General features: G+C 70.5%; 101 protein-coding genes (2 of these 101 only partly in view). 40 read left to right on the forward strand and 61 right to left on the reverse strand.

All coding sequences use genetic code 11. From position 1 onward, the window contains the following. The 6 genes from ACT80S_RS02710 to ACT80S_RS02735 all read right to left on the reverse strand — a co-directional run. Positions 1-690, reverse strand: partial view of a Glu/Leu/Phe/Val family dehydrogenase gene (locus tag ACT80S_RS02710; protein WP_377412270.1) — the 5' portion only. 621 nt of this gene lie to the left of the window's left edge; the window shows 690 of its 1,311 coding nt (coding positions 1-690); it begins with the start codon at positions 688-690; its stop codon lies off the left edge, out of view. 2 nt (positions 691-692) lie between these two features. Continuing rightward, the gene (locus tag ACT80S_RS02715; protein WP_377412272.1) at positions 693-4,352 is read right to left on the reverse strand and encodes a hydantoinase B/oxoprolinase family protein; all 3,660 of its coding nucleotides are present in this window, start codon (positions 4,350-4,352) and stop codon (positions 693-695) included. Between the two features lie 123 nt (positions 4,353-4,475). Beyond that, complete coding sequence (locus ACT80S_RS02720) at positions 4,476-5,279, reverse strand: putative hydro-lyase (protein ID WP_377412274.1); 804 nt, start codon at positions 5,277-5,279, stop codon at positions 4,476-4,478. 89 nt (positions 5,280-5,368) lie between these two features. Beyond that, a complete protein-coding gene (locus tag ACT80S_RS02725) occupies positions 5,369-6,337 on the reverse strand; it encodes a Bug family tripartite tricarboxylate transporter substrate binding protein (protein WP_377412276.1) in 969 nt (322 codons plus the stop codon). 133 nt (positions 6,338-6,470) lie between these two features. Beyond that, positions 6,471-7,361: a LysR family transcriptional regulator gene (locus ACT80S_RS02730; protein ID WP_377412278.1), complete on the reverse strand. Its 891-nt coding sequence runs from the start codon at positions 7,359-7,361 to the stop codon at positions 6,471-6,473. A 602-nt stretch (positions 7,362-7,963) separates the two neighbouring features. Further along, entirely contained in the window at positions 7,964-8,275 is a 312-nt protein-coding gene (locus ACT80S_RS02735; RefSeq protein WP_377412632.1) for an RNA recognition motif domain-containing protein, read from the reverse strand. 883 nt (positions 8,276-9,158) lie between these two features. On the opposite strand from ACT80S_RS02735, the gene ACT80S_RS02740 reads away from it, so the two are divergent. Next, entirely contained in the window at positions 9,159-9,554 is a 396-nt protein-coding gene (locus tag ACT80S_RS02740; protein ID WP_377412281.1) for a tautomerase family protein, read from the forward strand. 141 nt (positions 9,555-9,695) lie between these two features. Here ACT80S_RS02740 and ACT80S_RS02745 read toward each other — a convergent pair whose 3' ends face one another. Beyond that, positions 9,696-10,418: a TSUP family transporter gene (locus ACT80S_RS02745; protein WP_377412283.1), complete on the reverse strand. Its 723-nt coding sequence runs from the start codon at positions 10,416-10,418 to the stop codon at positions 9,696-9,698. Between the two features lie 178 nt (positions 10,419-10,596). Between ACT80S_RS02745 and ACT80S_RS02750 the strand changes: the two genes are divergently transcribed. Then, positions 10,597-10,938, forward strand: coding sequence for a HigA family addiction module antitoxin (locus tag ACT80S_RS02750; RefSeq protein ID WP_377412285.1), 342 nt, complete (start codon positions 10,597-10,599; stop codon positions 10,936-10,938). A 493-nt stretch (positions 10,939-11,431) separates the two neighbouring features. Here ACT80S_RS02750 and ACT80S_RS02755 read toward each other — a convergent pair whose 3' ends face one another. The 3 genes from ACT80S_RS02755 to ACT80S_RS02765 are packed head-to-tail and all read right to left on the reverse strand — an operon-like array spanning position 11,432 to position 14,442. Continuing rightward, positions 11,432-12,904, reverse strand: a complete 1,473-nt coding sequence (locus tag ACT80S_RS02755; protein ID WP_377412287.1) for a LutB/LldF family L-lactate oxidation iron-sulfur protein — start codon at positions 12,902-12,904, stop codon at positions 11,432-11,434. Between the two features lie 2 nt (positions 12,905-12,906). Continuing rightward, positions 12,907-13,614: a LutC/YkgG family protein gene (locus tag ACT80S_RS02760; RefSeq protein ID WP_377412289.1), complete on the reverse strand. Its 708-nt coding sequence runs from the start codon at positions 13,612-13,614 to the stop codon at positions 12,907-12,909. A gap of 21 nt (positions 13,615-13,635) precedes the next feature. Next, positions 13,636-14,442 (reverse strand): (Fe-S)-binding protein, encoded by an 807-nt coding sequence (locus ACT80S_RS02765; RefSeq protein ID WP_377412292.1) that lies wholly within the window; start codon positions 14,440-14,442, stop codon positions 13,636-13,638. A gap of 25 nt (positions 14,443-14,467) precedes the next feature. On the opposite strand from ACT80S_RS02765, the gene ACT80S_RS02770 reads away from it, so the two are divergent. Continuing rightward, positions 14,468-15,337 (forward strand): LysR substrate-binding domain-containing protein, encoded by an 870-nt coding sequence (locus ACT80S_RS02770; protein ID WP_377412294.1) that lies wholly within the window; start codon positions 14,468-14,470, stop codon positions 15,335-15,337. A 53-nt stretch (positions 15,338-15,390) separates the two neighbouring features. On the opposite strand, the gene ACT80S_RS02775 is transcribed toward ACT80S_RS02770, so the two are convergent. Then, positions 15,391-17,052 (reverse strand): L-lactate permease, encoded by a 1,662-nt coding sequence (locus ACT80S_RS02775; RefSeq protein WP_377412296.1) that lies wholly within the window; start codon positions 17,050-17,052, stop codon positions 15,391-15,393. A gap of 322 nt (positions 17,053-17,374) precedes the next feature. On the opposite strand from ACT80S_RS02775, the gene ACT80S_RS02780 reads away from it, so the two are divergent. Next, the gene (locus ACT80S_RS02780; RefSeq protein WP_377412298.1) at positions 17,375-20,830 is read left to right on the forward strand and encodes a pyruvate carboxylase; all 3,456 of its coding nucleotides are present in this window, start codon (positions 17,375-17,377) and stop codon (positions 20,828-20,830) included. A gap of 541 nt (positions 20,831-21,371) precedes the next feature. On the opposite strand, the gene ACT80S_RS02785 is transcribed toward ACT80S_RS02780, so the two are convergent. Both ACT80S_RS02785 and ACT80S_RS02790 read right to left on the reverse strand, forming a co-directional pair. Further along, positions 21,372-21,980, reverse strand: a complete 609-nt coding sequence (locus tag ACT80S_RS02785) for an SOUL family heme-binding protein (RefSeq protein ID WP_377412300.1) — start codon at positions 21,978-21,980, stop codon at positions 21,372-21,374. Between the two features lie 26 nt (positions 21,981-22,006). Continuing rightward, positions 22,007-22,468, reverse strand: a complete 462-nt coding sequence (locus tag ACT80S_RS02790) for a DUF3429 domain-containing protein (protein WP_377412302.1) — start codon at positions 22,466-22,468, stop codon at positions 22,007-22,009. Between the two features lie 210 nt (positions 22,469-22,678). Here ACT80S_RS02790 and mutS point away from each other — a divergent pair, with 210 nt between their 5' ends. From mutS to ACT80S_RS02805, 3 genes are read left to right on the forward strand one after another with little or no spacing between them, the layout of a single operon-like run. Next, positions 22,679-25,294, forward strand: coding sequence for a DNA mismatch repair protein MutS (gene mutS / locus ACT80S_RS02795; RefSeq protein ID WP_377412304.1), 2,616 nt, complete (start codon positions 22,679-22,681; stop codon positions 25,292-25,294). Beyond that, complete coding sequence (locus ACT80S_RS02800) at positions 25,291-26,118, forward strand: peptidase (RefSeq protein WP_377412306.1); 828 nt, start codon at positions 25,291-25,293, stop codon at positions 26,116-26,118. The genes mutS and ACT80S_RS02800 overlap by 4 nt, the downstream gene beginning before the upstream one ends. A gap of 9 nt (positions 26,119-26,127) precedes the next feature. Then, positions 26,128-26,925, forward strand: coding sequence for an alpha/beta hydrolase (locus ACT80S_RS02805; RefSeq protein WP_377412309.1), 798 nt, complete (start codon positions 26,128-26,130; stop codon positions 26,923-26,925). A 34-nt stretch (positions 26,926-26,959) separates the two neighbouring features. Here the strand turns inward: ACT80S_RS02805 and ACT80S_RS02810 are convergent, their stop codons facing one another. From ACT80S_RS02810 to ACT80S_RS02825, 4 genes are read right to left on the reverse strand one after another with little or no spacing between them, the layout of a single operon-like run. Beyond that, positions 26,960-27,784, reverse strand: coding sequence for an undecaprenyl-diphosphate phosphatase (locus ACT80S_RS02810; protein ID WP_377412311.1), 825 nt, complete (start codon positions 27,782-27,784; stop codon positions 26,960-26,962). 51 nt (positions 27,785-27,835) lie between these two features. Continuing rightward, on the reverse strand, positions 27,836-29,068 hold the full coding sequence (locus tag ACT80S_RS02815; protein WP_377412313.1) for an ABC transporter permease: 1,233 nt from the start codon (positions 29,066-29,068) through the stop codon (positions 27,836-27,838). Next, the gene (locus ACT80S_RS02820) at positions 29,065-29,808 is read right to left on the reverse strand and encodes an ABC transporter ATP-binding protein (protein WP_377412315.1); all 744 of its coding nucleotides are present in this window, start codon (positions 29,806-29,808) and stop codon (positions 29,065-29,067) included. Before ACT80S_RS02820 ends, ACT80S_RS02815 begins: the two co-directional genes overlap by 4 nt. Before the next feature lie 13 nt (positions 29,809-29,821). Beyond that, a complete protein-coding gene (locus ACT80S_RS02825) occupies positions 29,822-31,909 on the reverse strand; it encodes an efflux RND transporter periplasmic adaptor subunit (protein ID WP_377412318.1) in 2,088 nt (695 codons plus the stop codon). Between the two features lie 141 nt (positions 31,910-32,050). On the opposite strand from ACT80S_RS02825, the gene ACT80S_RS02830 reads away from it, so the two are divergent. Then, positions 32,051-32,524 carry a DUF2306 domain-containing protein gene (locus ACT80S_RS02830; protein WP_377412320.1) on the forward strand — a complete coding sequence of 158 codons (474 nt, stop codon included), beginning with the start codon at positions 32,051-32,053 and terminating at the stop codon, positions 32,522-32,524. A gap of 316 nt (positions 32,525-32,840) precedes the next feature. Here ACT80S_RS02830 and ACT80S_RS02835 read toward each other — a convergent pair whose 3' ends face one another. Continuing rightward, the gene (locus tag ACT80S_RS02835) at positions 32,841-33,269 is read right to left on the reverse strand and encodes a hypothetical protein (RefSeq protein ID WP_377412322.1); all 429 of its coding nucleotides are present in this window, start codon (positions 33,267-33,269) and stop codon (positions 32,841-32,843) included. Positions 33,270-33,403: 134 nt separating this feature from the next. Between ACT80S_RS02835 and ACT80S_RS02840 the strand changes: the two genes are divergently transcribed. Both ACT80S_RS02840 and ACT80S_RS02845 read left to right on the forward strand, forming a co-directional pair. Next, on the forward strand, positions 33,404-35,185 hold the full coding sequence (locus ACT80S_RS02840) for a glutamine--tRNA ligase/YqeY domain fusion protein (protein ID WP_377412324.1): 1,782 nt from the start codon (positions 33,404-33,406) through the stop codon (positions 35,183-35,185). A gap of 66 nt (positions 35,186-35,251) precedes the next feature. Next, positions 35,252-35,593 carry a hypothetical protein gene (locus ACT80S_RS02845; protein ID WP_377412326.1) on the forward strand — a complete coding sequence of 114 codons (342 nt, stop codon included), beginning with the start codon at positions 35,252-35,254 and terminating at the stop codon, positions 35,591-35,593. A 284-nt stretch (positions 35,594-35,877) separates the two neighbouring features. On the opposite strand, the gene ACT80S_RS02850 is transcribed toward ACT80S_RS02845, so the two are convergent. From ACT80S_RS02850 to ACT80S_RS02880, 7 genes are all read right to left on the reverse strand, one after another. Further along, positions 35,878-36,789 carry an SDR family NAD(P)-dependent oxidoreductase gene (locus ACT80S_RS02850; protein ID WP_377412329.1) on the reverse strand — a complete coding sequence of 304 codons (912 nt, stop codon included), beginning with the start codon at positions 36,787-36,789 and terminating at the stop codon, positions 35,878-35,880. Between the two features lie 94 nt (positions 36,790-36,883). Further along, positions 36,884-37,366, reverse strand: a complete 483-nt coding sequence (locus ACT80S_RS02855; RefSeq protein WP_377412331.1) for a hypothetical protein — start codon at positions 37,364-37,366, stop codon at positions 36,884-36,886. A gap of 98 nt (positions 37,367-37,464) precedes the next feature. Next, complete coding sequence (gshA, locus tag ACT80S_RS02860) at positions 37,465-39,018, reverse strand: glutamate--cysteine ligase (protein ID WP_377412333.1); 1,554 nt, start codon at positions 39,016-39,018, stop codon at positions 37,465-37,467. 95 nt (positions 39,019-39,113) lie between these two features. Beyond that, entirely contained in the window at positions 39,114-39,623 is a 510-nt protein-coding gene (locus ACT80S_RS02865) for a hypothetical protein (RefSeq protein WP_377412335.1), read from the reverse strand. Between the two features lie 116 nt (positions 39,624-39,739). Continuing rightward, positions 39,740-40,396, reverse strand: a complete 657-nt coding sequence (locus ACT80S_RS02870) for a hypothetical protein (RefSeq protein WP_377412336.1) — start codon at positions 40,394-40,396, stop codon at positions 39,740-39,742. Positions 40,397-40,470: 74 nt separating this feature from the next. Next, positions 40,471-41,619 (reverse strand): methyltransferase, encoded by a 1,149-nt coding sequence (locus ACT80S_RS02875; RefSeq protein WP_377412635.1) that lies wholly within the window; start codon positions 41,617-41,619, stop codon positions 40,471-40,473. Between the two features lie 14 nt (positions 41,620-41,633). Beyond that, entirely contained in the window at positions 41,634-42,551 is a 918-nt protein-coding gene (locus ACT80S_RS02880; RefSeq protein ID WP_377412337.1) for a DUF808 domain-containing protein, read from the reverse strand. Between the two features lie 41 nt (positions 42,552-42,592). Between ACT80S_RS02880 and ACT80S_RS02885 the strand changes: the two genes are divergently transcribed. Further along, the gene (locus ACT80S_RS02885) at positions 42,593-42,871 is read left to right on the forward strand and encodes a 2Fe-2S iron-sulfur cluster-binding protein (protein WP_377412339.1); all 279 of its coding nucleotides are present in this window, start codon (positions 42,593-42,595) and stop codon (positions 42,869-42,871) included. 61 nt (positions 42,872-42,932) lie between these two features. Here ACT80S_RS02885 and ACT80S_RS02890 read toward each other — a convergent pair whose 3' ends face one another. Together ACT80S_RS02890 and ACT80S_RS02895 are read right to left on the reverse strand one after the other, a co-directional pair. Continuing rightward, on the reverse strand, positions 42,933-43,442 hold the full coding sequence (locus tag ACT80S_RS02890; RefSeq protein WP_377412341.1) for a hypothetical protein: 510 nt from the start codon (positions 43,440-43,442) through the stop codon (positions 42,933-42,935). A gap of 2 nt (positions 43,443-43,444) precedes the next feature. Then, positions 43,445-45,187, reverse strand: coding sequence for a carboxypeptidase-like regulatory domain-containing protein (locus ACT80S_RS02895; protein WP_377412343.1), 1,743 nt, complete (start codon positions 45,185-45,187; stop codon positions 43,445-43,447). A 368-nt stretch (positions 45,188-45,555) separates the two neighbouring features. Between ACT80S_RS02895 and ACT80S_RS02900 the strand changes: the two genes are divergently transcribed. The 4 genes from ACT80S_RS02900 (at position 45,556) to ACT80S_RS02915 (ending at position 49,636) form a co-directional block, all read left to right on the forward strand. Beyond that, on the forward strand, positions 45,556-46,269 hold the full coding sequence (locus ACT80S_RS02900) for a c-type cytochrome (protein ID WP_377412638.1): 714 nt from the start codon (positions 45,556-45,558) through the stop codon (positions 46,267-46,269). Next, positions 46,266-47,546, forward strand: a complete 1,281-nt coding sequence (locus tag ACT80S_RS02905) for a c-type cytochrome (RefSeq protein ID WP_377412345.1) — start codon at positions 46,266-46,268, stop codon at positions 47,544-47,546. Before ACT80S_RS02900 ends, ACT80S_RS02905 begins: the two co-directional genes overlap by 4 nt. Positions 47,547-47,634: 88 nt before the next feature. Beyond that, positions 47,635-48,111 (forward strand): protein-tyrosine phosphatase family protein, encoded by a 477-nt coding sequence (locus ACT80S_RS02910; RefSeq protein ID WP_377412348.1) that lies wholly within the window; start codon positions 47,635-47,637, stop codon positions 48,109-48,111. Between the two features lie 163 nt (positions 48,112-48,274). Next, positions 48,275-49,636, forward strand: a complete 1,362-nt coding sequence (locus ACT80S_RS02915) for an NAD(P)H-dependent oxidoreductase (protein WP_377412350.1) — start codon at positions 48,275-48,277, stop codon at positions 49,634-49,636. A 51-nt stretch (positions 49,637-49,687) separates the two neighbouring features. On the opposite strand, the gene folK is transcribed toward ACT80S_RS02915, so the two are convergent. Genes folK through hda form a run of 4 tightly spaced genes read right to left on the reverse strand, consistent with a single transcriptional unit; the run spans position 49,688 to position 53,120 of the window. Beyond that, positions 49,688-50,164, reverse strand: a complete 477-nt coding sequence (folK, locus tag ACT80S_RS02920) for a 2-amino-4-hydroxy-6-hydroxymethyldihydropteridine diphosphokinase (protein WP_377412351.1) — start codon at positions 50,162-50,164, stop codon at positions 49,688-49,690. 18 nt (positions 50,165-50,182) lie between these two features. After that, positions 50,183-51,787, reverse strand: a complete 1,605-nt coding sequence (pcnB, locus tag ACT80S_RS02925; RefSeq protein ID WP_377412354.1) for a polynucleotide adenylyltransferase PcnB — start codon at positions 51,785-51,787, stop codon at positions 50,183-50,185. Beyond that, entirely contained in the window at positions 51,784-52,449 is a 666-nt protein-coding gene (locus ACT80S_RS02930; protein ID WP_377412356.1) for an HAD family hydrolase, read from the reverse strand. Before ACT80S_RS02930 ends, pcnB begins: the two co-directional genes overlap by 4 nt. Beyond that, entirely contained in the window at positions 52,446-53,120 is a 675-nt protein-coding gene (gene hda / locus ACT80S_RS02935) for a DnaA regulatory inactivator Hda (protein WP_377412359.1), read from the reverse strand. Before hda ends, ACT80S_RS02930 begins: the two co-directional genes overlap by 4 nt. 91 nt (positions 53,121-53,211) lie before the next feature. Between hda and purM the strand changes: the two genes are divergently transcribed. Further along, positions 53,212-54,243, forward strand: a complete 1,032-nt coding sequence (gene purM, locus ACT80S_RS02940; protein WP_377412362.1) for a phosphoribosylformylglycinamidine cyclo-ligase — start codon at positions 53,212-53,214, stop codon at positions 54,241-54,243. 7 nt (positions 54,244-54,250) lie between these two features. Here the strand turns inward: purM and ACT80S_RS02945 are convergent, their stop codons facing one another. Beyond that, complete coding sequence (locus tag ACT80S_RS02945) at positions 54,251-55,102, reverse strand: SirB1 family protein (protein WP_377412364.1); 852 nt, start codon at positions 55,100-55,102, stop codon at positions 54,251-54,253. Positions 55,103-55,154: 52 nt separating this feature from the next. Then, positions 55,155-56,720 carry a murein biosynthesis integral membrane protein MurJ gene (gene murJ / locus ACT80S_RS02950; protein ID WP_377412367.1) on the reverse strand — a complete coding sequence of 522 codons (1,566 nt, stop codon included), beginning with the start codon at positions 56,718-56,720 and terminating at the stop codon, positions 55,155-55,157. Positions 56,721-56,829: 109 nt separating this feature from the next. On the opposite strand from murJ, the gene rpsT reads away from it, so the two are divergent. Next, positions 56,830-57,132 carry a 30S ribosomal protein S20 gene (rpsT, locus tag ACT80S_RS02955; RefSeq protein ID WP_377412370.1) on the forward strand — a complete coding sequence of 101 codons (303 nt, stop codon included), beginning with the start codon at positions 56,830-56,832 and terminating at the stop codon, positions 57,130-57,132. 176 nt (positions 57,133-57,308) lie between these two features. Here the strand turns inward: rpsT and ACT80S_RS02960 are convergent, their stop codons facing one another. Then, positions 57,309-57,626 carry a DUF3579 domain-containing protein gene (locus ACT80S_RS02960; RefSeq protein ID WP_377412373.1) on the reverse strand — a complete coding sequence of 106 codons (318 nt, stop codon included), beginning with the start codon at positions 57,624-57,626 and terminating at the stop codon, positions 57,309-57,311. Positions 57,627-57,837: 211 nt separating this feature from the next. On the opposite strand from ACT80S_RS02960, the gene ACT80S_RS02965 reads away from it, so the two are divergent. Genes ACT80S_RS02965 through ACT80S_RS02975 form a run of 3 tightly spaced genes read left to right on the forward strand, consistent with a single transcriptional unit; the run spans position 57,838 to position 60,308 of the window. Next, positions 57,838-59,031, forward strand: a complete 1,194-nt coding sequence (locus ACT80S_RS02965) for an aspartate aminotransferase family protein (RefSeq protein WP_377412376.1) — start codon at positions 57,838-57,840, stop codon at positions 59,029-59,031. Positions 59,032-59,044: 13 nt separating this feature from the next. After that, positions 59,045-59,962: an ornithine carbamoyltransferase gene (gene argF / locus ACT80S_RS02970; RefSeq protein WP_377412379.1), complete on the forward strand. Its 918-nt coding sequence runs from the start codon at positions 59,045-59,047 to the stop codon at positions 59,960-59,962. Between the two features lie 19 nt (positions 59,963-59,981). Beyond that, a complete protein-coding gene (locus ACT80S_RS02975) occupies positions 59,982-60,308 on the forward strand; it encodes a YkgJ family cysteine cluster protein (RefSeq protein WP_377412382.1) in 327 nt (108 codons plus the stop codon). A gap of 33 nt (positions 60,309-60,341) precedes the next feature. On the opposite strand, the gene ACT80S_RS02980 is transcribed toward ACT80S_RS02975, so the two are convergent. The 9 genes from ACT80S_RS02980 to ACT80S_RS03020 all read right to left on the reverse strand — a co-directional run bounded on the left by ACT80S_RS02980 (position 60,342) and on the right by ACT80S_RS03020 (position 71,803). After that, positions 60,342-61,157 (reverse strand): class I SAM-dependent methyltransferase, encoded by an 816-nt coding sequence (locus ACT80S_RS02980; RefSeq protein WP_377412384.1) that lies wholly within the window; start codon positions 61,155-61,157, stop codon positions 60,342-60,344. A 139-nt stretch (positions 61,158-61,296) separates the two neighbouring features. Beyond that, positions 61,297-63,243, reverse strand: a complete 1,947-nt coding sequence (locus tag ACT80S_RS02985) for a hypothetical protein (RefSeq protein WP_377412387.1) — start codon at positions 63,241-63,243, stop codon at positions 61,297-61,299. 90 nt (positions 63,244-63,333) lie between these two features. Beyond that, a complete protein-coding gene (locus ACT80S_RS02990) occupies positions 63,334-64,521 on the reverse strand; it encodes an FAD-dependent monooxygenase (RefSeq protein ID WP_377412390.1) in 1,188 nt (395 codons plus the stop codon). Between the two features lie 85 nt (positions 64,522-64,606). Continuing rightward, complete coding sequence (gene acnA, locus ACT80S_RS02995) at positions 64,607-67,504, reverse strand: aconitate hydratase AcnA (protein WP_377412392.1); 2,898 nt, start codon at positions 67,502-67,504, stop codon at positions 64,607-64,609. 87 nt (positions 67,505-67,591) lie between these two features. Further along, complete coding sequence (serC, locus tag ACT80S_RS03000; protein ID WP_377412395.1) at positions 67,592-68,677, reverse strand: 3-phosphoserine/phosphohydroxythreonine transaminase; 1,086 nt, start codon at positions 68,675-68,677, stop codon at positions 67,592-67,594. A 34-nt stretch (positions 68,678-68,711) separates the two neighbouring features. Continuing rightward, positions 68,712-69,728 (reverse strand): peptide antibiotic transporter SbmA, encoded by a 1,017-nt coding sequence (gene sbmA, locus ACT80S_RS03005; protein WP_377412398.1) that lies wholly within the window; start codon positions 69,726-69,728, stop codon positions 68,712-68,714. Between the two features lie 30 nt (positions 69,729-69,758). Continuing rightward, positions 69,759-70,544: a 2-keto-4-pentenoate hydratase gene (locus ACT80S_RS03010; protein ID WP_377412400.1), complete on the reverse strand. Its 786-nt coding sequence runs from the start codon at positions 70,542-70,544 to the stop codon at positions 69,759-69,761. Positions 70,545-70,567: 23 nt separating this feature from the next. After that, on the reverse strand, positions 70,568-71,098 hold the full coding sequence (locus ACT80S_RS03015; protein WP_377412403.1) for an Lrp/AsnC family transcriptional regulator: 531 nt from the start codon (positions 71,096-71,098) through the stop codon (positions 70,568-70,570). 225 nt (positions 71,099-71,323) lie between these two features. After that, positions 71,324-71,803, reverse strand: coding sequence for a HugZ family pyridoxamine 5'-phosphate oxidase (locus tag ACT80S_RS03020; protein WP_377412406.1), 480 nt, complete (start codon positions 71,801-71,803; stop codon positions 71,324-71,326). Positions 71,804-71,885: 82 nt separating this feature from the next. Here ACT80S_RS03020 and ACT80S_RS03025 point away from each other — a divergent pair, with 82 nt between their 5' ends. Together ACT80S_RS03025 and ACT80S_RS03030 are read left to right on the forward strand one after the other, a co-directional pair. Beyond that, positions 71,886-72,257: a response regulator transcription factor gene (locus ACT80S_RS03025; RefSeq protein ID WP_377412409.1), complete on the forward strand. Its 372-nt coding sequence runs from the start codon at positions 71,886-71,888 to the stop codon at positions 72,255-72,257. A 239-nt stretch (positions 72,258-72,496) separates the two neighbouring features. Beyond that, a complete protein-coding gene (locus ACT80S_RS03030) occupies positions 72,497-73,231 on the forward strand; it encodes an ABC transporter substrate-binding protein (protein WP_377412412.1) in 735 nt (244 codons plus the stop codon). Positions 73,232-73,316: 85 nt separating this feature from the next. On the opposite strand, the gene ACT80S_RS03035 is transcribed toward ACT80S_RS03030, so the two are convergent. The 6 genes from ACT80S_RS03035 to ACT80S_RS03060 form a co-directional block, all read right to left on the reverse strand. Continuing rightward, positions 73,317-74,522, reverse strand: a complete 1,206-nt coding sequence (locus ACT80S_RS03035) for a YbfB/YjiJ family MFS transporter (RefSeq protein ID WP_377412415.1) — start codon at positions 74,520-74,522, stop codon at positions 73,317-73,319. 117 nt (positions 74,523-74,639) lie between these two features. Then, positions 74,640-75,407, reverse strand: coding sequence for a class II aldolase/adducin family protein (locus ACT80S_RS03040; protein ID WP_377412418.1), 768 nt, complete (start codon positions 75,405-75,407; stop codon positions 74,640-74,642). A gap of 216 nt (positions 75,408-75,623) precedes the next feature. Beyond that, positions 75,624-76,124, reverse strand: a complete 501-nt coding sequence (locus tag ACT80S_RS03045) for a cupredoxin domain-containing protein (RefSeq protein WP_377412421.1) — start codon at positions 76,122-76,124, stop codon at positions 75,624-75,626. Between the two features lie 85 nt (positions 76,125-76,209). Continuing rightward, on the reverse strand, positions 76,210-77,388 hold the full coding sequence (locus ACT80S_RS03050) for an alpha-hydroxy acid oxidase (RefSeq protein WP_377412424.1): 1,179 nt from the start codon (positions 77,386-77,388) through the stop codon (positions 76,210-76,212). A gap of 3 nt (positions 77,389-77,391) precedes the next feature. Beyond that, a complete protein-coding gene (locus ACT80S_RS03055) occupies positions 77,392-78,378 on the reverse strand; it encodes a tripartite tricarboxylate transporter substrate binding protein (RefSeq protein ID WP_377412427.1) in 987 nt (328 codons plus the stop codon). A 40-nt stretch (positions 78,379-78,418) separates the two neighbouring features. Further along, on the reverse strand, positions 78,419-79,459 hold the full coding sequence (locus ACT80S_RS03060; RefSeq protein WP_377412430.1) for a hydroxyacid dehydrogenase: 1,041 nt from the start codon (positions 79,457-79,459) through the stop codon (positions 78,419-78,421). Positions 79,460-79,607: 148 nt separating this feature from the next. Between ACT80S_RS03060 and ACT80S_RS03065 the strand changes: the two genes are divergently transcribed. Next, a complete protein-coding gene (locus tag ACT80S_RS03065; RefSeq protein WP_377412433.1) occupies positions 79,608-80,282 on the forward strand; it encodes a GntR family transcriptional regulator in 675 nt (224 codons plus the stop codon). Between the two features lie 37 nt (positions 80,283-80,319). On the opposite strand, the gene ACT80S_RS03070 is transcribed toward ACT80S_RS03065, so the two are convergent. Next, positions 80,320-81,051, reverse strand: a complete 732-nt coding sequence (locus tag ACT80S_RS03070; RefSeq protein WP_377412436.1) for an IclR family transcriptional regulator — start codon at positions 81,049-81,051, stop codon at positions 80,320-80,322. A 105-nt stretch (positions 81,052-81,156) separates the two neighbouring features. On the opposite strand from ACT80S_RS03070, the gene ACT80S_RS03075 reads away from it, so the two are divergent. The 5 genes from ACT80S_RS03075 (at position 81,157) to ACT80S_RS03095 (ending at position 86,341) form a co-directional block, all read left to right on the forward strand. After that, on the forward strand, positions 81,157-82,143 hold the full coding sequence (locus ACT80S_RS03075) for a hydroxymethylglutaryl-CoA lyase (RefSeq protein ID WP_377412439.1): 987 nt from the start codon (positions 81,157-81,159) through the stop codon (positions 82,141-82,143). After that, positions 82,140-83,375, forward strand: coding sequence for a CaiB/BaiF CoA transferase family protein (locus ACT80S_RS03080; protein ID WP_377412442.1), 1,236 nt, complete (start codon positions 82,140-82,142; stop codon positions 83,373-83,375). Before ACT80S_RS03075 ends, ACT80S_RS03080 begins: the two co-directional genes overlap by 4 nt. Before the next feature lie 15 nt (positions 83,376-83,390). Further along, complete coding sequence (locus ACT80S_RS03085; protein ID WP_377412444.1) at positions 83,391-84,368, forward strand: Bug family tripartite tricarboxylate transporter substrate binding protein; 978 nt, start codon at positions 83,391-83,393, stop codon at positions 84,366-84,368. 73 nt (positions 84,369-84,441) lie between these two features. After that, the gene (locus ACT80S_RS03090; RefSeq protein WP_377412446.1) at positions 84,442-85,407 is read left to right on the forward strand and encodes a Bug family tripartite tricarboxylate transporter substrate binding protein; all 966 of its coding nucleotides are present in this window, start codon (positions 84,442-84,444) and stop codon (positions 85,405-85,407) included. A gap of 13 nt (positions 85,408-85,420) precedes the next feature. After that, positions 85,421-86,341 (forward strand): SMP-30/gluconolactonase/LRE family protein, encoded by a 921-nt coding sequence (locus ACT80S_RS03095; protein ID WP_377412448.1) that lies wholly within the window; start codon positions 85,421-85,423, stop codon positions 86,339-86,341. A 33-nt stretch (positions 86,342-86,374) separates the two neighbouring features. Here ACT80S_RS03095 and ACT80S_RS03100 read toward each other — a convergent pair whose 3' ends face one another. Continuing rightward, on the reverse strand, positions 86,375-87,175 hold the full coding sequence (locus ACT80S_RS03100; protein WP_377412450.1) for an IclR family transcriptional regulator domain-containing protein: 801 nt from the start codon (positions 87,173-87,175) through the stop codon (positions 86,375-86,377). Positions 87,176-87,268: 93 nt separating this feature from the next. Between ACT80S_RS03100 and ACT80S_RS03105 the strand changes: the two genes are divergently transcribed. From ACT80S_RS03105 to ACT80S_RS03155, 11 genes are all read left to right on the forward strand, one after another. Further along, positions 87,269-87,967: a 3-oxoacid CoA-transferase subunit A gene (locus ACT80S_RS03105; protein ID WP_377412452.1), complete on the forward strand. Its 699-nt coding sequence runs from the start codon at positions 87,269-87,271 to the stop codon at positions 87,965-87,967. A gap of 12 nt (positions 87,968-87,979) precedes the next feature. Then, entirely contained in the window at positions 87,980-88,630 is a 651-nt protein-coding gene (locus tag ACT80S_RS03110; protein WP_377412454.1) for a 3-oxoacid CoA-transferase subunit B, read from the forward strand. 32 nt (positions 88,631-88,662) lie between these two features. After that, positions 88,663-89,865 carry a 3-oxoadipyl-CoA thiolase gene (gene pcaF, locus ACT80S_RS03115; RefSeq protein WP_377412456.1) on the forward strand — a complete coding sequence of 401 codons (1,203 nt, stop codon included), beginning with the start codon at positions 88,663-88,665 and terminating at the stop codon, positions 89,863-89,865. 50 nt (positions 89,866-89,915) lie between these two features. Continuing rightward, a complete protein-coding gene (locus ACT80S_RS03120) occupies positions 89,916-90,854 on the forward strand; it encodes a LysR family transcriptional regulator (protein WP_377412458.1) in 939 nt (312 codons plus the stop codon). Positions 90,855-90,888: 34 nt separating this feature from the next. Beyond that, positions 90,889-92,124, forward strand: a complete 1,236-nt coding sequence (locus ACT80S_RS03125) for a CaiB/BaiF CoA transferase family protein (RefSeq protein ID WP_377412460.1) — start codon at positions 90,889-90,891, stop codon at positions 92,122-92,124. Beyond that, entirely contained in the window at positions 92,121-93,068 is a 948-nt protein-coding gene (locus ACT80S_RS03130; protein WP_377412462.1) for a hydroxymethylglutaryl-CoA lyase, read from the forward strand. The genes ACT80S_RS03125 and ACT80S_RS03130 overlap by 4 nt, the downstream gene beginning before the upstream one ends. A 5-nt stretch (positions 93,069-93,073) precedes the next feature. Next, a complete protein-coding gene (locus tag ACT80S_RS03135) occupies positions 93,074-93,835 on the forward strand; it encodes a maleate cis-trans isomerase family protein (protein WP_377412465.1) in 762 nt (253 codons plus the stop codon). Positions 93,836-93,884: 49 nt separating this feature from the next. Next, complete coding sequence (locus tag ACT80S_RS03140; RefSeq protein ID WP_377412467.1) at positions 93,885-94,859, forward strand: Bug family tripartite tricarboxylate transporter substrate binding protein; 975 nt, start codon at positions 93,885-93,887, stop codon at positions 94,857-94,859. A 40-nt stretch (positions 94,860-94,899) separates the two neighbouring features. Then, on the forward strand, positions 94,900-95,361 hold the full coding sequence (locus ACT80S_RS03145; RefSeq protein WP_377412469.1) for a (2Fe-2S)-binding protein: 462 nt from the start codon (positions 94,900-94,902) through the stop codon (positions 95,359-95,361). A 13-nt stretch (positions 95,362-95,374) separates the two neighbouring features. Further along, positions 95,375-97,621 (forward strand): xanthine dehydrogenase family protein molybdopterin-binding subunit, encoded by a 2,247-nt coding sequence (locus tag ACT80S_RS03150; protein ID WP_377412471.1) that lies wholly within the window; start codon positions 95,375-95,377, stop codon positions 97,619-97,621. A gap of 114 nt (positions 97,622-97,735) precedes the next feature. After that, on the forward strand, positions 97,736-98,125 hold the full coding sequence (locus ACT80S_RS03155; protein WP_377412473.1) for a hypothetical protein: 390 nt from the start codon (positions 97,736-97,738) through the stop codon (positions 98,123-98,125). A gap of 10 nt (positions 98,126-98,135) precedes the next feature. Here ACT80S_RS03155 and dmeF read toward each other — a convergent pair whose 3' ends face one another. Beyond that, positions 98,136-99,101: a CDF family Co(II)/Ni(II) efflux transporter DmeF gene (gene dmeF, locus ACT80S_RS03160; protein ID WP_377412475.1), complete on the reverse strand. Its 966-nt coding sequence runs from the start codon at positions 99,099-99,101 to the stop codon at positions 98,136-98,138. A gap of 59 nt (positions 99,102-99,160) precedes the next feature. Here dmeF and ACT80S_RS03165 point away from each other — a divergent pair, with 59 nt between their 5' ends. Continuing rightward, positions 99,161-99,778: an ABC transporter ATP-binding protein gene (locus tag ACT80S_RS03165; RefSeq protein WP_377412478.1), complete on the forward strand. Its 618-nt coding sequence runs from the start codon at positions 99,161-99,163 to the stop codon at positions 99,776-99,778. Between the two features lie 55 nt (positions 99,779-99,833). Here the strand turns inward: ACT80S_RS03165 and ACT80S_RS03170 are convergent, their stop codons facing one another. The 9 genes in view from ACT80S_RS03170 to ACT80S_RS03210 are tightly spaced (at most 46 nt apart) and all read right to left on the reverse strand, a layout consistent with a single transcriptional unit that may run on beyond the window. Then, the gene (locus ACT80S_RS03170) at positions 99,834-100,520 is read right to left on the reverse strand and encodes a nitroreductase family protein (RefSeq protein ID WP_377412480.1); all 687 of its coding nucleotides are present in this window, start codon (positions 100,518-100,520) and stop codon (positions 99,834-99,836) included. Positions 100,521-100,555: 35 nt separating this feature from the next. Then, a complete protein-coding gene (locus ACT80S_RS03175; protein ID WP_377412482.1) occupies positions 100,556-101,266 on the reverse strand; it encodes a carbonic anhydrase in 711 nt (236 codons plus the stop codon). 7 nt (positions 101,267-101,273) lie between these two features. Continuing rightward, a complete protein-coding gene (locus ACT80S_RS03180) occupies positions 101,274-102,047 on the reverse strand; it encodes a peptidylprolyl isomerase (protein ID WP_377412484.1) in 774 nt (257 codons plus the stop codon). Continuing rightward, positions 102,047-102,775 carry a respiratory nitrate reductase subunit gamma gene (gene narI / locus ACT80S_RS03185; RefSeq protein ID WP_377412486.1) on the reverse strand — a complete coding sequence of 243 codons (729 nt, stop codon included), beginning with the start codon at positions 102,773-102,775 and terminating at the stop codon, positions 102,047-102,049. The genes ACT80S_RS03180 and narI overlap by 1 nt, the downstream gene beginning before the upstream one ends. Next, positions 102,772-103,458: a nitrate reductase molybdenum cofactor assembly chaperone gene (narJ, locus tag ACT80S_RS03190; RefSeq protein WP_377412488.1), complete on the reverse strand. Its 687-nt coding sequence runs from the start codon at positions 103,456-103,458 to the stop codon at positions 102,772-102,774. The genes narI and narJ overlap by 4 nt, the downstream gene beginning before the upstream one ends. Positions 103,459-103,474: 16 nt before the next feature. Then, entirely contained in the window at positions 103,475-105,007 is a 1,533-nt protein-coding gene (gene narH, locus ACT80S_RS03195) for a nitrate reductase subunit beta (RefSeq protein ID WP_377412491.1), read from the reverse strand. Between the two features lie 20 nt (positions 105,008-105,027). Then, entirely contained in the window at positions 105,028-108,810 is a 3,783-nt protein-coding gene (locus ACT80S_RS03200; protein WP_377412493.1) for a nitrate reductase subunit alpha, read from the reverse strand. Between the two features lie 46 nt (positions 108,811-108,856). Continuing rightward, positions 108,857-110,494, reverse strand: a complete 1,638-nt coding sequence (locus ACT80S_RS03205; protein WP_377412495.1) for an MFS transporter — start codon at positions 110,492-110,494, stop codon at positions 108,857-108,859. 40 nt (positions 110,495-110,534) lie between these two features. Beyond that, positions 110,535-111,534, reverse strand: partial view of an MFS transporter gene (locus tag ACT80S_RS03210; RefSeq protein WP_377412497.1) — the 3' portion only. Its footprint extends 248 nt past the window's final position; only the last 1,000 of its 1,248 coding nucleotides appear in the window; its start codon lies beyond the right edge, outside the window — the gene reads right to left on this strand; its stop codon occupies positions 110,535-110,537.

The following is a 111,534-nucleotide window of genomic DNA, read 5'->3' on the forward strand; positions in this document are numbered from 1 at the left end:
CTTCAACTCCAGGCCCATGCGGCGCGCCGCCTCCCGCCCGGTGATGAACACGCCGCGCCCCGTCGCCTTGACGCGTCCGAGCGATCCGCCCAGGTGGATCGGCTTGCCGGTGACCACGCCGGTGCTGGTCGCGCCCACGTTCATGGAGTAGGTGTCCATCATCCAGGCCATGACCTGGGCGTTGGTGTTGACGTCGGGCGCGGGAATGTCCTGCTGCGGGCCGATGACCAGGCCGATCTCGCTGGTGTAGCGGCGGGTCAGCCGCTCCAGTTCCTTGACGGACAACAGCTTGGGATCGACGCGAATGCCGCCCTTGGCGCCTCCGAACGGCACGTTGACTGCCGCGTTCTTGATCGACATCCAGCCGGCCAGCGCCATCACCTCGTCGAGCGTGACCTGCGGGTGGTAGCGCACACCGCCCTTCCCGGGGCCCCGGCTCAGGTTGTGCTGGACCCGGTAGCCCTCGAAGTGGGCGATCGTGCCGTCGTCGAGCTCGATGGGGACATCGACGATCAGTGCCCGCTTGGGCCGGCACAGCGTGTCCGCCCAGCGCGAGAGCGGCCCCAGGTAGGGCAGCACGCGCTCCACCTGCGCCAGGTAGGTCTGCCAGGGACTGCCTGCCGTCGCCGGCAGGTAGGACAGCCCGGGCTCGGTGCCGGGCCTGGCCAGGGCGCGTACGGGTGCGTTCATGCTCAGGCCTCCTTGCCGTAGCCGCCACCGCCAGGGGTGGTGATGACGAAGACATCCTGCGGCTGCATTTCGACCTGGCCGATGTGGCCCAGTTCCTCGATCCGACCGTCGGCACGCTCCACGTGGTTGCGACCCACGGCACCGGCACCGCCGCCGGCCATGCCGAAGGCCCCGTGGAGGCGGCCATTGGACAGTATGGAAGCCGTCATGGGGGCCAGGAATCGGATGCGGCGCTCGCCACCCTCGCCGCCCTGCCAGCGCCCGGCCCCGCCCGAACCGCTGCGGATGGTGTAGCTGTCCAGGCGCACCGGGAAGCGGAACTCCAGCACCTCTGGATCGGTAAGCCGCGAGTTGGTCATGTGGGTCTGGACCACGTCGGTTCCGTCAAAGCCCGGACCCGCACCCGAGCCGCCCGAGATGGTCTCGTAATACTGGCGCTGCGCATCACCGAAGGTGAAGTTGCTCATGGTGCAGGGGCTGCTGGCCATCGCGCCCAGGGCGCCATACAGCGCGTTGGTCACGCACTGCGAGGTCTCGACGTTGCCGGCAACAACGGCCGCCGGGTAGACCGGATTGAGCATGCACCCCTGGGGCACGATCACCTCGATGGGCTTGAGGCATCCCGCGTTCAGCGGAATGGTGTCGTCCACCAGCGTGCGGAACACGTAAAGGACCGCCGCCATGGTGATGGCCTTGGGCGCGTTGAAGTTGTTCGGTAGCTGCGCGCTGGTCCCGGTGAAATCCACGGTCGCCGACCGCGTGGCGGCATGGACCGTCACCTTCGCTCGGATCCGCGCACCGTTGTCCAGGGGCAGCGTGAACTCGCCGTCTTTGAGCGCCGTGATGACGCGGCGCACGGACTCCTCGGCGTTGTCCTGCACGTGCTGCATGTAGGCCGCCACGGTCTCGCGGCCATACTGGGCCACCATCGCGCGCAGTTCCTGGACGCCTTTCTCGTTGGCGGCGATCTGAGCGCGCAGGTCGGCCAGGTTCTGGGCCGGGTTGCGCGACGGGTAAGGGCCGGACGACAGGAGCGCCGACAACTCCTCGGCCCGCAGGCGCCCAGCCTCGACGAGCTTGAAATTGTCAATCAGGACACCCTCTTCATCGATGGACTTCGAGAAGGGAGGCATCGATCCTGGGGTCGTTCCGCCCACGTCGGCGTGGTGGCCGCGCGATGCAACGTAGAATGCCGGCCGGGACTCGCCCTCGTCGAGGTAGACGGGCGTAACCACCGTGATGTCGGGCAGGTGGGTACCCCCGTGGTACGGGTCGTTGAGCACATAGACGTCGCCCGGCTTCATCTCCGGGTTGCGCTCGACCACCGAGCGGATCGACTCGCTCATCGAGCCCAGGTGCACCGGCATGTGCGGCGCGTTGGCGATCAGTTGGCCCTGGGAGTCGAACACGGCGCAGCTGAAGTCCAGCCGCTCCTTGATGTTGACCGAGTAGGCGGTGTTCTGCAGGCGCAGCCCCATCTGCTCGGCGATGTTCATGAACAGGTTGTTGAACACTTCGAGCATGACGGGATCGGCTTCGGTTCCCACGGCATGCACCGCCGCGCGCGGGCGGATGCGGGCCAGTTCCAGGTCGCCGTTGGCGCGCAGGACCGCCTGCCAGCCCGGGTCCACCACGGTGGTGGCGTTCTTCTCGGCGATCACCGCCGGGCCGTCGATCGTGGCGCCCGCGGCGAGCGATTCACGCACGTGCAGTTGCGCGTCACGCCAGCCGGCGGGCTGCTCGTCGGCAAGGCAGTACATGCGCACTTGGGCGCGGGGCTGCGGCTGGTGCGCCTTTTCCGGCACGCCGGCGCCATGAGCTGCCGGCCGCTCGCCCGCCGCGATGCACTCGACGCTCACCGACTCGATCACCAGGGCCCGGTCGGGCATCAGGAAGGCGTAGCGCTGGCGGTAGGCCGCCTCGAACTCCTCGCGCACCGTGGCGAGGGCCTGCCGCTCGCCCGCGGCGGCGGCCGGCAAGGCGCAGCCCAGGGCCGTGTCGGTCCCTTCGTAGCGCACTTGCAGCCTAGCCACGGATTCGAGGGCATCGGGGGCGACGCCCTGCGACTGAAGTTCGTGGGATGCCTCGCCGCGCAGCTTGTCGGCCAGGCCACGGGCGGCGGCCAGGCCGTCGGCATCGAGCCGGCGCTCCACCGAGCCTTCGCGCATGGCGGTCTGGTCCGCCAGCCCCATGCCGTAGGCGCTGAGCACCCCGGCGAAGGGATGCGCCAGGATGCGCGTCATGCCCAGCGCATCGGCCACCAGGCAGGCGGCCTGGCCGCCGGCGCCGCCGAAGCATTGCAGCGTGTAGCTGGTCACGTCATAGCCACGCGCCACCGAAATGCGCTTGACGGCGTTGGCCATGGCGCCCACGGCAATCTGCAGGGCACCGGCAGCGACCTCCTCAGCACTCACCGGCTTGCCTGCCGCCTGGCCCATGGCCTGGGCCATCTCGCCAAAGCGCCGGGCCACGACATCACGGTCCAGCGGCTCGTCGGCCGCGGGGCCGAAGACGCGGGGGAAGAACTCGGGCTGGATGCGTCCCAGCATGACGTTGGCGTCGGTGGTGGCCAGCGGGCCTCCGCGCCGGTAGCTGGCCGGCCCCGGATTGGCACCGGCGGAGTCCGGACCGACGCGCAGGCGGGCGCCGTCGAACTGGATGACCGAGCCGCCGCCGGCGGCCACCGTGTGAATGCTCATCATCGGCGCGCGCATGCGCACCCCCGCCACCTCGGTGTCGAACGCCCGCTCGAACTCGCCGGCGAAGTGGGAGACGTCGGTGGACGTGCCGCCCATGTCGAAGCCGATCACCTTCGGGTGGTCGGCGGCCAGCGCGGTGCGCACCATGCCGACGATGCCGCCGGCGGGGCCCGACAAGATGGCGTCCTTACCCTGGAAGCGGCGGGCCTCGGTCAGGCCGCCCGAGCTTTGCATGAAGAACAGCGGCACGCCCGGCATCTGCGAGGCGACCTGCTCGACGTAGCGGCGCAGGATCGGGGACAGGTAGGCATCCACCACCGTCGTGTCACCCCGCGGGATCAGCTTCATCAGCGGGCTGACCTCGTGCGACACCGACACCTGGGTGAAGCCGATCTCCCGGGCCAGGGCCGCGGCGGCCTGCTCGTGGGCCGGAGCGCGGTAGCCATGCAGGAAGACGATGGCGCAGGCGCGCAGCCCGTCGTCGTAGGCGGCCTGCAGCTGCGGCCGCAGGGCCCGCAGGTCCAGCGGCTGGAGCTCCTCGCCCTGGGCATCCACGCGCTCGTCGGCCTCGACCACGCGCTCGTACAGCAGCTCGGGCAGCTGGATGTGGCGCTCGAACAGGCGGGGCCTGGCCTGGGTGGCAATGCGCAGCGCGTCGCGGAAGCCGCGCGTGGTCACCAGCAGGGTGCGGTCGCCCTTGCGCTCGAGCAGCGCGTTGGTGGCCACCGTCGTGCCCATCTTCACGCACTCGACGCGCTCGGGCGTGATCGCCTCACCGGGTGCTAGCCCCAGCAGGCGGCGGATGCCTTCGACCGCGGCGTCTCGGTATTGCTCGGGGTTTTCGGACAGCAGCTTCAGCGTGTGCAGCGTGCCGTCGGGCGCGCGGCCCACCAGGTCGGTGAAGGTGCCGCCGCGGTCGATCCAGAACTGCCAGCGCAGGGGGGTGGATGGACGTGTGTTCATAGTTGGCTCCAGGTCAACAAGGCGTAGGAATCCCTGCGTGCAGCACGGGGCGCACGGTGATCGGGGTGTTGGGTGAGGCAGGCGGCCCGGGTGGGGGCCGCCAAGGTGAGGCAGGCTCGTTGCTCAGGTTGCGACCAAGTCGCGATTGAGGCGGTCGGTCACCAGCATGCAGCCGGGGACGTGGGTGATGCACAGCGCCGGCAGGGCGGCGGCCAGGGCGACCTGGGGCGTGACGCCGCAGGCCCAGAACACGGGCAACTCGTCGTCACGTACTTCGACCGCGTCACCGAAGTCGGGCCGATCCAGGTCCTGGATCCCGATGAGGCCGGGATCGCCCAGGTGGACCGGGGCGCCGTGCACCGCCGGCATGCGCGAGGTGATCTCGATGGCGCGGACCGCATCGGCGGCCTTGAGCGGCCGCATCGACACCACCATCGGGCCCTGGAACGGGCCGGCCGGCTGCGTGGGGATATCGGTGCGGTACATCGCGACGTTGCGCCCCTGGGCCACATGGCGCAGCGCAATGCCCTGGGCCAGCAGGGCATGCTCGAACGAGAAGGAGCATCCCAGCACGAAGCTCACCAAGTCGTCGCGCCACAGGGCCTGCAGGCTGGAGACTTCGTCCACCAGCGCCCCATGGTGCCAGACCCGGTACGCAGGCACGTCGCTGCGGATATCCAGGTCGGCCGCCAGCTGGGGCAAGGCCGGATCGCCCGGCTTCGAGACGGCCAGCACCGGGCAGGGCTTCGGGTTGCGCTCGCAATAGCGCTGGAAGTCGGACGCCAGGTCGGCCGGGAGGATCACCAGGTTGCCCTGCACATAGTCGGCGGCCAGGCCGCTGGTGTGCCCTGCCAGCCGGCCCTGGCGCGCGGCCAGGCGGACCTCCAGCCCGGTCGAGGCGCTCGACAACTGCGAAACGGTCTGCACGGAGGGCTCCTGTGGGTCAGTGGTGGCCGAAATGGCTTGGAATTCGTGTTCGGGCAAAGCGGTACCGGCGCGGTATCGGGATCGGGGTGTCAGTCGACTTTGATGCCGGCGTCGTCGATGACTTTCTTCCAGCGGGCCGAATCCGAGCGGATCAACTCGCTCACCTTGGCCGGCGTGCCGCCCGCGATCTCGACGCTCAGGTCGGCGAACCGGGCCCGCACCCCGGGCTCCTGCAAGATGGCATTGAGGGCCTGGTTGAGTTTTTCGATGACGGCGGGGGGCGTGCCGACCGGCGCCATGAACGCGTACCAGAAGGAAGCGTCCAGCGGCTTGCCGCCGGATTCCACCACGGTGGGAATATCCGCCTGGCCGGGCAGGCGCCGCGCGGAGGTCACGGCCAGGGCGCGCAGCTTCCCACCCTTGACCATGGGCATGGCTTCCGGGACGAGCGCGATCATCATCTGCACCTGGCCCGCCATCAGCTCCTGCAGGGCCGGAGCGCCGCCCTTGTAGGCCACGTGGACGGGATCCACGCCGTTCTGGCGCTTGTAGTACTCCATGGCCAGGTGGCTGGGGGTGCCGTTGCCGGCCGAACCGTAATTGAGCTTGCCCGGGTTGGCCTTGAGGTAGCTGGCCAGCTCAGCCATCGACTTGGCCGGCACCGCCGGGTTGACGACGACGACGCTGGGCACGCTGCCCACCAGCAGCACCGGGGTCAATTCCTTTTGCGCGTCGTACTGGAGCCTGGGGCCATAGAGGCCGGGGTTGACCGCCAGGCCCGTGAGCGTGGACAGCAAGATGGTGTAGCCGTCGGGGGCGGCCTTGGTCACCGTGGTCGTGGCGATCTGTTCGCTGGCGCCCGGCTTGTTCTCGACGATCGCGGGCTGGCCCAGACGCTGCGTGAGCCGCTCGCCCAGGCTGCGGGCGATCACGTCCGTGGAGCCGCCCGCGGCGTAAGGCACGACGATGCGGATCGGCCGGGTTGGGTAGTCCGTCGCGGAGGCGGACGTGATGCCGGCCAGCATCAGGGCAGCGGCAAGAAAGAAATGCGTTTTCATGGCGGTTTCCTGGTTACCGGCCTCCCCTCGAGGCCAGCTGTCGTTGGGTTCTGCGATTGTCAAAAACGGCGCCGGGCAAATCCAACGAAAAATTTCTCGCTGACTTCATCGAAAAAATCGATGAACAAGAACATCACGCCGCAGAGGGCAGGGATTCCAGGTAGGCCACCGCTGACGCAAGCACGGACTCGGTGAGGGCCGAGCTGGGGTCCTCGCGGTAGCTGGCATACAGCGGCAGCGGATTGAGCTCGACATCCACCGTGAGCCTGCGCAGCGGCGCGCGCTGCGCCAGGCGGGCCGCCGACGATGCCGGGAGCGTCGCCACGCCAAAACCACCCTCCACCAGCTGTGCCATCGCCGAAATCGATGAAATGGCGTGGACACGGGGCATCGGCAGGCCCTGGCGTTGGAACAGCTCCATCAGCGACTGGTGGGGCTGCGATCCACGCTGGAAGGTGATCAAGCCCAACTGCGCGAGGTCCTGCAGGGTGTAGTGCCTGCGCCGGTGTTGCTGCGCATGGCCGATGAAGGCCATCGGCATCGAGGGCAATGCCCGCGTACGCACCATGCCATCGACGGCAGGCAGCGCGCAAAAGACAAGGTCCTGCACGCCGCGGTTCACCTGGTCGACCAGCACGGGCGAGGTCTCCACCGTCAATTCGAGGGCGAAGTCCGGGTGCGACTCGCGCATCTGCTGCAGCCAGCCCGTCAGCCAGGTGTGGACCACCGATTCAATGGCTCCGATGCGCAGGGCTACCGGGCGCTGGGCGTCACTGCCCATCTCCTCTTTCAGCTTGCGTTGCAACTCCAGCAGCGGCTTGGCCAAGGCGTGGAATCGCTGGCCGGCAATGGTGAGCCGGAACTGGCGCTCGCGGCGATCCAGCAGCACGACCCCCAGTTCATCCTCCAGGGCCGCGATGCGCGCCGAGAGGGCAGACTGCGTGATATGCAGCTTCTCGGCGGCGCGGGTGACGCTTGAGAGTGCAACCGCCCAGTGGAACGCTTCAACGAATCGCAGGTTCATGGATACCCCCGGAAATTCGGGGTTTGGAATCGACAGTCGGCCGGGACCGAAGGCCAATACTTTGGATCTATGCAAGTTCCCCGGCGCTTGCTCCTTCGGGATTCTAGTGAGGGGCCGGTGCGCCATCGCACCGGGAGCGTTCGTTGCCGGGAATCATCCAGCCGGCCGGCTGCGGCCGGCTGCGGCCGGGTGATGCCGTCACCGTGGGCTGCTCATTTTTTGAGCACTGCGCTCCGAGCCAGTAGGGATGCGGGTCTCGCGTGATTTCAGCCAGGCTATCCACAGCTTGGCCCACAGTCCGTGGGGGCAACACGGTAGCTCTTTCAATTTACATGCCGCCTCTGGCGGCCGGTCGTGCGCTGGACAGGTAATTGCGGATGACTGATGCCCACTTTGCAGCGATTGCAGTCGGCCGGACCGCAGGCCTGCACCCGCAGCCAGGAGACATTGCGGTCCATCGTCGCTGTCTCGAAGTGCGGGAAGCGACGACGGGTGTCGAGGATGGAGCGGACCTGAGGCATTGCCGAGTCGCGTCCAGAGCCACTTGAAGGTTCAAAAAAAAAGCCAGCTTGCGCTGGCTCTTCTCGATCATCGGTCAAGCATCAGTAGCTGCGACGCGAATCCCCATAGCCGCCGCCGTGGCCGCCGCTGCGGGGAGGACGCGCCTCCATCGGACGCGCGATGTTCACGGTCAGGTCGCGGCCTCCCATGTTCTGGCCATGCATGCCACGGATGGCAGCCTCGGCCTCCTCGCTGCTGGACATCTCGACGAAGCCGAAGCCCTTGGAACGCCCGGTATCGCGCTCCATCATCACCTTGGCAGATTGAACCTGGCCAAAGGAAGAAAACTGCTGCTGCAGATCGTTGTCGCGAACCGAGTAAGAGAGGTTGCCGACGTAAAGTTTTTTGCTCATTTTGGAGCCTTCCAGAAAAGGTGCACTCCGAAAATCGGGTGCAGGTTGAGAACGGTTATTGAATGAAATCAGTGCTTGCGTTTGAACGCAGGTGCGCCGCAGCACGGGGTTGGCGGTTTCGAGCGTCACGCGGCAACGGGAGGCAGGCAGCATTTCGTCCACCTTGCCTCGCATCGCGAGCAACTGCCATTGGGTCATGGGCCCCTTGAATCCGAGGGCTATGCCAGTGAGGCGGGGTTGAGCAGCCAGTGGCGGCCCTGCGCAAGCGCATACATCAGCGCGCTGTCCTGCGTTTCGAACTCGGGCTTGAAGGCGTAGACACGGTCATGTGTCTGGCTTCCCCTGCCCCTGCGGATCGACAGAACCGCAGTGTGTTGATCAGGGCCGTGCGAACGGCTCAGTGGTGTGATTCGAAAGTCGCCGGCGGCGAATGAATGGGTATCAGCAGATGACATTGAGAGGGTTGATATTCGGGCGCACTTAGCCCGGATTCATGCCATCGCGAATCGCGACGGAGCATGGGCAACGACGACCGTGTGAAGGTCGCCTGAGTGGAGCTTGCCTGGGGAGAAGTCAGACCACCGACGAGAGCCACCGGGGAGTGGAGCGCCGTGGAGGTGTGCGGTTTTGGGGTACCGCTGCCCGAATCGAACCTGCTTGCAGCATGGGAAAGCAAAATTGCTGCAACCCTTTTATCTTACCTCCCTTTGGAGATATGCGCAACCGGCGTCTGAATGTGTCCGGAAGACCTGCATGGGCGCCATCGGACTCGTCGCTCTCGGGATCGCATTGCACCGCGCGGTGTCGATGCCGGATTCCGAACCCTTGGCGGCTTTCCCATACATTGAGCCATCAGCGGTTTTTGAAACACCCGGAGAACTCCATGCCGTACCTCCAGCTTGACGTCGCGCGCAACTACCCCGTCCTGGAGAAGAAGCGATTGGCAGCGGCCCTGTGTGACACGTACGCCCGACTCATGTCGGTCGACATCCGTCGAATCAGCGTGGCGATTCGGGAACTGGGTGAGGGCGGCCTTTGGCGCATCCCTGAAGCCGGCGCGGAGCCCGTCGAGGTCGCGATGCTCATGCTCGACATTCGCCGCGGACGGCCTGCCGACCTGCGCATGGAAGTCGCCAAGGCGCTGTGCGCCCATTGCATCGAGATCCTGGGCCTGAGGGAAGATCGCCTGAACGTGGAGTTCACGCAGCACGATGGGGATGAGATGTATCACCCCACACTCGGCGGCTACAGCCCTGACTGGAAGCCGGGAGAGGCTTGAACTTCAGCATGCGCCAGTGAGTGGCACAACGCCAAGAGCCATCGGCGCGAGGGAGGCCTGTCATCGGCCACTGCCAGCCGACGAAGACAGTCGGTTCGTGGCCGGCGGCGGCAGGCAATCGGCGGCGAGGCCGCCGAAGGCTCAGCGGGTGGCGGCCCAGAGCAGCGTCCCGTCCGAGAACACCATGAGGCCGTCGATCATCAGGTGGAAGGTCGACGGAGCCAGCCTCAGGACGACCCGCCGTCCCGCGAACGATCCCGCCATCAGCGCCGATCCGGCGACCAGGCCCTTGATCGCCACGGTGGCAGGCAGAGCGTCGAAACCGCGGAAGGTCGTCACCTTTGCGAGGTACACCGCGAACGAGGCGAGCGCCACGGTCCCGAGCAGGCTACCCTTGCCCAGCCCGTACATGGTGAACAGCGGCACCGTCAGCGGCCCGGTGGACACGACGATGCCGGTCAGGAATCCCAGCGGCCCGGACAGCAGCGCGAGCTGAGCGAGCGACAGACGCACCTGCCTGTGCGCGAGCCAGCGACGCATCGGCACCATGCCCAGGAAGAAGACGCCCAGTGCCGACTCGATGACACCGGCCGGCACGGCGAGCAGCGTCCGTACCCCCAGCGCAGCGCCGGGGATCGCGGCCAGGCAGTAAATCCAGGCTGCGCGCCAGTTGACCTCGACTCGCCATGCGATCACACGCCCGAGGTTGCCCAGGATCGCGGCGATCGCCATCACGGGAACAGCCTCCAGAGGTCCCCAGGCGAGGACGAGTGCCGGCATCAGGATCATCGAGGAGCCCGTGCCGACGATGCCGCCCACGGTCCCTGCGAACAAGCCGATGGCGAGCACGATGGCGAAGTCCATGATCCTCGGTGTGAACTCAATGGGGCGGGGGCCGGTGCGCCGTCAGCGGCTCGTGCTGAGCGCATCACGACGGGCCGATGTTACGGCAGCGGTTGACCGACAGCCGCAGTCGGCTCGCGGCGGGCGAGCGCCGATTCGAAGACGATGCCCGGATCGCGATCGGGAACCGGAGGAGCCGGTGCCTGGCTTCAACGCCCGCATCGATGGCCCGTGCCGGATCTGCCTTTCCTGGCATTGCAATGGGGCCCGCGATGTCGAGATCGTGGAGGAGTTGAACATGGCCGTACCGCTCGGCGAAATCCACCCCGGTGAGATCCTGCCGGAGGACTTCATGAAGCCCATGGGCCTCACGGCGCGCCAGCTCGCGGCCGACATCGATGTCTCCCCCTGCCGGATTGGCGACCTGGTCCACGGCAACCGTCCCATCACGGCCGATACGGCCTTGCGCCTGGCCCACCGGACCTTGCAGGCGAAGATCGCGCTGCGGATCCGGGTGCTCCAGGCCCAGGCAGCCGCCTGAAAGCGCCCCCGGCTGCCCGGCCATGCAGCCTCAGCAGCCGCCCTGTCCGGCCCGCTAGCATTGAGGTTTGAAGCCGCGACGCGGCCACCGAACCCCTCGAGGCCCCAAGACATCCCTCCCACCGCCAGCGACCTCCTCGCCCAGGGCCACACCCCGATGAAGGGCCCAATACCGGGGTGTGACTTTCTAAGGCGTATCTGGAGCGGGTCCTGGCAAGAAAGTCAGTCAGGCAGCCTCCATGTGGCGCCCTCGGGTCGCGGCTGCGCATGATGGCGAACGAAGGGAAGTGGCAGCCGGTTTTCTGCACTCGAGCAGCTGGAAGTCACGCCGCGTCGACCTGTGGCCGATTCACGCGAACGTCTACAGCGCAGCGGGAGCGGTCCCTCGCGGCCACCTTGGCCGATGCCTGCTCCCGACCCATTGCAGACAGTCGTCTACCGCCTCACGTGCCGACTGATCTGCGTCTTCCATTCTTCTAATCGGAGTCTTCAACTCAGCGCTTCGAGGCTGGCATGAGGCGATCACGCAATCCAGAGGGGGCTAATTTCATCGGCGTGCGGTGCCGAGTCCATCCTCCCTGCCAGTTGGGCGTGAACCCCCTGAAGAAGCGTCCCCATCGAATCAGGTTGCGGTACAGGCCAGGGCGCTCGTTTATCCATGCCCAAGTTCGCCAAGCGAGCACTTCCTTCCAATCTCGGGCCCGACCTTGCCCCGCTAGTTCGGTTTTCCCCGGCTGTGGCTGATGCTTGGCGGCCGTGCGCAACTGCATCAGCAGATCAGGGATTGGGATACCGACTGGGCAAACCTCACTGCAGGCCCCACACAAACTGCTGGCAGTGGGTAGGTCTTGGGTTTCCTCCAAGCCCATGAGGTGCGGGGAAATGATGGAGCCGATGGGTCCGGGATAGGTGGTGCCATAAGCAAGGCCACCGATGCGGGCATAAACCGGGCAATGGTTCATGCAGGCACCGCAGCGAATGCACTGCAGCGTGGCGCGGAAATCCTCGTCCTGAAACGCCTGGCTGCGCCCGTTATCCAAAAGGATGAGGTGCATTTCCTGCGGCCCGTCGAGTTCGCCCTCCCGGCGCGGACCGGTGATCGCATTGAAGTAGGTGGTCACCGCCTGCCCGGTGGCCGAGCGGGTCAGCAGGCTGAACAGGGGCAGCACATGCTCGAAACGCTCCACCACCTTTTCGATGCCAGTGATGGCAATGTGCACCTCGGGCAAGGTGGTGCACATGCGGCCGTTCCCCTCGTTTTCCACCAGCACCAGCGTGCCCGTTTCGGCCACCATGAAGTTCACACCCGACACACCGATTCGGGCGTCACGAAACTCCTGGCGGAGTACCCGGCGGCCAATGGCAATGAGTTCGTCAACATCCTCCGTGTAGGGGGCCTGATGAATCTTCTCGGCGAATAGCTCGGCAATTTGCTGCTTGGTCTTGTGAATCGCCGGCATGATGATGTGGCTCGGCCGCTCCCCCGCCAGCTGGACGATGTACTCGCCCATGTCCGACTCCAGGCAGTTGATGCCGTGCTCGGCCATCCGATGGTTGAGTTCGATTTCCTCGCTCACCATGGATTTCCCCTTGATCATGCTCGTGGCGCCATGTCGCCGAGCAATGGCCAGGAACAATGCATTGGCCTCCTCGGCGTTGGAGGCCCAGTGCACCTGCACGCCGCGGTCCGTGAGTTTGTGCTCCAGCTGCTCCAGCAGGTCGGGCAGACGCGACAGGCTGTAGCGCCGAATGGCTTCCCCCACCTGGCGCAGCTTTTCAAATTCGATCCGATCACTGAAATGCCCGGACCGCTTGTTCTGAAGGAAGTCCATGGCGCTGCGAAAGCTTTTTCGCAGCAGTGGATCATCCACCGCCTGCTGGGTGTTGGCCTTGAATTGACGAGGATGGACAAAATGCAGGGGCGCCTGACCTGGGCTGCCCGAGGATGCGGTGCGATGAGCGCTCATGATCATCCGGCAAAGTGTTGAGTGAAGTCATCGATCAAAAGGATCACCAGATCCTTTGGACCGTGTGCGCCGTAGGCCAGCGTCTGTTGAATATCGGCAGTCTTGGAGGGGCCGGTCACCAGCAGAAAATTGGTCGGCAATTGCTCCTGAGGACGCAGGGCTTGTATGGCTTTGGCCAAGCTTGCATGAAGCGTGCTCGCCCTGAGCAGGGCGATGTGAATGGGCGGCACCAGAGAAAGTGCACGCGGCTCATGCCGGCCAGGCAGAATCACCAAGGTGCCGGTATCGGCAATGCCTGCGGTGGCCAAGGTGATGCTCGCGTCCACCTCGTCAAACAGCAGGCCGCGCCATTCATCGACAGGACGCTCGAGTGTGATGGCATGGCGCCCACGCAAAGCGTCATCCATGCCCGGCAGCCCGAAGACGACCGGGCCCATGGCTATGCGGTGGCAGCGATGGCGCTGCAGCACGTTCCTGAGGGTCTCGGCCCATTGGCGCGTCGAGGTGCGGTGCACTTGTGCGCGCCATCCCGAGGCGGCTCGCTCAAAGCTGTCCATCAACGACAGTCCGGAGGCCGATTCAGCGACACCCTGCCCCCAAGGTCCCGCTTGATAGGGCCGTAGATCCGGCAGGGGCAAAGGCTGCGCGGGCTGCGCGCGGCGCAGCTTCCGCAGGATGGCGTCACGGACGGCAGAATTGTGCTGATGCATCGTTGCCTCGAAGGGATCAAGTCAATCGGTCACTTGCCGGGCCGCATCCGGAGCGCCCAAACGCTCGCGTATGAAGCTGGCCAGATGCACCACCCGAGGCAGCGCTTCGCCGGCTGCGCGGCGCTTCTCCGCAGCGTGGTGGAGATTCATCAGGCATCCGCAATCGCCGCTCACCAGCACCTGGGCTCCACTGTCTCGGATGCTGTCGAGCTTGTCGTTGACCATGGCACCCGAAATGGCTGGATGGCGTGCGGAAAAGGTGCCCCCAAAGCCGCAACATTCGGCGGCACGGGCTTGCTGGACCATTTCCACTCCAGGCAGGCCGCGAAGCAGGGCTTCGCTGGACAAGTGGCAGCCCATCTCACGGCGCGCCGAACAGGACGTGTGCAGCGCCACCTGAAGCTTTGGCGCTTGGTGGCCTGGATTGTGGGAGGCCAAGCCGAGTACATCCCGTGCGAAATGGGTCCACTCAACCACCCGAGCCGCAACGTCTTCGGCCTGTGCCAGCCGTCGAGGATCGTCTTTGAACAGGCGCGGCCAGTGATGCACCAGCATCCCCGCACAGGACCCTGACGGCACCACGATGGGCCAGGGCTGCGGAAAGATATCAAGCTGGGCGCGAGCAACACGCCGGGCTTCCTCATTAAAACCACTGGTGTATGCCGGCTGGCCACAGCAACTTTGAGCCTCCGGGAAATGCACCACGATGCCGGCGTCAGACATCAGCCGGATGGCATCCAGGCCAGCGCCCGGCGCCATCAAATCGATCACGCACGTGGAAAATACATACACGTCCCTAGGGAATTTAACTTCTACGATTTGACTCATTAGCTTTCTTTCGCTGTTCGCTGAAATGATCCGACTGAACCGACTTCCCCCCATCCATGCCCTGGCTGCCTTTGAAAGCGCGGCCCGATTGGGGGGCTTCGCGCAGGCGGCCGTCGAGTTGTGCATCACGCCCAGCGCAGTGAGTCACAGGATCCGACTGCTCGAGTCCCAGTTGGGAGAGCAGCTTTTCGAGCGGTCGCCCACGGGTGTGCGCTTGACGGCAGCCGGCCAGCGCACCCTTGCGGGTGTACGTGAAGCCTTTGACCGGTTGGCTCACCTCTCCCGGGTGGAAGCGCCCAGTTTGAGCTTGAGCGTGGGAGTGCCACCCACGTTTGCACGCCATCTGCTGATTCCCCGCTTGCCGGCCTTCTACCAAGACTGGCCAGATATCGAGATTCAGATCGACGTCGCTGCGCCCATGCAAGACAAGCACGGACGGCATGATGTGGACATTCGCTTCGGCAAAGGAGACTTTGATGAACGCGCCTCGATCCCCCTGTTCTCGGATCACCTGCAAGTCCTGGCCAGTCCCGAGTACCTGAGTCGACGTTCTCTCGTCCAGCCCACGGACCTCCAACCGGGCGATCTGCTGCGCTCGCCCTTGCTGCCCTGGCAACTGTGGCTGTCGGCCGTAGGGGTGAACGGGCCCGAACCTGGCCGAGGCGCGCTTTTCACCGACCTGGGTATCCTGCTCGAAGCTGCTGCCAGCGGCTTGGGCGTCGCGCTGTGTCTGGCCCGGGTCGCCGAGCCTTTCATCGCCCGTGGACAACTGGTGCCGCTGTTCGACCAGGCAGTGCCGTCGCCCCACACCTACCATGCTCTGGTGGACGCCGAGACCGCCCAGCGTCCTGAAGTGACCGCCTTCACCGACTGGCTCAAGACTTCTCTGGCCTGAAGCCTGTCGTTGAGTGAAAGTGTTCAGCATGGCAGAGCAGCGGCCGTCCATGTTCAGTGAATCACCATCTGCGTGAACGGCCAGACGTAAGCCTGAAGCGTCACGAAGATACCCACCAGGCAGGCCAGCGCGATGGAGTGGAAAAACACGTAGCGCAGGATGTCACCTTCGTGGTTGAACCAGCGCGTGGCAGTGGATGCCACAACGATGGATTGCGCATCGATCATCTTGCCCATGACGCCCCCCGAGCTGTTGGCCGCGCCCATCAGGTTCGGGCTCAGACCCAGTTGCTCGGCCGCCACCTTCTGCATGCCACCGAACAGGACGTTGGAAGCGGTGTCCGAACCCGTGAGCGCAACACCCAGCCAGCCCATCAGGGTTCCGAAAAAGGGGTAGAGCCAGCCCGTATTGGCAAAAGCCAAACCGAGCGTGGTGTCCGTGCCCGAGTAGCGCGTGAGCGTACCCAGGGCGAGCATCAGGACGATGGTCAGCAGCGAGTAGCGAACCAGCCACATGGTGCGGAAAAAGGTGCGCACCAGCGCCACCGGGCTGTACTTCATCACCAGACCGCCAACAATGGCTGACAGCAGGATGCCGGTGCCTGTGGCCGAAAGCAGGTTCAGGGTATAGATCGCGGCTTCCTTGTGGGGCTTGGGCACCACCGGAGGCATCTTCTCGATCAGGTTGTGCAGGCCTTCAATGGGAAATGCCGGGGCAAAGATGCCATTGAAATACTTCTTGACCTCCGGCAGGCCCCAGATGAACACGAACACCGTCAGGATGGCCCAGGGCGTCCAGGCACGGATGACTTCAGCCCGCGAGTGCTGCTTGATCGCCTCCAAAGGCTTGGCCTCTCCGCCAGCACTTTCGTGCCCCTTCAGGGAGACGGAGGTCCAGATGGTCTTGGGCTGCCAGACCCTCAGGAAGCTGACCAGTGCGGCCATCGACACAACAGCCGCAATGACGTCCACCAGTTCAGGGCCGATGTAGTTGGACACCAGGAACTGGGACACGGCAAAGCTCGCGCCCGTGACCAGGATGGCCGGCCAGACTTCCCACATGGCCTTGCGTCCGGCAAAGGCCCAGATCAGCCAGAAAGGGACCAGCAGCGAGAAGAAAGGCAGTTGGCGGCCAATCATGGCCGAGACCTCCATCAGGTCGTAGCCGTGCACCTTGGCCAGGGTGATGACCGGCGTGCCCAGCGCGCCGTAAGCCACCGGGGCGGTGTTGGCGATCAGGCTGAGGCCCGAGGCGGCCAATGGGGAAAAGCCCAGGCCGATCAGGATGGCCGCGGTCACAGCGACCGGGGTGCCAAAGCCGGCGGCTCCTTCAAAGAAGGCGCCAAACGCAAAGGCGATCAGCAACAGTTGCAGGCGCCTGTCCTGGGTGATGCCGGCAATTGAATCCTGCAGCACCTTGAAGCTGCCATTCTGCTCGGTCAGCTGGTGCAGAAAGATGATGTTCAGAACGATCCAGCCAATGGGCAGAAGACCGGTCAAGCCGCCGTAGAAGGCGGCATTGCCGGCCATGCTGGCGGGCATGCCATAAGCGAAGACCGCAATGGCCAGAGCCGCGATCAGACCGAGCGCCGCTGCAATGTGCGCCTTCAGGTGGAGGAATCCCAAGCCCACCAGCATCACCACCACGGGGATGGCGCCGAGCAGGGTTGAAATGACCATGTTGCCGAATGGATCGTAGACCTGTTGCCACGTCATCGCTGTTCTCCTGTTGTCGTGTGCGCCGGTTTGCGAGGCCGTGTGAGCCTTGCTCCACCCCGGCTAGATTTATTCATGGGGCCTGCCCAAAACAAAGCCACTTGGCCAAGCCGGCGGTGGCGAATGGTCGATGAGGCCCCGTCTTGGAGCAAACGAATGTTTTTCAGCGCCCCGGGATTAAAAAGTCTCAATGCGGGTTAACCCTTGTTTTTGAACCGGGCAGCTTCCTCAGAACACATCCAACTGGTTGAATCACGCCGCCTGACTCAGGTCGTCAAAACGCGGCGCCTCGCTTCATCCCATGTCAAAGAAGAATCGACCCATGATCGCTCGCCCCATTCGTTCCCTGCTGATCGCCAACCGAGGCGAGATTGCTATCCGCGTGATGCGCGCCGCCACCGAAATGGGCATCCGAACGGTGGCTGTCTACGCCACCGAGGACCGCTTTTCATTGCACCGTTTCAAGGCCGACGAGAGTTATCTGATCGGTCTGGGCGAAAAGCCAATCGCTGCCTACCTGAACATTGCCGAAGTCATCCGTGTGGCCAAGCAAGCCGGTGTAGATGCCATCCATCCCGGTTACGGATTCCTCTCGGAGAACCCTGACTTTGCAGACGCTTGCGCAGCCGCAGGCATCGCGTTTGTGGGTCCCTCAAGTGACGTGATGCGTACGCTGGGCAATAAAGTGGCCGCCCGAAACCTGGCGCAGTCCGTGGGCGTGCCGGTGATGCCGGCCACGCCACCGCTCCCCCAGGAGGCGGGAGCAGCCAAAGAAATGGCTCGCCAGATCGGCTACCCAGTGATGCTCAAGGCCAGTTGGGGCGGTGGCGGACGGGGTATGCGCATCATTGCAAACGACGAGGAATTGATCACGCAGATGCCCGTCGCCAGAAGCGAGGCCTTGTCTGCCTTTGGAAACGACGAGATCTACCTGGAAAAGCTCGTCCAGCGAGCCCGCCATGTCGAGGTGCAGATCCTGGGTGATACCCATGGCCATCTGGTGCACCTGTTCGAGCGCGATTGTTCGGTACAGCGTCGGAATCAAAAAGTGGTCGAGCGAGCGCCGGCCCCGTATCTGGACGACAGCACACGACAGGCGCTCTGTGACGCGGCTCTGCGACTCGGCCGTGCCGTCAACTACACCCACGCCGGTACCGTGGAGTTCCTGATGGATGCCGACAGCGGCGATTTCTATTTCATCGAGGTGAATCCGCGCATTCAGGTGGAGCACACCGTCACTGAGCAGGTCACGGGTATTGACCTTGTCAAGGCTCAGATCGCTGTTACCCAGGGCGCCGCGGTCGGCGTGGACGGCGGGGTGGTGCCCGCGCAGCAAAGCATCCGCCTCAACGGTCATGCCCTGCAATGCCGGGTCACGACGGAAGATGCTGAAAAGAATTTCGCGCCCGACTACGGCCGCTTGTCCACCTACCGCTCAAGTGGGGGCTTTGGAGTTAGGCTGGACAGCGGCACGGCCTACTCCGGCGCAGTCATCACGCCCTACTACGACAGTCTCCTGGTCAAGGTCACCACATGGGGAGCCACTGCACCCGATGCGATTGCCCGCATGGACCGCACCTTGCGCGAATTCCGCATCCGAGGCGTGGCGACCAATTTGCCGTTCCTCGAGAACGTCATCGCCCACCCACTTTTCCAGAGTGGCCAATGCACCACACGCTTCATCGATCAGACCCCCGAGTTGATCCAGTTCTCCCCCAGGCAGGACCGCGCCACCAAACTGCTCAAGTACCTGGGCAACGTGACCGTCAACGGCCATCCGGAAATGAAGGGGCGCGTGTTGCCGACGCTGCCTCTGTCCGTGGCGGTCAAGCCTGAATACGACCTGTCGCAGGCACCTGCCCCCGGTACCCGTGATCTCCTCAGGCAGCTCGGCACGGATGGGTTCATTGAGTGGATCAAGGCCCAGGAGCGCGTGTTACTGACAGACACCACCATGCGTGATGCGCATCAGTCGCTGCTGGCAACACGCATGCGCAGCAAGGACATGGTCGATGTGGCGCCGCACTATGCCCGGCTGTTGCCGAACCTGTTTTCGCTCGAGTGCTGGGGCGGCGCCACCTTTGACGTGGCAATGCGTTTTCTCCATGAAGATCCCTGGGATCGCCTGGCTCAGCTGCGCGCCTCCGTACCGAACCTCCTGCTCCAGATGCTGCTGCGCGCCTCCAATGCCGTGGGCTACACCAACTATCCCGACAACGTCGTCCGATTCTTTGTGGAGCAGGCAGCCAGGAGCGGGATTGACGTGTTCCGGGTCTTCGACTCGCTCAATTCAGTCGACAACATGCGCATGGCCATTGATGCCGTGCGAGAGTCGGGTGCGATCTGCGAAGCAGCGATCTGCTACACCGGAGATCTGTTCGACGAGCGTCGGCACAAATACGGCCTTGGGTACTATGTCCAGATGGCCAAGTCCCTGGAAAAAGCAGGTGCGCAGATGCTGGCCATCAAGGACATGGCCGGCGTGTGTCGCCCTCGTGCAGCAGCCACGTTGGTCCGTGCGTTGAAGGACGCCACGGGCCTGCCCATTCATTTCCACACGCACGACACCAGCGGCCTGGCCGCGGCCAGCGTGCTGGCCGCTGTAGAGGCCGGTTGTGACATCGTGGACGGCGCCATCGACGCCATGAGCGGCCTGACCTCTCAGCCCAACCTGGGCAGCATCGTGGCCGCGCTGGACGGCAGCGAGCGAGACCCACAGGTAGACCGGGAGGCGTTGCGCGGCCTCTCGCACTACTGGGAGGGCGTGCGTCGCTACTACCTACCGTTCGAAAGCGACATCCGAAGCGGCACATCCGACGTCTACCGGCATGAGATGCCTGGTGGCCAGTACACCAATCTGCGTGAGCAGGCTCGCGCGATGGGGTTGGAGCACCGCTGGCCCGACATCGCCAAGGCGTACGCCCAAGTCAATCTGCTTTTCGGTGACATTGTCAAGGTCACACCCACCTCCAAGGTGGTGGGCGATATGGCGCTGTTCATGGTGGCCAATGACCTCTCGCCTGAGAGCGTCCTCGAGCCGGGTCGCGACCTGGCGTTTCCCGAATCGGTTGTTCAATTGATGCGTGGCGAACTCGGCTTTCCTGCGGATGGATTCCCGTCGGCTCTGCAGGCCAAGGTACTCAGGGGCCAGGCTGCGCTCGTCGGACGGCCAGGAGAACACCTGCCACCGGTCGATCTGGAAGCACAGAGGCGCCAGGCCGAGCAGGTGCTGGGGCAATCGGTCAGTGATCAGGATCTGGCGTCCTACCTGATGTACCCCAAGGTCTTCCTCGAATACGCCAGACACAGAGGCCACTATGGCGATGTCTCCACCATCCCGACACCAGCGTTCTTCTATGGATTGCAGGACCACGAGGAGATAGCTGTCACCATCGACACAGGCAAGACCTTGCACGTGCGCATCGATGGACGTACCCCGCCCGACGATGACGGCCAGTGTCGCCTTTTTTTTGAGCTCAACGGCCAGCCCAGGATGGTGCGCGTGCCCATGGCCGGCGCGTCATCAACCGCCAAGACGCTCAGGCAGGCCGACGACGGCAACCCGGACCACATTGCCTCGCCCATGCCTGGGAGCGTCAGCCGCGTGGCCGTCAAGGAGGGGCAGAAGGTCGAAAAGGGCGATGTGCTCTTGTCAATCGAAGCCATGAAGATGGAGAGTCTGGTCGTTGCTGAGCGCGCTGCGACCATCGGGCGCATCCATGTCAAGCACGGAGACATCGTGACCGCCAAGGCATTAATGATGGAGTTGGAGGCCTGACAGGTGCTATCTGCTTGAACGTGCTGCGCACAGAGCCTGAATCCAATCGAGAGCCAAAAGCGACGCCTGATTCTGGCGGTGATTCCTATAAACCGGGCTTCGCGCAATGGACCTGCTGCATGAAGCGCCAGTGACACATATTCCTGTGGTGGGTCGGGCCTCCCAAAACGGGAGCTGCGCCTGCTCGATGTTGGCTGTTCTCATCATTTTCTGAGCTGGCAGTGTTCAACGGCGGCTATTGGCCGATCACAGTCCCTTAGCGATAGCGTTCCAGGCGACCGCTCCCAGCCTGAAGCGGTCTCTCTTGCGCGGTGATCCAACTTCCGATCCTGGCCGTTGTGAAACGCTCGCCCGAACCCGGACATCGCGAAGGTGGCCCAGTCGGGTCCGCCGAGGTCGTGGACCAGCTATCCAGGATGTCCTTCCGCACAGCGGCCAGCCGCGAGCCGGAGGACTTCCTCAGCGTCCTGACCAGCGACATGGGTTGGACGAGCGACGTGGCCCGCACACGGGACATCAAGCCTGAGTGAGGCGAGCCGCGTCAGGGCTCCAGTGCCAGCCAGATCTCGTTGCGACGCAGGAACCAGGGCGTGAAAGGCGGGTTGTAGCGCGAGAGCGTGGGCTCTCCGGACCAGCGCAGCTGCGCTTCGCGCAGCACCGATTGCAACTTGCCCAGGTGCTCGTCGAAGTTCGACTGGGACCAGAAGCCCGAGTAGCGGATCACCGCGACTCGCCGGGCCGGCACTTCGCGCAACTGCACTCGCGCATCGAGCGGCTCGGGCGCCTGGGACAGCGTGATGGCCTTCGGCAGGACAAACTGCACGACATAGCCACCGGGCGCCTGGGACTGCGTCACCGGTGCGGTCATCTCCATCCTCATGGGCTCGGCCGTCTGCGTCACGGGGGCCGTCATCTCCAGCGACCGGGCCCCCTTGTTCTTGCCAAAGATGTAGGCCGCCAGGATGGGAAAGGCTTCATTACCCGCCCGGTCCGCCGTCGTGGCCAGCGTGACCTGGGCCACGACATAGGGCGCGTACTGCCTCAGCTCCACGCCGTCGATTTCCTGCAGGACCTCGTAGGCAGGTTCTTCGATGGCCAGGGCGAAAACCGGAAGGCAGGCCAGGAGGGCGGCAACCAGCAGGGATCTCATGGGGGCTCCTGTGTGAGCGGGGAGGGTCAAGCGCGGCCCGCGGACCACCACGCATTCACGCTCAGGCACAGGCATGCGACCGCCGTCAGCCGCCAGCGCAGGGGCAAATACCAGCCTGGCAACTGCGCGTGAACGGCCAGGCGGCGGTCCTGCACCAGGTGCAGCACGAACCCGGCGACAAGGACCAGCAGCGGCATGGCGCCTGCCTGCATCGCGGCAGGCCAAGCCATCAGGGCCGGCACGACACTCCAAGCGAAGGCCCGACGCCGCAGCGCCGTGTCCAGATGCGCAGCACTCATGGCAACGCCCCAGTGCAGCGCGCCCACGAAACTGAGGATCACCGCGCCGTAGCCGGCCAGTGCGCGGGACCAGACGTCCGCATGCGGGGGATCCACCTGCGCGAGCAGGGCCAGGGCCACGAACGGCACCAGGCCACCGTAGCCGAGGCAGGCGACTTCGACAGGGGGAGCGGTGTTGGCGTTGGTCATTCGAGTTCGGATGGGCAAGAACCGTCCGACGGTAGCAAAAGTCGACGGAACCTGCCGAGGCCCCCCGGATCCCCCGCCACGACATACCGAGTGCCCTGGACGCCGTGTTCCTCCAGGCCGCCCGCCTCAGCGCTCAATGAAGTCGGACCGGGCGGACCCATTAGCATTGCAGGTTGACCCGCCGCCTCTCCCGCGGCCGCCCGACCTTCAATGCCCCAAGACACCCCGATCACCGCCAGCGACCTCCTCGCCCAGGGCCACACCCCCATGATGGCCCAGTACCTGGCCATCAAGGCGCAGTTTCCCGAGACGCTGGTCTTCTACCGCATGGGGGACTTCTACGAGCTGTTCTACGACGACGCCGAGAAGGCCGCCCGCCTGCTGGACATCACCCTCACCCGCCGCGGCCAGTCCGCCGGCGAGCCGGTCACCATGGCCGGCGTCCCCTTCCACTCGGTCGAGACCTACCTGGCCCGCATCATCAAGCTCGGCGAGTCCGTGGCGATCTGCGAGCAGGTGGGCGACGTGGGCGCCAGCAAGGGCCCGGTGGAGCGCAAGGTGGTGCGCGTGGTCACCCCCGGCACCCTCACCGACACCGCCCTCCTGAACGACAAGAGCGAGGCCACCCTGCTGGCCGTGCACCAGGGCCCGCGCCACCGCCTCGGCCTGGCCTGGATGGCCGTGACCCAGGGCGCGCTGCAGCTGGCCGAGTGCGACGCCGACGCACTGGAGGCCTGGATCGCCCGCATCGCCCCCAGCGAGATCGTGTTCAGCGCCGAGGTCACCCCCGCCTTCGAGGAGCGCCTGAAGGCCGCGCGCGCCGGCGCGCCGCTCACGGTGCGCCCGGCCTTCCAGTTCGACGCCGGTCTGGGCGCGCGCCGCCTGCGCGAGCAGCTGCAGGCCGCCAGCCTGGGCGCCTGGGGCGCCGACGACCTGCCCGAGGCCCACGCCGCCGCCGCCGCCCTGCTCGCCTATGCCGAGCACACCCAGGGCCGCGCCCTCACCCACGTGCTGTCCCTGCAGGTGCAGCGCGACGACGAGCTGATCGACCTGCCCCTGACCACCCGCCGCAACCTCGAGCTGGTGCAGACCCTGCGCGGCGACGACGGCCCCACGCTGTTCAAGCTGATCGACACCTGCATGACCGGCATGGGCAGCCGCATGCTGCGCACCTGGCTGCTCGCGCCGCGTCGCGACCGCGCCCAGGCCATCGCCCGCCACGACGCCATCGACGCCCTGCGCAGCGGCCCCTGGCAGGACCTGCGTGACTACCTCAAGGGCACCAGCGACGTCGAGCGCATCACCGCCCGCATCGCCCTGCGCCAGGTGCGCCCGCGCGAGCTGGTGGGCCTGCGCCACTCGCTGGACAAGGCGGCGCGGCTGGCCCCGGTGCTGGCCGGCCAGCCCGGGCTGCTCGCGCGCCTGGCCGAGGACCTGGTGCCGCCGCCCGAGTGCGCGCCCCTGCTGGCCCGTGCCCTCTTCGAGGAGCCGGCCGCCCTGGTGCGCGATGGCGGCGTGATCGCCACCGGCTTCGACGCCGAGCTCGACGAGCTGCGCGCCATCCAGGAGAACGCCGACGGCTTCCTCGTGCAGCTGGAGGTGAAGGAGCGCGAGCGCACCGGCATCGCCAACCTCAAGGTGCAGTTCAACAAGGTGCACGGCTTCTACATCGAGGTCACCCAGGGCCAGCTGGACAAGGTGCCCGAGGACTACCGCCGCCGCCAGACCCTGAAGAACGCCGAGCGCTTCATCACCCCCGAGCTCAAGGCCTTCGAGGACAAGGCCCTGTCCGCGCAGGAGCGCGCCCTGGCCCGCGAGAAGTGGCTGTACGAGCAGCTGCTGGACACGCTGCAGCCGCAGGTGGCCGCCCTCACCCGCCTGGCCCGGGCCATCGCCTCGCTGGACGCGCTGTGCGCGCTGGCCGAGCGCTCCCTCACCCTGGGCTGGTGCCGCCCGCAGTTCACGAAGGAGCCGGGCATCGAGATCGCCAGGGGCCGCCACCCGGTGGTCGAGGCGCGCCTGGCCGAGACCTCCGGCGGCAGCTTCATCCCCAACGACACGCGCCTGGGCCCGAAGCAGCGCATGCAGGTGATCACCGGGCCCAACATGGGCGGTAAATCCACCTACATGCGCCAGGTAGCCCTGATCTGCCTGCTCGCCTCCATGGGCGCCTTCGTGCCGGCCCAGGCCTGCCGCCTCGGGCCGATGGACGCCATCCACACCCGCATCGGCGCGGCCGACGACCTGGCCAACGCCCAGTCCACCTTCATGCTGGAGATGACCGAGGCCGCCCAGATCCTGCACGCGGCGACGCCCCACAGCCTGGTGCTGATGGACGAGATCGGCCGGGGCACCTCCACCTTCGATGGCCTGGCACTTGCTAGCGGGATTGCGGCCCACCTGCATGACAAGACCCAGGCCTACACCTTGTTCGCCACGCACTACTTCGAGCTGACCGAGTTCCCGGCGCGCCACCACGCGGCGGTGAACACGCATGTGAGCGCCACGGAGGCGGGGCACGACATCGTGTTCCTGCACGAGATCCAGCCCGGCCCCGCCAGCCGCAGCTACGGCATCCAGGTGGCGCGGCTGGCCGGCATGCCGACCGCCGTGGTGAACCACGCCCGCCACACCCTGGCCGCCCTCGAGGCGCAGCAGGCCGGCTCGCGCGAGCAGGTAGACTTGTTCGCACCGCCGCCCGAGCCGCCGCAGGCCGCGCACAGCGCGGTGGAGGCGGCCCTGCGGGCGATCGACCCGGACGCGATGAGCCCGCGCGAGGCCCTCGACGCGCTCTACCAACTGAAGAAGAAACTGGAACCGCAATGACCTACTGCGTCGGCATCAAGCTCAACGCCGGGCTGGTGTTCCTGTCCGACTCCCGCACCAACGCGGGCGTGGACCACATCAGCACCTTCCGCAAGATGATCGTCTACGAGCGCCCGGGCGACCGCTTCATGGTGCTGCTCTCCGCAGGCAACCTGTCGATCTCCCAGTCGGTGCGCGAGATCCTGCAGGTCGAGCAATTGCGCGACCCGGACGGCGGCGAGGCCGTCACCATCTGGAATGCCAAGAGCATGTTCGACGCGGCCCGCATCCTGGGCCAGGCCGTGCGCCGCGTGTACGACCGCGACGCCGCCTCGCTCAAGTCCGCCGGCGTGGAATTCAATGTCTCGCTGATCTTCGGCGGCCAGATCAAGGGCGAGGGCATGCGCCTGTTCAATGTCTATTCGGCCGGCAACTTCATCGAGGCCACCGCCGAGTCGCCCTACTTCCAGATCGGCGAGTCCAAGTACGGCAAGCCGGTGCTCGATCGCGTCATCACACCCGACACCCCGCTGGACGAGGCCGCCAAGTGCGCGCTGGTGTCCATGGACTCGACGATGAAGTCCAACCTCTCCGTCGGCCCGCCGCTGGACCTGGTGGTCTACGAGGCCAACCGGCTGGAGTCGGACAAGGTGGCCTGCCTGGGGGTCAACAACCCCTACTACCAGATGCTGCACAAGACCTGGGGCGAGAAGCTGCGCCAGGTGTTCGACAGCCTCGAGGACCCGGTGTGGGACGACACCCGCACCGACACCCCGCTCAAGGTGGACGAGCCGCGCTACAAGACCCTCAAGAAGATCGGGCGTCCGGAGGACAGGCTGATCTGAGCCGGCTCCATGAGCCTGGTCGTCTTCGCGCACGCGAACAGCTTCCCCGCCGGCACCTACGGCGTGCTGTTCCGGCAGTTGCGCGCGCGCGGGTTCACCGTGAAGGCCCCCGAGAAGCTCGGGCATGACCCGGCCCGGCCAGTCACCGACAACTGGCCCCACCTGGTCGAGGAACTCGCCGCGTTCACCACGCGCGAGGTGGACCAGGCGGGCGAGCCGGCCTTCCTCGTCGGCCATTCCCTCGGCGGCTTCCTGGCCGTGATGTGCGCGGCACGCCACCCGGCGCTGGCGCGCGGCGTGCTGATGCTCGACTCCCCCCTGATCGGCGGCTGGAAGGCCACCGCCGTCGCTGCGGCCAAGCGCACCCCGCTGGTGGGCGCGCTGTCACCGGGTGCGGTGAGCCGCAAGCGCCGCAACCGGTGGCCGGGCGTGGAGGAGGCGCTCGAGCATTTCCGCCACAAGAAGGCCTTCGCCCGCTGGGACCCGCAGGTGCTGCGCGACTACGTGGTGCACGGCATGCGCGACGACGGCGGCGAGCGCGTGCTGGCCTTCGACCGCGACATCGAGACCCGCATCTACAACACCCTGCCCCACAACCTCGACCGGCTGCTGCGGCGGCATCCGCTGCAGTGCCCGGCGGCCTTCATCGGCGGACTGCAGTCGCAGGAGATCGCCCAGGTCGGCCTGGCCCTGACCCGGCGGGTCACCGGGGGCCGCATGGCGATGATGGAAGGCAGCCACCTGTTCCCGATGGAAAAGCCGGTGGCCACGGCCGCCGCGATCGAGGCGGCGCTGCTGGCGCTGTGAGGCGCGCAGGCACGCCCGGCGGACGCGAGGCGCGTCAGGCCCTCCAGGGCACCAGGCCGGTCCACGAGGTGGCCAGCACCACGACCCCGAAGACGATGCGGTAGTAGGCGAACGGCACGAAGCTGTTCGAGGCGATGTACCGCAGCAGCCAGCGAACGCACAGCCAGGCGCTGAGGAACGAGAACACGAGCCCCACGCCGAACACCGGCAGGTCGGCCACCGACAGCAGCGCCCGCTCCTTGTAGAGGCTGTAGGCGCCCGCGCCGATCAGGGTGGGGATGGCCAGGAAGAAGGAGAAGTCGGTCGCGGCCTTGCGCGAGAGGCCCAGCAGCATGCCGCCGATGATGGTGGCGCCGCTGCGGCTGGTGCCGGGGATCATGGCCAGGCACTGCACCAGGCCGACCTTGAGCGCATCACGCCCGCGCAGGTCGTCCACTTCCTGGATGCGCACCGCGGTGGCCTGCCGGCGCTCGGCCCACAGGATGATGAAGCCGCCCAGGATGAAGGTGGAGGCCACCACCTCGGGGGTGAACAGGTGCGACTTGATCCACTTGCCCAGGGCCAGGCCCATGATCACCGCGGGCAGGAAGCCCAGGGCCACGTTGAAGGCGAAGCGCTGGGCGCGCTCCTGCGTGGGCAGGGCCGCCAGCGTGTCGCGGATCCGCTGCCAGTAGACGATGATGACGGCGAGGATGGCGCCGGTCTGGATGGCGATGTCGAAGACCTTGGCCTTGTCGTCGTCGAATCCGAGCAGCGCGCCGGCGAGGATCAGGTGGCCGGTGCTGGAGATCGGGAGGAACTCGGTCAGGCCCTCGACGATGCCCATGATGGCGGCCTTGGCCAGCGAAACGACGTCCACGCGGATCCCCCTGCTTGAAAGACCCGCGATTATCGCCGCGGCCCGCGGGCCTCACTCGTAGCGCAGCGCCTGGATCGGCAGCAGGCGCGAGGCGCGCCGCGCCGGGTACCAGCCGAAGAACACGCCCACGAAGGCCGAGAACCCCGCGGCCAGCGCGATCGCGCCGGGGGTGATGCTCACCTGCCAGCCGGCGAAGAAGCCCACCGCCCAGGTCGCCACCGCGCCGATGGCCACGCCGATGGCACCGCCGATGAGGCTCAGGGTCACCGCCTCGATCAGGAACTGCGAGAGGATGTCGCGGCCACGCGCGCCCACCGCCATGCGCAGGCCGATCTCGCGGGTGCGCTCGGTCACGCTCACCAGCATGATGTTCATGATGCCGATGCCGCCGATCACCAGGCTGATGCCCGCCACCGCGGCGAGCAGCAGGGTCATCACCCGGCTGGAGGCCTCCTGCGCCTGCAGGATCTCGGTGAGGTTGCGGATCGAGAACGGGTCCTCGGCACCGGGCTGCACCTTCAGGCGCTGGCGCAGCAGCTCCTTGATGGACTCCTCCACCGCCTTCATGTCCTGGCCCTCGCGCACCTTCACGCTGATCGAGCCCACGCGCTTGACCTTGCCGCCCACCCCGCCCTGGATGCGGTTGCGGTAGGTGCTGATCGGAACGACCACCACGTCGTCCTGGTCCTGGCCCATGGAGTTCTGGCCCTTGCGTTCCAGGACGCCGACCACGGTCACGGGGATCTTCTTCACGCGAATGACCTGGTCCACCGGGTCGGCGTCGCCGAACAGCTGCTGCGCCACGGTCTGGCCGATGAGGGCCACCTTGGCCGAACCCTGCACCTCCGCGGCCTCGAAGCCGCGGCCGGCCGACAGCGGCCAGTCGCGTGCCTCCAGGTAGTCGTTGGTCGTGCCGAAGATGGAGGTGCTCCAGTTGGTGTTGCCCACGACCACCTGCGCGCCGGTGCGCAGGCTGGGGGCGGCCACCTGCACCTCGGGGACCTCGCGGGCGATGGCCAGCGCGTCCTCCTCGGTCAGCGCCTGCCCGGTCTGCGCCCCCAGGCGCACGCCGCCGGCGGTCACGCCGCCGGGCAGCACCAGCATGATGTTGGAGCCCAGGCCCTTCATCTGCTCCTGCACGCGCTCGGTGGCGCCGCGGCCCACGGCGATCATGGTGATCACCGCGCCCACGCCGATGATGATGCCCAGCATGGTGAGCACGCTGCGCAGCTTGTTGGCGGCCAGCGCGCGCAGCGCCGAGCGCAGGGCGGCGAGCGTGTTCATGCGGCGGCCTCCCTGGCCGGGGCGGCGCCCTTCGGGCCGGCCTCGCCCGGGGCGGCGCCGTTCGCGCCCGTGTCCTCGACGATGTGGCCGTCGCGGAAGTGGATGCAGCGCCGCGCCCAGGCGGCCACGTCGTGTTCGTGCGTGACCAGCACCACGGTGATGCCGTGCTGATTGAGCTCGGTGAGCAGGCGCATGATCTCCTCGCTGGTCTGCGAGTCGAGCGCGCCGGTGGGCTCGTCGGCCAGGATCAACTGCGGCCGGTTCACCAGCGCCCGGGCGATGGCCACGCGCTGCTGCTGCCCGCCCGAGAGCTCGGCGGGGGTGTGGTGCACGCGCTCGCCCAGGCCCACGCGCTGCAGCGCCTCCAGCGCACGGGCCTGGCGCTCGGGCGCCTTCACGCCGGCATAGACCATGGGCAGTTCGACGTTCTCCTGCGCGCTGGTGCGGGGCAGGAGGTTGAACTGCTGGAAGACGAAGCCGATGCGCCGGTTGCGGATGGAGGCGAGCTGGTCGGGCGACATCGCCTCCACCGCCTCGCCCGCGAGCCTCAGGTGGCCGCTGGTGGGACGGTCCAGGCAGCCCAGGATGTTCATCAGCGTGCTCTTGCCCGAGCCGGAGGCGCCCATGATGGCGACGAACTCGCCCTCGCCGATGTCCAGCGAGACGCCGCGCAGGGCATGCACCGTGGTGCCGCCCATGGCGTAGGTCTTGGTCAGGTCGCGCGCCTCGATCAGTGCCATGGCGGGTGCGTCCTCAGAACGGCATGCGCGGGCCGGCGGGGCGCGCCGGGTTCGCGGGCGAGGTTCCCCCGATGACGCCGGTGATCACCGTCGCGCCTTCCTTCAGGTCGACGGCCTGGGGCGAGCCTGGCGGTACGAGCAGCTCGGTCATGGTGCCGTCGGTGATACCCAGTCGCACGTCGAAGGCGCGCGGCTTGCCGTCGGCGCCGAGCAGGAAGATGCGTCCGCGCGAGCTGGTGCGGCTGGCGGCCTCGGCCACCAGGGCGGCGTACTTCGGCTTCTGTTCGGCGGAGAGCAGGTCGGCGATGCGCGCGCGGATGTCGGCGGTGATGCGCTCGCGGGCCTTGCCGCGCTCCTCGGCCGGCAGGTCGCGCAGCTGGCCGAACTTCGGCCGCGCCTCGGCGTAGATCGCGTCGACCTTCTCGACCTGGGCGGGCGTCAGCTGCAGCTCGGTGACGAGGCGGTTGCGGAATTCGGCGGCCGGGCCGCCCGGGCCGCCGGCGGGCGCGGCGGCATTCGCGCCCGCCGCCGCCGGGGCAGACGGCGCGGCCGGCGTGCCGGTGGAGGGGCCATTCGGCTGGGCCGCAGCCGTGGCGGGCGCGCTGCGCGAGGCCGCCGCCGCCGCGGGGGCCGCGGCGGAAGTCCCGGCTCCGGTCGCAGCCGCGCCGCGCGACCCCGGGGCGGCGCCCGGCTGCGACGCGCCCTGCACGGACTGCGCGTACTGCGCGCGCTGGGCCGGCGTGAGGATGGCGGCGATGCGCTCGCGCATCTGCGCCTGGACCTTCTCGCGGGCCGCGGCCCGCTCGCCCTCGGGCAGCTCGCGCAGGGCCATGAACTGCGGCCGCAGCTCGTTGCCGATGGCCTCCAGCTTTGCCTGCTGCGCGGCGTCCAGCTGCAACTCGGTGGTCAGGCGCTCGCGCATCGCGGCGAAGCCGCCGCCGCCCGCAGGCTGGGCCACGGCCTCGGCGATCCAGGGAAAGCCCCAGGCGCGGCTGGTGGCCGTGGCGGCGGGCGCGGAGGCCGCCGAGGCCGGCGCGCGCGCCGGCTCCACGCCGGCGATGCGCACGCGCAGCGCGGCGTTGGGCACCTTGAGCACGTCATCGCGGGCCTCGGTGACCACGCGCACGTTGGCCGTCATCCCGGGCAGCAGGCGGCCGCCCGGATTGGAGAAGCGCACCACGGCGACGTAGGTGACCACGTTGGCCACGTTCTGGGCCGCCTTGCGGACCTGGCCGATCGTGCCCTCGAAGCTCTGGCCCGGAAAGGCATCCACCGTGAAGCTGGCCTTCTGGCCGGGGCGGATGCGACCGATGTCGCTCTCGTCGACGCTGGCCTCGACCTGCATGTCCTGCAGGTTCTGCGCGATCACGAACAGCTCCGGCGCCTGCAGGCTGGCCGCCACGGTCTGCCCGCGCTCGACGGCGCGCTTGATCACGATGCCGTTGACCGGCGAGACGATGCGGGTGCGGGCCAGGTCCACCCGGGCCTGGGCCAGGGCCGCCTGGCGCTGGGCCACGTTGGCCTGGGCGCTGCGCACCTGGGCCTGGGTCACGCCGAGCTGGGCCTCGGCCGACTTGAGCGACTCGCCGCTGGTGTTCACCAGCGCCTGCGCCTTCTCGGCCTCGCTCTGCGCGATGAACTGGCGCTCCACCAGCATCCGCTTGCGGTCCAGGTCTCGCCGGGCCTCGGCGAGGTCCACGTGGGCGCGCGAGACGGCGGCGCGGGCCGCCGCGCCGTTGGCCTCGGCGGTGAGCACCGCGGCCTGCGCGGCATCGACATCGGCCTGCGCCTGGCGCACCCGGTACTCGAAGGTCTCCGGGTCGATCTGCGCGATCAGCTGGCCGGCTTTCACCTCGGCGTTGAAGTCGACATACAGCTCCTTGATCTGGCCGGACACCTGCGTGCCCACCGACACCTGGGTGACCGGGTTGACCGCCCCCGAGGCCGAGACGGTGGACTGCAGCGGGCCGCGCTCGAGGCGGGCGGTGCGGTAGCTGACGTCGGGCGCGCGGCCCGCGGACCACCACCAGGCGCCGCCGGCGACGGCAAGCACGGCGACGGCCACGGCACTCCATGACTTCCAGGACAGGGCGATCTTCATGCGACGGATTCTAGGAAGCGCATGCGACCGGCCGCCCGCCCCCGTGTATCGCGCAGGTAAAGCCGCAGGGTCGGGGCGCGGCTCGACGAGGCCTTTCGGGTGACAGCATCGCCCGCCCCCGCAACCGCCCCATGAGGAGCCATGTTCCTGCCGTCCCTGCTGTCCCCGCCGCCCTGGCCGTCCCTGCAGCCCCTCCTGGCGCCTGTCCTGGCGCACCTCGCGCACCTGCCGCCCCCCACCCTCGTGCACCTGGCCGCCGCCCTCGCGGCGCTGGCCCTCGGCCCGTTCGCCCTGGCCTCGGGCCGCCGCCTGCGGCCGTCGCGGGCCTGGCACCGGCTCCTGGGCCTGGCCTGGGTGGGCGCGATGCTGGCCGTGGCCGTGAGCGCCGCGTTCCTGCGAGAGCCACGGCTGCCGAACCTGGGCGGCCTCACCCCCGTGCACCTGCTGGTGCCCGCCACCCTCGCCGGCCTGGCCCTGGCACTGCGGCGGCTGGCGCACGGTGACGTGGCCGGCCACCGCCGCTGGATGCTGCGGCTGTACGTGGGCGCCTGCCTCGTCACCGGCGGCCTCACGCTGCTTCGGATCGTGGGGCAGCGGGCGCTCGGCCTGCCCTGAGCACGGGACGGCCGCCTGGGGCCGTCAGCATGAGACGGCCCAGTCCTACAGGACCGCCGAGCCCCAGGTTGTTTACTTCCTGGGATCACCCCGACTCCTCTGAGTCCCCTCCTCCTCCGGGGTGAGCTGGTCCGGCCCTCCGTCCCGCGACCGGCAAGTTACCCCCAGGCCACTTCCTGGGGGTTTTTTTTGGCACGCGTGAATTGGGCGCGCACGAAAAAGCCCCCGGGGCCGGAACCGCCGGGGGCAGCTTGGAGAAGAAGATCGCCGAGTCCATTGTTGCGGCCCGGCGGGCAGGCGTCAACGCATTCCGCGCTCAATACCTGCCGTGTCCATGCCCGTGGCCATGGCCATGGCCACGGTGGTGCCACCGGTGGCCGGGCGGCCCCCAGCGGCCGTGGTCAGGCTGCGCGTACACCAGCTGGGGCTGCGAGTAGACGACCCGAGGCGGGGTGTAGACCGGCTGCGGGTAGGTGTACAGCGGCGGCGGCACATAGACCGGGGCCGGCTGGACATACATCGTCGAGGGCCGCACGTAAACCGGGGCGGGCTGTACGTAGACGGGCGCCGGCTGGACATACACCGGGGCGGGACGGGCGTTGCTCACGCCGACCACCAGGCCGGGCGTCGCGGCGCCGATCGACCAGTACACGTTGTCGGCCCGGGCCAGCGGGGCGGCCACGGCCGCCGCCAGCCCCAGGGCGGCAAGCAGCAGCGGGCGGAAAAGGGAACGAGGGGCAGGCATGTCAGTCTCCTTGTGGGTGGGGCGGCGTGGCCCCACTCCAGTAACGCACGAACAGCGCGGCCGTAGGACAAAGCAGTCGTCAAGCGCGTTGCCAGAAGTAACCACCCGGGGGCGCACCCTAAAATCGCGCCCTTATGTCCGCCCCTTCCGAGAACACCAGCGCCAAGCCCAGCAACTTCCTGCGACAGATCATCGAGCGTGACCTCGAGCAGGGGACCTACGCGCAGCGCCGCTGGGCCGGCCAGCCCGGTGACGCGGCGCAGCATGCCGCCGGCCAGGCCGACCCGGCGAAGATCCGCACGCGCTTCCCGCCCGAGCCCAATGGCTACCTGCACGTGGGCCATGCCAAGAGCATCTGCCTGAACTTCGGCCTGGCGCGCGACTACGGCGGCGTCTGCCACATGCGCTTCGACGACACCAACCCCGAGAAGGAGGAGCAGGAGTACGTCGACGGCATCCTGGACGCGGTGAAGTGGCTCGGTTTCGGCTGGGACGCGAACGGCACCTCGCACCTGTACCAGGCCTCGGACTACTTCGACTTCATGTACCGCTGCGCCGAGTACCTGGTGGGCGCCGGCCTGGCTTATGTCGACGAGCAGACGCCCGAGCAGATGCGCGCCAACCGCGGCGACTTCGGCAAGCCCGGTGTGGACAGCCCCTTCCGCAGCCGCACGCCCGACGAGAACCTGGCCCGCCTGCGCGAGATGCGCGATGGCCAGCTGGCCGACGGCGCCGCCGTGCTGCGCGCGAAGATCGACATGGCCAGCCCCAACATCAACCTGCGGGACCCGGCCCTCTACCGCATCAAGCACGCCGAACACCACAACACCGGCAACACCTGGTGCATCTACCCGATGTACACCTTCGCGCACCCGATCGAGGACGCGCTGGAGAACATCACCCACAGCATCTGCACCCTCGAGTTCGAAGACCAGCGCCCGTTCTACGACTGGCTGCTCGATCGCCTGCGCGAGGGCGGCCTGATCAACGCGCCGCAGCCGCGCCAGTACGAGTTCGCCCGCCTGAACCTGACCTACGTGGTCACCAGCAAGCGAAAGCTCAAGCAGCTGGTGGACGAGAAGCACGTGGACGGCTGGGACGACCCGCGCATGCCCACCATCGTCGGCCTGCGCCGGCGCGGCTACACGCCGGAAAGCCTGCACCTGTTCGCCGAGCGCATCGGCGTGACCAAGGCCGACAGCTGGATCGACTACAGCACCCTGGAGATCGCCCTGCGCGACGACCTCGACCCCAAGGCCGCCCGCGGCATGGCGGTGCTCGAGCCGGTGCAGCTGGTGATCGACAACTGGGACGAGGTCATGGGCGCCGGCCACCTGGAGCCCTGCGTGGCCCCGGTGCACCCGCACCACCCCGAGCGCGGCCAACGCCGGTTCTCCTTCGGCAAGACGTTGTGGATCGAGCGCGGCGACTACGAGGAAGTGCCGCCCAAGGGCTACAACCGCCTCTTCCCGGGCAACAAGGTGCGCCTGAAGTACGGCTACGTGGTCGAGTGCGTGGGCGCCGACAAGGACGCCGGCGGCCGGGTCACCACCGTCCACGCCAACCTGATCCCCGACACCAAGAGCGGCACGCCGGGCAGCGACAGCGTCAAGGCCAAGGGCGTGATCACCTGGGTCGGCGCGCACGACGCGGTGGCTGCCGAGGTACGCCTGTACGACCGCCTGTTCTCGGTGCCCCAGCCCGGCGCCGGCGACAAGGACTTCCTGCAGGAGATCAACCCCGACAGCCTGCAGGTGGCCCAGGCCTGGGTCGAACCGGCGCTGGCCCAGGCCGCGCCGGACGACAAGTTCCAGTTCGAGCGCCACGGCTACTTCGTCGCCGACCGCAAGGACCACGCCGCCGGCCGGCCCGTATTCAACCGGGTCACCGGCCTGAAGGACACCTGGGCGAAATGAGTGCGAGGCCCTGGCCGGGAACCAACCCGGCCATGGCGGGGTCTGCGTGGACAGGAGGAGCCCCGCATGACCGCCTCTTCAGCCCCCCCGCCTCCCGCCCTGCGCACCCTGCTCTATCGCTACTTCTTCTTCGGGTGGCTGTTCCGCGACGTGACGCGCGGTGACCTGATCGAGCGCGCCGCGGCCTGGCGCCACAACCGCGAGCAGGCGCGCTGGCTGCCGACGTACATGCGGCGCTGGCTCTCGTGCGGCCTGGCGTTCTACCTGCTGGGAATGCTGGCCGAGGTGCTGGCGGGTTCGCAGCTGCTCTCCGCGGTGTTCTACGTGCCCGGCGCCCTGAGCGTGCCGGTGAATGCGGTGATCGGCGCGGCCTGGGTGGGGTTCAAGGCCCTGCCCGCCCCCTTCTGACCGCGCGCGCGCCACGGGCCGGTGCACCACCGGCCGGGAGCGGATCATTTCCTCGAAGGCGCTGTCGGCCCCCAGGCCCGAGCCCGTGGCCCGCGGGCGGCCGGGATGTGGCAAGGCGCGAAAGAGCAACTGCGGTGGATGGTGCACGCTGGAGACTCCCTGGGCAGGCGAACGTGCAGGCAGGTTAGCACCCGTGCAACCTCAGCCGGCCCCGGCGACGCCGGTACTTTTTGTGTTTGGCGCCGACTGCGTGCGGGGCGGCCCTGCGCCCCCGACCCCTTGCCTCAGCGAGCGCGGGCGGCGCGCGCCAGGCGCAGTTCGTTGTCGCCCTGCCCGGCGCCGCTGGCGGGCACCGAGGCCCCGGCGCCGTCGCAGACCTGTGGCAGGCGCGCGGCCAGGGCCTCGTCGGCATCCGGGCCGGCGCCGATGTAGACGCCCTGGGTGAGCGTGACCTGCGCCGACTCGAAGGCGCCGGCGCCGGCGCACAGCGTCGTCTTGGTCGGCGCATCCTGGTGGGCCAGGGCCAGCATGGCCGGCACCACCGACTCGGGGCCGAAGGCCTCGAGCATGTCGGGCGGGAACAGGTCCTGCGTCATGCGCGTGGCCGCCGTAGGGGCCAGGCAGTTGACCCGGATGTCGTGCTTGTGCCCCTCGAGCGCCAGCGTGTTCATCAGCCCCACCAGCGCCAGCTTGGCGGCGCCGTAGTTGCTCTGGCCGAAGTTGCCATACAAGCCGGTGGAGGACGTGGTCAGGACGATGCGCCCGTACTTCTGCGCCTGCATGTAGGGCCAGGCGGCCTTGCAGCAATGCACCGCGCCCATGAGGTGCACCTCGACCACGGCGCGGAAATCGGCCAGGTCCATCTTCGCGAAGGTCTTGTCCCGCAGGATGCCGGCGTTGCTCACGATGATGTCGATGCGGCCCCAGGTGTCGACAGCCTGGCGGACCATGGACTGCACCGCGTCGAAGTCGGTGACCGACGCGCCGTTGGCGATGGCCTCGCCACCGCGCGCGAGGATCTCGTCGACCACGGCCTGGGCGGCACCCACGCTGCCCCCGGTGCCGTCGACCGCGCCGCCGAGGTCGTTGACCACCACCTTGGCGCCGCGCGCGGCCAGGGCGAGCGCGTGCTGGCGGCCCAGGCCGCCGCCGGCGCCGGTGACGATGGCCACGCGGCCGCTGAAGTCCAATGCCATGGAGGTCCTCCCGTTGGTCGTTGCGGCAGCGACTCTACGACGCCACGCCCCCTGCGCCTGTGCCGCAGGGGACATCGCGCCCGTCAGGGCCGGCCTACAACGGGAAGGCGGCGGCGACGTCGATGACGACGTTGCTGCGGCGGTCCATCAGCAGGATCTCCGCGCCCACGCGGATGTAGCCGTGGCCCACCGGCAAGGGCGGCAGGCGCGTCACCAGCGCCGGCGGCACCGAGTACCAGACCACGTCCGACGGCAGCGGTCGGCCGATCTGGTACTTCTTCGCCTGGCCGGGCGGCAGGCAGCCGTTGTTCTTTTTCGCCAGCCCCGGCGGGCAGCGCCCGGCGCGCTGGGCCTGCTCGCCGTACCAGGTGCGCACCACCTCGCGGTCGCGGTCGGTGAAGGTCGCCCCGATACGCACCTCGGTGCGCGGGGCGGCCTCGCGCGAGACCGCAGCCTCCGGCTCCCGCTCCTGCTTGCGCCGCTGCCCGGGCGCATCGTCATTGCGGGCCGTAGCGCCTGCGGCCACCGCCGCCAGGGCGACGGCCAGCGCCATGCGGGCCAGGGGGACTTGCATCATGGACACCTCCTCTTCGTGGATGGACGGACAACCCGGACTGTCGCGCCCTGCGCGCCGTCACCGGGTAGGACGGCGCCGACAGCGCCGTCCCCGGCTCCTCAGGGCGCGGCCAGCGAAGGCGCCACCGCGGCCCGGCCCAGGCCCAGGCGCTCGGGCGCGATGTACTTCTGGCGATAGATCTCGAAGGGCAGGCTGTCACTGGCCTCGATGCGGGCCTGCTCCTGCAGCGAGGCCGCGGCCTGCGCCGTGAAACGCGCCTGCTGCGCCTCGCTCCAGGGCAGCGCCAGGAGCTCCTCGCGCACGCGCCGCGACCGGTCCAGCCCGAAATCGAAGAAGCGGTTGCCGTGGTCCTTCGCCATCGCCGCGAGCACGCGCGCCGAAGGCACGAGCGACGGGTCGTCGAGGCGCTCGCGGGCGACGCGCAGGGCGGCCTGGTGCAGGGTGCCGCCGAGGGCGGCGTCCAGGGCGCGCGCGGCGCCCTCGCACGCGTCGAGCAGCTCGTGGCCCCAGGCGGCGAGGCCGGCCTCGCCGTCGTCCCGCTCCAGCCGCAGCGCCGGATCGCGGCCGAAGGCGGCGGTGCGGTGCTGGTTGCGGCCGATGCGGGCGATCTCCTCGGGGGTGTCGGGCGGGCTCTCAGCGAACAGGCAGTGCAGCAGGAAGACGTCGAGGAAGCGCATGGCCTGCGCGTCGATGCCCAGGGGCTCGAACGGGTCCAGGTCCATCAGGCGCACCTCCACGTACTCCACGCCGCGCTCGCGCAGCGCGTGCAGCGGGCGCTCGCCCGGGAAGATGGTGCGCTTGGGGCGGATGGTGCCGTAGAACTCGTTCTCGATCTGCAGCAGGCTGGTGGCCAGCTGGCGGTATGCGCCGTCGGGGCCGCGCACGCCGATCGCCTCGTAGGGCGGGTAGGGGCGCGTGAGCGCCCCGTGCAGCGAGTCGGCATAGCCCTCCAGGCCGTTGTAGCTCACGGCCAGGCGCGACTGCGCCTCGCTCTGGTAGCCCAGTCGCCCCATGCGCAGCGAGGTGGCGTACGGCAGGTACAACGTGCCCTCGGACAGCGCCTGCAGCTGGTGGTCGCGCCCCTCGACGAAACAGGCGTTGAGGGCCGGTGAGGCGCCGAACAGGTACAGCAGCAGGAAGGCGTGGCGGCGGAAATTGCGGATCAGGCCGAAGTAGGCGGCGCTGTCCACGCCCGGCATCGACCAGTTGTAGTGGATGCCGGAGATGGTCTGCATGCGCCGGCCATAGCGCCAGGCCAGGCCCATGCGGTAGACGCTCTTGGCCTGGCCCACGTTGGAGCTGCCGTAGCGGCCGATCGGGATCTGGTCTTCGTCAGGCAGGGCGCACGGCATGCTCGAGGCCCACAGGGCCTCCTCGCCGATCTGGCGCAGCGTGAACTGGTGGATCTCGCGCAGTTCGTCCACGCAGGACTCGGGCGTGGCATGCACGCCCGTGATCAGTTCCAGCTGCGCCTCGCTGTAGTCGGTGGTGATGTGCGGGTGCGTCAGCGCGCTGCCCAGCGCCGCGGGGTGCGGCGTGGCCGCCAGCGAGCCGTCGGGCGCGGCCCGCAGGCTTTCTTTCTCGACGCCGCGGCGGATGCCGAGCAGGCGCGTGGGGTCCAGCCCGCTGAGGGCCGGCAGGGAAATGCTCATGTCTTCTTGTCGGAGGGCCGGGCCGGCCAGTGGATCAGCCGCCCCAGAGTCCCGCCGAAGTTAACACCTTTGTGCGTTCCCTGCCGTGACAGGACTCAGTTGCGGTCCGCGCGGCGGGTGCGTTGCTGCGTCGTGGTGGTGGTGGTATCGGTGGTTGCGGAGCCCGCGCCCATGCTGCCGGTGGCGCCGGTGCCGGCGCTGCCCGACGGGGTGCCGGTGGTGGCGCTGCCGGCGCCCATGCTCGATCCCGAGGTGCCGGTGCCGGTGTCGGCGGCGCCCGTGCTGCCGGTGCCTGTGCCTGTGCCTGTGCCGGTGCCGGTGGACCCGGTGCCCGGCGAACCGCCGGCGCCCATGGTGCCGGTGTCGGAGGGCGATCCGGAGGGGGTGCCGGCCCCGGTGGACCCCGGCGCCGGCGAGGCCGCGCCCGGCGTGCTGGTGTCCCCCGCGCCGGAGGGCGAGGCCTGGGTTCCGGTGGTGCCGCCGGTGGCGCCCGTGCCGCCCGTGGTGCCGGCGCCCGATCCGCTGCCCTGGGCGAGGGCAGCACCGGCGAGGGCGGCGGTGGCGAGGCCCGCGAGCAGGCGGCGCAGAAGGCTCGATGTGGTCATTTCGCAGACTCCTTACATGGCTTGGAATGGCTGGTCACTGGCCAGCATCGCTGCCGGCTGCGACCAGCCTAGGCAGCCCGCAGCGGCGCCTCGTCGGTGGCCGGCAGGACCTCGTGTCAGACGGAGCCCGCCTCGACCACGGCCTGCGGCGACGGGCGTGCAGGACGCCGCCCGGGCGGGAAGACCTCGGCCAGCGCGCGCGTATCGGGCAGCACGTAGACCACCGCCCCGGCTCGCACGGCCGGCACCAGCACCTGCTCGTAGAACCGCACCGGCAGGTTGATGCAGCCGTAGGAGATGCGGTTGTCGCCGGGCGTGGGCGAGGCCAGGCGCTGCAGCCGGCGCTCGGACTTCAACGTGGCGCGCACGCGGTGCATGGACACGGCGGAGGCGTAGTCGACCCAGACGATGTCCTCGCCGGCCAGGTTGGTACCGGGCTCGGCAACGAAGCGGCCGGCTGGCGTGGTGCGCTCGTGCGGCAGGATCGACCGCAGCGGCCGCTCGCCGATGCCGGGCACCGACTCGTCGCCGCGCGCCAGCCCCAGCAGGGCCGGCGCCGCGCCGAGCAGCCGGCCCGCCGGCGAGAGCACGTAGACGCGCGCCCGCTTCTTGTCGACGATGACCAGGTGCCCGCGGCCATGGTCCCCCGAGGCGAGGGCCCAGGCAGCGACCTGCCGGGCCTCGGGCGAGACGCGCTCGGCGCCGAAATCGGGCGGGGGCAGCGCGGCGGCGCCGAGGGCCGTGGACAGCAGGAGGATGGCGGGCAGGCTCATGGCCCGCCCACACTAGCCCCGCCCGGGCGGGGTGGCCGTGCGGCGCGTCCTGCGCCGCGCGTAGGCGTGCGCTTTCAGGCGGGCGTGTGGCCTGCGGGCACCAGCCGCCACAGGGAAGTCACTTCCCTGCCGCGGGCCGCTGCCAGCGGGTCCGACGGGTCGGAGGCCTTGGGATGGCGCGGGCGGATGTCGAGCCGGTCCTTCACCGCCAGGCCGGCGGCGGCGATCCACCCGAGCAACTCCTCGCGCGGGCGCAGGCCCAGGTGCTCGGCCAGGTCGGACAGGACCAGCCAGCCCTCCCCGCCCGGCGCGAGGTGCGCCGCCAGCCCCGACAGGAAGCCGCGCAGCATGCGGCTGCCCTCGTCGTACACCGCGAGCTCCAGCGCCGACCCCGGCCGCGCCGGCACCCAGGGCGGGTTGCACACCACCAGCGCCGCGCGGCCCGGCGGGAACAGGTCGGCCTCGAGCAGTTCGACGCGGTCCTGCACGCCCAGGCGCCCGAGGTTGTCGCGGGCGCAGGCCAGGGCGCGCGGGTTCAGGTCGGTGGCGACCACGCGGGCGATGCCGCGCCGGGCCAGCAGGGCCGCCACCACCCCCGTGCCGGTGCCGACGTCGAAGGCGAGCGCCCGGTCCGCCGGCAGCGGGGCGCGCGCCAGCAGGTCCAGGTACTCGCCGCGCACCGGCGAGAACACGCCATAGTGCGGATGGATGCGGTTGCCCGGCGCGGGGCCGAGCGCGGGGATCTCGACGCCGGCCTTGCGCCACTCGTGCGCCCCCACCAGCCCCTGCAGCTCACGCAGCGCCACGAGCTGGGGCTGGCCGTCGGCCGGGCCCCAGGCCTCGGCGCAGGCTGCGTGCAGGTCGGGCGCGCGGCGCAGCGCGATGCCGTGGTCCCCCGCCACCTCCACCAGCAGCATGCCCAGGAGGCGCGCGCGCCGGCCCTGGGCCTGGCGGTGCTTGTGGAAGGCCTCGGTGATCGAGGCCGGCGCAGGTACGGGCTTGCGCGGCTTGCGGTCGATGCGGCGGGCCAGGGCCTGCAGCAGCTGGCGCGCGTTGTGGAAGTCGCCGCGCCACAGCAGCGCGGTGCCCTCGCACACCAGGCGGTAGGCCGCGTCGGCGGGCAGCTGGTCGTCGGCCACCTCCACGCGCGCGGGCGCGGGCCAGCCGGCCTCGCTGCGCCAGCGGGCGCTGCGCGGTGCGCCGCCCTCGGTCCAGGCGACCATCGCGGGGGCGTCCGTCATGCGGCCTCCCGGGCAGGAAGGAGCCGGCGGCCCATTGCGGCGGCGCCCAGCACCAGCGCGCCGGCGGCGATGCCGGTCACCGCATCGGCCAGCAGGGCGCCGGCCGCGGCGGCCAGGCCGCCCCACGCCTGCAACGTGCCGGTGACCGCACCGTGCAGCGGCTCGATGCCATGCAGCAGGATGCCGCCACCCACCAGGAACATGGCCGCCGTGCCGGCGACCGAGAGGGCCTTCATCAGCCAGGGCGCCGCACGCAGCAGGCCTCGCCCCAGGGCGCGCACGCCGCCCGACGCACTGCGGCTCAGGGCCAGCCCCGCGTCGTCGAGCTTCACGATGCCGGCGACCAGGCCGTACACGCCCACCGTCATCAGCAGCGCGATGCCGGCGAGCACCGCCACCCGGGTACCGAAGGGGCTGCCGGCCACCGTCCCGAGGGCGATGACGATGATCTCGGCGGAGAGGATGAAATCGGTGCGCACCGCGCCGCGCACCTTCTGCCGCTCCAGCGCCAGCACGTCGACCTGCGGGTCGGCCAGCGCACGCGCCAGCGCCTGGTGGTGCGCGGCATCCTCGGCGGGCGAGTGCAGGAAGCGGTGGGCCAGCTTCTCGAAGCCCTCGAAGCACAGCCAGGCTCCGCCCACCATCAGCAGCGGGGTCACTGCCCAGGGCACGAAGGCGCTGATGGCCAGCGCGGCGGGCACCAGCACCAGCTTGTTCACCAGGGAGCCGCGCGCCACCGCCCAGACCACGGGCAGCTCGCGGTCGGCGGCGACGCCGGTGACCTGCTGCGCGTTCAGCGCGAGGTCGTCGCCGAGCACGCCGGCGGTCTTCTTCGCCGCGACCTTCGTGAGCACGGACACGTCGTCCAGCAAGGTGGCAATGTCGTCGAGCAGCGCAAAGAAGCTGGAGGCCATGGGGTGTCGGGCGGGCGGAGGGTCGGCCATTATCATGGGCCATGCCTGCCGAGTACCTCGCCCGCCTGGGCCCCGACGGGCCGCGCTTCGCGCTCGCGGCGGACCGCACGGTGCTGCAGTCGGCCGAGGCGGCGGGCCTGGTGCTGCCGAACTCCTGCCGCAACGGCACCTGCCGCGCCTGCATCCAGCAGCTCGAATCCGGCCGCGTGGGCTACCGCATCGAATGGCCCGGCCTGCTGGCCGAGGAAAAGGCGCAGGGCTGGATCCTGCCCTGCGCGGCGTACCCGCTCAGTGACCTGGTGCTGCGCGCCACGCCCTGAGCGTGCTTCCCAAAGGAAAAGGGCCGCCCGCAGGCAGCCCTGGCAAGGCGGCGATGCCGCCTCAGGGGCGCAGCACGCCCGGCACCACGATCAGGCGTTCGCCCGCGGGGCCGCGCCCGGCGCTGCCTGCGGGCGCCGCCTTGAGGCGCGCCGGGTCATCGACCAGCGGAATGCTCAGGACCGCCGTGCGGCCGGCCTGGGTGGTGAAGACGTTGAGGTGCGGCGCACCGCTCGCGTCGATGCGCACCCTCACCTCGCGGGTGCCGGCCGCACCTGCAGCCAGCGGCGTGCTGTCCGCCTGCAGCAGGCGGGCGCCGCCGGTGGCGGTGTAGCGGAACGTCGCGCCCGCCGGGTCGCTCGCGCCGGACAGGCGCAGCGTCACGAGGACCGTGTCGGCGCCGGTTCGCTCCAGGGTGTGGCGGATGTCCACGCCGGCGCCGTGGACGGGACCGTGCGGGTCGGCCGCCGGGGCCATGGGAGCGGCGGAGGCCGGGGCGGCCTGCACCGAGGCCAGCGTGCACAGGGCACCCAGGGCCAGCAGGAGGTTCAGTGCATGGGAAAGGCGCTTCATGTTCATCGGGCTCGCAGGGGCGTGAAGGAAGGGGCGGCGTAGGAGGAGGCGGCGGGCGGCTCGGCGAGCTCCACCAGCTGCACGTCAAAGCAGCCGGTGGCGTACGAGCCGCGCAAGACATCCCGGTCGGCCAGGCTCAGGACCAGGGTACCGGCGGGCAGCGGCAGGTCGACGTCCAGCCCGGGGGTGTCGGTCCAGCCGTAGGTGCGCTCCACGCCGTCCAGCCAGGAGAGTTCCACCCGCGGCCGGCTGCCATCGCCCCGGTCGCGACCGAGGATCGCGAGCTTGTAATGCCCGGCCCTGTGGGTGACGACCTTCAGGTAGCGGGTGTTGCCCAGCTTGTTGGGCTTGCCGTACGTGCTGACGCTGCAGACCCTGGCGGACTGGCCCGGGGCCAGCGGCAGGTAGGGCGGCAGGACCTGCAGGCCGCCGTCGTTCGTCTCGCCGGTGCCATAGGCATCCCCCGAGCTCCGTGAGGTCACGATGGCCTGCCCCTCGAGCAGGACGTCGAGCGCGTCGGCGGCGTCCGGGTCGGCGCCGCGGACGGCGTGCGAGAAGGCATACAGGGTGTTGAAGGCCGGCGAGGCGGCGAGCTGTCGCATGGCAGCGTGGACCGGCACCACCCCGCGCTGGCGCGCGAAATTCCAGATCACCGTGGCCACCGAGTCCTCGGCATGGGCGCCGGGGCGTTTCGTGACGGCGCGGTCCAGCGGCAGGAACCAGCCGGACGCCTGGCCCGGCCCCATGGCATCGGAAATCGCCGCGATGCCCAGGGCGATGCCGGACCAGGCGCTGCCCCAGCCCTCGCTGAAGGCCAGCGCCAGTTCCAGCGGCTCGCCGGCATGGCGCCCGCCGGGCGAGTCACTGCGCGAGAAGGCCCATTGGTAATAGTGGCCCCACTCGTGCGCGATGACGCCCTCGTCGTATTCGTCGGTGTTCACGTCCTCGTCGCCCATCACGTAGATGTGCGCGGTGGTGTCGGCAGCCGCCGCGGTGAAGTGCGTCCCGCCGATCTGGCCCTGCGACTTGTCGCCGCGCACGGCGCGGTTGCCGGGGCTCCAGTGGACGTCCAGCGGGCGCAGGGCCGCGCGGGGGTCGACCGCCAGCAGGGCGGCCTGGGTCCGGTAGACCGTGTCGAGCACGGCGAAGGGCGCGGCCGACCGGGGCTGGCGATAGCCCGCGCCGGTCCAGCCGGAGGGCGCGTGCAGGTCGCGGGTGCCGCCGCCGGTGAAGGCGGGGGACTCCAGCGCGTACAGGGCGTCGCCCTGGGTGTTGTCGGTGACGCGGGTGCGGGCATTGCCCGCCAGGAGTTCGGCACTCACGCGCAGGCGGACCGGGCGGCCCTCGGGGGCCTGGGCGCTGTAGCGGCCCTCGGCGTCGGTGCGCGTGTCGGCCACGACGGTGCCGGCCTCGTCCACCAGCTGCAGCCGCGCGCCGCGCACCGGGCGGGCCTCGACGTGCGCGTAGGCGAGGCGGCCGCCGGCGCTCGGCACGTAATCGAAGGTGACGCGGCCGCGGACCGTCGCGTCACCCGGGACGGGGACGGGGCCGACGGGCCGGACCGGGTCGGCCGGCTGCACGGGCACGGGGGGTGGCGGCGGCTCGGCGGGGGCATCGGCGCCGCCGCCGCCCCCGCCGCCACAGGCGGCGAGCAGGGTCAGGTACAGGAAGGCCGGCAAGGCAGCGGCGAGCCGCCAGCGGGTGGCGCGCGGCCGGGCCGGGCGGCTTGAGGACGAATGGGTCATGGACACCTCGGTGAAGGGAGTGGCATCGCCCGCTCGTGGCGGGCGGCCATGGGTGTCCAGGAGGGAAGCGATGCTGCCGCGCAAGCTGTCAGCTCGCTGAGGAGCCTGGCGCGCGGGCTGCGGCTAATCGTTGCCCGTGGAATACGGCCTGCGCGGCGCGCGCCCGTCGCTGCCGGAGGGGCGCCGTTCGGCCTGCGGGTCGGGCTCGGGGCGCGGCGCATTCGAGCCCGCCGGATCGCTGGCGGGACCCGGTGCCGGGGCCGGTCGCGGCGGGATCACGTCGGGCGCGCTGGCGGGAGTGGAGTCGGTGGCCATGCGCGCCAGCCTGCCCGCCCCTTCCCGCGGCAGGCGTAGGACGGGCTGGCATGATGCGGGCCGTGAAGTTCCTGACCGCCCTGATCCTGGCCGCCGCGTCGGCCTGCGCCTCGGCCGCACCGTTCGAGGACACCATGGCCCAGCGCACCCGGGCCTGCAGCGCCTGCCACGGTGCCGAGGGCCGCGCCGGCCCCGACGGCTACTACCCCCGCATCGCCGGCAAGCCGGCCGGCTACCTGTACAACCAGCTGCTGCATTTCCGCGACGGCCGCCGCCACTACGGCCTGATGACGCGCCTGCTGGACCCGCTGTCCGACGCCTACCTGCTCGAGATCGCGCAGCACTTCGCCAGCCTGGACCTGCCCTACCCCCCGCCGGCCCCCGCGCCCGCGCCGCCGCAGGTGCTGGAGCGAGGCCGCCAGCTGGCGCTGCAGGGCGATGCCGCGCGCCAGCTGCCCGCCTGCGCCGCCTGCCACGGCCCGCAGCTCACGGGCGTGCTGCCCAACACCCCGGGGCTGCTGGGGCTGCCGCGGGACTACCTGAACGCCCAGCTCGGCGCCTGGCGCAGCGGCCAGCGGCGCGCCCACGCCCCCGACTGCATGGCCCGCATCGCCCAGGCCCTGCCGGCCGAGGACCTGACCGCCGTGGCCACCTGGCTGGCGGCCCAGCCCCTGCCGGCCAGCACCAAGCCGGTGGCGAAGCTGCCCCGGCCGCCCGAGATCGCCTGCGGCAGCGCCGTCCTTCCCGCCGGGAGGATGACGCCGTGATCCGCCGCATCTCCCTCGCCCTGCTGGGCCTCCTGGCGCTGGCGGGCATCGCCTTCGGCGTGATGTTCGCGCGCAGCGAGGCCGGCTCCGGCGCGCCCGCCGCGGCGCCGGCCGCCGCCGCCCCCGCGACACCGGACCTCATCGCGCGCGGCGAGTACCTCGTGCGCGCCGGCAACTGCATGGCCTGCCACACCGACCGGGGCGGCGCACCCTGGGCGGGCGGGCGCGGCATCGTCACGCCCTTCGGCACGGTCTACGCGGGCAACCTCACGCCCGACCCGAAGACCGGGCTGGGCCACTGGTCCGCCGACGACTTCTGGCGCGCGCTGCACCATGGCCGCTCGCGGGACGGGCGCATGCTGTACCCGGCCTTCCCCTACACGAACTACACCCTGGTGACCCGCGCCGACGCGGACGCGATGTTCGCCTTCCTGCGCAGCGTGCCGCCGGTGGCGCGCGAGAACACCCCGCACGACCTGCGCTGGCCGGTGAACACGCAGGCATCGCTGGCCGTGTGGCGGGCGCTGTATTTCCGCCCCGGCGAGCTGCGCGAGGAGCCCGCGCGCGGCGCCGAGTGGAACCGCGGCGCCTACCTGGTGCGCGGGCTGGGCCACTGCTCGGCCTGCCATGCCACGCGCAACGCCCTGGGCGCCAGCGACATGATGGACCTGTCCGGCGGGATGATCCCGATGCAGGCCTGGTACGCGCCCTCGCTGGCCTCGGACCGGGAGGCCGGCGTCGCCGGCTGGCCCCTGGAGGACATCGTGCGGCTGCTTCGCACCGGCCACACGCCCGGCGCCAGCACCCTGGGGCCGATGGCCGAGGTGGTGCTTCACAGCACGCAGCACCTGTCCCTGCCGGACCTGCAGGCCATGGCCACCTTCCTCAAGTCGGTGCCGCCGGCCGCCGAGACGCCGCGCCCGCCCGCGCCGCCGACACCCGCCAGCGTGGCTCAGCGCGGCGCGCGCCTGTACGAGAACCACTGCGCCCAGTGCCACGGCGACCGCGGCGAGGGTGTCGGCGGCGCCTACCCGCCGCTGGCGGGCAACCGCGCGGTCACCCTCCCGGTGACGGCCAACCTGGTGCAGGTGGTGATCCATGGCGGCTTCGGCCCCGCCACCGAGGGACACCCCCGCCCGTTCGGCATGCCGCCCTTCGCCCTGGAGCTGTCGGATGCCGATGTCGCCGCCGTGCTCACGCACATCCGCGGCAGCTGGGGCAACCGCGCCGGCATGGTCAGCGAACTGGACGTGGCCCAGCAACGGAGCCTGCGATGAGCGCCGGGCCGTCCCTCCCGAGGCGGGGTGCGCCCGCCCGCACGCCGGGCCGCCCCCCCCTGGCGGGACCTCGCGCCGGGGTCGCGCCATGAGCCTTCGCCTGCTGGCGCTCCCGCCCGAGGCCACCGGCCGGCTGTGGCTGTCGTCCATGCCCGGGCGCTTCGAGCCGTGGACGCGCTTCGTTGCCGAGGCAGAGGCCGTGCGGCTCGGGCTGGTGGTGTGCCTCACCCCGCGCGAGGAGATCGCCGAGCTGTCGCCCGCCTACCACGCGGCCGTGGCGCGCGGCCGCCTGCCTTTCCGCTGGACGCTGCTGCCGATGCGCAATTTCGGGTTGCCCGAGGACCCGGCCGCCTTCCGCACCCAGGTGATGGACGTGGCCCGCCGCGTGCGCGAGGGCGAGTCGGTGCTGCTGCATTGCGCCGCCGGCCTGGGCCGCACCGGCTCGGCGGCGGCCTGCGTGCTCAAGTCCCTGGGGCTGGACACGCCGCAGGCCCTGGCGCGGGTGCGCGAGGCGGGCTCCAACCCGCAGAACGCCGAGCAGGCCGGCTTCGTCGACTGGTTCTGAAGCGTGCCGTCGGGTGGTGCGGGCCGGCGTCCTCTGGGCGACAGGCCTGCGCCCGGGGCGCACCGTATGCTGGCTGCGCGCCCCTGGCGGGAGGGCCCTCGCAGCCCCCCGGGCTGACGGGGTCCCCGGCGCTGCGACCCGGAGAAAAAGAGAAGGAGACCCCTTGAGCCTGCATTCCAAGCTCCTGCAGCGCGCCGCCGAAGGCCGCCCCATCCGCGTCGGCCTGGTCGGCGCCGGCAAGTTCGGCTCGATGTACCTCGCGCAGGTGCCGCGCACGCCCGGCGTGCACCTGGCCGGCATCGCCGACCTGTCCCCCGACGGCGCCCGCGCCAACCTGGCCCGCGTGGGCTGGGAGCCGGCACGCCTGGAGGCCGCCAGCCTGGACGCCGCGATCAGGTCCGGGGCCCTCACCCATGTGGGCGACGACTGGCTGGCCCTGGTGCGCCATCCCGCCATCGACGTGATCGTGGAGTGCACCGGCCACCCGGTGGCCGCGGTGGACCACTGCCTGGAAGCCTTCGCGCACGGCAAGCACGTGGTCAATGTGACGGTGGAGGCCGACGCCTTCTGCGGCCCGCTGCTGGCGCGCCGCGCCGCCGAGGCCGGCGTGGTGTACTCGCAGGCCTTCGGCGACCAGCCCGCCCTGATCTGCGACCTGGTGGACTGGGCCCGCACCTGCGGCTTCCCGGTGGTGGCCGCCGGCCGCGGCCACAAGTGGCTGCCGCACTTCTGCGAGTCCACGCCCGAGACGGTGTGGGGACACTACGGCCTCACCCCCGAGCAGGCCCGCCGCGGCGGCCTGAACCCGAAGATGTTCAACAGCTTCCTCGACGGCTCCAAGCCCAGCATCGAGAGCGCCGCGGTGTCGAATGCCACCGGCCTGGGCGTGCCCTCCGACGGCCTGCTGTACCCGCCGGCCAGCGTGGAGGACATCCCCTTCGTGACCCGACCGCGCAGCGAGGGCGGCGTGCTCGAACGCAAGGGGATGGTGGAGGTGATCTCGTCGCTGGAGCCCGACGGCCGCCGCATTCCCTACGACATCCGCATGGGCGTATGGGTCACGGTGGAAGGCGAGACCGAGTACATCCGCAACTGCTTCGAGGAGTACAACGCCCACACCGATCCCACCGGCCGCTACTTCACCCTGTACAAGCGCTGGCACCTGATCGGGCTGGAGGTCGGCCTGTCGGTGGCCTCGGTGGCCCTGCGCGGCGAGGCCACCGGCGTGGCCACGGCGTGGAATGCCGACGTGGTGGCCACCGCCAAGCGCGACCTCGCACCCGGCGACCTGCTGGATGGCGAGGGCGGCTACACCGTGTGGGGCAAGCTGCTGCCCGCAGACAAGTCGGTGCGCCTGGGCGGCGTGCCGCTGGGCCTGGCGCATGACGTCAAGGTGGTGCGCCCGGTACGCAAGGGCCAGGTCGTGACCTGGGACGACGTGGCCATGGACACCGGTACGCGGGCCTGGCAGCTGCGCCGCCAGATGGAAGAATCCTTCAAGCCCGGCCAGTCGATCGGCGCCTGAGGCTGGGGCGGCCGCCCGGCGGCGGCGAGGGCCGCGGACGCGGCAGCGCGCTCAGGCCGGCAGCCGCTCGATCGCCTGGGAGGCCACGGCCTGCAATTGCGCCGGGGTGACGCGCTCCGGCGCGATCTCGGCCAGCGGCACCAGCACGAAGGCGCGCCCTGCCAGGCGCGGGTGCGGCACGGTGAGCGTGGGGGTGTCGATGCGCGCCTGCCCGTACAGCAGCAGGTCCAGGTCCAGGGTGCGTGGCGCGTTGAGGTACGGCCGCTCGCGGCCCGCCGCGTTCTCCAGCGCCTGCAGCTGCGCGAGCAGTTCGTGCGCGGGCAGCCGGGTGGCGAGGGCCGCGACCGCGTTGATGAAGTCCGGCCCCTGCGCCTCGTGCGGCGCAGTGCGGTACAGGGAGGAGGCGCGCAGCAGCGTGGTCTGCGGCAGGCGGCCGAGGGCCTCGAGGGCAAGGGCCACGGTGGCCCGGGCATCGCCGAGGTTGGCGCCCAGGCCTACGTAGGCGGTCACGGGGCCGGGCGTGTCCATGCGGGCCACCCGTGGGGGTCAGGCCTCGCCGCCGGACGGCGCGCCACCGCCCTCGCCGGCCGGCTTGCGGCGGCGGCGGCGGCGCTTCTTGGGCGCGGCGCCATCGCCCTCGGCGCCTTCGCTGCCGGCGTCGCCGGGATCGCGCCGCTCGCCAGCCTCGCCGACCTCACGGGGCTCGCGGGGTTCACGCCGCGCCGGCGCGGCGCGGCCGCCCTCGCCCTCCGGCGCTGCGGGCTTGACGCGGTGCACGCGTCGCCCGCCCTTGCCCTGCTCCTCGCGGGCCTGTGCCAGGAGGTCCTCGCGGGCGTTGTCGTCGGCCACGCTGAACTCTTGCCACCAGTCGGCCAGCACCACGTCGACCTCGCCGATGTCGGCGCGCAGGCGCATGAAGTCGAAGCCGGCACGGAAGCGGGGCTGCTCCACCAGGCTGAAGGGGCTGCTGCCGGTGCGCTTGTCGAAGCGCGGCTGCATCATCCAGATCTCGCGCATGTCGGCGCCGAGCTTGCCGCGGCCCGAGACGTCGCCGATGCGCGAGTCGAACACCTCGTCGATCGCATCCTGCAGCGCCGGGAACGGCGGCACGCGCTGGGCCTGGCGCCTGGCCCAGCCTTCGCGCACGTCGGCCCAGAGCACGGCGGCGAGCAGGAAGCTCGGGGCCACCGGCTTGCCCTCGCCCACGCGGCGGTCGGTGTCGGCCAGCGCGGCGCGCACGAAGGGCTGGCCGGCGCGCTCGACCACCAGGTCCAGCAGCGGGTAGATGCCGCGCTCCATGCCCAGGACCTTGAGCTGCTCGATGGTGGCCAGCGCGTGGCCCGTCTGCAGCAGCTTGAGCATCTCGTCGAACAGGCGGCTTTGCGGCACGTCCTGCAGCAGCTTCAGGCAGGCCTTCAGCGGCGCGGCCGTCTTCGACTCCAGCTTGAAGCCCAGGGGCGACAGCTTGGCCGCGAAGCGCACCGCGCGGATGATGCGCACCGGGTCCTCGCGGTAGCGGGTGGCGGCGTCGCCGATCATGCGAAGCAGCTTCTTCTTCGCGTCCTCGATGCCGCCGTGGTAGTCGACCACCACCTGCGTCTGCGGGTCGTAGTACATCGCGTTGACGGTGAAGTCGCGGCGGGTGGCGTCCTCGTCCTGCGGGCCCCAGACGTTGTCCCGCAGCACGCGGCCGCTGGCGTCCACCGCGTGCTTCATGCCGGCCAGTTCGCTCTTGCTGGTGCGCTCGTTGCCGGCGACCTGTTCGGCCGCGGCGTTGTCCATGTAGGCGCGGAAGGTCGAGACCTCGATCACCTCGTGCTCGCGCCCGCGGCCATGGACGACGTGCACGATGCGGAAACGCCGGCCGATGATGAAGGCGCGGCGGAACAGGCCCTTGACCTGTTCGGGCGTGGCGTTGGTGGCGACGTCGAAGTCCTTGGGCCGCAGGCCCAGGAGCAGGTCGCGCACCGCGCCGCCGACGATGTAGGCCTCGTAGCCCGCGCCCTGGAGGGTGCGCACCACGTTGACGGCGCGCTCGTCGACCAGCGACGGGTCGATGCCGTGCTGGTCGCGGGCGATCTCGCGGCGCTTGCCGAATTTCGGCTTGCTGCCGCTGCCGCCCAGGAGGCGGTCGATGAGTTTCTTGATCATGTGAACAGGTCGAGGATGGGCCAGCCCCGCTCGGAGGCGATGGCGCGCAGGCGCGCGTCGGGGTTGGTGGCCACCGGGTGGGATACCTTCTCCAGCAGGGGCAGGTCGTTCATGGAGTCGGAGTAGAAGGTCGCGTCCACGTCGTCCCAGGACAGGCCCCGGTCCGACAGCCAGAGCTCCATCCGGGCCACCTTGCCGGCGCGCATGGAGGGGATGCCGTCGATCTCGCCGGTGATCCAGCCCGAGGTGTCGCGGGCCAGCTGCACCGCGATCAGCTCCGGCACGCCGAACAGGTCGGCGATCGGGCGGGTGACGAACTCGTTGGTCGCGGTGACGATCATCACGTGGTCGCCGGCGTCCTGGTGCTTGCGGACCAGGTCCAGCGCCTGCGGGCGCAGGGCCGGGCGGATCACCCGGGCGATGAAGTCCTCGCGCGCGGCCAGTGCGGCGGCCTCGCCACGCAGGCGGATCGCCTCGGTGGCGAAGCGCACGTACTCGTGCACGTCGAGGGTGCCGGCCTGGTAGTCGGCGAAGAACTGGTCGTTGCGGGCCTTGAAGTGGCCCGGGTCGCACCAGCCGATCTCCAGGGTGTACTGGCCCCAGGAGTAATCGGAATCGATCGGCAGCAGGGTGTGGTCGAGGTCGAACAGGGCGAGTTTCACTCGTTCTCCAGCATGGAGCGGATCAGGGGGATGGTGATGGCGCGCTTGGTCTGCAGGGCGTAGTGGTCCAGGTGGTCCAGCAGCTGCATCAGGCTGCCCAGGTCGCGGGAAAAGCGATTGAGCATCCAGTCCATGACCTCGTCGGAGAGGAAGACGCCGCGGTCGTCGGCGGCCTGGCGCAGCACCGCGCGGCGCTCGGGCTCGGACAGCACGTGCAGCTGGAACACATGGCCCCAGCCCAGGCGGGTGCGCAGGTCCTCGCGCAGCTTCAGGTCGGCCGGCGGCACCTCGCCGGCGGCGAGCACCGCGCGCTGGTGGGTCTGGGCGTTGACGAACCAGTTGAACGCGGCGTGCTGCTGCACCGCGGTGTAGAGGTGGGTGTCGTCCATGAGCACCACCGCCCAGCGCTCGTCGAACTCGGGCGGCTCGGCCATCGTGGCGTCGAGCCAGCCGACCGAGGCGCCCTGCTCGCGCAGGGCTTCGGCCACCGCCTTGAGCAGGTGGGTCTTGCCGCTGCCGCCCTCGCCCCACAGGTAGGTGGGCACGGGCGAACGGGTCGGGCTGCCGCACCACAGCTTGAGGTGCGACAGGGCCGCCTCATTGGGGCCGGCGCAGAAGCCGGCCAGCGTGGGGCCGCGGGCCAGGCCGATGTCCAGCGCGATCTGTTTCATGCGGCGGGGGCGCCGGATCGGGGCGCTGGAGTCGAAAGCATCAGGGGGCGCGGGTGTGGAAAGTAAAATCGGCCAAATTCTATCGGTCCCCATGACACAAGCTCCTCTCTCCTACAAAGACGCCGGCGTGGACATCGACGCCGGTGATGCCCTCGTCGAGCGCATCAAGCCCCTGGCCAAGAAGACCCTGCGCGAGGGCGTGATGGCCGGCATCGGCGGCTTCGGCGCCCTGTTCGAGGTGCCCAAGCGGTACCAGGAGCCGGTGCTGGTCTCCGGCACCGACGGCGTGGGCACCAAGCTCAAGCTGGCCTTCGAGTGGGACATGCACGACACCGTCGGCATCGACCTGGTGGCCATGAGCGTGAACGACGTGCTGGTGCAGGGCGCCGAGCCGCTGTTCTTCCTGGACTACTTCGCCTGCGGCAAGCTGCACGTGGACACCGCTGCCGCCGTGGTCGGCGGCATCGCCCGCGGCTGCGAGGAATCGGGCTGCGCCCTGATCGGCGGCGAGACGGCGGAAATGCCCGGCATGTACCCCGACGGCGAGTACGACCTGGCCGGCTTCTGCGTGGGCGCGGTGGAAAAGAGCAAGATCCTCACCGGCAAGGACGTCAAGCCCGGTGACGTGGTGCTGGGCCTGGCCTCCGCCGGCGTGCACTCCAACGGCTTCTCCCTGGTGCGCAAGTGCATCGACCGCGCCGCCGGCCACCTGCCCGCCACGCTGGACGGCAAGCCGTTCCGCGAGGCCGTCATGGCCCCCACCCGCCTGTACGTGAAGAACGTGCTGGCCGCCCTGGCCCAGCACCCGATCAAGGCGCTGGCCCACATCACCGGCGGCGGCCTGCTGGAAAACATCCCGCGCGTGCTGCCCGAGGGCACGGCCGCCCACCTGAAGAAGGGCTCCTGGCCGCAGACCGAGCTGTTCGCCTGGCTGCAGAAGACCGCCGCCATCTCCGACTACGAGATGAACCGCACCTTCAACAACGGCATCGGCATGGTGGTGGTGGTCGACGCCGCCCACGCTGCGGCCACCGCGGCCACCCTGCGTTCGCTGGGCGAGTCGGTCCACGAGATCGGCGCCATCGCCGAGCGCGGCGGCGGCGCCCCGGTCGAAGTGCTGTAAACGGGGGTCAGCCCGGCGCGCGCCGCAACGCGGCGACGCGCTCGGCGATCAGGTCGATGTCCAGGGCGTCCTGGGCATTGGCCAGGTAAACCTCCAGGTCCGCCACGGCGCGCTGGGTGTGGCCCTGTTCAGCATGGGCCAGGCCGCGGTCGCGCCATTCGCCCCAGGCCTCGGGCAGCAGGATCACCAGCCGGTCCTGCACCGCCACCAGGCGCGCCCAGTCCTCCTGGGCCCGGTGGATCTCCTTCAGGTTGCGCAACATGCGGGCCACGATGTCCCGCGGCGGCGCCGACTGCAGGTACAGCCCCAGCGGCACGTCGAACTCCCCGGTCAGCCCGCTGCGGCGCTTGTACGGCTCCAGCCGCTCGGCCAGCTCCTCGCGCGAGAGCGAGTGGCCGGTGAACGGATCGATCACCACCTGCCCCTTGGGCAGGTTGACCTTGGCCATGAAATGCCCTGGGAAGCACACGCCGCGCGCGTGCAGCCCCAGCCCCTGGGCCAGCTCCACCCACAGCACCGCCAGCGAGATCTGGATGCCGCGGCGCGTGCGCATCACCACGTGCAGGTAGCTGTTGTCGGGGTCGCAGTAGTCGTTGACGTTGCCGCCGAAGCTCAGGTCCCGGAAGAAGAACTGATTGAGCATGCGCAGCTTGTGCAGAGGCGGCGCATCGGCCGCCAGGCGCCGTCGCAGGCGGGCGAGCATCTGGTCGACGTCGTCCAGGACCTGCTGGACGTCGAACTCGGGGTATTCGTCCTGGGCGAGGCTGGCGGCGGCCTCCAGCAGGGGGAAGTGCTCGTCGCTGGCCACCAGAGCCCGGAAGTACTCGAGGGGCGTCGGCGGCGAGAGGTTCAACTGCATGCGGAAGTTGTATGCGCGACCTTGGGCCGCGTCAAGCAGGGCAAGCTGCGTTTCAGCGCGCGAGCAACTGCCGCAGCTTCAGGCCGGCCACCCACAGGGCGCCGAAGTAGATGGCACCCGAGGCCGCCAGCAGGCCCGCCAGGGTGGCCACCCGCTGCCCGGGCTGGGCGCGCAGCGCCACCCAGTCGAACGAGCCGCCGGCCCACAGCAGGAACACCGCCAGCAGCACCGTGGCCGCCAGCACCTGCAGCAGGAAGCGGCCCCAGCCCGGCGAAGGCCGCCAGCTGCCGCGGCGGCGCAGGCCCGCGAGCAGCCAGCCCGCATTGAGCAGCGCCCCCAGGCCGATGGACAGGGCGAGGCCGGCATGCTGCAGCGCGGGCACCAGCACCACGTTCAGCAGCTGCGTGACCACCAGCACCACGATGGCGATGCGCACCGGCGTGCGGATGTCCTGGTTGGCGTAATAGCCGGGCGCCAGCACCTTGATCGCCACCAGCCCCAGCAGGCCGGCGCCGTAGCCGGCCAGGGCGACGGACACCTGGGCCACGTCGTGGCCGGTGAAGGCGCCGTAGTGGAACAGCGTGGCCGCCAGGGGCTGGGCGAACACCAGCAGGGCCACCGAGCTGGGCACCGCCAGCAGCACCACCAGGCGCAGGCCCCAGTCCAGCATGGACGAATAGCGCTGCGTGTCGGCCTTGGCATGGGCCGCGGCCAGCTGGGGCATCAGCACCACGCCCAGGGCCACGCCGAGCAGCGCGGTGGGGAATTCCATCAGCCGGTCGGCGTAACTGAGCCAGGTGACGCTGCCATGCGGCAGCCAGGAGGCGATCTGGGTGTTGATCAGCAGGGAGATCTGGGCCACCCCCACCCCGAGCAGGGCCGGCAGCATCTTGCGGCCCACCCCCCGGGTGCCGGGGTGGGCCCAGGCCGCGCGCAGGCGCGCCCAGGTCAGGCCGATGCGGGGCAGGTACCCCATGCGGGCCAGGGCCGGCACCTGCACCGCCAGCTGCAGCACGCCGCCGGCCATGACACCCGCGGCCATGGCGTAGATCGGCTCGATGCCCCAGCCGGCGAAGGCCGGCGCCCCCTTCCAGGCGGCGAGGATCATGCACAGGTTCAGCAGCACCGGCGTGGCCGCCGGCGCGGCGAAGCGCTTCCAGGTGTTCAGGATCCCGGCCGACAGGGCCACCATCGACATGAACCCGATGTAGGGGAACATCCAGCGGGTCATGAAGACCGCCGCCTCCATGGCGCGCGGGTCCTTCTGGAAGCCGCTGGCCATGGCCCAGACCAGCACCGGCGCGCCGGCCACGCCGACCACGCAGGTGGCCACCAGGGCCCAGGCCAGGGCGGTGGCTACATGGTCCACCAGGGCATGGGTGGCGGCCTCGCCCTCGCGCTCCTTCACATGGGCCAGGGCCGGCACGAAGGCCTGGCTGAAGGCGCCCTCGGCGAACAGCCGGCGGAACAGGTTCGGGATGCGGAAGGCGACGTTGAACGCGTCGGTCAGCGCCGAGGCGCCGAAGGCCGAGGCCATGAGCAGGTCGCGCACCAGGCCCGTGACGCGGGAAGCCAGGGTCAGCAGGGAGACGGTGGAGGCGGCTTTGAAGAGGCTCACGCGCCGAGTTTACCGGGGCCCCACGGCATGGTCTGGGCAGTTCGGCCGGCCTGGAGTACAATGGAGGGCTTTGCTGGCATCATCCTCAGACACCTAAAGGATTTTTGAAATGGCTTCTGGAAAACCCAAGAAGAAGAACCCCCGCCTGGCATCGGGCCGCAAGCGCGCCCGCCAGGACGTCAAGCTCAACGCCGCCAACTCCTCGCTGCGCTCCAAGTACCGCACCGTGGTGAAGAACGTGGAAAAGGCCGTCGCCGCCGGCGACAAGGCCAAGGCCACCGAACTGTTTGCCAAGGCCCAGTCGGTCATCGACTCCGTGGCCGACAAGGCGATCTTCCACAAGAACAAGGCTGCTCGCGACAAGAGCCGCCTGTCCGCCAAGGTCAAGGCCCTGGCACTCGCCGCCGCCTAAGCACCCGCTTGGGCATTCGCACGGGCCCTCACCGGCCCGCCGTTTGAACCGGGTGCGCTGCCAGCAAAGCAAAAAAGAAAAACCGCCTTCGGGCGGTTTTTTCGTTTCCGGGGTTACCGGGTCCGGGGCAAGGGGCCGGGTCGACCCAGGCCCGCCCTCCCCGCCTGGCCGCGGCCCTACTTCGCGGGCTCGTCGGGGATCAGGCAGGCCTCGGAGACCTGCAGGTCGTTGTCCTTGGCGAAGTTCATGAGGAAGTCCCAGGCCATGGGCTCGAAGTCGCGCAGTTCGCGGTTCACGACCACGCACTTGACGCCGCCGATGACGGTGGGGATGCACCAGGGGGAGTAGCTCAGGTGGCTGCCGGGATGGGCGCCGCCGGGGCGGAACGAGCTCATGACACCGGCCAGACGCTCCGCCCAGTCACTCGGGCGGAAGGTGCGCCCCTGGCTGGTGATGCCCTGGATGAAGACTTCTTTGGCAGCGTTAGAGACCATCTGGATCAGGGGTGGTTTGCACGCCGCGGCCAGGGATCGCCTGTCTGCCGCAGCGCTCAAGAATTATATCTTATATAAGACTTGCCGACCCCGCGCGGCGGGGGCCGCGGCGGGCCCGGGCGTGTCATCAGTGATTAGCACGACCTGTGCCTAAAATCGACCCTCGGCGGCTCAATTCGTTGGGCCGATTTTGTTTTTGGAGAGGATTGCAATGGCTCACATCGAGGCCGCGTCGCCGCATGTCATGAACACCTACGGGCGCCTGCCCATCGCCCTGTCGCACGGCAAGGGAGTGCGCCTGTGGGACGTGAACGGCAAGCAGTACCTCGACGCGCTGGGCGGCATCGCCGTCAACACCCTGGGCCATGGGCACCCCCGGCTGGTGCCGGCGCTGCAGGACCAGGTGGCCAAGATGATCCACTGCAGCAACTACTACCACATCCCCGACCAGGAACGCCTGGCGGCCAAGCTGGTGGAACTGTCCGGCCTGACCAACGCCTTCTTCTGCTCCAGCGGCCTGGAGGCCAACGAGGCGGCCCTGAAGCTGGCGCGCAAGTGGGGCCATGACAAGGGCATCACGAACCCCAAGATCGTGGTCTACGAGAAGGCCTTCCACGGCCGCAGCATCGCCACCCTCTCGGCCACCGGCAACCCCAAGGTGCAGGCCGGCTTCGGCCCGCTGGTGGAGGGCTTCATCCGCGTGCCGCTGAACGATATCGAGGCGCTGAAGAAGGCCACCGAGGGCGACAAGGACGTGGTGGCCGTCTTCTTCGAGACCATCCAGGGCGAAGGCGGCGTGAACCCGATGCGCGCCGAGTACCTGCGCCAGGTGCGCGCCCTGTGCGACCAGAAGGACTGGCTGCTGATGATCGACGAGGTGCAGTGCGGCATGGGCCGCACCGGCAAGTGGTTCGCGCACCAGTGGGCCGGGATCAAGCCCGATGTCATGCCGCTGGCCAAGGGCCTGGGCTCGGGCGTGCCGATCGGCGCGGTGGTGGCCGGCCCCAAGGCCGCCAACATCTTCCAGCCGGGCAACCACGGCACCACCTTCGGCGGCAACCCGCTGGCCATGCGCGCCGGCGTGGAGACCATCCGCATCATGGAGGAGGACGGCCTGCTGGAGAACGCCGCCCGCGTGGGCGCGCACCTGAAGTCGGCCCTGGAGCGCGAGCTCGCCGGCGTGGCGGGCGTGAAGGAGATCCGCGGCCAGGGCCTGATGATCGGCGTCGAGCTGGCCAAGCCCTGCGGCGTGCTGGTGCAGCGCGCCGCCGACGCCGGCCTGCTCCTGAGCGTGACCGCCGACACCGTGGTGCGCATGGTGCCCGCCCTGATCCTCACCCAGGCCGAGGCCGACGAGATCCTGGGCACCCTGGTGCCGCTGATCAAGGCCTTCCTGGCCGAATGACCTTCCTGCGACCATGACGATCCGGCACTACCTGCAGTTCACCGACTTCACGGCCGACGAGTACGCCTGGCTGTTCCAGCGCGCGGCCATCATCAAGGCCAAGTTCAAGGCCTACGAGAAGTACCACCCGCTGGCCGACCGCACGCTGGCGATGATCTTCGAGAAGGCCTCCACGCGCACCCGCGTGAGCTTCGAGGCCGGCATGTACCAGCTGGGGGGCAGCGTGGTCCACCTGACCACCGGCGACAGCCAGCTGGGCCGCGCCGAGCCGATCGAGGACTCGGCCCGGGTGATCAGCCGCATGGTCGACCTGGTGATGATCCGCACCTTCGGCCAGGACAAGATCGAGCGCTTCGCCTCGCACTCGCGGGTGCCCGTGATCAATGGCCTGACCAACGAGTTCCACCCCTGCCAGATCATGGCGGACATCTTCACCTTCATCGAGCACCGCGGCTCGATCCAGGGCAAGGTGGTCGCCTGGGTGGGCGACGGCAACAACATGGCCAACACCTGGCTGCAGGCCGCCGAGCTCCTGGGCTTCACCGTGCACCTGAGCACGCCCAGCGGCTACGAGGTCGACCAGTCGGTGGCCGGCGTGCGCGGCACCGGCAGCTACAAGGTGTTCAAGGACCCGCTGGAAGCCTGCAAGGGCGCCGACCTGGTGACCACCGACGTCTGGACCAGCATGGGCTACGAGGCCGAGAACGAGGCGCGCAAGAAGGCCTTCGCCGACTGGTGCGTCGACGCCGGCATGATGGCCGTGGCCAAGCCCGACGCGCTGTTCATGCACTGCCTGCCTGCCCACCGCGGCGAGGAGGTCGAGGCCGAGGTGATCGACGGCCCGCAGTCGGTCGTCTGGGACGAGGCCGAGAACCGCATGCACGTGCAGAAGGCGCTCATGGAGTACCTGCTGCTCGGGCGCGTCGCCTGACCGGCCTGGATCGCCTCGCGTGGCCGACGTCCATCCCTGCCTCACCTGCGGCGCCTGCTGCGCCAGCTTCCGGGTGGACTTCGCGGCCGACGAACTCGACGAGCAGTTCGGCCGCGTGCCCTCGGGCCTGGCGGTGCCGGTGACCGCCCACACCTGCCGCATGCGCGGCACCGACCACTCGCCCCCGCGCTGCGCGGCGCTCACCGGCCAGGTGGGCGTGAAGGCCGCCTGCGGCATCTACGAGTGGCGCCCCTCCCCCTGCCGCGAGTTCGAGGCCGGCAGCGACGCCTGCGCCCGGGCCCGCGCGCGCCACGGCCTGCCGGCGCTGGAAGGCCCGCTGCACTGAGCGCCGCGGGCGCGCACCGCCCACACGCCCCGGCTAGTCCACGTTCACCGTGACCCGCAGGAAAGTCGCCGGGATCACGGTGGTGGCGGCGCTGCCGCTGGTGTTGTGCCGGGCGAACAGGTCCTCGAGCTGCTCGCGCAGTTCCTCGGTGCGCTCGGTCTTCTCCGCGGCCTCGAAGGCATTCATCGTCGGCCCGTAGAAGCGGCGGAAGTGGTCCACGAAATCGGTGGGCGAGCCCGGGTGGCGGAAGGTGTAGGTGTCACGGACGAACTCGATGCGCTGCGCCGGCACGCCGGCGGCGCCGAAGCGCTCGATGACGTTGGCCTCCACGCCCCAGGTCATGGGGCTGATGAAGCCCTCGGGCGGCGGCGGCGAGAACGCGGCGCTGGTCTTGAGCAGCTGCGCCACCAGGGTCGGGTCGTTGGGGATCCAGTTGCCCATGACGATGCGCCCGCCCCGGCGCGTCACCCGCACCATGGACTTCGCCGCGTCGAACGGGCGCGGGGCGAACATCGCGCCGAAGATGCTCACGACGCGGTCGAAGTGGCCGTCCGGCAGGCCCTGCAGGTCGCAGGCGTCGCCGTGCTCGAAGCGGCAGTTCGCCAGGCCGGCCTCCTCGGCGCGCCGGCGGCCGGCCGCCACCAGCGGGGTGGAAATGTCCACGCCCAGCACGTCGGCGCCGGCGCGGGCCGCCGGCAGCGCGGTGGTGCCATCGCCGCAGCCCAGGTCCAGCACCTTCATGCCGGGCGCGATGCCGATCGCGCGCACGAGGTCCTCGCCGCTTTCGCGCATCGCCGCCGCGATGCGCGTGAAATCGCCCTTCTCCCACAACGCCTGGTTCGGATTCATGTGACCGCTCCTTGCTGATGGCACCGGGACAGCCCCGGCGCCAACGCGCACGGTACCCCCGGGGGGCATGAAAGCGAAGCTACTGAAGAGTTACAGGATGTGAGCGGCCGGCGCCTGCGAGGACCCGGACCTGCGCACGTCAGGACGACTTGGCCGCGGGGGCCACCAGGCGGCCCACCTGCTCCAGCATCGGCCGCAGGAGGCTCTCGAGCACCGGGCGCAGCGCCAGGGCCGGCAGGTGCTCCCGCTCGAGTTCGCGAACCTCGTCCGCCAGGAATTCCTGGTAATCCTTCAAATCCTCGAGCTTGTCGCTGACCCAGGCGGCGTCGGGTGGCGTGATCCGGGACAGCGGCTCCAGGCCCCTGCGCGCCTGCCACGCGCGGTACAGGGCCACCAGGCCTTGCGCCGCCTCGACCTGGCGGGCGAGACGTTCGCCCGGTTCCCGGCCCTCCCCCTCGTTCCCCGCCTCCAGGATGCGCGCCACCACTTGCCGGCGGGCGAAGGCGAAGTCCGGGCGGCCCACGCCGTCGCCCTGGAGCTCGATCACGGCGGCCATGAGGTCGATCCGCGTCTCGAAGGACAGGCGCAGCGTGGCCGCCGTCCCGAGCCAGCGGGCGGGCCTGGGCGCGTCGTGGGACCACAGCGTGAGGACCAGCCGTGCCAGGCGGACCTTCTCCCGCTCGGTGAAGTCCTCGCTGCCCATGAGGCTGTCGCACAGCGGGTCGTCGGCGCACTCGGTCGCCAGCGCCTGGAACCGGGCGGCGACGGTGAGCCATTCGCCCTCGGCCCATCCGGCCCCCTCGCCCTCACCCTGGTACCGCAGGGACTGGTCGAACAGGCCGAACGCCAGCCACTGCGCATCCGTGACATGCCCATCGCCCCAGGAGACGAATTCCTCGAGGACGTCACGCCAGGCCCCGAGGGGAAACGTCCGCGGGACGAGGTGCAGGACGCCCGCCAGCACGTGCGGCAGGTCGGGGTTCTGCGTCAGGCCCTCGGGGGTCGCGGCCACCAGCCGATCGAGCAGCCGCGAGCACAGCGTCGGCGTCTCGGCGTCCTCGTCGGGCTGGCGTTCCAGCATCACCAGGAGCTGCGCCGCGTCACGCGCCCCCTCCCCGCCGGCCCGCAACCGCTCCAGGGCCCAGGCGCGCGCCTGCGGCGTCTGGGTCGGCGTGAGGGCATCGAGGAGGTGGCCCCACCAGAAGCCCTCCTGCGCCCAGGTGCGCAGCGCCGCCACCAGGGCAGCGTGCGGGTCCTCGCCGCGCGCCGCCAGGGCCTCGAACGCCGAAGCCAGGGCGCGGGCCAGGTCCACCTGCAGGACGTCGTCGGCCGGGTCATGGGCCAGGCGCATCACGTGGGCGAGGGTCCATGCCACCGGCTGCCCGCAGGCCGCGGCCATGCAGGCAAGGGGCTCGCCGGCCTGCGCCTGGGCGGCCCATTCGTCCCGCCCCAGGAGGGCCTCGCCACGGGCGAGGGCGGCATGGAACTGGCCCAGCCACGCGGCGGCGCGGGCCGCGGGGACGGGGGCCGGCAGGCAGGCCGAGACGGTCCCCTGCATCAGTGACACCAGGTCGGGCAGCGCCCGGCCGGGGCAGGACAGCAGCAGGGCATCGAACAACCGGTCCTGCGAATCGCTGTCGATCGCGTCGCCGCCCAGTTGCGTGGCGACCTTCCGCCCGGCGGACGCGATGGACGCCGCCTGGCCCGTCTCCAGGGCCCGGGCGAACACCCGGGCGCAATCCTGCGCCGTGGCGAGCGACGGGCCCCCCCACACGGCGCGGGCCTGCTTCGGGTCTTCGGGCGGCGTGGCCTGCGCCTCGGCCTTGCGCTTGGCGCCGGGCCCGCGCGCGGGCAGGGCCTCGGCCTTGCGCCCCTGGACCGGGAGCGCCTCCTCGTCCGCCGCGGCCACCGGGTAGCGGGCGGGACGCGGCACACAGGACTGCGCCTCGCGCCGGGAATCCGGCCATACCGGCCGGCCCTTGGAGTCGGCGGGGCGCACGCCCGCGGACTTGCCGTCACCGGAGGAGGAAGGTCCGGACGGCGGCCGTCCGGCGTAGGGGTTGAACGTGGTCTCTCTGACAGCCATGGGCGGCATCTCCTGCAAGGTCGGCCACCATGGCGCGACCCGCGAGGTGTGGCCGGAGCCGTCACCGGGTTCCCGGCCGGGCGCGACCCGTCAGCCGTACAGCCAGGGCTGGTCCATCAGCCGCGCCCCCAGCCCGCGCAGGGCCAGGTCGCGCGCCAGCCGCACCGGGCCGGTGGCATGGAAGATGGTCCCGTTGCGCAGCGCGCGCCGCTGCACGCGGGCCACCCGCTGCCAGCGCCCGAGCGCGTAGCGTTGCAGGGCGTCGGGCACGTCCAGCACGCGGTCGGTGACCGCCTGCAGGCTGCGGCCCAGCTCGAAGGCATCCTCCAGCGCCATCGCGGCGCCCTGCGCGAGGTAGGGGCGCATCGGGTGCGCCGCATCCCCCAGCAGGGCCACGCGGCCGAGCGCCATCTGGTGCGCGCCGGCCACCGGGTCGCGGTCATGCAGCACCCACAGGCCCCAGGACGGCACCGCCTGCAGCGCCTCCTGCAGGCGGGCGCAGGCCGGGCCCATCGCGGCCCGGAGGCGGTCGACGGTGCCGGGCAGGTCCCAGCCGAAGCGCTCGCCGTCGACGGACTGCTGCACCACGCACACCACGTTCAGCACCGCGCCGCCGCGCACCGGGTAGGTCACGGCGTGCAGGCGCGGGCCGAGCCAGGCGGTGACCTCGCCGCCGCCCGCGCCGGCCTGCCAGGGGGCCGGCAGGTCGGCCAGCGTGGCCAGGCCGCGGTAGGCCACATGGTCGGAGGGCCGGGCCGGGCCGTCGCCCAGGAGCTGCTGGCGGGCCACGCTCCACAGGCCGTCGCAGGCCGCCAGGGCATCGGCCTGCGGCGCCTCGCGCCCGTCCAGGCGCAGGCCCACCGCCGCGCCCTCCTCGAGGAAGCCGGCGATGCGCACGCCCGGATGCAGCCCCACCTCCAGGCCGCCCACGGCCTGCAGCAGCGCGCCATGCAGGTCGGCGCGGTGCATCGTGAGGTAGGGCGCGCCGTAGCGGCGCTCGAAATCGGTGCCCAGCGGCAGGCTGGCGATCTCGCGGCCGGTGAGCGCGTCGCGCGTGACCAGGCGGCGCGGGGCGCAGGCGATGTCCTTGACCAGCGGCAGCACGTCCCAGGCGCGCAGCACCCGGGTGGCGTTGGGCCCGAGCTGCAGGCCCGCGCCCACCTCGGAGAAATGCGGCGCCTGCTCGAACACGCGGGCCATCCAGCCCGCGCGCACGGCGGCCAGCGCAGCGGCCAGGCCGGCGATGCCGCCCCCCGCGACCAGCAGGTCGCGGCTCACGCGCCAGCCCCCGCGCCCGGCACGGCGTGTGCGTCGCTGCGCCGCGGGGCGGCGTTCGCCGGCTCGGGGCGGCCCGGCGCGGCGCTCATGCGGACGCCATGCGGGAGACCGGCTGCGCGAGCAGCTGCCGCAGCACGTAGGGCAGGATCCCGCCGTGGCGGTAGTAGGCCACCTCGATCGGGGTGTCGATGCGCAGCGTGACCACCACCTCCTGGCGGCGGCCGTCGGCGCGGGTGATGGCCAGCGTGGCGTCGCTCTGCGGGGCCAGCTGCGGGTCGGGCAGGACGTCGATGCGCTCGCTGCCGTCCAGGCCCAGCGACTGCCAGCTGTCATCGCCCTTGAACTGCAGCGGCAGCACGCCCATGCCCACCAGGTTGCTGCGGTGGATGCGCTCGAAGCTGCGGGCGATCACCGCCTTGATCCCGAGCAGCAGCGTGCCCTTGGCCGCCCAGTCGCGAGAGGAGCCGGTGCCGTACTCCTCGCCGGCGAAAACGACGGTGGGCAGCCCCTGTGCCATGTACTTCATGGCCGCATCGTAGATGAACATCTTCTGCACGTTGCCCGCGTCGTCGCGGTGGAGGGTGAAGCCGCCCTCCTCGCGCGAGCCGTCGGCCCCGGGCGGGATCATCAGGTTCTTGATGCGAACGTTGGCGAAGGTGCCGCGCACCATCACCTCGTGGTTGCCGCGGCGCGCGCCGTAGCTGTTGAAGTCGGCCTTGCCCACGCCGTGGGCGATCAGCCACTGGCCGGCCGGCGAGTGCTCCTTGATGGAGCCGGCCGGCGAGATGTGGTCGGTGGTGATGGAGTCGCCGAACAGCGCCATCACCCGCGCCCCCACGACCTTCACCGGCTCGCCGGCGGCCGGCGGCTGCGGGGTGAAGCCGTCGAAAAACGGCGGCTGCGCGATGTAGGTGCTGGCCGGCCAGTCGTAGACCTCGCCCGAGCCGCCCTGGATGCGCTCCCACAGCAGGCCCGGGTCGGACTGCACCCGCGCGTAGTTGGCGCGGTAGGCCTTGCCGTTCATGGCATGCCGCATCAGCGCATGGACCTCGTCGCTGGTGGGCCAGATGTCGCCGAGCCAGACGTCCTTGCCGTCCCGGCCGCGGCCCACCGGCTCGGTCATGAGGTCACGCAGCACCGTGCCGGCGATGGCGTAGGCCACCACCAGCGGCGGGCTGGCCAGGAAGTTGGCCTTGAGGTTGGGGTGGATGCGCGCCTCGAAGTTGCGGTTGCCCGAGAGCACCGCGGCGCATACCAGGTCGCTCTTGACGAGGGCCTCGTTGATCTCGGGCGCGAGGTCGCCGGCATTGCCGATGCAGGTGGTGCAGCCGTAGCCGGCCACGGTGAAGCCCAGTTCCTCCAGGTACGGCAGCAGGCCGGCCTTGACCAGGTACTCGGTGACGATGCGCGAGCCCGGCGCCAGCGAGGTCTTGATGTGGGGCGCCACCCGCAGGCCGGCCTTCACCGCCTTCTTCGCGAGCAGGCCCGCGGCCAGCATGACGCCGGGGTTGGAGGTGTTGGTGCAGCTGGTGATGGCGGCGATCAGCACGTCGCCGTTGCCGATGGTCACGTCCTGCACATGGCGCTCGCGCGGCGGCGCCTCGTGCACGGCCGACTGCAGGGTGGGCCTGTTGGCCTCCATCTCCTGCTCGTGGCGCGGCGCATGGGCGCGCGATGGCGGCGTGGCGGGCACCTTCGGGTCCCGGGCCTCGCCGCCCGCATGCACCAGGTGACGCGTGAGCAGGGTCTCGGCGGGCCGGTTGAAGCCGTTGGCGGCGGCGGGCTGGCTGTACAGCGTGGCGAACTGGCGCGCCACCTGGCCGATCTCGATGCGGTCCTGCGGGCGCTTGGGGCCCGCCAGGCTGGGGGCGACGCTGCCCAGGTCCAGCCGCACGACCTGCGAGTAGTCGACCTCGCCCGCCAGCGGGATGCCGAACATCTCCTGCGCCCGGAAGTACGCCTCCAGCGCCGCGACCTCGCCCTTGTCGCGGCCGGTACCCTCGAAGTAGGCGATGGTCTTGTCGTCCACCGGGAAGAAGCCCATGGTGGCGCCGTACTCGGGGGCCATGTTGCCCAGCGTGGCGCGGTCGGGGACGGCGAGCGTGCGCGCGCCCTCGCCGAAGAACTCCACGAACTTGCCCACCACCTTGTGCCGCCGCAGCAGCTCGGTCACGGTGAGCACCAGGTCGGTGGCGGTGCAGCCCTCGCGCAGGCGGCCGGAGAGTTCCACGCCCACCACGTCGGGCGTGAGGAAGTAGACCGGCTGCCCCAGCATCGCGGCCTCGGCCTCGATGCCGCCCACGCCCCAGGCCACCACGCCCACCCCGTTGATCATGGTGGTGTGGCTGTCGGTGCCGACCAGGGAGTCGGGGTAGTGGATGCCGTCCGCGTCGCGGTGCACGCCGCGGGCCAGGTACTCCAGGTTCACCTGGTGCACGATGCCGAAGCCCGGGGGCACGACGCCGAAGGTGTCGAAGGCCTGCATGCCCCACTTCATGAACTCGTAGCGCTCGCGATTGCGCTGGAACTCCAGGCGCATGTTCAGGTCGAGCGCGTCGCGGGTGCCGTAGTGGTCCACCATCACCGAGTGGTCCACCACCAGGTCCACCGGCACCAGGGGCTCGATGGCCCCGGGCGCGCGGCCCAGGCGGGCGGCGGCGCTGCGCATGGCGGCGAGGTCGGCCAGCAGGGGCACGCCGGTGAAGTCCTGCAGCACCACCCGGGCGACGGTGAAGGGAATCTCCTCGGTGCGCGGCGCCTGCGGTTGCCAGTTGGCCAGGGCGCGCACATGGCCGGGCGTGACCTTGAGCCCGTCGCAGTGGCGCAGCACCGACTCGAGGACGATGCGCAGGGAGTGCGGCAGGCGCGAAACGCCGGGGTACTCCGCGGCGAGCGCCGGCAGGCTGAACAGGCGCCCCCCGGTGGCGGACTTGCCGGCGCCGAGGCGCAGGGGACGCAGGGTGTGGGCGAATGCGTGGGTCATGGGGCGGGCCTCCCGGTCGTCGCAACCCGACGATTGTGCTCCCGCCCGCGCCGGCGCGGGGCGCCGCCCGCGCGGTCCCCGCCGGGCTCAGGCGTTGGCCGCCTCGAACTCCTGCATGTAGCCCACCAGCGCCTGCACGCCCTCGACCGACATGGCGTTGTAGATCGAGGCGCGCATGCCGCCCACCGAGCGGTGGCCCTTGAGCTGGATCAGGCCACGGGCCTTGGCGCCGGCCAGGAAGGCCTCGTCCAGCGCCGGGTTGGCGAGCCAGAACGGCACGTTCATCAGGGAGCGGTCGGCCGGGTCGATGGGGTTGCTGAAGAAGCGGCTGCCGTCGAGGAAGTCGTACAGCACCTTGGCCTTGGCGCGGTTGTGCGCCTCCATGGCGGTGACGCCGCCCATGGCCTTGACGTGCTTGAACACCAGGCCGGCGATGTAGATCGCGTAGGTCGGCGGGGTGTTGTACATGGAGCCGGCGTCGGCCTGGGTCTTGTAGTTGAAGACCTCGGGCGTGTAGGGCAGCGCGTGGCCCAGCAGGTCCTCGCGCACGATCACCACCGTCAGGCCCGAGGGGCCGATGTTCTTCTGGGCGCCGGCGTAGATCAGGCCGTACCTGGAGACGTCGATCGGGCGCGAGAGGATGTTCGAGGACATGTCGGCCACCAGGGGCACGTCGCCGGTGTCGGGCGTCCAGAAGTACTCCACGCCGCCGATGGTCTCGTTGGAGCAGATGTGGACGTAGGCGGCCTTCGGATCGATCTGCCAGGTCGACTGCGCCGGCGTACGCAGGTAGCGGCCGCCCTCCTCGCTGCTGGCGGCGATGCGGATGGTGCCGAAGTGCGCGGCCTCCTTGGCCGACTTCTTCGACCAGTCGCCGGAGACGACGTAGTCGGCCTGGCCGGTGCGGGCGATCAGGTTCATCGGCACGATGGCGTTCTCGCCGATGCCGCCGCCCTGCAGGAACAGCACCTTGTAGTTCGCCGGGATCGCCATCAACTCGCGCAGGTCGGCCTCGGCCTCCTCGAAGATGGAGATGAATTCCGGGCCGCGGTGGCTCATCTCCATGACGGACATGCCGGTGCCGCGCCAGTCCAGCATCTCGTCGGCGGCCTGGCGCAGGACGGCCTCGGGCAGGGTGGCGGGGCCGGGGCTGAAGTTGAAGACGCGGGTCATGGGAACGGGATCTCCGGGAATGCGGCGAAAGGCGCTATTTTCGCACCGCCGCCAGCGCGCCCTCCCCCGGCTGGAGATGGATCTGGCGTTCGAACGCCTTCAGGCGCTTGTAGACCGAGATCAGTTCGACGATGGTCCCCCAGCTCAGGACCAGGAACTGGAACGAGCCCTCCACCCGGTCGAAGGCCCGGGTGATCTGCTGCATCGCGCCCAGGGTGATGACGCCGGCCACCACGGTGGGCGCCAGCGCGATCAGCGGGATCAGCACCGAGAACTGCAGGTACGACCACTTGGCCACGTCGAAGTACAGGTAGTGGAAGAACAGCCGGAAGTAATTGCGGCGCACGTCGTCGAACAGCGCCTTCACCGCCGGGCCCTGGGCGCGCTGCGGGTCGTCCTCGCCGTAGACCAGCTCCTTGCGGTAGGCCGCCTCGACCCGCTGGTTCTGGAACTCCAGCCCCGGCAGCTTGAAGCCCACCGCCGCGAGCAGCACCGTGCCGGCCATGGCGGAGACGATCGCGACCCAGACCATGGAGTGCGGCACCGGCCCGAGCCAGGGCAGCTCGGTGACCTGCGCCGACAGCGCCCACAGGATCGGCAGGAAGGCGGCCAGGGTCATGAGGCTTCGCATCAGCTCCACGCCCAGGCCCTCCATGATCCGGGCGAAGCGCATGGTGTCCTCCTGCACGCGCTGCGCCGCGCCCTCGATGTGGCGCAGGCGCTCCCAGTGGGCCATGTAGTAGTCGTTCATGGCCTGGCGCCATCGGAAGATGAAGTGCTTGGTGAAGAACTCCACCACCACGGTGATCACCACGTACAGCATGGCGATGCGGCCGAAGGTGAGCAGCTCGCCCCAGAACTGGGGCAGGGTCACGCTGCCGGGCTTGGACAGCGCGCTCTGCACCGTGTCGTAGAACACGCCGAACCACTCGTTGATCTGCACGTCCAGGCTGACGCGGTACCAGGTGGTGTAGAGGATCAGCGCCGAGCCCGGGAAAGCCCAGACCCACCAGCGGCGCGAGAGGAAGAAGGACTTGAACATGCGGGGCATGGTAGCGGCGCCCCGCCGCCCGCCGGGGGCTCAGGTGAATTCGGCGGCGAGGGTGCCGAGCCAGCCGAAGTCCGCCTCCACCCGCTGCCCCGGCGCCACCGGGATCGGGGGCACGCAGGCGCCGGTGGTGACGAACTGGCCGGCCTGCACCGCCTGGCCGGCCGCCCCGATCTCGTTGACGAACCAGACCAGGGCCTCGACCGGGTCGCCCAGCACGTTGCGGCCCACGCCCTCGGCCGTGCGGCCGTCGCTCACGCGGGCGCGCACCTGCAGGCCGGGCAGCGCCGCGAGCTGCTGCGGCTCGGGCGCCACCGGGGCGCCCAGCACCATGTCACGGCAGCAGGCGCAGTCGGCGACCAGCTGGGCCTCGCCGGCGCGCTCGAACTGCGCGAACCGCGAATCCGGCACCTCGATGCCGGGGTGCACCGTGGCCACCGCCGCCAGCACCTCCTCGCGGGTGTAGCCGCCGGCGCGCGGCGCCAGCGTGCGACCGAGGGTGAACACCACCTCGCACTCGGCCACGCGCATGCGGTTGCCGGCCAGCGAGACGGCGGCGCCCGGGCCGGCCACGCGGTGGGCGAACACCGGCCCGGCCAGCGGCCCGCTCACCGCGATGTGGCGCTGTCCGGCCTCGCTGGTGGCGGCGATCTTCCAGCCGGCGACGGGCTGGCCCAGCAGCGCCGGCCAGGCGGCCTGCGCCGCATAGCCCTCGGCGCGGGTGCGCGGGCGGATGGCGTCGGGCAGCGCGTCGACATGGCGGTCGCCGCGCAGGCTGTCGGCCAGCTCGGTGGCGGCGCGAAGCAGGTGGTCGTGCATGGGGTGGCTCCTGGGATGGGTGTTCAGACGGCGGGGACGTTCGTGTCCTTCAGCACGCGCAGCACGAAGCTGGACTTGCTCTGTCGGATGCCGGGGATCTTGTACAGCTTCTCGCGCAGCAGGCGCTCGTAGTCGCGGGTGTCCTTGACGGCGATGCGCAGGTGGTAGTCGTAGTCGCCGGAGACGAGATAGGCGTCGAGCACCTCGGGGATCTGGGCGAGGGTCTTGCCGAAGTCGAACAGCGTCTGGTCGGTATGGCTTTCCAGCGTGAGCTGCAGGATCACCGTCTCCTTGTAGCCCAGGCGCGCGCGGTCGATCTCGAGGCTGTACTTGCGGATCACGCCCTCGGCCTCCAGGCGCTTGATGCGGCTCCAGCAGGTGGTGGGCGACAGCTTCACCGCCTCGCCGATCTCCTGCAGGGTGCGGCGCGAGTCGGACAGCAGCTCGCGCAGGATGGCGAGGTCGAACTTGTCGAAGCTGGCCGGGGCGTCATCGGCCAGGGGCGCGGTGCGGGCCGGCTTGGCCGGCTTGCGGGTGTTTTTCGGCCGGGTCATGAAAATGCTCCTGAATTCCTGCGCGGATTCTGCCCAAGGACCGAAGGAATTTCCGCCACGCAGGCGACACCGCCGAACGCCATCCCGCCAGCGCCGCCGGCCTGCCCGTTTTTTGGGCAAACCGTGGAAACCCAAGCCTGGCGCGGCTTGCGGAGGTTGTCCCGCCCGCTGTCCACAGCCTCGCCCACAGGCGCCGTGGGTAACCCGGCGAGGCGCCGGAAGGCCTCAGCCCGCCTCGCGCAGCCAGGCCAGGAGGGCCTCGCCGGCCAGGGCCGAGGCGCGGCCGAAGCCGGCCACCAGGCGGGCGGACAGCGGCTCCAGGACCACGAGGGAGAAATCGGACAGCTCGAAGGTGGGCGCCGAGTCGGGGAAGCGCGCGAGGTAGTGCGCGCGCGCCGCGGCATGGCGCGGGTCGCCGGCGGGCAGGGGCGCGGCCCGGGCCTGCAGGGCCACGCGCGGCAGCGCCTGCGGCGGCCAGGGGCCGTCCTCCGCCGCCGTCACCAGCAGGCCCACCCGCGGGTGCTCGCGCATGTCGCGCGTGTGCGTGGCCAGCTCGCTGACATGGACCAGGAACGCGTCGCCCCAGGGTGCGAGCACGAAGGGCACCATGGAGACGGCGGGCTCGCCGCGATGCAGGGTGGCGAGGGCGGCGACGCGGCGGCCCGCCAGCAGGCTCCGCAGCAGGCGTGAAGATTCGGCATCCATCCGCGCATTGTGGTGCGTCAAGCCGGCGCCCGAGGCGCCACCTACAATCCGCGGCTTCGCCCCTGCCCCACCTGGAGATTCCTTGCACACCATCCTGCTCGTTGAAGACGAAGAGCTGCTGCGAAGCGGCATCCAGGAGGTGCTCGAGCTCCAGGGCTTCCAGGTGCTGGTGGCGGGTGACGGGGCCGAGGCGCTGGATCGCATGGCCGGCACGCGGGTGGACCTGGTCGTCACCGACCTGGTGATGCCGAACATGGACGGCGTGGAGTTCGTGCGGCGCGTGCGCGAGGACCAGCCGGCGCTGCCGGTGATCGTGGTCTCCGGCAGCAGCGGCTCGGTGGCGACGCGCCTGGGCATCGGCTCCATCGACATCCCCGGCGCCACCGCCGCCTTCCCCAAGCCCTTCAGCGCCACCGACCTGGTGGGGCGCATCCGCGAGCTGCTGCCCGCCTGAACGAGCCGGCGCCGGGGGCCGGCTGGAATGCGCCTGCGCGGGCGCTGCTGCGCGACGGCGGCGTGATACCTTCGATCCTGGAGCAGCACCTGGGCCGGCAAGCGCCGCATCACCCGCGTGCGCCGCCTGCTGGAGCGCGCACGCAATCGGCATGCCTCCCCCTTGATGCCCGGGCCCCTGCCAGGCAAGCTCAGGAACCTGATACGCATCCGCGACATCCTCAACCCCTGAGACCGACCATGACCCTGGCTGCCGACATCGTCAAAGCGTTCACCCCCACGGGGCGGCTGCGCGCCTCCATCAACCTGGGCAACCCCATCCTCGCCGGCAAGCGGGCCGACACCGGCGAGGTCCACGGCGTGTCCGTGGACCTGGCGCGCGGCTTCGCCCAGCGCCTGGGCGTGGAACTGGAGCTGGTGGTCTTCGACACCGCCGGCAAGTCGGTCGACGCGGTGACCCGCGAGGAGGCCGACATCGGCTTCTTCGCGGTGGACCCCAAGCGCGGCGAAGGCATCCACTTCACCGCGCCCTACGTGCTGATCGAGGGCTGCTACCTGGTGAACCAGGAGTCCCCCCTGGAAAGCAACGAGCAGGTGGACCACGCGGGCATCCGCCTGGTGGTGGGCCTGGGCAGCGCCTACGACCTGTACCTGACCCGCGAGATCAAGGCCGCCACGATCGAGCGCGCGCCCAGCTCGCCCGCGGTGGTGGAGCATTTCATCGCCACCGGGGCCGACGTGGCCGCCGGCGTGAAGCAGCAGCTCGAGGCCGATGCCTCGCGCATCGGCGGCCTGCGCCTGCTGCCGGGCCGCTTCATGGTGATCCGCCAGGCCATGGGCTGCCCGCGCGGGCGCGGCGACGCGGCGGCCGCCGCCCTGCGCGCCTATGTCGAAGAGCAGAAGGCCAGCGGCTTCGTGGCCCGGGCGCTGGCGCGCCACGGCATCGAAGGCGCCTCGGTGGCGCCGGCGGAGTGAGCGGCGGCTGCGGCCGCCGGGCCTCGCTTGCGCCCGCCCCCCCGACGCGCGCCGCCGCCCTGCGGCGGCCCGGCGTGCCCGGTGCTCACGCCCCGGCCGTGAGGCCCGCGGCGGCGGCGCGCCGGTCGCGCCGCTCGATCACCCGCAGCACCAGCAGCAGGCCGGTACCCGCCACCATCACCGCGGCGGCAAGGTACAGCCCCACCGCGTAGCCGCCGAAGCGCGCGGCCAGCGCGCCGGTGACGGCAGGCGCCACGATCTGGGCAGCGCCGTAGGTCATCGTCATCTTGCCCATCATCTTGGCGGGCCGCGTGGGGTAGTAGCGCCCCGCCATGGTGAGCACCAGGCTCACCATGCCGATGAAGGTGCCGCCGAACATCACGGCCCCCAGCAGCGTCATCGCCAGCCCGCCCACCGCTACCGGCAGCAGGATCCCCACGACCTGCAGCACCGCGGCCAGGATCAGGGCATTCAGGTCGCCGGTGCGCCGGGCCACGAAGTCCCAGCAGATGCAGGCCGGCGCGGCCGCCAGGCCGATGGCCAGGAAGGCCAGGTTGCCGCGGCCGCCCAGGCCCGGCAGCTGGTTCACGATGGCCACGATGAAGGTGGCGCTGACCACGTAGCCGACGCCGGCGCAGAAGTAGGCCGCCATGAAGACCCGCAGGTACAGCGCGCCGGGGGGATGGTCCTCCATCTTCGCGCCGGCGGCGGTCAGGCCGGTGGTGTCGGGCGGCGGCAGCCAGCGCAGGGCCGGCACCAGCAGCACCACGGCGACGGCGGTGAAGGCGAACCACTGGCCCTGCCAGTCGAACCAGCGCGCGAACACCTCCACCAGCACCGCCGCCCCGGCGATGCCCAGGCCCAGGCCCGAGAAGTGGATGCCCAGCTCGCTGCGGTGGCCATGGCGGATCAGCCAGTTCATGATCAGGCCGGTGCCAAGCAGCATGCCGGCGGCGCTGCCCAGGCCGGCGAGGTAGCGGGAGACGGCCCACAGCACCACGTTGGACGCCAGGCCCATCATCACCGTGGTGGCCACGGCCAGCACCATGCCCAGGCGGTAGAGGCGGTCCTTCAGCACGAGGTCGCCGACCAGGGAGGCGATGAGGGCGCCGGTCAGGTAGCCGGCGTAGTTGATGGCGGCCAGCCAGCCGCCCTCGGCGACGCCCAGGCCCGCCTGGGACTGCATCAGCGGCAGCAGCGGGGTGTAGGCGAAGCGGGCCACGCCCACCGACAGCAGCAGGCTGAAGATGCCCGCGGCGAGGACGCGCAGGCGTTGTCGTTGGCCGTGCATGGCGTGGGGCTCCTCCTGCCTGCGGCGTGGATCGGGGCGCCGGGCGGCCTGGCCTGGCCGCCCCTGGGCGCGAAACCGAGTCTAGCGAATGGCGCGACCCCGCCCGGCCCTCGGCGTTCAGCGCTTGTAGCTGTCGTCGATGCGGTCGACGCGGCGCACCAGGGCGTCGAACACGTCCTGCCCGGCGCCGAAGCGGGCGTCCCACTGCAACGCGTCGTCGGTGGTCTTGCGGGCCACCGCCTCGCTCACCGGGATCGCCGGGCCGAGGGCCGCCTGCATCACCTGCACCTCGCAGGCGCGCTGCAGGGTCCACAGGCGCACCAGCGCCAGGGGCAGGGTCGGCCCCGCGGCCAGCAGGCCGTGGTTCCGCAGGATCACGAGCGGCTTGCTGCCCATGCTGGCGAGCAGGCGCGGCGCCTCCTCGGCATGCACCGTGATGCCCTCGAAGTCGTGGTAGGCCACCAGGTCATGCAGCTGCGCCGAATAGAAGTTGTTCTGCGCCAGCCCGCCCTGCGTGCAGGCCACCGCCAGGCCGGCGGTGGTGTGGGTGTGCATCACGCAGTGCGCGCCCTCCACATGCTCGTGGATCGCGCCATGGATGGTGAAGCCCGCCGGGTTCACCGGCCAGGGCGAGTCGTCCAGCTTGCGGCCCTGCACGTCGATCTTCACCAGGTTGCTGGCGGTGACCTCGGAGTAGTGCAGGCCGAAGGGGTTGATCAGGAATTGCCGCTCGCTGCCGGACACGCTTTCGGGCACGCGCACGGTGATGTGGTTGTAGATCATCTCCGTCCACCCCAGCATGTCGAAGATGCGGTAGCAGGCGGCGAGTTCGACGCGGGCCTTCCACTCGTCGGGGTGAAAGTCGGCGGCGGTGCGTTGGGTCATGGTCGCTCCAGGGCGTTGCAGGGGTTTTCTCAGGCGAAACGGAAGGAAATGGTACCCAGCGGGCCGCGGTCGCACGGAAGGTGTCGCCGCGCGCACCCCGCGTGAGGCGGGTGAAGGAGCCGGCCAGCACGTCGAAGACCGGCACGCCCGGGCCCTGGAGCGGCCGGCCCGGGACGGCCTGCATGGATGCCTCGATCCAGCCCGCCAGGCGCAACCCTAGCGCACGACGACCTTGCCGACCATCCCGGCCTCGAAGTGGCCCGGGATCAGGCAGGCGAACTGGAACTCGCCAGCCTGCGTGAACTGCCAGACGATCTCGCCGGTCGCACCCGGCTTCACATGCGCCATGTGCGGCGCGTCATGCTCCATGCCGGGGAACTTGCGCATCTGTTCCGCATGCTCGGCCAGCTCCCGGGGGGTGCCGATCACCAGCTCGTGCATCACCTGGCCCCGGTTCGCCACGCGCAGGCGCACCGTCTCGCCGCGCCGCACGGTGAGCGTGCCGGGGACGAAGCGCATGTCGTCACCCATGCGGACCTGCACGGTGCGGGTGACCTTCTTCGGGTCGCCCTCCTGACCGAAGGGCGTGGCCTCGACCCGCGCGGGGTCGAAGGCGCGGGGCGCGCCCCCATGGGCCGCATCGCCATGGGCGCGGGCCGGCAGCATCGGGGCCAGGGCGAACAGGGCCGCCAGCGTGCAGGAGAGGAAGCGTGTCATCGAGGGCCGGTGATCAGGATGTCGGGAGCGCATGATGATGGCAGATGCGTCGGCCCCGCCGAAGTTCCGCCGCCCCCCGCCCGGCTCACACCGGCAGGAGCAGCCCCGGGTCGACCTGCGTGGTGCGCGAGACGCCCAGCATCGCCATGTCGCGCGAGACCTCCTCGCGCAGCAGGCTGATGCCCTTGCGCACGCCGGCCTCGCCCGCCACCGAGGCGGCGTAGTTGAACGGCCGGCCGACAAATACGAACCGGGCCCCCAGGGCCAGGGCCTTGAGCACGTCGGTGCCGCGGCGGAAGCCGCTGTCGATCATCACCGGCACCTGCGGGCAGGCCTGCACGATGCCGGGCAGCACCCGCATCGGCGAGACCGTGCCATCGAGCTGGCGACCGCCATGGTTGGAGACGATGAGGCCGTCGGCCCCGCAGTCCACCGCCATGCGCGCGTCGCGCACGTCGAGCACGCCCTTGACCACCAGCCGGCCCGGCCACAGCCGCCGGATCAGGCGCAGGTGGTCCCAGGTCAGGTGGCCGCGGTCCGAGAAGTCCCGCAGCACCGAGGCCGAGAGGATCGGCGCGCCGCGCTGCGCGTGGTTGTTCTCGAAGTGCGGCATGCCATGGCGCACCAGGGTGCGCAGGAAGGTGCCGACCAGCCAGCGCGGATGCGTCACGCCCTGCCACGCCAGGGACAGGCTCGGTCGCAGCGGCGTCGAGAAGCCGGCGCGGATGTTGTTCTCGCGGTTGGCGGCGATGGTGACGTCCAGCGTCACCACCAGGGTGCCATAGCCGGCCGCCTTCACCCGCTCGACCAGCGCCTCGATCTGGTCCTCGCGCCCCGGCACGTAGGCCTGGAACCAGGCCCGCGGGTTGGCCTGCACCACCTCCTCCAGCCGGATCAGCGAGGAGCCGCTCATGACCATGGGCACGTTCTCGGCGGCCGCCGCCTGCGTGAGCACCAGGTCGCCCCGGTAGGCGGACAGCGCGCAGATGCCCATGGGCGCGATGCCGAAGGGCGCGGACCAGGTGTGGCCGAACAGCTCGGTCTCGGTGGAGCGCCGGGAGGTGTCCACCAGCACCCGGGTCACGAACTCGTGGCGCTCGAAGGCCGCGGCGTTGGCGCGCAACGACTGGTTGCGCTCCACCCCGCCCGAGACATACGCGAACACGGGAGCCGGCAGGTGCCGGCGGGCCGCCGCCTCGAAGTCGTCGAGGCACAGGATGTGGCCCAGGCGGCGAGGCAGGGCCGGCGCGGCGGAAGGGGGCATCGCTTACTTGTCGGTCCAGGGCATGGTCTGCCACAGCGCCTTGAACCCGGCCTCGTCCTCCTTGAGTTCGGCGGCGTAGGCGGCCGGCGCGAGGTAGCGGATCGGCGCGAAGTAGCCCGCGGCCTTGGCCTGGAACTCCGGGTCCGTCACGGCCTTCTGCACCGCCGACACGAGTTGCTCGCGCACCGCGGGCGGCAGGCCCTTGGGCGCGGCGATGCCGCGCAGCGACGCCATGATCACGTCCAGGCCCTGCTCCTTGAAGGTCGGCACGTTGGGCGCGAGGCCGGAGCGCTTCTCGCTCATTTGCCCCAGGTGGCGCAGCGGGGTGCCGCCCTTCTGGTACTGCAGCGCCTCGCCGATGTTCATGGCGGCGACCATGATCTGTTTGCCGGCGATCGCGTTGTGGACCTCGGCCGCGCCCTTGAACGGCACGTGGGTCATCTTCACGCCGGCGGCGCGCTCCACCATCAGCGCGGCGAGGTGGTCGTCGGAGCCGACGCCGGTGGTGCCGTAGGTGACCTTGCCCGGGTTGGCCTTCGCAAAGGCCACCAGTTCGGCCAGGTTGCGGATCGGGGTGTCGGCATGCACCGAGAAGTTGCCCGGGTCGTCCACGATGTTCCCGAGCAGGTCGTAGTTCTGCCAGTGGAAGCTGGACTTGCGCTCGATCGGGATGGTCAGCACGTTGGGCGTGTTGATGAAGCCGATGGTGTAGCCGTCCGGTGCGGCGTTGCCCAGCTCCGCGAAGCCGATGCCGCCGCCTGCGCCCGGGCGGTTCACCACCACGATCGAGGCATTGGGGCCCAGGTGCTTCTGCATGTACTGCGCCATCAGGCGGGCGATGATGTCCGTGCCGCCGCCGGGGGCGTAGGCGACGATCATCTTGACCGGTTGCTCCGGGTAGGCGGCGCGGGCCAGGCCCGGCGCCACGGCGGCGGCGCACAGCGCCAGCGCCGGCAGCACGCGGCGAACGAGGTGGGAGAAGCGTTGCATGGGGTTGTCTCCTGGGGGTTTGAGCGGTGCGGCGGCCGGTTCAGCCGAGGATGCGCGCGCGGCGCTCCACGAACGCGGGCCAGACCTCGGGGTTGACCAGGCGCGGCGGGCGCTCGCCCGCCAGCACGGCGGCGATCTGGTCGGCCGCGATGGCGCCCATGTTGCGGCGCGCCTCGTGGGTCACGCCGGCCACGTGGAAGGTGGCGAAGACGTTGTCCATCGCCAGCAGCGGGTGGTCCAGCGGGGGCGGCTCCTGGTCCCACACGTCCACGCCGGCGCCGGCCAGGTGGCCCGACTGCAGGGCCTGCACCAGGGCGGCCTCGTCGTGGATGCCGCCGCGCGCGGTGGTGATGAAGATGGCGCCGCGCTTCATGGCGGCGAAGGCGGCCGCATCCATCATCTTCAGCGTGGTGGCGTCGCGCGGGCAGTGCAGCGAGACGAAATCGGACTGCGCGAGCAGCTCGGCGAATGACACCGCGCGAGCACCGCGGCGCTCGATCTCCGCGGCAGGCAGCAGCGGGTCGGCGGCCACCACCTGCATGCCGAAGGCGCGGGCCAGCGCGGCGACCCGGGTGCCGATGTGGCCGATGCCCACCAGACCCAGCGTCTTGCCGCTGATCTCATGGCCCATCACGTCCTCGCGGGCGTAGCCGACCTCGCGGCGCATGCGGCGGTCGCCCTCCAGCATGCGGCGCGACACGCCGAGCATCAGGCCCAGGGTGTGCTCGGCCACCGAGACGGCGTTGCCGCCGGACTGGTTCACCACCGCGATGCCGGCCGCGGTGCAGGCGGCCACGTCCACCGTGTCGTAGCCCGCGCCGCCGGCGGACACGCACAGCAGGTCCGGGCACTGGGCCAGCAGCCCGGCGCGGGCGAACCAGGCCTGGGGCAGTTCGTCCTTGGCGGCGGAGATGTGATAGACGTGGGCCTGCGACAGCGCATCGCGGGTGGCGGCGTCGTCGCCGCGGATCTTGAATACCCGCAGCGCCACGCCCGGCTCGCGCGCCAGGCGTTCGTCGAAGGCGGCATCGATCCACAGGTCCGAGCGGACGACGCGTTTGGAAATCTGGGTTGCGGCCATGTGCTGCCTGGGGATTCCGGGGGGAAGATTCGATCGCTCAAAATGTACAATAAAAAAACAATTTGAAGCCTAGCCCTACCCAAGGGTTAACCCTTCACAGGCGCCGCGCCATCGATTCCCGGCTCGAGAATACAAAACGGAAACAAAAATGGCTGCCACCGACAAGGTCTACGAAGTGCTGAAGCAGCGCGTGGTGGCCGGCGCCTATGCGCCCGCGGCGCAGCTGAAGGAGGAGCACCTCGCGCGCGAGCTGGGCACCAGCCGCACGCCGGTGCGCGCCGCCCTACAGCGCCTGGTGGACGACGGCCTGGCCACCGCCGAACCCGGCCGCGGCGTGCGCGTGGCGCAGTGGACCGAGTCCGACATCGAGGAAACCTACGAGCTGCGCGGCCTCCTGGAAGGCCATGCCGCCGCCCTCGCGGCGCGGCGCGGCGGCCTGGCGCTGGCCGACCGGCTCGACGCGCTGAACGACGAGATGGACCGGGCCATCGCCAAAGGCGGCCGGGCCCTGCCCGAGCGCCTGCAGGACATCAACGCGCGCTTCCACCGCGCCGTCCTCGAGGCGGCCGGCTCGCCGCGCCTGCGCGGCATGCTGGCGGGCGTGATCGACATGCCGGTCGTGACCCGATCGCACTTCATCAGCACCCTGCAGGACAAGGTGCAGAGCCTGCAGCACCACCGCGACCTTGCCGCCGCCGTGCGCGCCGGCGATGCCGACCTGGCGCGCCAGGTGATGCAGCTGCACCTGCGGGTGGCCCAGCACCGCTTCCGCCGCCAGCGCGAGGCGCTTCGCGAGGCGCGGCAGCCAGGGCCGGCCGCATGAGCCCGGCGCGGCGAGCCGCGCCCAGGGCCTGGCCGGGTCAGGCCCGCGGCTCGGCGGGCCGCCCGCCCAGGGCCACGGTCAGCCGCGCCGCCGAGGCCTTGAGTTCGCCGGTGAACGCCGGGCGCAGGCGCTGCTCCGGGGCGGTCAGCGTGAGCGCGCCCACCAGCTCGCCCGCCGCATCCCAGACCGGCGCGGAGATACCGGCCAGCCCCGGCACGCGGTCGCCGGTGACCACCACATGGCCGTCGCGCCGCACCTGCTCGTAGAGGCGCCCCTTCGCGCCGCTGAAGGCCATCAGCACCCGTCCGCCGGCGCCGCGGTCCAGCGGCAGCAGGTCGCCCGCGCGCACGTGGTCCCGCAGCAGCTGCGGCGAATCGACCCGGAACAGCACCAGCCGCTGGTCCCCTTGCCGCACGTGGAAGGCCACGCTCTCCTGGGTGCGCGCCACCAGCGCGCGCATCTCGGGCACCACCACGTCCTCCAGCGAGAACGAGGCGGCGTGGATCGATGCCAGGCGCGAGACCTCCGGCCCCAGCGCCCAGTGCCCCTGCGCCGTCCGCCGCAGCAGCCCCCCGTGCGCCAGCGAGGCCAGCAGCCGCAGCACCGTGCTCTTGTACAGCCGGGTGCGGTCGGACAGCTCGGTCACGGTCAGCGCCTTGTCGCCGGGCCGGAAGGCGGCCAGCAGGCTGATCGCCCGGTCGACCGCCGCCGCCCCGCCGGGCGCGGCCTGTTCATCGGCGACGGAGAGGACGGAGGATTTCCTGGGCATGGCGTGCGGCGGGCCGCAACCGGTTTGACATCCGGCGGCCGGGTTTCGATAATTGGTCCATCTTACAGCATTGCGTTCTGTCTGTCAGAACAAAAAAGAAGGCCCATGCCCCCCGAGAACCCACCCCAGGTCCTGATCAGCGAAGTCGGCCCGCGTGACGGCCTGCAAAGCGTGAAGGCCACGATGCCCACCGCGCGCAAGCTCGCCTGGATCGATGCGCTGCATGCCGCCGGCCTGCGCGAGATCGAGGTCGGCTCCTTCGTGCCCGCGAAGCTGCTGCCGCAGATGGCCGATGTCGCCGAGGTCGTACGCCATGCCCTGGGCAAGCCGGGCCTCACCGTGATGGCTCTGGTCCCCAACCTGCGCGGGGCGCAGGCGGCCCTGGAGGCCGGCGTCCACAAGCTCACCCTCCCCGTCTCGGCCAGCGAGGCCCACTCCCTGGCCAACGTGCGCAAGACCTGCGCGCAGATGGTCGAGGCGGTCCGCGAGATCGTGGGGCTGCGCGACGCGCTGGCGCCGCGGGTGCGCATCGAGGCCGGCGTGTCCACCGCCTTCGGCTGCACCCTGCAGGGGGTGGTGCCGGAGGACGACGTGGTCCGCCTGGCCGCCGCCCTCGCCGCCGCGGGCGCCGACGAAATCGGCCTGTCCGATACCACCGGCATGGCCAACCCGGCCCAGGTGCGCCGCCTGTTCAACCGCGTGCGCGCCGAGATCGGCCCGCGCACCGGCGCGGCCCACATGCACAACACCCGCGGCCTCGGCCTGGCCAACTGCCTGGCCGCGTACGACGTCGGCGTGCGCACCTTCGACAGCTCGCAGGGCGGCCTGGGCGGCTGCCCCTACGCCCCCGGCGCCTCGGGCAACGTGGTCACCGAGGACCTGGTCTTCATGTTCGAGGCGATGGGCGTGCGCACCGGCGTGGACCTGGAGAAGCTGGTCCCGGCCCGCGCCGCGCTGCAGGCCGGCCTGCCGGGCGAGCCGGTCTACGGCATGACCCCCGAGGCCGGCCTGACCAAGGGCTTCACCTACGCCGACGGCCGCCGCCCCCACCGCGAGCAGCTGCTCGCCGCCACCACCGGACCCTGCGAATGACTTCCCCGAGCGAACTCCCCCTGGCCGGCCTGCGGGTCGTCGAATTCACCCACATGGTGATGGGCCCCACCTGCGGGATGATCCTGGCCGACCTCGGCGCCGAGGTGGTCAAGGTCGAACCCGTCGCCGGGGACAGCACGCGCAAGCTGCTCGGCTCCGGCGCCGGCTTCTTCGGCACCTTCAACCGCAACAAGAAGAGCCTCGCGGTCGACGTGAAAGACCCGCGCGGGCGCGAGATCGTGCTGCGCCTGCTGGCCCAGGCCGACGTCTTCAGCGAGAACTTCAAGGGCGGCACCATGGACAAGCTCGGCTTCGGCGCCGAGGCCCTCGCCCGCCTCAACCCGCGCCTGATCTACGTCTCGCACAAGGGCTTCCTGCCCGGTCCCTACGAGCACCGCACCGCGCTCGACGAGGTGGTGCAGATGATGGGCGGCCTGGCCTACATGACCGGCCCCGAGGGCCGCCCGCTGCGCGCCGGCACCAGCGTGAACGACATCATGGGCGGCATGTTCGGCGCCATCGGCGTGCTGGCCGCCCTGGCCCGGCGCGAGCGCACCGGCCGCGGCCAGGAGGTGGAGAGCGCGCTGTTCGAGAACAACGTCTTCCTCGTCGCGCAGCACATGATGCAGTTCGCGGTGACCGGCAAGCCGGCCTCGCCGATGCCCAGCCGCATCAGCGCCTGGGCGGTGTATGACGTGTTCACGGTGAAGGACGGCGAGCAGATCTTCCTGTCCGCGGTGAGCGACACGCAGTGGGCCCTGATGTGCGACGAGTTCGGCTTCGCCGACCTGAAGGCCGACCCGCGCCTGGCCTCCAACAACGCCCGGGTGCAGGCGCGCGAGTGGATGATGCCGCTGCTGCGCGAACGCTTCGCGCCGCTGGCCGCCAGCGAGCTCGCGGCGCGCTTCGAGAAGGTCGGCCTGCCCCATGCGCCGATCACCCGCCCGCAGGACCTGTTCGACGACCCGCACCTGCTGGCCACCGGCGGCCTGGCCCCGGTGACCCTGCCGGCCGACGCCAGCGGCGCGGGGCGCGCCGTCGAGACGCGCACGCCGCTGCTGCCGCTGGCCCTGGACGGCGAGCGCCTGGGCCTGCGCGCGCCGCCGCCGGCGCTGGGCGAGCACACCGAATCCCTGCTGCGGGAGCTGGGCTACGACGAGGCCGCCATCGACGGCCTGCGCCAGGCCCGGATCATCGGCATGCAGGCCTCCCCCACCCCATCGAACCCCTGAGACTGGAGACAACCCATGAATTTTTCGACGACGCGGCGCAGCCTGCTCGCCCTCCCGCTGCTGGCCCTGGCGGGCGGCGTGCACGCGCAGGCCCCGGCATGGCCGGTGAAACCGGTCAAGATCGTCGTGCCCTATGCGGCCGGCGGCCCCGCCGACGTGACGGCCCGGGAAATCGCGCAGAAGCTGGCGGCGGCCACCGGCCAGTCCTTCGTGGTCGACAACCAGGGCGGGTCCCTGGGCATCCCGTCGCTGCTGGCCGTGACCCGCGCCGAGCCCGACGGCCACACCCTGTGGATGCCGGCACTGGGCAACGCGGTCCTCCAGCCCCTCCTGAGCAAGCAGGGCGGCGCCGAGTACATCGCCCGGCTGCGCCCGGTCGGCATGGTGACCAGCAGCGCCCACGTGCTGGTGGTGTCGTCCAAGCTGCCGGTGAAGAACGTGCAGGAACTGGTGGCCTACGCGAAGGCCAACCCGGGCCAGCTGAGCTTCGCGTCGGCAGGCGTCGGCGGCACCGCCCACCTGGCCGCGGAACTGTTCAAGAGTCTGGCCCAGGCCGACGTGGTGCATGTCCCCTACAAGGGCAGCGCGGGGGCCGTCAACGACCTGGCGGCCGGCCGGGTCCAGGCCATGTTCAGCAGCCTGCCCTCGCTGCAGCCGCTGGTGGACAAGGGCTATGTGCGCCTGCTGGCCGCGACGGCGCCCAGCACCTCGCCGGCGACGCGCTCGCTGCCGCAGATGTCGGCGACGCTGCCCGGCTTCGAGTACGCCTCCTGGTACGCGATGTACGCCCCGCGCCAGACGCCGACCCCCGTGGTCGCGCGCATCAACGCCCTGATGCAGCAGGTGCTGAAGGACCCGGACCTCAAGGCCCGGATCGAGCCCCACGGCATGGAACTGGTGCCCACGGGCCCGGAGGAAGTCGCCACCTGGGTCAAGCGGGACGAGGACAAGTGGCGCGCGGTGATCAGCAAGGCGGGGATCACCCTGGACTGAACGCCGCCCTCCCGCCCGCTCCCTTCGAACGAGACGCATCAGCCCCTTCGACCTGAATCCACTGGAGACCCTCATGACCCGGACCCGTACCTTCCTCGCGGCGCTGGCCGTCGCCGCCGCCCCCCTGGCCGGCTTCGCCCAGGCCTGGCCCGACAAGCCCGTGCGCCTCGTCGTGCCCTACGCGCCCGGCGGCACCACCGACTTCGCGGCCCGCCTCGTCGCCGAGCGCCTCACGCAGCAGACCGGCACCAGCTTCTTCGTCGAGAACAAGGCCGGCGCCTCGGGCACCATCGCCACCGCACAGGTGGCCAAGAGCGCGCCCGATGGCGCCACCTTCCTGGTCAACGACACGACCTACGCCATGCTGCCTTCGCTGTTCGCGAAGCTGCCCTGGGACCATGCCAGCGACCTGGTGCCCGTGACCACGCTGGCCGTCACGCCGGTGGTGCTGGTGGTGCCGGCGAACTCGCCGTTCAAGACCGCGCAGGAGCTCGTCGAGCACGCGCGCCGCAACCCCGGCAAGCTGAATTTCGGCTCCGGCGGCACCGGCAGCTCCACCCATCTCTCGGCCGAGGTCCTGAAGAAGGAGGGCAGGCTGTTCATCACCCACATCCCGTACAAGGGCGCGGGCGATGCGATGGTCGGCCTCCTGGGCAACCAGGTGGACCTGCTGATCACCGCCGCGCCGACCGCGGTGCCCCAGGTGCAGGGCGGCAAGGTGCGCGCCCTCGCCGTCACCGGCGACAAGCCGCTGCCCGGCCTGCCGGGCGTGCCTACGTTCAAGGAGGTCGGCCTGCCAGGCTACACCGTGACCAACTGGTTCGGCCTGGCGGCCCCCAAGGGCACGCCCAAGGCCGTGGTGGACAGGCTGCAGGCCGAGGTGAAGAAGGCCATGGCGGACCCCAAGGTCAGCGAGCGGCTGAACGCGATGGGCGCGGCCCCGGGCGGCCTTGCCAGCGCCGACTTCGCCAGCTTCATCCAGCGCGAGACGAAGCTGTGGTCCGACGTGAGCAAGACCGCCGGCGTGCGGGCCGAGTGAGGAGCCGGCCGCCATGTGGAACCTCGACTTCCAGCCCCCGGCGGTCATCGTGGCGCGCGTGCTCGCGCGCCTGCCCGACGCCCTGCGCCGCCCGGTGCGCAGCGAGTGGGCCGATGCGAACAAGCCCGGCCACGTGGTCGACTGCTTCCTCGAGGGCCCGGCCTTCGACCGCAGCGGCAACCTGTACCTGACCGACATCCCGCACGGCCGGATCTTCCGGCTCACGCCGGCCGGCGAGTGGCAGGAGGTCACGCAGACCGGCGGCTGGCCCAACGGCATCGCGGTCCACCGTGACGGCTCGCTCTGGGTCACCGACTACCGGCGCGGACTGCTGCGGGTGGAGGCGGACAGCGGCCGGGTCGAGGTGCTGCTGGGGCACCGCAACTCCGAGGGCTTCAAGGGCCTGAACGACCTGGTGTTCGACGCCGAGGGCCACTGCTGGTTCACCGACCAGGGCCAGACCGGCATGCACGACCCCACGGGCCGCGTCCTGCGCTGGCGCACCGACGGCCGCCTGGACCTGCTGCTGTCCAACGCGCCCAGCCCCAACGGCATCGCGCTCGACCCGTCGGGCCGCTTCCTCTTCGTCGCCGTCACGCGGGGCAACGCGGTGTGGCGCGGGCCGCTGCTGCCGGACGGCTCGATCTCCAAGGTAGGCACCTTCCGCAGCTTCTTCGGCACCAGCGGCCCCGACGGCCTGGCGGTGGACGCCGCCGGCCGGCTGCTGGTCGCCCATGCCAGCCTGGGCTGCGTTTTCGTGCTGAACCCGCGCGGCGAGGTCACGCACGTGGTGCGCAGCCCCACCGGGCAGACCATCACCAACGTGGCCTTCCGGCCGGGAACCTGCGAGGTGGTGATGACGGACTCCGAGCAGGGCGTGGTGCTGGCGGCGACGCTGCCGGACACCGGGTGCACCCTGTACTCGCACGCCTGACGCGCGCCGGCGGCGGGCAGCCCTCGCGGCCGCCTACGCCCGGCTCCCCACCAGCCTCGACACCTCCTGCGCCGCCTCCAGCAGCGCCGGCAGGAGGGTCTCCTTCGCGACCGCCGCACTGGTGCGCCGCAGCTGGCCCGAGACGTTCAGCGCCGCGATCACGCGCCCGTGGCGGTCGCGCACCGGGGCGGCCAGCGAGATCAGGCCCTCCTCGAGCTCCTCGACCACGATCGACCACCCCTGCTGGCGCGCCTGGCGCACCCGCGCCATCAGCGCGTCGACCTCGGTGAGGGTGTGGCGCGTGCGCGCCGGCCGCGGCATGGACTCCAGCAGGCGGCGCGCCTCGTCCTCCGGCATCTGCGCCAGCAGCACCCGACCCATCGACGTGCAGTACGCCGGCAGCCGCGTGCCCACGCTCAGCGCCAGCGACACCACCTGGTGCGCGTGCACCCGCAGCACGTAGACGATGTCCGTGCCCTCCAGCACCGCCGCCGAGCACGACTCCCGCACCTGCTCCGACAGCCGCTCCATCACCGGCTGCGCCAGCTCCCAGATCGGCATGGAGGTCAGGTAGGCATAGCCCAGGTCCAGGATGCGCGCAGTCAGGCGATAGAGCTTGCCGTCGAACTCCACGTAGCCCAGCGCCAGCAGCGTGAGCAGGATGCGCCGCGCCCCGGCCCGCGTCAGGCCGGCCCGCGCCGCCACCTCGCTCAGGGTCTGCGCCGGCGCCTGGGCGCTGAAGGAACGAATGACCTCCAGCCCCCGCGCGAAGGACTGGACATAGGCATCCCCGGGCGCGGGCGCACCGGGCGGGCGTGAGGCGGCTTGGGCCATGGGCAAGTCTGGGCTAGAATTCTTTACGCGAACACTTGTTCGATATTAGAACACAGTTCATTCCTCACCCCCATCCAGACAGGAGTCCCTCCGGTGATCAACAAGATTGCGGCCTCGGTGGAAGAAGCCCTGGCCGGCACCCCCGACGGGGCCACCGTGCTCATTGGCGGATTCGGCACCGCCGGCATCCCCTCCGAATTGATCGACGGGCTCATCGCCCAGGGCGCCCGTGAGCTCACGGTCGTGAACAACAACGCCGGCAACGGCGACACCGGCCTGGCCGCCCTGCTCAAGGCCGGCCGCGTGCGCAAGATCATCTGCAGCTTCCCGCGCCAGGTGGACAGCCATGTCTTCGACGGCCTGTACCGCAGCGGCAAGCTCGAACTGGAACTGGTGCCCCAGGGCAACCTCGCCGAGCGCCTGCGCGCCGCGGGTGCCGGCATCGGCGCCTTCTTCTCGCCCACCGGCTACGGCACCGAGCTGGCCCAGGGCAAGGAAACCCGCGAGATCAATGGCAAGCACTACGTGCTGGAGCACCCGATCCACGGCGACCTCGCCCTGGTGAAGGCCGAGGCCGGCGACCGCTGGGGCAACCTGACCTTCCGCAAGGCGGCCCGCAACTTCGGCCCGGTGATGGCCACCGCGGCGCGCCGCACCGTCGCCACCGTGCATGAGGTCGTGGAGCTCGGCACGCTGGACCCCGAGGCCATCGTCACGCCCGGCATCCATGTGTCCGCCGTCGTGAAGATCCCCCGCGTGGCCACCCAGGCCGGCGGTTTCAAGGCGGCCTGAGGAGAGAACGACATGAGCTACACCCGACGCACCAAGGACGAACTCGCCCGCCGCGTGGCCCGCGACATCCCCGACGGCGCCTACGTCAACCTCGGCATCGGCCAGCCCACGCTGGTGGCCAACCACATCCCCGCCGGCCTGGAAGTGATCCTCCACAGCGAGAACGGCATCCTCGGCATGGGCCCCGCGCCCGCCAAGGGCGAGGAGGACTACGACCTGATCAACGCCGGCAAGCAGCCGGTGACCCTGCTGCCCGGCGGCGCCTTCTTCCACCATGCGGACAGCTTCGCGATGATGCGCGGCGGCCACCTGGACATCTGCGTGCTCGGCGCCTTCCAGGTCTCGGCCACCGGCGACCTCGCCAACTGGAGCACCGGCGAGCCCGGCGCCATCCCCGCCGTCGGCGGCGCGATGGACCTGGCCATCGGCGCCAAGCAGACCTGGGTGATGATGGACTTGCTCACGAAGGCCGGCGAGAGCAAGGTGGTGCCGCGCTGCACCTACCCGCTCACCGGCATCGGCTGCGTCAAGCGCATCTACTCGGACCTCGCCACCCTGGCCTGCACGCCCACCGGGCTGGAGCTGATCGACGTCGTCGAGGGCCTGGCCCACGAGGAACTCGAGCGCCTGGTCGGCCTGCCGATTCGCAAGCCCGCAGCCTGAGCCGCCGCCTGAACACCCCACGAAAGATCCCCATGAACCAAGCCTTCATCTGCGACGCCATCCGCACCCCCTTCGGCCGCTACGGCGGCGCCCTGTCCTCGGTGCGCACCGACGACCTGGCCGCCATCCCGCTGAAGGCGCTGATGGCGCGCAACCCGAACCTGGACTGGAACGCCGTCGACGACGTGCTCTATGGCTGCGTGAACCAGGCCGGCGAGGACAACCGCAACGTCGCCCGCATGGCGCTGCTGCTGGCGGGCCTGCCGCAGGAGGTGCCTGGCGCCACCATCAACCGCCTGTGCGGCTCCGGCCTCGACGCCGTGGGCACCGCGGCGCGCGCCATCAAGTCCGGCGAGGCCGGCCTGATGATCGCCGGCGGCGTGGAGAGCATGAGCCGCTCGCCCTTCGTCATGCCCAAGGCCACCAGCGCCTTCTCGCGTGACAACGCGGTCTACGACACCACCATCGGCTGGCGCTTCGTCAACAAGCTGATGAAGGAAAAGTACGGCGTGGACGCCATGCCCGAGACCGCCGAGAACGTGGCCGACGACTACAAGATCGAGCGCGAGGCGCAGGACCGCATGGCCCTGGCCAGCCAGCTCAAGGCCGTGGCCGCCCAGAAGGCCGGCCACCTGGCGCGCGAGATCTGCCCGGTCACCATCCCGCAGAAGAAGGGCGAGGCCCTCGTCGTCGACAAGGACGAACACCCTCGCGAGACCAGCCTCGAGGCGCTGGCCAAGCTCAAGGGCGTGGTCCGCCCCGACGGCTCCGTGACCGCCGGCAACGCCTCCGGCGTGAACGACGGCGCCTGCGCCCTGATCATGGCCAGCGAGGCCCAGGCCCGGCTGCAGGGCCTCACGCCGCGCGCCCGCGTGGTGGGCATGGCCACCGCCGGCGTGGCGCCGCGCATCATGGGCATCGGCCCGGCGCCGGCCACGCAGAAGGTGCTGGCGCAGACCGGCCTCAGCCTCGACCAGATGGACGTGATCGAACTGAACGAGGCCTTCGCCGCCCAGGGCCTGGCCGTGCTGCGCCTGCTGGGGCTGAAGGACGACGACGAGCGCGTGAACGCCTGGGGCGGCGCCATCGCCCTGGGCCACCCCCTGGGCGCCTCCGGCGCGCGCCTGGTGACCACCGCCATCAACCGCCTGCACACCACCGGCGGGCGCTACGCGCTGTGCACCATGTGCATTGGCGTGGGCCAGGGCATCGCGGTCATCCTCGAGAAGGTCTGACGCACGAGGCCTGAACGGGGGCCCGGGGCATCGGCTACAGTGACCCGCCGATGCCCTCCCCCTACAACCTCGCCCGCTTCGACCTGGTCTCGATCCGCCTCGCGGTGGACTGCGCCCGCCTGGGCAGCCTGAGCGCCGCGGCGCGCGAGGCCCACCTGGCGCTGGCCGCCGCCAGCCGCCGCATCCGCGAGCTGGAGGATGCGGTCGGCGAGCCCCTGTTCGAGCGCCATGGCCGGGGCGTGCGGCCCACCGAGGCGGGCAGCGTCTTCGCCCGGCACGGGCTGACCCTGCTGCAGAACGTGGAGCAGATGGCCGTCGAACTGGCCGACCTGCGCCAGGGCGTCGCCCGCCACGTGCGCCTGTGCGCCAACACCGCCGCCATCAACGAGTTCCTGCCCCCGCTGCTGGCCCGCTACGCCCGCCAGGAGCGGCAGGTGCGGGTGGACCTCGACGAGCAGCTGTCCAACGGCGTGGTGACCTCCCTGGTCGAGGGCCGCGCCGACATCGGCGTCTTCGCCGAGGGCATCGACCCGCGCGGCCTGGAGTGCCACGTCTTCCGCCACGACGAGCTGGTGCTGGTGACCCCGCCCGGCCACCGCCTCGCCGGCCCCGGCGCCATCGCCTTCGCCGACGCCCTCGACGAGGACTGGATCACCCTGAGCGACGGCGCCGCCCTCCTGCAGCGCCAGCAGGAGACCGCCCTGGCCGCGCGCCGCCCGCTGCGGGTGCGCATGCAGGTGCGCAGCTTCGACACCGTCTGCCACCTGGTGGCCTCGGAGCTGGGCGTGGCGGTGCTGCCCCGACACGCGGTCATGCCCCTGGTGCGCTCCATGAACCTGCGGTGCCGGGCGTTGTCCGACCCCTGGTCCTCGCGCAACCTGCTGGCGGCGGTGCGCCCCGGCACCCAGGACCCGGCGGTGCTCTCGCTGCTGCGGTTCCTGGTCGAGCCTTCGCAGAACGCGAAGGCTTCCCCGGCCAAAAAGCAATAGACCCGGGTGAGTCGCCCGCGCACACTGCGCGGCCATGGAATACGCCACGCCCGCCGCCCCCGGCCTGACCGCCGGCGCCCTTGCCGGTCTCAAGGTCCTCGAGATGGGCCAGCTGATCGCCGGCCCCTTCGCCGCCAAGACGCTCGCCGACTTCGGCGCCGACGTCGTCAAGATCGAACCCCCCGGCGCCGGCGACCCGCTGCGCAACTGGCGCCTGCTGAAAAACGGCACCTCCGTCTGGTGGCAGGTGCAGTCCCGCAACAAGCGCTCGGTGGCGGTGGACCTGCGCCAGGCCGAGGGCCAGGACATCGTGCGCCGCCTCGCCCGCGAGGCCGACGTGCTGATCGAGAACTTCCGCCCCGGCGCGCTCGAGGGCTGGAACCTCTCGCCCGAATCCCTGCTGGAAGCCAACCCGCGCCTGATCATCCTGCGCGTGAGCGGCTACGGCCAGACCGGTCCCTACCGCGACCGCCCCGGCTTCGGCGTGGTCGGCGAGGCCATGGGCGGCCTGCGCCACCTCACCGCCGAACCCGGCCGCGTGCCGGTGCGGGTGGGCGTGAGCATCGGCGACACGCTGGCCGCGCTGCACGGCGTCATCGGCATCCTGGTCGCCCTCCAGGAGCGCCAGCGCTCCGGCCAGGGCCAGGTGATCGACGTCGCCCTCTACGAGGCCGTCTTCAACTGCATGGAGAGCCTGCTGCCCGAGTACAGCGCCTTCGGCGCGGTGCGCGGCCCGGCCGGCAGCGCCCTGCCCGGCATCGCCCCCAGCAACGCCTACCTGTGCTCCGACGGCGGCTACGCCCTGATCGCGGGCAACGGCGACAGCATCTTCAAGCGCCTCATGACCACCATCGGCCGTGACGACCTGGGCAACGACCCGGGCCTGGCCGACAACGCCGGCCGCGTGGCCCGCGTCGCCGAGATCGACGCGGCCATCGGCGAGTGGACCCGCCAGCGCACCGTCGACGAGGTCCTCGCCGCGCTGGACACCGCCTCGGTGCCGGCCGGCCGCATCTACACCATCGCCGACATCGCCCACGACCCGCACTACGCGGCCCGCGGCATGCTGCAGCAGATCACGCTGGACGACGGCGACCAGCTGCTGGTGCCCGGCGTGGTGCCCAAGCTCTCACGCACCCCCGGCAGCCACCGCCGCAACGCCCCCGCCGTGGGCCAGGACACCGACGCCGTGCTGCGCGAGATCGGCCTGACCGAGGACCAGATCGCCGCCCTGCAGGCCCGCGGCATCGTGCGAAAGGACGCCGCATGAATCAGCGCATCTACTTCAACGAGGTCGTCACCCGCGACGGCTTCCAGATCGAGCCCGAGTTCATCCCCACCGACGACAAGATCGCTCTGGTCGACGCGCTGTCCCAGTGCGGCTACGCCAAGATCGAGGTGACCTCCTTCGTCTCGCCCAAGGCGATCCCGCAGCTGCGCGACGCCGAGGAGGTGATGGGCCGCATCCGCCGCGTGCCCGGCGTCGAGTACACCGTGCTGGTGCCCAACCTGCGCGGCGCCGAGCGCGCCCTGGAGTCCAGGGCCGACGAGCTGAACCTGGTGATGTCGGTCTCCGAGACCCACAACCTGTCCAACCTGCGCATGCCGCGCGCCAAGAGCTTCGAGGCGCTGTCGGAAGTCATTCGCACGGTGGACGGGCGCGCCGCCATCAACGTCTCGCTGTCGACCAGCTTCGGCTGCCCCATGGAGGGCGACGTGCCCGCCAGCGAGGTGCTGGCCTGGGCCCAGCGCTTCGCCGACCTGGGCGTGCGCGGCCTCACCATCTGCGACACCACCGGCATGGCCCACCCGGCCCAGGTGGCGGCGCTGTGCGAGCAGCTGCAGGCCCGCTTCCCGCAGCAGCAGCTGACCCTGCATTTCCACAACACCCGCGGCATGGGCCTGGCCAACGTGCTGGCCGCCGTGCAATCGGGCATCACCCGCTTCGACGGCTCGCTCGGCGGCCTCGGCGGCTGCCCCTACGCGCCCGGCGCCAGCGGCAACATCTGCAGCGAAGATGCCGTCCACATGCTGGACGCCATGGGCTACGACACCGGCATGGACCTGCCGCGCCTGCTCGAAGCCGCGCGCTCCCTCCCCGCCCTCGTCGGCCGCGAGGTGCCCGGCCAGGTCGCCAAGGCCGGCCGCAGCTGCGACCTGCACCCGACCCCCGCCGCCGTGACCGAACTGCGCCAGCAACTCCAGACCGCCTGAACCGAATGACCGCCCAGACCCGTTCCTACCGCGTGGGACTCATCGTCCCCAGCTCCAACACCACGATGGAGACCGAGATCCCGGCCATGCTGCGCGCCCGCGAGCAGATGCTGCCGGAGCGCTTCACCTTCCACTCCAGCCGCATGCGCATGATGGAGGTCACGAAGGAGCAGCTTGCCGCCATGGACCGCGACTCCGACCGCTGCGCCCTGGAGCTGTCCGACGCCCGCATGGATGTCATGGGCTATGCCTGCCTGGTGGCCATCATGAGCATGGGCCTGGGCTACCACCGCGAGTCCCAGGCCCGCCTGGCCGGCGTGGCCGCGAAGAACGGCGGCGCCGCCCCGGTCACCACCAGCGCCGGCGCGCTGGTGGAAGGCCTGCAGGCGATCGGCGCCAAGCGCGTGGCCATCATCGCCCCCTACATGAAGCCGCTGACGAAGCTCGTCATCGACTACATCCAGAACGAAGGCATCGAAGTCGCCGACAGCGTCTCGCTCGAGATCCACGACAACCTCGCCGTCGGCGCCCGCGACCCGCGCGCCCCGGCCGAACTCTGGAAGCAGCTGGACCTGACCGGGGTGGACGCCATCGTCGCCTCGGCCTGCGTGCAGATGCCCTCGCTGGCCTCGGTCCCCATGATCGAGCAGGCCAGCGGCCTGCCGGTCGTGTCCAGCGCGGTGTGCACCACCTGGTCGCTGCTCAGGCACCTGGGCCTGGAGCGCCGCGTACCCGATGCCGGCGCCCTGCTCTCGGGCCGCTACTGACCCTTCCCGCCCGATCACCCCGATCACCCGGATTACAAAGGAGACATTCATGAACCGTCGTCCGTTCCTGCGCAGCGCCCTCGTGGCCAGCGCCGCCGCCCTCCTGGGCACGCTGGCCCAGGCCCAGGGCTACCCCACCAAGCCCGTGACCCTGGTCGTGCCCAACCCGCCCGGCGGCGTGGTGGACACCTCCGCCCGCCTGCTGTCCGACCCGCTGGCCAAGGTGCTCAATGGCACCGTGGTGGTGGACAACCGCGCCGGCGGCAGCGGCAACGTGGCGTACGGCCATGTCGCCCGCTCCGCGGCCGACGGCTACACCCTGCTGATCTCCTACTCCGCCTACCACGTGGGCAACCCCTCGCTCACGCCCAAGCTGCCCTGGGCGCAGAAGGACCTGGTGCCGGTGGCCCTGCTGACCGCCGCCACCAACGTGATCGCGGCCCACCCCTCGGTGCCGGCGAACAACCTGCAGGAGTTCATCGCCTACCTGAAGAAGAACCCCGGCCGGATCAGCTACGCCTCGCAGGGCAACGGCTCGCTCTCGCACATCGGCACCGAGATGCTGAAGTCGCAGACCGGCACCAGCATGGTCCACATCCCCTACCGCGGCTCGGGCCCGGCCATCCAGGACGTGCTGTCCGGCCAGGTCCAGGTGTTCATGACCACGCCGCCCTCGGTGATGCAGCACGTGCAGTCCGGCAAGCTCAAGGCCTTCGCCGTGACCGGCAAGACCCGCCACCCCGGCCTGCCCAACGTCCCCACCACCGCCGAAGCCGGCCTCAAGGGCTTCGAGCTGGAAGCCTGGGTGGGCCTGTTCGCCCCGGCGGGCACCCCGGCCGACGTGATCGCCAAGCTGACGGCCAGCGTGAAGCAGTCGCTCGACCAGCCGGACACCAAGACCCGCGCTGCCGCCGCCGGCGTGGAGCTGCGCTACCTGCCGCCCGAGGCGCTGGACGCCCTCGTCAAGCGCGAGACCGAGTACTGGGCCAAGGTGATCAAGTCCGCCGGCATCACCGCCGACTGACCCGCCCGGCCACCACCGATAACGACCAAGGAGACATGACATGCCGAAGTACACGCTCAATGTGAACGGCAAGCGCCGCACCGTCGACGCCGATGCCGACACGCCCCTGCTCTACGTGCTGCGGGACAACCTCGAGCTGAACGGTCCCAAGTACGGCTGCGGCCTGGGCCAGTGCGGCGCCTGCACCGTCCACGTGAACGGCGAGGCCACCCGCTCCTGCCTGCTGCCCGTGAGCAGCCTGGGCGGCAAGGCGGTGACCACGCTGGAAGGCCTGGGCACCAGCGCCGCGCCCGGCAAGCTGCAGCAGGCCTTCATCGACGAGCAGGCCGTGCAGTGCGGCTACTGCTGCAACGGCATGATCATGACCTCCGCGGCCCTCCTGAAGAAGAACCCCAAGCCCAGCGAGGCGCAGATCAAGGAGGCCCTGGCCGGCAACCTGTGCCGCTGCGGCACCCACCAGCGCATCTGCAACGCGGTCAAGCGCGCGGCGGCCGCCGCCTGAAGGGAGTGACACCATGAACGCTCCCGAGAAATTCCAGATCTCCCGCCGCGGCCTGCTGCAGGCCGCCGGCGCCGCCCTCGTCGTCGGCTTCAGCGCCGAGGCCAGCCTCGCGGCTACCGCCGCCCCCGCCCTGCCCCCGGCCAAGGCCGTGGCCAAGGACCTGGTCGACTCCTTCCTGGTGCTGCACAGCGACGGCAAGGTCACGGTCTACGTCGGCAAGGTCGACCTGGGCACCGGCACCAAGACCGCGATGGCGCAGATCGCCGCCGAGGAACTGGAAGTGCCGTTCAACGCCATCACCATGGTGATGGGCGATACCGCCACCACCCCGGACCAGTGGCTCACCGGCGCCAACCTCACCATCGCCCAGGGCGGCGGTGAGCTGCGCCGCGCCTGCGCCACGGCGCGCGCCGCCCTGGTGGCGCGCGCGGCCCAGCGCCTGGGCGTGCCGGCCGCCGACCTCGTCGCCTCCGGCGGCGTGGTCCGCGCCAAGGCGGACGCCAGCAAGTCGGTCACCTACGCGCAGCTCCTGCAAGGCGGCGCCTTCGACCTGAAGGTGGACGCCAAGGCCACGCTCAAGCCCGTGTCCGAGTACAAGGTGGTGGGCACCTCGGTGCCGCGCGTGGACATCCCCGAGAAGGTCACGGGCGAGTTCATCTACGCCCACGACTTCCGCATGCCCGGCATGCTGCACGCCCGCGTGATCCGACCCGACGACCTGGGCGCCAGCCTGGAATCGGTGGACGACAGCGCCGCGCGCAAGGTCAACGGCTACGTGCAGACCGTGCGCAAGGGCAACTTCCTGGCCGTGGTCTCGCGCACCGAATGGGGCGCGGTGAAGGCCGCGCGCGCGGTCAAGGCCAAGTGGTCCGCCGGCACCGGCCTGCCGGACCAGGCCACGGTGTTCGACTACTGGCGCAAGCAGCCCCTGGCCAAGGAGGAAATGACGCAGAAGGTCGGCGACGCCCCGGCCGCCCTGGCCACCGCGGCGCGCCGCGTCAAGGCCAGCTACGAGTTCGCGGTGCAGACGCACGCCTCGATCGGCCCGTCCTGCGCGGTCGCCGACTACAAGAACGGCAAGCTGGTCGTGTGGTCGCCCTCGCAGGCCACCCACTCCCTGCAGACCGAGCTGGCCGGCATCACCGGCGTGAAGGCCGAGGACATCCGCGTGCTGTACCTCGACGGCTCCGGCTGCTACGGCCGCAACGGCCACGAGGACGCCAGCGCCGACGCCGCGCTGATCTCGGTGCTGATTGGCAAGCCGGTGCGCGTGCAGTGGATGCGCGCCGACGAGACCGCCCGCGCGCCCAAGAGCCCCCCCCGCGCCATCGACATGGAGGGCGGCTTCGACGCGAGCGGCAAGCTGGTGGCCTGGTCCGCCGACTTCCATATCGCCCTGAACCACATCGTCGCCTTCAAGCCGCTGGACTTCCCGCTGCTGGCGGCGACCGACCTGGGCCAGCCCAAGCCGGGCAACTGGGTGGGCTTCCTGTTCCAGAACTCGGCCGCGCCCTACGCCCTGCCGAACCTGCGGGTCAACACGCGGCACATCGAGAAGGCCTTCTTCCGCTCGGCGCACCTGCGCAGCCCGGGCCGCATCGAGAACAGCTTCGCCAACGAGTCGTTCATGGACGAACTCGCCGCCGAGGCCAAGGTCGACCCGGCCGAGTTCCGCCTGCAGCACCTGAGCGACCCGCGCGCCATCGCCGTGATGCGCGCCGCCATGAAGCGCGCCGGCTGGCAGGCCCGCGTGGGCATCCACCCCGACGCGCTGAAGTCCACCATCAGCCGCGGCCGCGGCATCTCCTATGTCCGCTACAACAACGCCACGACCTACGTGGCCGCGATCGCCGAGGTGGAGGTGAACCGCGACACCGGCGAGGTGCGCGTGACCCGGGTGTGCGTGGGCCACGACTGCGGCCAGATCGTCAACCCCGACGGCCTGGCCAACCAGATCGAGGGCGGCGTGATCCAGACGGTCTCGCGCACGCTGATGGAGCAGGTCAACTGGGACCGCACCAAGGTCACCAGCGTGGACTGGGCCACCTACCCGATCCTGCGCTTCCCCGACGCGCCGCGCGTCGAGGTGGACATGATCAACGTGCCCGGCGAGGTGTCCTGGGGCGCGGGCGAGCCCACGCCGACCGCGATCCCGGCGGCCATCGCCAACGCCATCTACGACGCCACGGGCGCGCGCCTGCGCAGCATCCCGATCACGCCGGAGAAGGTGAAGGCGGCGATCCAGGCCCGCCGGGCCTGAGCCGGGGCGATGCACGGTCCGGGTTGATCCTGATCAATCTGGCAAGTGCCCTCCCGCTAGCATGATGGGACCGCGCCGCACCTGCGGCGCGGCCATTCCAAAGAAGGAGACATCATGCCGATCCAGTCCCTGGCCCGCCCCTCTCGCGGGCTTGCGGCCGCCCTGCTGGCCCTGTGCTGCGCCGCGGCGCAGGCCCAGTCCCCTGCCGTCCCCCACTCGACCGCGGCCTCCCCGGACGTCTACAAGGTGGTCGCGGAAAACGCCCGCTACCGCGTCATCCAGGTGACCTGGGCCCCGGGCCAGAAGGACGCGGACCATTCCCACCCCGAATCGGCCGGCTACTTCCTGGACAGCTGCCAGCTGCGGTTCTTCCTGCCGAACGGCACGACCTCCGACCTGGCGCGGCCGGCCGGCTTTGCCGTGGTGCAGGGGCCGATTGCCTCGCACGCGGTCCAGAACATCGGCACGGCGCCCTGCCGGCTGGTGATGTTCGAGCCCAAGTGAGCGTCGCGGGCTAGCCGGGACCTCCGGCCACGTCGTGGTGCACCTCGATCGTCGAGTGCACCACCTCGTCATGCACGGACAGGCGTTCGCGCACCGTGGCGGCCGTCAGCGCACGGTCCGTGCTGACCACGGTGAGGGCGCAGGCATAGGCATGCCGGCCGATGCGCCAGACATGCAGGTCGGTGATCCGGGTGGCGGGGTCGTCGCCCTCCACCGCCTCGCGGATCTCCTCGACCACGGGGTGGTCCATCTCGCGGTCCAGGAGCGCACGCCCGGTCTCGGCGAGCAGCCCGCGCGCCCACACCGCCACCACCACGGCGCCGACCAGGCCCATCACCGGGTCCAGCCAGGACCAGCCCAGGAACCAGCCCCCCAGCAGCGCGCCGATCGCCAGCGCCGAGGTGGCGGCATCCGCCAGCACGTGCAGGTAGGCGGACTTGAGGTTCAGGTCGTGGTGCCCGCCGGCGTGGCCGTGGCCAGGGTCATGCTCGCCATGCGCGTGCCCATGCCCGTGGCCATGCGCGTGCCCGAGGATGCGGGCGCAGACCAGGTTCACCCCCAGCCCCAGCACGGCGACGGCCAGCGCGTCGCGGTAGTCGATCGGCTGCGGCGAGAACAGCCGCTCCACCGAGCCCACCGCCATCAGCCCCGCCATCACCACCAGGAACACCGCGCTGGCGAAGCCGGCCAGCACCTCGACCTTCCAGGTGCCGAAGGCGAAGCGCGGGTCGGTGGCGTAGCGCCGCGCGCTGGCATAGGCCACGGCCGACAGGCCGATGGCCACCACGTGCGACCCCATGTGCCAGCCATCCGCCAGCAGCGCCATCGAGTTGAACCACCAGCCCGCGCCGATCTCCAGCACCATGGCCGCCGCCGTGATCCAGGCCACCAGGCGGGTGCCGCGCTCGGCAGCGGCGCTGTCGGCGCTCCAGTCGTGGTGGTGGTCCCAGGGGCTGGGGTCTCGGGGCAGGGACATCGGCGGGCCTTGGCTTCCAGGGGTGGCGGGAATCTTCGCCGATGGTAAAGAATGTCGGCATGTCCGCCTCCCCTCCGCCCACCGTCCCCGGCCTGCAGGGCCGGGACCTCGCCCTGTCCTTTCCCGGCTACGACGTGTTCACCGGCCTGTCGCTGAACGTCGGCCCGGGCCTGAACCTGGTGCGCGGGGGTGACGGGCGCGGCAAGACCAGCGTGCTGCAGATGATCGCCGGCGAGCGCGCGCCCTCGCGGGGCCGCATCGAGGGCACGCGCGCCACGGTGTTCTGGATCGACCCGCGCACCGGCGGCGACGACAAGCACACGCTGGCCGAGTGGCTGCAGGCGCAGCAGGCCCGCCACCCGGCCTGGGACGCCGCCCTCGCGGCGCGCCTGGCCGAGGCCTTCGGGCTCGCCGGGCAGGAGGACAAGGCGATGTACATGCTGTCCACCGGCACGCGCCGCAAGGCCCTGCTGGTGGCAGCCTTCGCCAGCGGCGCGGCGCTGACGCTGCTGGACACGCCCTGGGCCGCGCTCGACGCCCGCGGCCGCGAGCTGGTGACCGAGCTGCTGGAGGAAGCGGCCCACCAGTCGAAGCGGGCCTTCGTGGTGGCCGACGGCACCTGGCCCGAGGCCATCACCCGCGCGCCGCTGGCGGGCGGAGCCGACCTGGGGGATTGAGCAGACGGCCGCGGGACGGCCGTCGCCCACGCCCGCGCCTGGGCCTTCACCGGCGTCAGCGATCGCCGCCCGGCACCCACTGCGAGACGAAGCGCTGCGGCGGCGGCCGCGGCGGCCCCGGCTTGCGCGCGGTGGCGGTGCCCACGCTGATGAAGCACACGGCGTGCTCCTGCGCCGCCAGCCCCAGGCCCTGGCGCAGCGCCTGCGACTTCAGCGCCTTGCCGCTGGTGAGCGAGGAATCGAAGCCCTGCGCGTTGGCCGCCAGCAGCAGGTTCTGGACGGCGCAGCCCGCGGACAGCAGGCGCTCGTTCAGGTCGATCTGCGCGTCGCCGCAGGTGGCATGCACGATGACCAGCATCAGCAGCGGCGCCCGCAGCGCCTTCTCGCGCGCCTGCGCCAGCTGCTCGCCGGTGGCCAGCGGGTCGCGCTCGCGCAGGGCCCGCGCGAACAGCTCGCCCAGCGCCTCGCGGTGCGCCGGCGGCACCACCAGGAAGCGCCAGGGCAGCAGCTGGTCATGGTCCGGCGCGGTGGCCGCGGCCTGGAACATCAAGGCCAGCTGGGCGTCGTCCGGGCCCGGCGCGCCCAGGCGCTTGGGCAGCACCGTGCGCCGGGTCTGCTGCACGTGCATCAGCATTTCGGCCGGGGACACGGACAGGCCAGGCGCGCCGGGGGCATCCGGCGCGTGCGGCGTGCCGCGCTCGTCGGGGGCGCCGGCCAGGCCGGGCGCGATCGGGTCGGTCATGGGTGGATTGTCTCCCGCGCGGCCGCCGGCGCGGCTCATTCCGCCTCGGCGCGCACCTGCCCGTCGTGCTCCACGTACGGCAGGTAGGGCCCGGTGCCGCTGTTCGTCGCGTGCGAGGCGGCGACGAAGCCGCCCTGCGCCACGTCGAACACATGGACCTCGCCGTCCTCGATGACGTAGTGCCAGCCATGCAGCGTGAGCCGCCCGGCCTCGACCTCGCGGCGCACCATCGGGTAGTCCATCAGCCGCTCCAGCTGCAGCACCACGCAGCGCTGCTCGGTGCGCCGCAGGACCTCGGGCGCCGGACGCACCGGCAGCAGCGACTCGCGCGTGAGCTCCAGCCAGGCCCGCAGCGCCCTGGCCTCGTCGGGCACGCCCTCGTAGGCGGCGCGGATGGCGCCGCAGTGGCTGTGCCCGCACACCACGATGCGCTGGACCTTCAGGCTCAGGACGGCGAACTCGATCGCCGCCGTGGTGCCGTGCAGGCCGTGCGAGCCGTCGTATGGCGGCACCAGGGCGCCGACGTTGCGCACGATGAACAGCTCGCCCGGCCCCGCCCCGGTCAGGAGGTAGGGGACCAGGCGCGAGTCCGAGCAGCCGATGAACAGGGTGGTCGGGTGCTGGCCCTGCGCCACCAGGTCCTGGAAGGACTGCTGGTGCAGGGGGAAGTAATCGGCGTGGAAATGCTGCAGGCGGTGCAGCAGCTCGTCGCCGGCGTCCGGGGAAGGCGGGTTCACCGAGGCCATGACCGGCTCACTGCACCAGCTCGGAGGTCGCCGCCTCGATCTCCACGCCCTCGATGTCGGCCAGGCCGGCGAGCCGGCGCATGTACTGGCGCAGCGCCGTGGCGCGCGATTGCGCCTGCAGCCGCAGCGCGATCTGCGGGCGCAGCGTCTCGAACTCCGGCAGCTGGCCCGGCTCGATGGCGAGCACGTCGATGATGTGCAGGCCGAAGCGGGTGTGCACCAGCCGCGGCAGGAGGCCGCACACCTGGCTGGACTCCTGGTTGAAGAACAGCGCCTTGGCCAGCTCCGGCGCGCAGTCCTGCGGGCCCAGCCAGCCCAGCTCGCCGCCCCGGGCGCCGCTGGGGCAGTTGGACAGCTCGCCGGCGCGCTGCGCGAACAGCCCCGGCGCGGCCTGCGGGCTGCGCAACTCGAACAGCGTGGCCTCGGCGCGCTGCGCCAGGGCCGGCACGTTCACGCCGGGCGTGACGGCAAACAGGATGTGCCGCACCTGACGGGCCTGACCCACCAGGAGGGACTGGCGATTCGCGTCGTGGTAGCGGCGGCACTCCGGCTCACCGGGCTCGGGCACGGTGACGGCGGCCTCGAGCATGCGGTCGATGGCCTGCTGCGCGGCCTCGTCGAGCCGGGGCGCGGCGTCCCCCGGCGTGGCCGGCAGGTGGCCGGTGCGCACCGCCTCCTGGCGCAGCAGCTCGCCGTAGGCGCGCTCGCGCAGGGTCTCGGCGTCCACGGCCTCGCCGGGCGCGTGCAGGGCGATGCCGTTGATGCGTGCGATGTGTTCCATCACGCCCCCCGGTTCTGGCCCAGGGGCGCGCGCGGCGTCATGCCGACACGGCGGCTGCGCACGACCTGGTAGGGACGCACCACGTAGGCCAGGGTGCCGAAGCCGCTCCACACGTGCACCAGGCGGGTGAACGGGAAGACCAGGAAGATCGTCATGCCCAGGAACATGTGCAGGCGGAACACCCAGCTCGCCTCGGCCAGCAGCTCGGAGGCGCCGCCGCGGAAGGTGACGATGCGCTGCGCCCACTCGGCCAGCTTCATCATCATGCCGCCGTCCAGGTGCTGGGCCGACAGCGGGATGGTGGCCAGGCCCAGCGCGAACTGCGCCCACAGCAGCCACAGCAGGAGGATGTCGCTGGCCTTGCTGGTGGCGCGGATGCGCGCGTCGCTCAGGCGGCGGTGCAGCAGCAGCGTGACGCCGATGAAGCCCAGCACGCCGAAGAGGCCGCCGGAGACCATCGCCAGCAGCTGCTTCTGGCCGGCTGTGATGAAGCCCTCGTACAGGACGTGCGGCGTGAGCATGCCCACCGCGTGGCCGAAGAACAGGAACAGGATCCCCACGTGGAACAGGTTGCTGCCCCAGCGCAGCTGGCCGGCGCGCAGCAGCTGCGAGGAGTCGCTCTTCCAGCTGTACTGGTCACGGTCGAAGCGGATGAGGCTTCCCAGGAGGAAGACGCTCAGGGCGATGTAGGGATAGATCCCGAAGACGAAATGCTGGACGGCGTTCATGCTGCCACTCCTTCACGCCCGGCCTGCGGGGCGTTCTTGCGGACGATGTGGATCGGTTGGGGCTGGCCCGGTCTGGACTGCCCGCGGCTGCTGCAGCCGTCGAAGGCCTCGGGCTCTTGCCAGCTCGCGTCGAGCGGCTCCTCCGGAGCGATGGCCACCGCCTGGGCCTTGTGGCCGGCGGCGTCCAGCACCGCGGCGAGCACCGCCGCGTAGGGGCTCTGGCGCTGCAGCAGGGCGCTGAAGATGGCGTTCAGGATGTGCGCCATCTCGTCGAGGAAGGACCGGGCCACCTCGGCCGGCTGGGTGGAGGCGAACTCCAGCACCACGCACAGGTGGTCGGGCAGCTCCTCGGGGCCGAGGCACAGGCCGGCCTGCCCGTAGGTCCGGGCCAGGTCGATCATGGCCGGGCCGCGGTCGCGCGAGTCGCCATGCACATGCTCGAACAGGTGCAGGCAGGTGGAGCGGCCGCGGTCGAAGGTCTCGACGTAGCGGGACTCCAGCTCCAGCGGGTCGATGCGGCGCAGCTGGGCGACCATCGCCTCCAGCTCGCCCAGGCGGGCACGGGACAGTGCGCCCTCCTCCTTGAGGACGTCCACCAGCGCGGGCCACTGGGCGCGGCGCTGCGCATCCGGGTAGGCCAGCAGGGCGGCCAGCGCGCGCAGGGTGTAGCGGGTGTGTTTCATCGGGTGTCTCCTCGCGTCAGACGGCCGGCTGGATCGGGATGGTGCGGCGCTTCTTGCCGCCGAACAGGCTGGCCTCGCTGGCGCCGTCGGAGCAGCCGTTGCCGAACGAGAAGCCGCAGCCGCCGCGGATGTCGAACGCGTTCTCCGCGTACTCGCGGTGCGTGCTCGGGATGACGAAGCGGTCCTCGTAGTTGGCGATGGCCATCACCTGGTACATCTCCTCGACCTGGGCCTGGCTCAGGCCCACCTGGTCGAGGACGGCCTGGTTGTGGACACCCTCGACATGCTTGCCGCGCTGGAAGGCGCGCATGGCCAGCATGCGCTCCAGGGCGCGCACCACCGGCTGCGTGGCGCCGGCGGTGAGCAGGTTGGCGAGGTACTGCACCGGGATGCGCATCTGCGAGACATCGGGCAGCTCGCCGTGCACGCCCACGTGGCCGGCGTTGGCGGCGGCGGTGATGGGTGAGAGCGGCGGCACGTACCAGACCATGGGCAGCGTGCGGTACTCGGGGTGCAGCGGCAGGGCGACCTTCCAGTCGATGGCCATCTTGTAGACCGGGCTGTTGCGCGCGCCCTCCAGCCAGGCCTCGGGGATGCCGTCGGCGCGGGCCTGGGCGATCACCTGCGGGTCGCTGGGGTCCAGGAAGATGTCCAGCTGGGCCTGGTACAGGTCCTGCTCGTTCTCGGTGCTGGCGGCCTCGGCGATGCGGTCGGCGTCATACAGCACCACGCCCAGGTAGCGGATGCGGCCCACGCAGGTCTCGGAGCACACGGTGGGCTGGCCGGCCTCGATGCGGGGGTAGCAGAAGATGCACTTCTCGGCCTTGCCGGTCTGCCAGTTGTAGTAGATCTTCTTGTAGGGGCAGCCCGAGACGCACATGCGCCAGCCGCGGCACTTGTCCTGGTCGATCAGGACGATGCCGTCCTCCTCGCGCTTGTAGATCGAGCCCGAGGGGCAGGAGGCCACGCACGCCGGGTTGAGGCAGTGCTCGCACAGGCGCGGCAGGTACATCATGAAGGTGTTCTCGAACTGGCCGACCATGTCCTTCTGGACCTGCTCGAAGCTCGAGAGGTTGGCGTCCTGGCTGCGCTTGCTGAACTCACCGCCCAGGATCTCCTCCCAGTTCGGGCCCCACTCGATCTTCTCCATGCGCTGGCCGGTGATCAGGCTGCGCGGGCGCGCGGTGGGCGCGGCCTTGGTCTCGGGCGACGACTGCAGGTGGTCGTAGTCGAAGGTGAAGGGCTCGTAGTAGTCGTCGATCTGCGGCAGGTTGGGGTTGGAGAAGATCTTCATCAGAAGGCTCCACTTGCCCCCCTGGCGCGGCACGATGCTGCCGTCGGCCTTGCGCGTCCAGCCGCCGTTCCAGCGGTCCTGGTTCTCCCAGTCCTTCGGGTAGCCGATGCCGGGCTTGGTCTCGACGTTGTTGAGCCAGGCGTACTCGACGCCGGGCCGGCTGGTCCAGACGTTCTTGCAGGTCACCGAGCAGGTGTGGCAGCCGATGCACTTGTCCAGGTTCAGGACCATCGCGATCTGTGCGCGAACTTTCATGGTTATCTCCTTCTCGCGGTTCAGGCCTGGGTGGTGGCGGCGGCTTCGCCGTCGAGCCAGTCGATCCTGCGCATCTTGCGTACGACCACGAACTCGTCACGGTTCGTGCCGATGGTCCCGTAGTAGTTGAAGCCGTAGCTGAATTGCGCGTAGCCGCCGATCATGTGGGTCGGCTTGGTCACGATGCGGGTCACCGAGTTGTGGATGCCGCCGCGGGTGCCGGTGATCTCCGAGCCGGGCGTGTTGATGATCTTTTCCTGGGCGTGGTACATCATCACCAGGCCCGGGTTGATCCGCTGGCTCACCACCGCGCGGGCCGCGATGGCGCCGTTGGTGTTGAACAGCTCCACCCAGTCGTTGTCCTCGATGCCCGCGCTCTTGGCGTCGGTCTCGCTGAGCCAGATCACCGGGCCGCCGCGGTTCAGGGTCAGCATGTGCAGGTTGTCGCTGTACGTGCTGTGGATGCCCCACTTCTGGTGCGGGGTGATGAAGTTCAGCGAGATCTCCTTGTTCCCGTTCGGGCGGCGGTCGATCATCTCGTCCACCGTCTTCAGGTCCACCGGCGGGCGGTAGCTCGAGAAGCCCTCGCCGAAGGCCAGCATCCACGGATGGTCCAGGTAGAACTGCTGGCGGCCGGTGAGGGTGCGCCAGGGGATCAGCTCGTGCACGTTGGTGTAGCCGGCGTTGTAGGAGACCTTCTCGCTCTCCAGGCCCGACCAGGTCGGCGAGCTGATGATCTTGCGCGGCTGCGCCTGGATGTCGCGGAAGCGGATCTTCTCGTCCTCACGGTGCAGCGCCAGGTGCGTGTGGTCGCGGCCGGTGACCTTGCCCAGGGCCTCCCAGGCCTTCACGGCCACATGGCCGTTGGTCTCGGGGGCCAGCTGCAGCACCACCTCGCAGGCGTCGATGTCGGTGTCGATGCGCGGGCGGCCCTGCGTCACGCCGGCCTCCTTCACCTCGCCATTGAGCTCGCCCAGCTGCTGGACCTCGGTGGCGGTGTTCCAGCCGATGCCCTTGCCGCCGTTGCCGACCTTGTCCATCAGCGGGCCCAGGGCGGTGAAGCGCTTGTAGGTGTTGGGATAGTCGCGCTCGACCACGCTGATCTGGGGCGCCGTCTTGCCGGGCACCAGGTCGCACTCGCCCTTGTGCCATTCCTTCACCTCGAAGGGCTGGGCCAGCTCGGCGGCGGTGTCGTGCATCAGGGGCGTGAGCATCAGCTCCTTCTCCACGCCCAGGTGGCCGACGCAGACCTCGCTGAAGGCCTTGGCGAAGCCCTTGTAGATCTCCCAGTCGCTCTTGCTCTGCCACGCCGGGTCCACCGCGGTCGACAGCGGGTGGATGAAGGGGTGCATGTCGCTGGTGTTGAGGTCGTTCTTCTCGTACCAGGTGGCGGTGGGCAGCACGATGTCCGAGTACAGGCAGGTCGTGCTCATGCGGAAGTCCAGCGTGACCAGCAGGTCCAGCTTGCCCTCCGGGGCGCGGTCGTGCCAGGCCACTTCGGCGGGCTTGGCCTCGTCGGGGCCCAGGTCCTTGCCCTGCACGCCGTGGCTGGTGCCCAGCAGGTGCTTGAGGAAGTACTCGTGGCCCTTGCCCGAGGAGCCCAGGATGTTGGAGCGCCACACGAACATGTTGCGCGGCCAGTTCAGCGGGTGGTCCGGGTCCTCGCAGGACATCTTCAGGCGGCCGTCCTTCAGGGCCTGGACCGCGTAGTCCTTCGGGTCCATGCCGGCGGCGTTGGCATCCCTGACGACCTGCATCGGGTTGGTCTGCAGCTGCGGCGCGCTGGGCAGCCAGCCCATGCGCTCGGCGCGCACGTTGTAGTCGATCAGGCTGCCGCCGAACTTGGACTTGTCGGCCAGGGGCGAGAGGATCTCCTCCACGCCCAGCTTCTCGTAGCGCCACTGGTCGGTGTGGGCGTAGAAGAAGCTGGTGCTGTTCTGCTGGCGCGGCGGGCGGACCCAGTCCAGCGCGAAGGCCAGCGCGGTCCAGCCGGTCTGCGGGCGCAGTTTCTCCTGGCCCACGTAGTGCGCCCAGCCGCCGCCGCTTTGGCCGATGCAGCCGCACATCATCAGCATGTTGATGATGCCGCGGTAGTTCATGTCGCTGTGGTACCAGTGGTTCATGGCCGCGCCGATGATCACCATCGACTTGCCCCGGGTCTTGTCCGCGTTGTCGGCGAACTGGCGGGCCACCGCGACCACCTGGTCACGCGGCACGCCGGTGATCTTCTCCTGCCAGGCGGGCGTGTAGGGGGTGTCGTGGTCGTAGCCGGTGGCGGCGTTCTCGCCGGCCAGGCCGCGGGCCACGCCGTAGTTGGCGACGGTGAGGTCGAACACGGTGGCCACCAGGGCGTGGCGCTCCTCGCCGGCCTTGCCCAGCTTGATGCGGCGCACCGGCACCTGGCGCACCAGCACGTCATCCTGCTTGTTGGAGGGGAAGTTGGGCGTGTCGATGCCGCCGAAGTACGGGAAGGCGACCTCGCCCACCTCATAGGCGCTGCCCTCGCCCTCCATCAGGCTCAGCTTGAGCCTGACCTCGTCGCCGTGGCGCGCCTCCTTGTTCTCCAGGTTCCACTTGCCGGCGTCGGCACGGCCCTCGGCGCCCCAGCGGAAGCCGATGGAGCCGTTGGGCAGGACCACCTTGTCGTCCATGTCCAGGGCGACGGTCTTCCACTCGGGGTTGTTGTCCTGGCCGAGCTTGCCGTTGAAGTCGCTGGCGCGCAGGTAGCGGCCCGGGACCACGACGGTGCGGCCGTCCGGCAGGGTGCGCTCCTCGAGCTGCACCAGGTTGGGCATGTCGGTGTAGCGGCGCACGTAGTCGTCGAAGTACGCGCTGCGCTTGTCGAAGTAGAACTCCTTGAGGATCACGTGGCCCATGGCCATGGCGATCGCCGCGTCCGTGCCCTGCTTGGGGTGCATCCACAGGTCGGCGAGCTTGCTGATCTCGGCGTAGTCCGGCGTGATCGCCACCGTCTTGGCGCCCTTGTAGCGGACCTCGGTGAAGAAGTGCGCGTCGGGGGTGCGGGTCTGGGGCACGTTGGAGCCCCAGGCGATCAGGTAGGTGGAGTTGTACCAGTCGGCCGACTCGGGCACGTCGGTCTGCTCGCCCCAGATCTGCGGGCTGGCCGGCGGCAGGTCGCAGTACCAGTCGTAGAAGCTCATGCAGACGCCGCCGATGAGCGAGAGGTAGCGGCTGCCGGCCGCGTAGCTCACCATGGACATGGCGGGGATGGGCGAGAAGCCGATGATGCGGTCGGGGCCGTACTTCTTGGCGGTGTAGACGTTGGCGCTGGCGACCAGCTGGTTGACCTCGTCCCAGGTGCTGCGCACGAAGCCGCCGAGGCCGCGCTGCTGCTGCCACTCGCGGCGCGCCGGCTCGCTCTCGACGATGCTGGCCCAGGCGTCCACCGGGCTCCTGGCCACGGCCAGGGCGGCACGCCAGTGCTGCAGCAGGCGGCCGCGGACCATCGGGTACTTCACCCGGTTGGCGCTGTACAGGTACCAGGAGTAGGAGGCGCCGCGGGCGCAGCCGCGGGGCTCGTGGTTGGGCAGGTCGGCGCGGGTGCGGGGGTAGTCGGTCTGCTGGGTTTCCCAGGTGACGATGCCGCCCTTGACGTAGATCTTCCACGAGCAGGAGCCCGTGCAGTTCACGCCGTGGGTGCTGCGCACGACCTTGTCATGGGCCCAGCGGTTGCGGTAGGCGTCCTCCCAGGTGCGGTCCTCGCCGAGGGTCACGCCGTGACCGCCGGAAAAGGACTCCTTGGGCGCCGAGAAATGGGTCAGTCGGTCCAGGAAGTGGCTCATGGTTTCTCCAGGGGTGCCGGGGCTGCGAAGGCCCCGGTCGTTGTCATCAGGGGTTGTGGATCTCCGCGCCGCGGCGCAGGTAGAACCACCCGTTCAGGAGCAGGCACAGGGCGTAGAACACCGCGAAGCCGTACATCGCCACCTGGGGCGTGCCGGACTTGATCTGCTGGCCGATCACCACCGGCGCCACGAACGCGCCGTAGGCGGCCACGGCCGAGGTCCAGCCCAGCACGGGACCGGCCTGCTGGCGGTCGAAGATCACGGCGATGGTGCGGAAGGTCGAGCCGTTGCCGATGCCGCTGGCGGTGAACAGCACCACGAACAGCGCCATGAAGGCCAGGAAGTAGGTCTCGGGCGTGGCCGACTGGTAGGCCAGCCACATCACGTAGCCGACGGCGGCGGAGGCCACCACCATCACGGCCGAGATGACCTGGGTGACGATGGAGCCGCCGACGCGGTCGGACACCCAGCCGCCGATGGGACGCACCGCCGCGCCCACGAAGGGGCCGATCCAGGCATAGGTCAGGGCCGAGGGGGCGTTGGGGTTCTTCAGCGTGTGCTGGATCACGCCCTGCGCGTCCGGCACGTGGCTGAAACCGAAGATCACGGTGATCGACAGCGGCAGGGCCATCGAGAAGCCGATGAAGCTGCCGAAGGTGACGATGTAGAGCACCGTCATCGACCAGGTGTGCTTGTTGCGGAAGATCGCGAACTGCGCGGCGATGTTGTCCTTCATCGTGCCGAACGCGGTGAGCTTCATCACCATGAGCGTGCTCACGATGATCAGGGGCATGGCCACCCACATGTTCAGCAGGCCCAGGCCGCTGGGGGCGGGCAGGTACAGGTACAGGCCGACGCCGGCGGGGATGAAGGCCAGGGTGTACAGCCAGACGATCTTCAGGAAGGCCGCGATGGTGCCGCCGGTGTTGGGCGAGACGGTCTTCAGGTTGTTCATGCCGAAGAAGCACAGCACCGACAGCGGCACCAGCGAGAACACCCAGGCGAAGCCGGCGTTCTGCACCCAGGTGGGGGTGCCGGCGGGGATCTTGCCGAAGATCCAGCCGCTGTCCTTGACCAGCGTCATCGGGTCGCCGCCGAAGGCGCCCAGCAGGGGCATCGTCATCACCAGCGGGATCACCACCTGCATCGTGGTCACGCCGAAGTTGCCCAGGCCGGCGTTCAGGCCCAGGGCGGTGCCCTGCAGGCGCCTGGGGAAGAAGGTGCCGATGTTGGACATCGAACTGGCGAAGTTGCCGCCGCCCACGCCCGACCACAGCGCCATCAGCTGGAACACCCACAACGGCCACTCGGGGTGCTGCAGGGCGATGCCGGTGCCGATGGCGGGCGACAGCAGCATCGCCGTCGTCAGGAAGATGGTGTTGCGGCCGCCCGCGAGGCGGATCAGGAAGGAGGCCGGGATGCGCATGGTGGCGCCGGCCAGGCCCGCGATCGCGGTCAGGGTGAACAGCTCGGCCTGGGAGAACGGGAAGCCCAGGTTGAGCATCTGCACGGTGATGATCCCCCACATGCCCCAGACGGCGAAGCCGCACAGCAGGGCTGGGACGGAGATCCAGAGGTTGCGGTAGGCGACCTGGCGGCCGGTGGACTGCCAGAAGGCATCGTCCTCGGGGCGCCAGTCGCTGATGTCGGCGCCCCGGTCAGGGGAATGGGTCGGGTTCTTCATGGGAAGCCTCTTGGGACAGGGGGGGCTCGGCCGGACGGGCTCAGGCGGGGGAATGCAGCACGTCGGCGCGGCGCACTTCGGTGCGGTACATCCAGATCAGGGAGACCCAGACCACGCCGTACAGCAACATGAAGGCGCTGCTGCGGATGCCGGTGAGGTCCATCAGGGCGCCGAACAGGATCGGCAGGACGAAGCCGCCCAGGCCGCCGGCCAGGCCGACGATGCCGCTGATGGCGCCGATGTTGGTCGGGTAGTCGTCGGCGATGTACTTGAAGACGCTGGCCTTGCCGAAGGCCCAGGCGACGCCCAGGATGGCCATCAGGGCGGTGAAGGCGTAGACGTTCAGGCCGATGGAGAAGGTGCGCGGGCCGTTGACGGTCTGGATGGTGAAGTCGGTCTGCGGGTAGGACAGCAGGAACAGGCAGATCCAGCTCACCCACAGCACCCACCAGGTCACGGCATGGGCGCCGAACTTGTCGCTCAGCCAGCCGCCGACCGCGCGCAGCACGCCGCCGGGCAGGGAGAAGCAGGCAGCCAGCAGGGCCGCGACGCGGATGTCCAGGCCGTACTCGCCGATGTAGTACTGCACCATCCACAGCGCCAGGGCCACGTAGCCGCCGAACACGATGCTGTAGTACTGGCAGTACTTGAGGACGCGGGGGTCCTTCAGGGCCTTGAGCTGCTGGCGGAAGGTGACCGTGCTGGGCACCTGGTGGGCCGGGTCGGTGTGGCTGAACAGCCAGAACAGCACCACCGTGCCGGCCATGATCGCGGCGTAGACCTGGGGCACCATGGCCCAGCCGAAGCCGACCAGGATCACCGGCGCGATGAACTTGTTCACGGCCGAGCCGGAGTTGCCGGCGCCGTACACGCCCATGGCCAGGCCCTGCTTGTTCTTCGGGAACCAGCGGGCCACGTAGGGCGTGCCCACCGAGAAGCTGCCGCCGGCCAGGCCGACGAACAGGCCGATCACCAGGAACTGCCAGAACTCGGTGGCATAGGCCATCAGCCAGATGGCCGGCACGGTGGCGGCCATCAGC

The sequence above is a fragment of the Ramlibacter sp. MAHUQ-53 genome (assembly GCF_052600055.1).

Bases quoted from the DNA above. Each gene is read 5' to 3' on its own strand.
- ACT80S_RS02895 (WP_377412343.1), bottom strand. From the start codon at position 45,187: ATGACCCATTCGTCCTCAAGCCGCCCGGCCCGGCCGCGCGCCACCCGC.
- ACT80S_RS03155 (WP_377412473.1), top strand. From the start codon at position 97,736: ATGCCGATCCAGTCCCTGGCCCGCCCCTCTCGCGGGCTTGCGGCCGCC.
- dmeF (WP_377412475.1), bottom strand. From the start codon at position 99,101: ATGTCCCTGCCCCGAGACCCCAGCCCCTGGGACCACCACCACGACTGG.
- ACT80S_RS02845 (WP_377412326.1), top strand. From the start codon at position 35,252: ATGACCGCCTCTTCAGCCCCCCCGCCTCCCGCCCTGCGCACCCTGCTC.
- ACT80S_RS03200 (WP_377412493.1), bottom strand. From the start codon at position 108,810: ATGAGCCACTTCCTGGACCGACTGACCCATTTCTCGGCGCCCAAGGAG.
- ACT80S_RS02885 (WP_377412339.1), top strand. From the start codon at position 42,593: ATGCCTGCCGAGTACCTCGCCCGCCTGGGCCCCGACGGGCCGCGCTTC.
- ACT80S_RS03055 (WP_377412427.1), bottom strand. From the start codon at position 78,378: ATGCAACGCTTCTCCCACCTCGTTCGCCGCGTGCTGCCGGCGCTGGCG.
- ACT80S_RS02820 (WP_377412315.1), bottom strand. From the start codon at position 29,808: ATGGCACTGATCGAGGCGCGCGACCTGACCAAGACCTACGCCATGGGC.
- ACT80S_RS03100 (WP_377412450.1), bottom strand. From the start codon at position 87,175: ATGGCCCAAGCCGCCTCACGCCCGCCCGGTGCGCCCGCGCCCGGGGAT.
- ACT80S_RS02890 (WP_377412341.1), bottom strand. From the start codon at position 43,442: ATGAAGCGCCTTTCCCATGCACTGAACCTCCTGCTGGCCCTGGGTGCC.
- narI (WP_377412486.1), bottom strand. From the start codon at position 102,775: ATGAACGCCGTCCAGCATTTCGTCTTCGGGATCTATCCCTACATCGCC.
- gshA (WP_377412333.1), bottom strand. From the start codon at position 39,018: ATGAGCATTTCCCTGCCGGCCCTCAGCGGGCTGGACCCCACGCGCCTG.
- ACT80S_RS02830 (WP_377412320.1), top strand. From the start codon at position 32,051: ATGTTCCTGCCGTCCCTGCTGTCCCCGCCGCCCTGGCCGTCCCTGCAG.
- ACT80S_RS03165 (WP_377412478.1), top strand. From the start codon at position 99,161: ATGTCCGCCTCCCCTCCGCCCACCGTCCCCGGCCTGCAGGGCCGGGAC.
- ACT80S_RS02880 (WP_377412337.1), bottom strand. From the start codon at position 42,551: ATGGCCTCCAGCTTCTTTGCGCTGCTCGACGACATTGCCACCTTGCTG.
- ACT80S_RS03095 (WP_377412448.1), top strand. From the start codon at position 85,421: ATGTGGAACCTCGACTTCCAGCCCCCGGCGGTCATCGTGGCGCGCGTG.
- ACT80S_RS02755 (WP_377412287.1), bottom strand. From the start codon at position 12,904: ATGAGCGCTCATCGCACCGCATCCTCGGGCAGCCCAGGTCAGGCGCCC.
- purM (WP_377412362.1), top strand. From the start codon at position 53,212: ATGACACAAGCTCCTCTCTCCTACAAAGACGCCGGCGTGGACATCGAC.
- ACT80S_RS02835 (WP_377412322.1), bottom strand. From the start codon at position 33,269: ATGCCTGCCCCTCGTTCCCTTTTCCGCCCGCTGCTGCTTGCCGCCCTG.
- ACT80S_RS02785 (WP_377412300.1), bottom strand. From the start codon at position 21,980: ATGAGATCCCTGCTGGTTGCCGCCCTCCTGGCCTGCCTTCCGGTTTTC.
- argF (WP_377412379.1), top strand. From the start codon at position 59,045: ATGACGATCCGGCACTACCTGCAGTTCACCGACTTCACGGCCGACGAG.
- ACT80S_RS02730 (WP_377412278.1), bottom strand. From the start codon at position 7,361: ATGAACCTGCGATTCGTTGAAGCGTTCCACTGGGCGGTTGCACTCTCA.
- ACT80S_RS02715 (WP_377412272.1), bottom strand. From the start codon at position 4,352: ATGAACACACGTCCATCCACCCCCCTGCGCTGGCAGTTCTGGATCGAC.
- ACT80S_RS03205 (WP_377412495.1), bottom strand. From the start codon at position 110,494: ATGAAGAACCCGACCCATTCCCCTGACCGGGGCGCCGACATCAGCGAC.
- ACT80S_RS02900 (WP_377412638.1), top strand. From the start codon at position 45,556: ATGCGGGCCGTGAAGTTCCTGACCGCCCTGATCCTGGCCGCCGCGTCG.
- ACT80S_RS02965 (WP_377412376.1), top strand. From the start codon at position 57,838: ATGGCTCACATCGAGGCCGCGTCGCCGCATGTCATGAACACCTACGGG.
- narJ (WP_377412488.1), bottom strand. From the start codon at position 103,458: ATGAAACACACCCGCTACACCCTGCGCGCGCTGGCCGCCCTGCTGGCC.
- ACT80S_RS03085 (WP_377412444.1), top strand. From the start codon at position 83,391: ATGAATTTTTCGACGACGCGGCGCAGCCTGCTCGCCCTCCCGCTGCTG.
- pcnB (WP_377412354.1), bottom strand. From the start codon at position 51,787: ATGATCAAGAAACTCATCGACCGCCTCCTGGGCGGCAGCGGCAGCAAG.
- ACT80S_RS03145 (WP_377412469.1), top strand. From the start codon at position 94,900: ATGCCGAAGTACACGCTCAATGTGAACGGCAAGCGCCGCACCGTCGAC.
- mutS (WP_377412304.1), top strand. From the start codon at position 22,679: ATGCCCCAAGACACCCCGATCACCGCCAGCGACCTCCTCGCCCAGGGC.
- ACT80S_RS03130 (WP_377412462.1), top strand. From the start codon at position 92,121: ATGAATCAGCGCATCTACTTCAACGAGGTCGTCACCCGCGACGGCTTC.
- ACT80S_RS02875 (WP_377412635.1), bottom strand. From the start codon at position 41,619: ATGGTCGCCTGGACCGAGGGCGGCGCACCGCGCAGCGCCCGCTGGCGC.
- ACT80S_RS03030 (WP_377412412.1), top strand. From the start codon at position 72,497: ATGACCCTGGCTGCCGACATCGTCAAAGCGTTCACCCCCACGGGGCGG.
- ACT80S_RS02790 (WP_377412302.1), bottom strand. From the start codon at position 22,468: ATGACCAACGCCAACACCGCTCCCCCTGTCGAAGTCGCCTGCCTCGGC.
- ACT80S_RS03110 (WP_377412454.1), top strand. From the start codon at position 87,980: ATGAGCTACACCCGACGCACCAAGGACGAACTCGCCCGCCGCGTGGCC.
- ACT80S_RS02980 (WP_377412384.1), bottom strand. From the start codon at position 61,157: ATGAATCCGAACCAGGCGTTGTGGGAGAAGGGCGATTTCACGCGCATC.
- ACT80S_RS02945 (WP_377412364.1), bottom strand. From the start codon at position 55,102: ATGCAGTTGAACCTCTCGCCGCCGACGCCCCTCGAGTACTTCCGGGCT.
- ACT80S_RS02780 (WP_377412298.1), top strand. From the start codon at position 17,375: ATGATCGCTCGCCCCATTCGTTCCCTGCTGATCGCCAACCGAGGCGAG.
- ACT80S_RS02765 (WP_377412292.1), bottom strand. From the start codon at position 14,442: ATGAGTCAAATCGTAGAAGTTAAATTCCCTAGGGACGTGTATGTATTT.
- ACT80S_RS02825 (WP_377412318.1), bottom strand. From the start codon at position 31,909: ATGAAGATCGCCCTGTCCTGGAAGTCATGGAGTGCCGTGGCCGTCGCC.
- ACT80S_RS03035 (WP_377412415.1), bottom strand. From the start codon at position 74,522: ATGCACGGCCAACGACAACGCCTGCGCGTCCTCGCCGCGGGCATCTTC.
- ACT80S_RS02960 (WP_377412373.1), bottom strand. From the start codon at position 57,626: ATGGTCTCTAACGCTGCCAAAGAAGTCTTCATCCAGGGCATCACCAGC.
- ACT80S_RS03010 (WP_377412400.1), bottom strand. From the start codon at position 70,544: ATGCACGACCACCTGCTTCGCGCCGCCACCGAGCTGGCCGACAGCCTG.
- ACT80S_RS03020 (WP_377412406.1), bottom strand. From the start codon at position 71,803: ATGGATGCCGAATCTTCACGCCTGCTGCGGAGCCTGCTGGCGGGCCGC.
- ACT80S_RS02910 (WP_377412348.1), top strand. From the start codon at position 47,635: ATGAGCCTTCGCCTGCTGGCGCTCCCGCCCGAGGCCACCGGCCGGCTG.
- narH (WP_377412491.1), bottom strand. From the start codon at position 105,007: ATGAAAGTTCGCGCACAGATCGCGATGGTCCTGAACCTGGACAAGTGC.
- ACT80S_RS03080 (WP_377412442.1), top strand. From the start codon at position 82,140: ATGACTTCCCCGAGCGAACTCCCCCTGGCCGGCCTGCGGGTCGTCGAA.
- ACT80S_RS02760 (WP_377412289.1), bottom strand. From the start codon at position 13,614: ATGCATCAGCACAATTCTGCCGTCCGTGACGCCATCCTGCGGAAGCTG.
- ACT80S_RS03050 (WP_377412424.1), bottom strand. From the start codon at position 77,388: ATGCCCCCTTCCGCCGCGCCGGCCCTGCCTCGCCGCCTGGGCCACATC.
- ACT80S_RS02800 (WP_377412306.1), top strand. From the start codon at position 25,291: ATGACCTACTGCGTCGGCATCAAGCTCAACGCCGGGCTGGTGTTCCTG.
- ACT80S_RS02775 (WP_377412296.1), bottom strand. From the start codon at position 17,052: ATGACGTGGCAACAGGTCTACGATCCATTCGGCAACATGGTCATTTCA.
- ACT80S_RS02725 (WP_377412276.1), bottom strand. From the start codon at position 6,337: ATGAAAACGCATTTCTTTCTTGCCGCTGCCCTGATGCTGGCCGGCATC.
- sbmA (WP_377412398.1), bottom strand. From the start codon at position 69,728: ATGCCCCGCATGTTCAAGTCCTTCTTCCTCTCGCGCCGCTGGTGGGTC.
- ACT80S_RS02855 (WP_377412331.1), bottom strand. From the start codon at position 37,366: ATGATGCAAGTCCCCCTGGCCCGCATGGCGCTGGCCGTCGCCCTGGCG.
- ACT80S_RS03125 (WP_377412460.1), top strand. From the start codon at position 90,889: ATGGAATACGCCACGCCCGCCGCCCCCGGCCTGACCGCCGGCGCCCTT.
- folK (WP_377412351.1), bottom strand. From the start codon at position 50,164: ATGGACACGCCCGGCCCCGTGACCGCCTACGTAGGCCTGGGCGCCAAC.
- ACT80S_RS03120 (WP_377412458.1), top strand. From the start codon at position 89,916: ATGCCCTCCCCCTACAACCTCGCCCGCTTCGACCTGGTCTCGATCCGC.
- ACT80S_RS03175 (WP_377412482.1), bottom strand. From the start codon at position 101,266: ATGGCCTCGGTGAACCCGCCTTCCCCGGACGCCGGCGACGAGCTGCTG.
- ACT80S_RS02815 (WP_377412313.1), bottom strand. From the start codon at position 29,068: ATGAACACGCTCGCCGCCCTGCGCTCGGCGCTGCGCGCGCTGGCCGCC.
- ACT80S_RS03090 (WP_377412446.1), top strand. From the start codon at position 84,442: ATGACCCGGACCCGTACCTTCCTCGCGGCGCTGGCCGTCGCCGCCGCC.
- ACT80S_RS02805 (WP_377412309.1), top strand. From the start codon at position 26,128: ATGAGCCTGGTCGTCTTCGCGCACGCGAACAGCTTCCCCGCCGGCACC.
- ACT80S_RS02740 (WP_377412281.1), top strand. From the start codon at position 9,159: ATGCCGTACCTCCAGCTTGACGTCGCGCGCAACTACCCCGTCCTGGAG.
- ACT80S_RS02850 (WP_377412329.1), bottom strand. From the start codon at position 36,789: ATGGCATTGGACTTCAGCGGCCGCGTGGCCATCGTCACCGGCGCCGGC.
- ACT80S_RS03170 (WP_377412480.1), bottom strand. From the start codon at position 100,520: ATGACCGACCCGATCGCGCCCGGCCTGGCCGGCGCCCCCGACGAGCGC.
- ACT80S_RS02985 (WP_377412387.1), bottom strand. From the start codon at position 63,243: ATGGCTGTCAGAGAGACCACGTTCAACCCCTACGCCGGACGGCCGCCG.
- ACT80S_RS03180 (WP_377412484.1), bottom strand. From the start codon at position 102,047: ATGGAACACATCGCACGCATCAACGGCATCGCCCTGCACGCGCCCGGC.
- ACT80S_RS03015 (WP_377412403.1), bottom strand. From the start codon at position 71,098: ATGACCCGGCCGAAAAACACCCGCAAGCCGGCCAAGCCGGCCCGCACC.
- ACT80S_RS03060 (WP_377412430.1), bottom strand. From the start codon at position 79,459: ATGGCCGCAACCCAGATTTCCAAACGCGTCGTCCGCTCGGACCTGTGG.
- pcaF (WP_377412456.1), top strand. From the start codon at position 88,663: ATGAACCAAGCCTTCATCTGCGACGCCATCCGCACCCCCTTCGGCCGC.
- acnA (WP_377412392.1), bottom strand. From the start codon at position 67,504: ATGACCCACGCATTCGCCCACACCCTGCGTCCCCTGCGCCTCGGCGCC.
- ACT80S_RS03070 (WP_377412436.1), bottom strand. From the start codon at position 81,051: ATGCCCAGGAAATCCTCCGTCCTCTCCGTCGCCGATGAACAGGCCGCG.
- ACT80S_RS02745 (WP_377412283.1), bottom strand. From the start codon at position 10,418: ATGGACTTCGCCATCGTGCTCGCCATCGGCTTGTTCGCAGGGACCGTG.
- ACT80S_RS02770 (WP_377412294.1), top strand. From the start codon at position 14,468: ATGATCCGACTGAACCGACTTCCCCCCATCCATGCCCTGGCTGCCTTT.
- rpsT (WP_377412370.1), top strand. From the start codon at position 56,830: ATGGCTTCTGGAAAACCCAAGAAGAAGAACCCCCGCCTGGCATCGGGC.
- ACT80S_RS02735 (WP_377412632.1), bottom strand. From the start codon at position 8,275: ATGAGCAAAAAACTTTACGTCGGCAACCTCTCTTACTCGGTTCGCGAC.
- hda (WP_377412359.1), bottom strand. From the start codon at position 53,120: ATGAAACAGATCGCGCTGGACATCGGCCTGGCCCGCGGCCCCACGCTG.
- ACT80S_RS03150 (WP_377412471.1), top strand. From the start codon at position 95,375: ATGAACGCTCCCGAGAAATTCCAGATCTCCCGCCGCGGCCTGCTGCAG.
- ACT80S_RS02870 (WP_377412336.1), bottom strand. From the start codon at position 40,396: ATGAGCCTGCCCGCCATCCTCCTGCTGTCCACGGCCCTCGGCGCCGCC.
- ACT80S_RS03135 (WP_377412465.1), top strand. From the start codon at position 93,074: ATGACCGCCCAGACCCGTTCCTACCGCGTGGGACTCATCGTCCCCAGC.
- ACT80S_RS02865 (WP_377412335.1), bottom strand. From the start codon at position 39,623: ATGACCACATCGAGCCTTCTGCGCCGCCTGCTCGCGGGCCTCGCCACC.
- ACT80S_RS03075 (WP_377412439.1), top strand. From the start codon at position 81,157: ATGCCCCCCGAGAACCCACCCCAGGTCCTGATCAGCGAAGTCGGCCCG.
- ACT80S_RS02840 (WP_377412324.1), top strand. From the start codon at position 33,404: ATGTCCGCCCCTTCCGAGAACACCAGCGCCAAGCCCAGCAACTTCCTG.
- ACT80S_RS03040 (WP_377412418.1), bottom strand. From the start codon at position 75,407: ATGACCCAACGCACCGCCGCCGACTTTCACCCCGACGAGTGGAAGGCC.
- ACT80S_RS03045 (WP_377412421.1), bottom strand. From the start codon at position 76,124: ATGACACGCTTCCTCTCCTGCACGCTGGCGGCCCTGTTCGCCCTGGCC.
- ACT80S_RS03065 (WP_377412433.1), top strand. From the start codon at position 79,608: ATGGCTGCCACCGACAAGGTCTACGAAGTGCTGAAGCAGCGCGTGGTG.
- ACT80S_RS03140 (WP_377412467.1), top strand. From the start codon at position 93,885: ATGAACCGTCGTCCGTTCCTGCGCAGCGCCCTCGTGGCCAGCGCCGCC.
- serC (WP_377412395.1), bottom strand. From the start codon at position 68,677: ATGACCCGCGTCTTCAACTTCAGCCCCGGCCCCGCCACCCTGCCCGAG.